Source organism: Mesorhizobium sp. LSJC285A00, from assembly GCF_000503155.1.
Taxonomy (GTDB): Bacteria; Pseudomonadota; Alphaproteobacteria; order Rhizobiales; family Rhizobiaceae; genus Mesorhizobium.
Genome location: NZ_AYVK01000036.1, coordinates 1 through 89,758 on the forward strand (window position 1 = coordinate 1; position 89,758 = coordinate 89,758).

At 59.4% G+C, this 89,758-nt stretch carries 68 protein-coding genes and 11 pseudogenes; 45 read left to right on the top strand and 34 right to left on the bottom strand.

The genetic code is table 11. The features are described 5' to 3' along the window. Nucleotides 1–737: 737 nt before the first annotated feature. The 8 genes and pseudogenes from X726_RS0136060 to X726_RS144750 form a co-directional block, all read right to left on the bottom strand. A pseudogene (locus tag X726_RS0136060) lies at nucleotides 738–1,687 on the bottom strand (hypothetical protein). Continuing rightward, complete coding sequence (locus X726_RS144770) at nucleotides 1,684–3,234, bottom strand: prenyltransferase/squalene oxidase repeat-containing protein (RefSeq protein WP_023672175.1); 1,551 nt, start codon at nucleotides 3,232–3,234, stop codon at nucleotides 1,684–1,686. The pseudogene X726_RS0136060 and the gene X726_RS144770 overlap by 4 nt, the downstream one beginning before the upstream one ends. A 148-nt stretch (nucleotides 3,235–3,382) precedes the next feature. Further along, nucleotides 3,383–4,384: a polyprenyl synthetase family protein gene (locus X726_RS144765; RefSeq protein ID WP_023672176.1), complete on the bottom strand. Its 1,002-nt coding sequence runs from the start codon at nucleotides 4,382–4,384 to the stop codon at nucleotides 3,383–3,385. Nucleotides 4,385–4,505: 121 nt separating this feature from the next. After that, nucleotides 4,506–5,849, bottom strand: coding sequence for a cytochrome P450 (locus tag X726_RS144760; RefSeq protein ID WP_023672177.1), 1,344 nt, complete (start codon nucleotides 5,847–5,849; stop codon nucleotides 4,506–4,508). Next, nucleotides 5,849–6,691: an SDR family oxidoreductase gene (locus tag X726_RS0136065; protein WP_031215317.1), complete on the bottom strand. Its 843-nt coding sequence runs from the start codon at nucleotides 6,689–6,691 to the stop codon at nucleotides 5,849–5,851. The genes X726_RS144760 and X726_RS0136065 overlap by 1 nt, the downstream gene beginning before the upstream one ends. A gap of 6 nt (nucleotides 6,692–6,697) precedes the next feature. Beyond that, nucleotides 6,698–6,985, bottom strand: a pseudogene (locus X726_RS1000000172470) (ferredoxin); the annotation flags it as partial. 1 nt (nucleotide 6,986) lies between these two features. Further along, on the bottom strand, nucleotides 6,987–8,276 hold the full coding sequence (locus tag X726_RS144755; RefSeq protein WP_031215318.1) for a cytochrome P450: 1,290 nt from the start codon (nucleotides 8,274–8,276) through the stop codon (nucleotides 6,987–6,989). Nucleotides 8,277–8,367: 91 nt separating this feature from the next. Beyond that, on the bottom strand, nucleotides 8,368–9,570 hold the full coding sequence (locus tag X726_RS144750) for a cytochrome P450 (RefSeq protein WP_023672180.1): 1,203 nt from the start codon (nucleotides 9,568–9,570) through the stop codon (nucleotides 8,368–8,370). Nucleotides 9,571–9,769: 199 nt separating this feature from the next. On the opposite strand from X726_RS144750, the gene X726_RS1000000170730 reads away from it, so the two are divergent. From X726_RS1000000170730 to X726_RS07710, 4 genes and pseudogenes are all read left to right on the top strand, one after another. Beyond that, the gene (locus X726_RS1000000170730; protein ID WP_155922504.1) at nucleotides 9,770–10,030 is read left to right on the top strand and encodes a hypothetical protein; all 261 of its coding nucleotides are present in this window, start codon (nucleotides 9,770–9,772) and stop codon (nucleotides 10,028–10,030) included. 1,209 nt (nucleotides 10,031–11,239) lie between these two features. Continuing rightward, nucleotides 11,240–11,773 carry a peroxiredoxin gene (locus tag X726_RS144740; RefSeq protein WP_023672183.1) on the top strand — a complete coding sequence of 178 codons (534 nt, stop codon included), beginning with the start codon at nucleotides 11,240–11,242 and terminating at the stop codon, nucleotides 11,771–11,773. 69 nt (nucleotides 11,774–11,842) lie between these two features. Next, nucleotides 11,843–13,279 (top strand): RNA polymerase factor sigma-54, encoded by a 1,437-nt coding sequence (gene rpoN / locus X726_RS0136070; RefSeq protein ID WP_031215320.1) that lies wholly within the window; start codon nucleotides 11,843–11,845, stop codon nucleotides 13,277–13,279. 57 nt (nucleotides 13,280–13,336) lie between these two features. Further along, nucleotides 13,337–14,558: pseudogene (locus X726_RS07710) on the top strand (MFS transporter). A gap of 632 nt (nucleotides 14,559–15,190) precedes the next feature. On the opposite strand, the gene X726_RS144735 reads toward X726_RS07710, so the two are convergent. The 3 genes from X726_RS144735 to X726_RS144725 all read right to left on the bottom strand — a co-directional run bounded on the left by X726_RS144735 (nucleotide 15,191) and on the right by X726_RS144725 (nucleotide 25,577). Further along, nucleotides 15,191–18,661, bottom strand: coding sequence for an AAA family ATPase (locus tag X726_RS144735; protein ID WP_023672188.1), 3,471 nt, complete (start codon nucleotides 18,659–18,661; stop codon nucleotides 15,191–15,193). Beyond that, the gene (locus tag X726_RS144730; RefSeq protein WP_023672189.1) at nucleotides 18,658–19,917 is read right to left on the bottom strand and encodes a DNA repair exonuclease; all 1,260 of its coding nucleotides are present in this window, start codon (nucleotides 19,915–19,917) and stop codon (nucleotides 18,658–18,660) included. Before X726_RS144730 ends, X726_RS144735 begins: the two co-directional genes overlap by 4 nt. A gap of 71 nt (nucleotides 19,918–19,988) precedes the next feature. Further along, a complete protein-coding gene (locus X726_RS144725; protein WP_031215322.1) occupies nucleotides 19,989–25,577 on the bottom strand; it encodes a DUF3320 domain-containing protein in 5,589 nt (1,862 codons plus the stop codon). A 476-nt stretch (nucleotides 25,578–26,053) separates the two neighbouring features. Here X726_RS144725 and X726_RS1000000169605 point away from each other — a divergent pair, with 476 nt between their 5' ends. Next, a complete protein-coding gene (locus X726_RS1000000169605) occupies nucleotides 26,054–26,941 on the top strand; it encodes a thermonuclease family protein (protein ID WP_156932630.1) in 888 nt (295 codons plus the stop codon). A 33-nt stretch (nucleotides 26,942–26,974) separates the two neighbouring features. Here the strand turns inward: X726_RS1000000169605 and X726_RS144720 are convergent, their stop codons facing one another. The 6 genes and pseudogenes from X726_RS144720 to X726_RS01000000167370 form a co-directional block, all read right to left on the bottom strand. Beyond that, nucleotides 26,975–28,129 (bottom strand): DUF4236 domain-containing protein, encoded by a 1,155-nt coding sequence (locus X726_RS144720; RefSeq protein ID WP_023672191.1) that lies wholly within the window; start codon nucleotides 28,127–28,129, stop codon nucleotides 26,975–26,977. Nucleotides 28,130–28,188: 59 nt separating this feature from the next. Beyond that, entirely contained in the window at nucleotides 28,189–29,229 is a 1,041-nt protein-coding gene (locus tag X726_RS144715) for an OmpA family protein (protein ID WP_031215323.1), read from the bottom strand. Continuing rightward, a complete protein-coding gene (locus X726_RS1000000168230) occupies nucleotides 29,226–30,539 on the bottom strand; it encodes a hypothetical protein (protein ID WP_023672193.1) in 1,314 nt (437 codons plus the stop codon). Before X726_RS1000000168230 ends, X726_RS144715 begins: the two co-directional genes overlap by 4 nt. After that, entirely contained in the window at nucleotides 30,539–31,357 is an 819-nt protein-coding gene (locus X726_RS144710) for a hypothetical protein (RefSeq protein ID WP_031215325.1), read from the bottom strand. The genes X726_RS1000000168230 and X726_RS144710 overlap by 1 nt, the downstream gene beginning before the upstream one ends. Beyond that, nucleotides 31,350–32,783, bottom strand: a complete 1,434-nt coding sequence (locus X726_RS144705; RefSeq protein WP_031215327.1) for a hypothetical protein — start codon at nucleotides 32,781–32,783, stop codon at nucleotides 31,350–31,352. Before X726_RS144705 ends, X726_RS144710 begins: the two co-directional genes overlap by 8 nt. Before the next feature lie 293 nt (nucleotides 32,784–33,076). Beyond that, a pseudogene (locus X726_RS01000000167370) lies at nucleotides 33,077–33,553 on the bottom strand (IS1595 family transposase); the annotation flags it as partial. Nucleotides 33,554–33,705: 152 nt separating this feature from the next. Between X726_RS01000000167370 and X726_RS1000000171910 the strand changes: the two are divergent. Beyond that, nucleotides 33,706–33,840: a DUF6471 domain-containing protein gene (locus X726_RS1000000171910; protein WP_245270967.1), complete on the top strand. Its 135-nt coding sequence runs from the start codon at nucleotides 33,706–33,708 to the stop codon at nucleotides 33,838–33,840. Between the two features lie 56 nt (nucleotides 33,841–33,896). On the opposite strand, the gene X726_RS1000000170735 is transcribed toward X726_RS1000000171910, so the two are convergent. Continuing rightward, nucleotides 33,897–34,565, bottom strand: a complete 669-nt coding sequence (locus X726_RS1000000170735; protein WP_023672197.1) for a hypothetical protein — start codon at nucleotides 34,563–34,565, stop codon at nucleotides 33,897–33,899. 22 nt (nucleotides 34,566–34,587) lie between these two features. On the opposite strand from X726_RS1000000170735, the gene X726_RS1000000170740 reads away from it, so the two are divergent. Further along, on the top strand, nucleotides 34,588–34,830 hold the full coding sequence (locus X726_RS1000000170740) for a hypothetical protein (protein WP_023672198.1): 243 nt from the start codon (nucleotides 34,588–34,590) through the stop codon (nucleotides 34,828–34,830). A gap of 269 nt (nucleotides 34,831–35,099) precedes the next feature. On the opposite strand, the gene X726_RS0136080 is transcribed toward X726_RS1000000170740, so the two are convergent. The 6 genes from X726_RS0136080 to hemP all read right to left on the bottom strand — a co-directional run bounded on the left by X726_RS0136080 (nucleotide 35,100) and on the right by hemP (nucleotide 41,062). Further along, nucleotides 35,100–35,597 carry a hypothetical protein gene (locus tag X726_RS0136080; protein WP_031215328.1) on the bottom strand — a complete coding sequence of 166 codons (498 nt, stop codon included), beginning with the start codon at nucleotides 35,595–35,597 and terminating at the stop codon, nucleotides 35,100–35,102. Between the two features lie 1,000 nt (nucleotides 35,598–36,597). Then, nucleotides 36,598–37,209 carry a nitrogen fixation protein NifQ gene (locus tag X726_RS144690; protein ID WP_033001942.1) on the bottom strand — a complete coding sequence of 204 codons (612 nt, stop codon included), beginning with the start codon at nucleotides 37,207–37,209 and terminating at the stop codon, nucleotides 36,598–36,600. 332 nt (nucleotides 37,210–37,541) lie between these two features. After that, entirely contained in the window at nucleotides 37,542–37,733 is a 192-nt protein-coding gene (locus X726_RS1000000169615; RefSeq protein ID WP_084558962.1) for a ferredoxin, read from the bottom strand. A 40-nt stretch (nucleotides 37,734–37,773) separates the two neighbouring features. Further along, nucleotides 37,774–38,991, bottom strand: coding sequence for a cytochrome P450 (locus tag X726_RS144685; protein WP_023727121.1), 1,218 nt, complete (start codon nucleotides 38,989–38,991; stop codon nucleotides 37,774–37,776). Between the two features lie 844 nt (nucleotides 38,992–39,835). Next, a complete protein-coding gene (locus X726_RS144680; protein ID WP_023672205.1) occupies nucleotides 39,836–40,927 on the bottom strand; it encodes a hemin-degrading factor in 1,092 nt (363 codons plus the stop codon). 30 nt (nucleotides 40,928–40,957) lie between these two features. Beyond that, complete coding sequence (gene hemP, locus X726_RS1000000170745; protein WP_023672206.1) at nucleotides 40,958–41,062, bottom strand: hemin uptake protein HemP; 105 nt, start codon at nucleotides 41,060–41,062, stop codon at nucleotides 40,958–40,960. A gap of 536 nt (nucleotides 41,063–41,598) precedes the next feature. Here hemP and X726_RS144675 point away from each other — a divergent pair. The 16 genes from X726_RS144675 to X726_RS144595 all read left to right on the top strand — a co-directional run bounded on the left by X726_RS144675 (nucleotide 41,599) and on the right by X726_RS144595 (nucleotide 56,776). Continuing rightward, on the top strand, nucleotides 41,599–41,919 hold the full coding sequence (locus X726_RS144675; RefSeq protein WP_023672207.1) for an iron-sulfur cluster assembly accessory protein: 321 nt from the start codon (nucleotides 41,599–41,601) through the stop codon (nucleotides 41,917–41,919). Between the two features lie 442 nt (nucleotides 41,920–42,361). Further along, nucleotides 42,362–43,528: a cysteine desulfurase NifS gene (gene nifS / locus X726_RS144665; RefSeq protein WP_023672209.1), complete on the top strand. Its 1,167-nt coding sequence runs from the start codon at nucleotides 42,362–42,364 to the stop codon at nucleotides 43,526–43,528. Nucleotides 43,529–43,553: 25 nt separating this feature from the next. Then, nucleotides 43,554–44,762: a homocitrate synthase gene (nifV, locus tag X726_RS144660; protein ID WP_033001946.1), complete on the top strand. Its 1,209-nt coding sequence runs from the start codon at nucleotides 43,554–43,556 to the stop codon at nucleotides 44,760–44,762. After that, nucleotides 44,759–45,139, top strand: a complete 381-nt coding sequence (gene nifW, locus X726_RS144655; protein ID WP_023687348.1) for a nitrogenase stabilizing/protective protein NifW — start codon at nucleotides 44,759–44,761, stop codon at nucleotides 45,137–45,139. The genes nifV and nifW overlap by 4 nt, the downstream gene beginning before the upstream one ends. A gap of 184 nt (nucleotides 45,140–45,323) precedes the next feature. Next, the gene (locus X726_RS144650; RefSeq protein ID WP_023672212.1) at nucleotides 45,324–46,175 is read left to right on the top strand and encodes an electron transfer flavoprotein subunit beta/FixA family protein; all 852 of its coding nucleotides are present in this window, start codon (nucleotides 45,324–45,326) and stop codon (nucleotides 46,173–46,175) included. 17 nt (nucleotides 46,176–46,192) lie between these two features. After that, nucleotides 46,193–47,302, top strand: coding sequence for an electron transfer flavoprotein subunit alpha/FixB family protein (locus X726_RS144645; protein ID WP_023672213.1), 1,110 nt, complete (start codon nucleotides 46,193–46,195; stop codon nucleotides 47,300–47,302). Between the two features lie 10 nt (nucleotides 47,303–47,312). Beyond that, nucleotides 47,313–48,620 (top strand): FAD-binding protein, encoded by a 1,308-nt coding sequence (locus tag X726_RS144640; RefSeq protein ID WP_023712672.1) that lies wholly within the window; start codon nucleotides 47,313–47,315, stop codon nucleotides 48,618–48,620. A gap of 11 nt (nucleotides 48,621–48,631) precedes the next feature. After that, nucleotides 48,632–48,931, top strand: a complete 300-nt coding sequence (locus X726_RS144635) for a ferredoxin family protein (RefSeq protein ID WP_023806340.1) — start codon at nucleotides 48,632–48,634, stop codon at nucleotides 48,929–48,931. 51 nt (nucleotides 48,932–48,982) lie between these two features. After that, nucleotides 48,983–49,297, top strand: a complete 315-nt coding sequence (locus tag X726_RS144630; protein ID WP_023672216.1) for a hypothetical protein — start codon at nucleotides 48,983–48,985, stop codon at nucleotides 49,295–49,297. 374 nt (nucleotides 49,298–49,671) lie between these two features. Further along, a complete protein-coding gene (gene nifB, locus X726_RS144625) occupies nucleotides 49,672–51,150 on the top strand; it encodes a nitrogenase cofactor biosynthesis protein NifB (RefSeq protein ID WP_023672217.1) in 1,479 nt (492 codons plus the stop codon). A 31-nt stretch (nucleotides 51,151–51,181) separates the two neighbouring features. Continuing rightward, nucleotides 51,182–51,376: a 4Fe-4S dicluster domain-containing protein gene (locus X726_RS144620; protein WP_023672218.1), complete on the top strand. Its 195-nt coding sequence runs from the start codon at nucleotides 51,182–51,184 to the stop codon at nucleotides 51,374–51,376. A gap of 98 nt (nucleotides 51,377–51,474) precedes the next feature. Then, a complete protein-coding gene (locus X726_RS144615; RefSeq protein ID WP_023672219.1) occupies nucleotides 51,475–51,795 on the top strand; it encodes a nitrogen fixation protein NifZ in 321 nt (106 codons plus the stop codon). Further along, nucleotides 51,792–52,004 (top strand): putative nitrogen fixation protein NifT, encoded by a 213-nt coding sequence (gene nifT / locus X726_RS144610; RefSeq protein WP_023672220.1) that lies wholly within the window; start codon nucleotides 51,792–51,794, stop codon nucleotides 52,002–52,004. The genes X726_RS144615 and nifT overlap by 4 nt, the downstream gene beginning before the upstream one ends. 32 nt (nucleotides 52,005–52,036) lie before the next feature. Beyond that, on the top strand, nucleotides 52,037–52,930 hold the full coding sequence (locus tag X726_RS144605; protein WP_023750029.1) for an SIR2 family protein: 894 nt from the start codon (nucleotides 52,037–52,039) through the stop codon (nucleotides 52,928–52,930). A gap of 85 nt (nucleotides 52,931–53,015) precedes the next feature. Further along, complete coding sequence (locus X726_RS144600) at nucleotides 53,016–54,884, top strand: ABC transporter ATP-binding protein (RefSeq protein ID WP_023750028.1); 1,869 nt, start codon at nucleotides 53,016–53,018, stop codon at nucleotides 54,882–54,884. Beyond that, entirely contained in the window at nucleotides 54,884–56,776 is a 1,893-nt protein-coding gene (locus X726_RS144595; protein WP_023672223.1) for an ABC transporter ATP-binding protein, read from the top strand. The genes X726_RS144600 and X726_RS144595 overlap by 1 nt, the downstream gene beginning before the upstream one ends. Before the next feature lie 554 nt (nucleotides 56,777–57,330). Here X726_RS144595 and X726_RS0136090 read toward each other — a convergent pair. The 3 genes from X726_RS0136090 to nifA all read right to left on the bottom strand — a co-directional run bounded on the left by X726_RS0136090 (nucleotide 57,331) and on the right by nifA (nucleotide 61,597). Beyond that, entirely contained in the window at nucleotides 57,331–58,371 is a 1,041-nt protein-coding gene (locus tag X726_RS0136090; protein ID WP_031215332.1) for an LLM class flavin-dependent oxidoreductase, read from the bottom strand. Between the two features lie 88 nt (nucleotides 58,372–58,459). Then, nucleotides 58,460–59,599: a histidinol-phosphate transaminase gene (gene hisC, locus X726_RS144590; RefSeq protein ID WP_023750026.1), complete on the bottom strand. Its 1,140-nt coding sequence runs from the start codon at nucleotides 59,597–59,599 to the stop codon at nucleotides 58,460–58,462. Between the two features lie 234 nt (nucleotides 59,600–59,833). Next, nucleotides 59,834–61,597 (bottom strand): nif-specific transcriptional activator NifA, encoded by a 1,764-nt coding sequence (gene nifA / locus X726_RS144585; protein WP_023672228.1) that lies wholly within the window; start codon nucleotides 61,595–61,597, stop codon nucleotides 59,834–59,836. A gap of 1,150 nt (nucleotides 61,598–62,747) precedes the next feature. Between nifA and X726_RS144580 the strand changes: the two genes are divergently transcribed. Together X726_RS144580 and X726_RS144575 are read left to right on the top strand one after the other, a co-directional pair. Continuing rightward, complete coding sequence (locus X726_RS144580; RefSeq protein WP_031215335.1) at nucleotides 62,748–64,079, top strand: dicarboxylate/amino acid:cation symporter; 1,332 nt, start codon at nucleotides 62,748–62,750, stop codon at nucleotides 64,077–64,079. Between the two features lie 304 nt (nucleotides 64,080–64,383). Further along, nucleotides 64,384–65,415 carry a LacI family DNA-binding transcriptional regulator gene (locus X726_RS144575; RefSeq protein ID WP_023672231.1) on the top strand — a complete coding sequence of 344 codons (1,032 nt, stop codon included), beginning with the start codon at nucleotides 64,384–64,386 and terminating at the stop codon, nucleotides 65,413–65,415. A gap of 613 nt (nucleotides 65,416–66,028) precedes the next feature. Here the strand turns inward: X726_RS144575 and X726_RS144570 are convergent. After that, nucleotides 66,029–67,156, bottom strand: a pseudogene (locus X726_RS144570) (hypothetical protein); the annotation flags it as partial. A 237-nt stretch (nucleotides 67,157–67,393) separates the two neighbouring features. On the opposite strand from X726_RS144570, the gene X726_RS144565 reads away from it, so the two are divergent. The 10 genes and pseudogenes from X726_RS144565 (at nucleotide 67,394) to X726_RS144530 (ending at nucleotide 77,218) form a co-directional block, all read left to right on the top strand. After that, a complete protein-coding gene (locus tag X726_RS144565) occupies nucleotides 67,394–67,987 on the top strand; it encodes a NodA family N-acyltransferase (protein WP_023672234.1) in 594 nt (197 codons plus the stop codon). After that, complete coding sequence (nodB, locus tag X726_RS144560; RefSeq protein ID WP_023672235.1) at nucleotides 67,984–68,643, top strand: chitooligosaccharide deacetylase NodB; 660 nt, start codon at nucleotides 67,984–67,986, stop codon at nucleotides 68,641–68,643. Before X726_RS144565 ends, nodB begins: the two co-directional genes overlap by 4 nt. Nucleotides 68,644–68,656: 13 nt before the next feature. After that, nucleotides 68,657–70,015, top strand: coding sequence for a chitooligosaccharide synthase NodC (gene nodC, locus X726_RS144555; protein ID WP_023829773.1), 1,359 nt, complete (start codon nucleotides 68,657–68,659; stop codon nucleotides 70,013–70,015). A gap of 13 nt (nucleotides 70,016–70,028) precedes the next feature. After that, nucleotides 70,029–70,658: a nodulation methyltransferase NodS gene (gene nodS / locus X726_RS144550; protein WP_023672237.1), complete on the top strand. Its 630-nt coding sequence runs from the start codon at nucleotides 70,029–70,031 to the stop codon at nucleotides 70,656–70,658. A gap of 37 nt (nucleotides 70,659–70,695) precedes the next feature. After that, nucleotides 70,696–70,929 (top strand): annotated as a pseudogene (locus tag X726_RS144545) (carbamoyltransferase N-terminal domain-containing protein); the annotation flags it as partial. Nucleotides 70,930–70,982: 53 nt separating this feature from the next. Then, a complete protein-coding gene (nodI, locus tag X726_RS144540) occupies nucleotides 70,983–71,894 on the top strand; it encodes a nodulation factor ABC transporter ATP-binding protein NodI (RefSeq protein WP_023685034.1) in 912 nt (303 codons plus the stop codon). Between the two features lie 3 nt (nucleotides 71,895–71,897). Beyond that, nucleotides 71,898–72,686 (top strand): ABC transporter permease, encoded by a 789-nt coding sequence (locus tag X726_RS144535; RefSeq protein WP_023672240.1) that lies wholly within the window; start codon nucleotides 71,898–71,900, stop codon nucleotides 72,684–72,686. A 64-nt stretch (nucleotides 72,687–72,750) separates the two neighbouring features. Then, nucleotides 72,751–73,793 (top strand): annotated as a pseudogene (locus X726_RS07500) (LysR family transcriptional regulator). Between the two features lie 561 nt (nucleotides 73,794–74,354). Next, nucleotides 74,355–75,918 (top strand): annotated as a pseudogene (locus X726_RS01000000167375) (type I secretion system permease/ATPase). Next, nucleotides 75,905–77,218 carry an HlyD family type I secretion periplasmic adaptor subunit gene (locus X726_RS144530; protein ID WP_023724595.1) on the top strand — a complete coding sequence of 438 codons (1,314 nt, stop codon included), beginning with the start codon at nucleotides 75,905–75,907 and terminating at the stop codon, nucleotides 77,216–77,218. Before X726_RS01000000167375 ends, X726_RS144530 begins: the two are co-directional and overlap by 14 nt. A 277-nt stretch (nucleotides 77,219–77,495) precedes the next feature. Here X726_RS144530 and X726_RS1000000170750 read toward each other — a convergent pair whose 3' ends face one another. Beyond that, complete coding sequence (locus tag X726_RS1000000170750) at nucleotides 77,496–77,723, bottom strand: hypothetical protein (protein ID WP_023672245.1); 228 nt, start codon at nucleotides 77,721–77,723, stop codon at nucleotides 77,496–77,498. Between the two features lie 532 nt (nucleotides 77,724–78,255). On the opposite strand from X726_RS1000000170750, the pseudogene X726_RS0136105 reads away from it, so the two are divergent. The 4 genes and pseudogenes from X726_RS0136105 to X726_RS01000000167380 form a co-directional block, all read left to right on the top strand. After that, nucleotides 78,256–78,483 (top strand): annotated as a pseudogene (locus X726_RS0136105) (helix-turn-helix transcriptional regulator); the annotation flags it as partial. 75 nt (nucleotides 78,484–78,558) lie between these two features. After that, nucleotides 78,559–78,795: a hypothetical protein gene (locus tag X726_RS144520; protein WP_023672248.1), complete on the top strand. Its 237-nt coding sequence runs from the start codon at nucleotides 78,559–78,561 to the stop codon at nucleotides 78,793–78,795. Between the two features lie 23 nt (nucleotides 78,796–78,818). Then, nucleotides 78,819–79,184 carry a hypothetical protein gene (locus X726_RS0136110; protein ID WP_023672249.1) on the top strand — a complete coding sequence of 122 codons (366 nt, stop codon included), beginning with the start codon at nucleotides 78,819–78,821 and terminating at the stop codon, nucleotides 79,182–79,184. After that, a complete protein-coding gene (locus X726_RS01000000167380; RefSeq protein WP_023672250.1) occupies nucleotides 79,181–79,441 on the top strand; it encodes a hypothetical protein in 261 nt (86 codons plus the stop codon). Before X726_RS0136110 ends, X726_RS01000000167380 begins: the two co-directional genes overlap by 4 nt. 56 nt (nucleotides 79,442–79,497) lie before the next feature. On the opposite strand, the gene X726_RS01000000167385 is transcribed toward X726_RS01000000167380, so the two are convergent. Beyond that, nucleotides 79,498–79,824, bottom strand: a complete 327-nt coding sequence (locus X726_RS01000000167385; protein WP_050588573.1) for a hypothetical protein — start codon at nucleotides 79,822–79,824, stop codon at nucleotides 79,498–79,500. 777 nt (nucleotides 79,825–80,601) lie between these two features. Between X726_RS01000000167385 and hxsD the strand changes: the two genes are divergently transcribed. The 4 genes from hxsD to X726_RS144500 all read left to right on the top strand — a co-directional run bounded on the left by hxsD (nucleotide 80,602) and on the right by X726_RS144500 (nucleotide 84,218). Then, nucleotides 80,602–80,934 carry a His-Xaa-Ser system protein HxsD gene (hxsD, locus tag X726_RS144510; RefSeq protein ID WP_023672253.1) on the top strand — a complete coding sequence of 111 codons (333 nt, stop codon included), beginning with the start codon at nucleotides 80,602–80,604 and terminating at the stop codon, nucleotides 80,932–80,934. Continuing rightward, nucleotides 80,927–82,324, top strand: coding sequence for a His-Xaa-Ser system radical SAM maturase HxsB (hxsB, locus tag X726_RS07470; protein ID WP_023672254.1), 1,398 nt, complete (start codon nucleotides 80,927–80,929; stop codon nucleotides 82,322–82,324). The genes hxsD and hxsB overlap by 8 nt, the downstream gene beginning before the upstream one ends. Nucleotides 82,325–82,384: 60 nt before the next feature. After that, nucleotides 82,385–83,551 carry a His-Xaa-Ser system radical SAM maturase HxsC gene (gene hxsC, locus X726_RS144505; RefSeq protein WP_023835545.1) on the top strand — a complete coding sequence of 389 codons (1,167 nt, stop codon included), beginning with the start codon at nucleotides 82,385–82,387 and terminating at the stop codon, nucleotides 83,549–83,551. 112 nt (nucleotides 83,552–83,663) lie between these two features. Next, nucleotides 83,664–84,218 (top strand): PH domain-containing protein, encoded by a 555-nt coding sequence (locus tag X726_RS144500; protein ID WP_023672256.1) that lies wholly within the window; start codon nucleotides 83,664–83,666, stop codon nucleotides 84,216–84,218. 2,311 nt (nucleotides 84,219–86,529) lie between these two features. On the opposite strand, the gene X726_RS144490 is transcribed toward X726_RS144500, so the two are convergent. Together X726_RS144490 and X726_RS144485 are read right to left on the bottom strand one after the other, a co-directional pair. Further along, nucleotides 86,530–86,721 carry a hypothetical protein gene (locus tag X726_RS144490; protein WP_023672259.1) on the bottom strand — a complete coding sequence of 64 codons (192 nt, stop codon included), beginning with the start codon at nucleotides 86,719–86,721 and terminating at the stop codon, nucleotides 86,530–86,532. Nucleotides 86,722–86,855: 134 nt separating this feature from the next. After that, nucleotides 86,856–87,065, bottom strand: a complete 210-nt coding sequence (locus X726_RS144485) for a hypothetical protein (RefSeq protein ID WP_023672260.1) — start codon at nucleotides 87,063–87,065, stop codon at nucleotides 86,856–86,858. A gap of 785 nt (nucleotides 87,066–87,850) precedes the next feature. Between X726_RS144485 and X726_RS1000000171915 the strand changes: the two genes are divergently transcribed. Then, nucleotides 87,851–88,000, top strand: a complete 150-nt coding sequence (locus X726_RS1000000171915; protein ID WP_023672262.1) for a hypothetical protein — start codon at nucleotides 87,851–87,853, stop codon at nucleotides 87,998–88,000. On the opposite strand, the pseudogene X726_RS1000000171920 reads toward X726_RS1000000171915, so the two are convergent. Continuing rightward, a pseudogene (locus X726_RS1000000171920) lies at nucleotides 87,963–88,111 on the bottom strand (transposase); the annotation flags it as partial. The gene X726_RS1000000171915 and the pseudogene X726_RS1000000171920 sit on opposite strands and share 38 nt — an antisense overlap. A gap of 9 nt (nucleotides 88,112–88,120) precedes the next feature. Between X726_RS1000000171920 and X726_RS01000000167390 the strand changes: the two are divergent. After that, nucleotides 88,121–88,891 (top strand): annotated as a pseudogene (locus X726_RS01000000167390) (IS256 family transposase); the annotation flags it as partial. 658 nt (nucleotides 88,892–89,549) lie between these two features. Here the strand turns inward: X726_RS01000000167390 and X726_RS1000000169645 are convergent. Further along, nucleotides 89,550–89,758, bottom strand: a 209-nt coding sequence (locus tag X726_RS1000000169645) for a helix-turn-helix domain-containing protein (protein ID WP_156940703.1), incomplete at its 5' end; no start/stop codon positions are given.

The following is an 89,758-nucleotide window of genomic DNA, read 5'->3' on the forward strand; positions in this document are numbered from 1 at the left end:
CAGACGTGTGCTCTTCCGATCTCGCCTGAACGAGCGCACAAGCCACCGAGGCAGAGAGGCCCGACCCCACTTCCTTGGCCACGATCGGCACCCCCATGCTGCGCGCGGCTCGAGCGATCTGGGCCAGGACGCCGCGCCAGTCGCGGTCGCCCTCCGGCTGTACCGCTTCCTGCAGCGGATTGAGATGGACGATGAGTCCATCGGCCTCCAGCGCATCCACCGCCCGGCGCGCCAGATCCAGGCCGTCGGCCTCGCGCAGTTGCGCGGCGCCGATATTGGCCAGCAAGGGAATGTCTGGGGCCAGGCGGCGCAGCGCGCGCGTCAGCCCCTGGGAGTTGCGGGATTGCAGGCTCACGCGCTGCGAACCGACGCACATGGCGATCCCCAAGGCTTGCGCTGCCTCGCTTAGATGCCGGTTGATGGCCTCGGCGCGTGGCATGCCGCCGGTCATGGAACTGATCAGCAGCGGCGCGCGCATGGTCTTGCCCAGCAGCGAGGCGCTCAGGTCGATCTGCGTCAGATCCAACTCGGGCAATGCGCAGTGTTCGAAACGAATGTACTCCCAGCCGGCGGCCTTGGCCCGTGCCGTTCGCCGATCCAGCACTATGTCCAGATGGTCGTCCTTGCGCCGGCTCAGGTTGGTGTCGCTGATGCTCGCTCCATCCGCGTCATCGGGCGACGGCGTTGCGTCGGATCGGACCGACGGCAGCGCGCGCACGCCGCCGCCTCCCGCGCTTTCAGGCCGGCGCACGCTGGCCTCCCCCCGCAGCGTCGCTGCGGTATCGGCTGGGCGGGGGCTGGTAGTACTGCGCGCGGATGGCCNGCGGTATCGGCTGGTCGAGGTCTGGTAGTACTGCGCGCGGATGGCCGCCATGGCCTCGATCAACGGTCCCCACGGCGCGGGAAAGCGTTCTTCCGCCATGACCCGGTGCAGCATGCGCGTATGGCCGGCCAGCTCGTCGTTGAGGAACTCCACCACAGGCATAGCCGGATAGCGCTGCAGCAGCAGGATCGCCGCGTTGACGGCCTCGCCGGCCGACCTGTCCTTCTCGCGTCCATGCAGATCGTTCTGCAGGCGCCCTATCGCGGAGATGAGCCGCAGGACCTGGCGAAACGCCGGACGCGCGCGCAAGGTCGCCATGTCCAGCCCCCACAGCAACGACAGGCAACAGAACACGTTCGTGTAGGCGATCGAATCGATGCCGTTGTGCAGGTACTCGGCGTAGGACCAGCGTTCCGCCCCTGCCGCCTGCGCGTGTCCGGCGCGCAGCGCCGCGCAGTAGCACCGGGTATCCTCGAGAAGCTGGGCATAGTCGCGACGATCGTAGGCGAGCGCGGCGAGCGAAGCGCGCAGCACAACACAGCCCTCGAATCCTGGTAGCGCGCACGGCACGCCCTGCCCCAGCGCCTGCTCCACCGCAGCGAGCTGCTCCGGCGCGATCAGGTCAAGGTCGTTGCAATCGTCCAGCCAGAACAGCAGCGCCAGTTCGCGATAGAACGCCACGATCAGCGTTTCGTCCAGCGGATCGCGGCCGGTGCGGGCGCTGGTGTCGCGCAGGCTCGGATGGATGCGCTGTAGGATATACTGGCCGCCCCTGACTGCTTCCAGGCCATGCTCGTCGGCGAACCCGGTCAGGGAACGCCCCCATTCCAGCACCTGCTGCAGCGCGCGACCGGTCGGGATCATGGCCCGGCTCCTGTTCCCTCGGCCAAAACACGCCGCCCCCAACGAAGCGCCAGCCACAACCCGGCGAGTTCGGCCACGCGCACCACCCGGGTCGGGCAATACAGTTCCTTGCCGATCCACAGCGGCGTCTGGGGCAGTGAATGCGCCACGTGGCAGGCGAGCATCCACTTCAGCGCCCGCGCCACCGCCTGCGCTATGCCCCGGCGCCCTGCCGGCTCTTCGGTCCCGTCCATCACGTGCAACGCGAACAGCGCATAGGCGGTTTCCTCGAATGTGGACGCGCGACCGGCGCCCCAGCCGCCGTCGTCGCGCTGCGTCTGCAGCAGCGCTGCCAGCGCGCGCTCGTCGCGCCACTGCGGGTCGCCTTGCGCCAGCGCAGCGACCGCATGCGCGGTTGGATACAGCCACGAAACGTGCCATTTTTCGTTGTCCCATAGACCATGCGGGTTGCGATTGGCCTCGACGTAGGCGCTGGTGCCGGCGGCGGGCTTTCCCAACATTCGCAACGCATGCAGGGCATGGATGTTGGTCGACACCGAGGCATTGCGCTCGCCGGGGAAGGTGACGAAGAGCTCGCCGGTTGCGAAATGGCGCAACGCGTCGGCCGCCGGGTCGCGGCCTGCAAGGCGAAGGACGCACAACGCAACGGCGGTGTCGTCCGCATCGGCCGCGAAGTGCAAGGCCGGGCCCAGACCGCGCGCTCCGAGGCGGGCGTCGAGCTGGGCGATGATCACTTGCACCGCCTCGGCGAAAGCGGGATGCGCGAACAGACCGGCCAGATGCAAGGTGTACAGCGTCCAGCATGGCTCGAAGACATTGATCGGCCAGACGTTGGGAACGACACCTTCGATGCCGCTGCGCGTCGCCCGCGATGCCGCCTGCAGATACCCGTCGGCGCGCCCGACCTGCTGCGTGTTCCCCTGCGTCACGGCGTGGGCACGCCACGCGGCGGTGGCCGCTGGACTGATGCCGATGCTGCCGTCGTCGTCCGGGCATGCGGTGGCCGGCGACGTCCCCCAGGCTTCCCAGGAGTGCAGCAACGGATGGCCGCTCGGCAACGTCGCCACATCCCCCAGCTTGACCAGGCGTGCTTGCCGCAACGGCAACAGCGCCGGGTGGCCCGGAAACGCCAAGCCGCCCAGCAACGATGCGGCCTCGTTGCACAACTGCGGCAGGATCAGCTCCGCGCCGATGGGCGCGTCTTCCGGCACCGAATGCGCGTAGGGATCGGGCTGGCGCTCGAGGAACCGGATTGCAGCCTGGACTGCGTCGGCGGCGCCGGGAAGAGGATCGGCACGCTGCAATGCCAGCAGCGCCGCCCAGGTGGGCGCATGGCGAAACAGCGGGAAGTCCGCACCTCCCCATCCGCCATCGGCCTGTTGCTGCGCGATGAGCCACGCGTATGCCTCGTGCCGACCGGTGACTTTGCCGTCGAACTGCAGAGCTCTCGCCGTGTCGTATACGGACGGACCGACGCTGCCGCCGTCGCTCATCTCGCTCAGCAGGTGGCGCAATTCGGAAAGGATCTGTTCGGACAGCGCGTTCACGCGGGATTTTCCTTCTGCAGAGGCTATGAGAACAGAAACGGGCAGACGCCGCGCACGTCGCCGCCGACACGGACACAGTGCAGCATGCAGCGCCCGCCCGCCGGCCGATCGCAGCAGCACAGCGGCAAGTCCTTATGGATGGGCGCGCTCATGCGTATGGCGCGGACAGATAGACGTTGGCCCGCTGCAGCATCTGCGCCAACCCTTCCGCACGCGCCCCCAGAGGGGCGATGGCCTCCCCGGCGTCGTGCAACAAAAACAGCGCGAACTGGCGCGCTGCCTGCAACCCCATGATCGACGCGCAGGTCGGCTTCTGCGCGGCCGCGTCCTTGCCGGGGGTCTTGCCAAGAGTCGCGGTATTCGCCGTCGCGTCGAGAATGTCGTCGGCCACCTGCAACGCCAGGCCATAACAGGCGGTGTAGCGATCGAGCGCACTGTACAGCGTAGTGTGCGCGGCATCCTCCGCGATGGAGTATAGCGCGCCCATGCGAACCGACGCGCGCACTAGCGCTCCGGTTTTCATCCGGTGCATCGCCAGGATCCTGTCCAGCCCGGCGTGCTTTCCGACCAGCGACAGATCCATGGCCTGCCCGCCTGCGGCACCCTCGGCGGACACCGCATGCGCCAGTTCGCGCACGAGCGCTATACGATTGTCGCCCGGCGCATCCAGGCTCGCCAGGGTCAGGAAGGCGTGGGCCTGCAGCGCATCGCCGACCAGGATCGCAGTGGCTTCGCCGAACTTTACGTGCACGGTCGGAAGGCCGCGGCGAAGCACGTCGTCGTCCATCGCGGGCAGGTCGTCGTGGACCAGGGTACAGGCGTGCATCATCTCGATGGCGGCGCCGACGTCGTCGAGCATGTGCGCCGGCGTGCCCGCCAGTGCGCCGGCAGCCAGACAGAGCAAGGCTCTGGTGCGCTTCCCGCCATGCAAGGTGGCGTAGCGCATGGCTGCCATCAGCTCTGTCTTACCGTCGTCTTCGGCGCAGAGCAGACGCGCCAGCGCCTGTTCGACCCGCTTTGCGCCGTCCTGCATCCAGATCTCCGGGAGCAGCCCGCCGGATGCGCCACGCGCCTGCGCGCCCAACCCGCCGAATGCGGAAACGCCAGTTCGGTCATCGTGTATTGTGGAACCGGTTTGCATGTTGTTCATGTCCTTGTAGCTGAGACGGCCACGGCGAGCGCAAGTCGTCACACGAGTGCGTGCGCTGAGTGCAGCAATGCCGCGCCCCGCCGGCGCCGCTGCCTTGCCACACAGGGCGTGCGACGGCAGCTCATGAGAAGCCTATGCGGATTGCCATGGACGGATGTGCGGTCGGGTAATAGCGCCGGCCTTTTTCGACGTCGCTCAGCAACTGCGGCCGCACCCCGGCCTTGTGCATGATCAGCGCCAAGGCGATGCAGAACTGCACCATTTCCAGCCATACCAGGTGGTAGCCGATGCAGACGTGTGGGCCGGTACCGAACTGCAGCATGTCCACGGGCCGGATCGGTTCTGTGCGTAGCAGCCACCGCGCCAAGCGAAACTGATCAGGCGCCTCGTGCAGCAGCGCCGAGGTCGAGAAATGCAGCAGCGGGATGCATAGGTGGGTGCCCGCGGGAATGCGCCGTTGGCCGAGTTGCAATTCCTGCAGCGCGCGACGCGGCAGGAGCGTGGTCGCCGGATGCAGGCGCAGTGTCTCGCGGAACAGCGCCTCGGCGACCGGACACTGCGCCAGGTCCGCGTGCCGGGTCGGCACCGCGCCCACGCGTTGCGCCTCCTCGACCAGGGCGTCCCACAGCACAGGCTGCCGCGCCAGCTCGATCACGATCCAGGCCATCGTCGAGGCAGTGGTGTCGTGACCGGCAAGCAGCAGCAAGCGAATATTCGCGACCAGGACGTCATCGGAGAGCGGACCGTCGCTGCTGTCAAAAGCGCTCACCATGTCGTTGATGAACCCGGTGCGCGCGGCATGCGCGCGTGCATCGCGGACGAACCGGCGCAACTGCGCGTCGATCCAGTCGCGGGCGGAGCGGCCGCGCCGCAAAGGCAATCCGGGCAGGTCAACCGGTGGCGCGATGATCAACTGCAGCAATTGCCGGTACTTGCGATGCCATCCCGGCAGGTCCTGCGCGGGGATTCCCATGAGGCTGAAGATGAGCTTCAGCATCAGGTCGCCGGTCTCGCGCAGGATCGTTACCTCGCCGCGGGCGCGCCACGCCTGCACCCGCGCCTGGATGACCGGCGCGAACAGGTCGCCGATCCCGGCCTGGCTCAGCCCCTTGGGCAAGAACGCTGCCTTGATGGCATCGCGCGCCTGCCGGTGCGCGCCGCCGTCCAGGGCAACCAACGTTCCGCCAAGCAATTCGGGCGCGATCTCTTCGATCAGCGCCGAGGACACGTCCTTGTGCCTGAGCAGAGAGAATGCGTCCGGATCCACACAGGTCATCAGATGTCCGGCAGGGCCGAAATCCAGCCAGAAGTGGCTGCCCAGCGTCCGTTCTGCGCGTTGCAGCAGGCGCGGCAGGTCGCAGACAATGGCGGGAAGATGCCCGACCAGGGGGAAAGCGCCGGGCATGACCGGGATGTCGGATCGCAGCCGGTGCCGACGGTTGAGTGGGTTGAGCAGTATGTCCATCAGCAGCGCGCCGCCGTCGCCGATTCGGTGTCGCCGGCAGGGCGCGCGGCGCAGCTGTTGCCACCGTCGGCGTATGTCGGCACATGCGCCAGCATGCCGCCATCGATGCACACGACCTGGCCGGTGATGAACGCAGCATCGGCGGAGAGCAGGAACGCCACGAGCGCGGCCACGTCCTCGGGGCGGCCGACGCGCTGCAGGAGCTGGTGCCGGCGCAGATGCCGTTGCATGCACTCGTCCAGCTTGGCGAGGAGACGCTCGGTCATGATAAGACCCGGCGCAACCGCGTTGCAGCGAATCTGCGCATGACCGTACTGGGTGGCGAGCGAAGCCGAGAGCATGTTCATCGCCGCCTTCGACGCGCCGTAGGACGTCTGCGCCGTGTCACCGCTGAACCCTTGGCACGACGACATGTTGACGATCGCGCCACCGCCGCGGTCGATCATCCGTGGGATGGCCTGCCGGCAGCAGAGCAGCGTGCCGCGCAGATTGGTCGCCATGGTCTGGTCCCAGACTGCCAGGTCCAGGTCGAGGATCGCGCAGTCGCGCGGGGTCAGATGCATGGCGCTCGCATTGTTCACCAGCAGGTCGACCCCCCCGAAGTGCCGCTCCGCCGTCTCGAACAGCGCTGCCACCGCCTGCTCATCGGCGATATCCATGGCTACGGGCAGCGCGTGGCCTGCTTCGGCCGCGATCTGCGCGGTGCAGGCGATGGCCGCCGAGCCATCAATGTCGGCCACCACCACTCTGCCGCCCCCGCGCGCGATGGCGAGAGCGCATGCCTTGCCGATGCCGGCGCCGGCGCCGGTCACCACGGCCACCTTGCCTTCAAACCGTCCCACCGTGCCTCCTGAATTGCATTGTTCTTTCGCGGCATGCCGCTTGGCCTGCGCCGGAGAAGGCGCAGAGTCGGCGCTGGCGCGCTCGTCATGGCCAGCGTCGCTTTCAATCACCCGAATGGCGGCGACCGGGCACTGGTTGGCCGCAAGCCGCACGGCAGCGTGCAGCGCCTGCGGGACCGTCGCCACGCACACTTCGGCCACGCCGTCCGGTTCGCGCTGGCGAAAGGTGCCCGGCAGCGTCAGTACGCACTGCCCGGTAGTTCCGCACAGATCCTGATCGACCACGACGCGCATCTCAGCCCTCCTGCCGATGCAGCCGCACCGGCAGCGCGCGGAACGTCCTAAGGAACGCGGAGGGCTCCCGGGTCGGCTGCTCGGCCAATGCCAGCGTGGGGAAGCGCGCCTGGATCCGCGGCAGGCTCTCGGCCAACTGCACCCGGGCCAGTTGCGCACCAAGGCAGAAGTGGATGCCGTGGCCGAAGGCCAGCATGATCTTCCCGTCGATCGAAATGCCAGGACTGGTGCCGTAGAACCGCACGGGATCGAAGCGGTCCGGATCGTCGAAGGCGTCCGGGTCGCGATTGCCGGCCGCGATCAGAACGCGCACGTCCGCGTTCTTCGGGATCACCACGCCGCCCAGTTCGATGTCGCGCTGGGCGATACGCGGAATGGAGCTGAACATGGCGGGCGCGTCGAAGCGCAGGGCTTCTTCGACGAATGCCTTTACCCCCATGGCATCTCCTTTCAGCCAGTGCCGCTGTTCGGGATACGCCAGCATCGCCAGGACAGCATGGCCGATGGCCGCGGCAGTGGTGGCGAAGCCGCCCAGCAACATGCCCCAGAGCATGCTGATCAATTCCGTATCCGACAGCATCTCGGCATCGCCGTCGTGTGCGCCGACCAGCATTGACACGATGTCGTGGCTGGAATCGGAGCGCTTGCGCTGTATGAGGTCGCCGAAGTAGGCCTGAACCCTGGCGCTGGCCGAGTCCGCCGCGGCGAGCTGGGGATCGCTGGCGTGCGGGCTCAGGCCTTCCAGAATGGCGCTGATGCCGGTGACGAGCCCGAGAATGTCGTCCGGGGGCATGCCGAACAGTTCGCCGAAAACCAGCATGGGCAAGGCCAGCGCGAATTCCTGATGCAGGTCCACTGCCTCCCCGCGCTCCAGTGCGGGCGCCATGCCGTCCAGGCGCGCTGCGACAATGCGAGCGATGGCCGGCCTCAGCTTGTCGATCTGGCCGATGGTGAAATCGCGCGAGATCAGCCGGCGCAGACGCGTATGCGTTGGAGGTTCCTTCATCGCCAAAGTGGACGCCAGCAGACTTAGCGACAGGCTGGTCGCCGCACGCGGGAAATAGCGCGCCAGTTCGCCTGGTGCCGGCCCCCGAAAAGCATCGCCAGTGGCTTTAAGCGCCCAGTAGATGTCGGCGTGGCGGCTCAACAGAAAGAGGCCCGACGCCGCGCGATGTACCGGATCGTGCTCGCGCAACCACCGCATGAATGGGTACGGGTCCTGAATGCACGCTGGCGACGCGAGTTCGGCGAAGGCGTCCCGGCATGCTGCCGTGGTTTCTTGCACGTCCATCTTGGTCACCTGTTGGTTGGCTGATCTGATCGGCGCGCGGCAGTCGCGCGGGCAATTCGAAGACATCGCGATTCCTCGTGGCGTCCGCGCATCACCAGAGCACCGGGAACTCCTCGAACCCGCCAGTGATGATCTCCTTGCGCAATTCCAGTTCTTCGGGCGCCACCGCCAGGCGCAGCGCGGGAAAGCGCTTGAAGATCGAACCGAACACCGCTTTGAGTTCCAGTCTGGCTAGCGCCAAGCCGATGCAGCTGTGCGGCCCGTAGGAGAACGCCAGGTGCGGGTTTTCGTCACGTCCGATGTCGAAGATTTCCGGGTCGTCGAAATGGCGCGGATCGAATGACGTCGCCGGCAGGCCGACCAGCACCTTGCTCTCCGCGGGAACATGCACGCCCGCGATGGTCACGTCGGTCCTCGGATAGCGCATGATGCCGTCCCAGCCGGCGCCCGGCGGGTACATGCGCAGGATTTCCTCTACCGCCTTGTCCACCAGGGATGGATCGCCGACCAGGCGTTCGCGCTGTTGCGGATGGCGGAACATGGCCAGCAGGCCGAATTCGATCTGCGCCACGGTGCTCTCGTGCCCCGCCACCAGCATGCCCGCCGCCAGGCCGATCGCCTCTTCCTCGGTCGCCTTGCCCTGGTCGACCGCCGCGAGCAGATCCGTCAGCACGTTGTCGCCCGGATCCTGGCGCTTGTCCCGCATCTTGCCGCGAATGTAGGCGCGGAGTTCTTCCCAGGCCAAGCGCGACGCGCTTCGCGGGCCGCTTTCATGCTGGTGCGTCATCACCTCGTCGGACAGCCCGGCGAAAAAGGCGTGATCCTCGTAGAGCACGCCCATCAGCGCGCCAATGACCATGGCGGGAAGCGGAAAGGAGAGGTGGCGCCGCAGATCGGCGGGCTGGGGCTGGGCCGCCAGCGTCTCGAACAACTGCGCGGCGATCGCCTCGACCTGCTGGGCGAGCAGCTTCACCCTGCCGTTGCTGAAGGCCGACGCCACGATCGTGCGTAACCGCGTATGCTCGCCCCCCTCGTGCGAGACCAGCCATCCTGGCGAACCGAGAATCACCGAATCCGGGGTGAATGCCGCCGGCGGCATTCCCGCGGGCCGGAACGCCGCGTCGGACAACACCGCCCGGGCCTCGTCATAGCCTGTCACCCACCAGCCTTCGTGCCCGGACGGGAAGCGCACGCGGTGGATCGGACCGTTGGCCCGTAGCGCCAACATCTCAGGCGAGGGCTCAATGTGATCGACGCGCCACATCGGCAGCGTCGGCAAAGGTTGTTCGGACATGCTGGCACTTCACTCTATAGCGATGGAAGGGCGGAAGGTGACCGGCGGGCGCTGCGGTAGAGAAGACCTAAGACGGCATGTAGACGACGTCGTCGGAAGGCAGACCGATTATCAGGATCGGCTAACGCTTAACTGCCTAGGCAAACGCGCGGCGAGATGCAGAACGTTATCCTGTACCTTCGAGGTCAGGATAAAGTCGGTGTGGTGGGCCTTTGACTCGCCGCCGGCCAAGATTTCCTGCGCAAGGGTCGACAAGAGCGGCGAGCTGTTGGGTAAGGGCGGTTTCGCCGAGGACCCCATGCCCATAGACGCTATCCGACGCGGATTTGACATTTTGCTTTTCTTTCTTCGTTCCATTCGTGCCATCCACGAAATGAAAGTCGGTCGGCGGCTCCCGGCCCGCAACGAAGCGGCTTCAAAACTCGTGCCAATTTGGCCAACCGAAGAAAAAAATCTGTGATGCTTTTAGGGGCTTAGCCTGAGGCCAGAGAAGAGCTAGGCGAAATAGGCCGGTGTCGCGGGCCAACAAAGGCGACGGAAAAGTGTCGGACAGAACGCCTCGGCGACCTTTAGGTCGGGCTTGCGACATTCTGGTCCAGTTTCGAACATAAGAGGCGGCGAACAGACACGATTGGGGAATTCGATCCTCACGGGGCCAAGGCGCTTGCCCAAGAGCGCCCGCTCATGGTCGCTGCGACAGGCGCATGTTCGCGATAGCCGTGCCGGCGCACCAATGAACGCTAGCGCCACACGTTACGCAATGACTGGAGTGCCCTCCAGGCTCAGGTAATGCATCGGCTCGGCTTCCGGTTCGTCTTTGCCCAGCCGGGGCTGAAGCGCCGAATATCCGCACCATACAGCATCGTTGTTGCCTGTGTGACGAGGCGGTTATAGCGCGCGCCCGATCTTCTAAGACACGGCCTCCGAGAAGGAGGGGCGGTCCAACAGCCCCTCTATTCCAAATGGCACGCGGCTTGCTGCTCCTGGTTAGAGCACCATCAAATCACGATGAAAGCGACTTGCACCATGCCCGACACGCGAAGCTCCAGACCGTGGCCTGAGGAGACGGTGCCCCTTGCAGCTGAACATCGGGGCATCGTCTCCTCCGGAAGTCCGTTCTGGATGGCCGCTTTGCGCATGGCTGGTCCGATGCCGGCACGCCAACACGGGCAGCGCACGCAAATGCGGTTTGCCGGTTCTGTTCAGCATCTGAGTGCCGAAAAGCCTTGTCAAAGGGTCCTCACCCAAGCCAAAGCCGGCGGGTCACTGCCACATATCGACAACATGCTGAACCAGTCCAGTGACGCGGAATCCAGTGAAGCGGGTCTGTTGCGTGAAGTGACATTTCAGGCCCCCACATGCTTTGCGATATTGGCTCCTTCCGGCCGCTATCCCTTTTCCAAACGCACTATCGCTAGTGACCGATCCCGCTTCCGGCGCCATAGCCGTGGAAAGCAACCGGCTCGACGGTGTCCAGCTCGCTCAGATCGATTGCGTTCGGGTGGCCAAGACCAACCGCCAAGACGTTCCCATACGTCGGGAGGGAAAAAAGGAGGTTGCGAGCCGCGAGGCCCTCATTCCGTGCCGGGGATACGAGCCTTTGCCCGGTATTGCGCCAGCCTCTGCCAGAATTCAGCGCGCCAGTTTCTACTTTTGCAGGAGCAAATTAATGACAGTTCAAAAGAAAGTTCCCTTCGTCACCTTTCTCACGCGTGTTCACGATAAGTCAGTCCAGGGGCCAAATCCATATCGCTGGCAAGAAAAAACATCTGACGACTACTTTGCCGGCAAGCGGGTCATCCTGTTCTCGCTGCCTGGCGCCTTCACCCCGACCTGCTCGACCTACCAATTGCCCAAGTTCGAAGAGCTCTATGATCAGTTTGCGAAGCAGGGAATTGACGCGATTTACTGCGTCTCGGTCAACGATGCCTTCGTCATGAATGCGTGGGGAAAGTCCTTGGGCCTGAAGCAGGTCCAGCTCATCCCCGATGGCTCAGGCGAGTTCACACGCAAGATGGGCATGCTGGTTGCCAAGGACAATCTCGGCTTCGGGATGCGCTCATGGCGCTACGCCGCCCTGATCAACAATGGCGTGGTGGAGCACTGGTTCGAGGAGGAAGGTTTCTCCGACAACTGCGAGGCCGACCCGTATGGCGTTTCATCCCCGCAAAACGTTCTCGAAACGCTGAAAGCCGCCGCATGACGTAGAAAACGTCTCACTGGCGCCATTGCAGGCCCCAAGAGGCTCCTCGACAGGATTATCGCACTCACCATGCAATCTTCAGCAAGCCTGTTTCAGCGCCAGAAGCAATCCATCGTCGCATCGCCTCAACTCATTGAGTCGATTCGCTTGCTGCAACTGGCGCATACCGAACTGCATCAGTTCGTGGAGGGGGAAATCGAGAAGAACCCGCTCTTGGAATCTGCGTCAAACGATGGCGGGCCTTTTGACGATGCTTCGATTTCGGGAGCGGATCAGCCTGTCGGCTTTGGGGCAAACGCCGTTGGAGGTCCGACCGGGGCAGGGTCGCCTGAACGGCTCGGGCAATGGAAATCACTTCGCAACACGACCAACAACCCGCCGGGCAATGGCCCTTCCCTCGACGAGTTTGCCACACTCGCCGAAACATTGCACGACCATGTCGCTCGTCAGATCGCCCTCACTGCGTTCACACCAAAGGAGCGGCTGATCGCTGGCCAGCTTGCCGCCGATCTGGAAGACACTGGCTACCTTCGGGCAAACCTTTTGGAGCTGGCCGAGAGCCTAAATGTCCATGAGGCTGTTGTGGAACGGGTTCTCGGAACCTTGCAACAATTTGATCCACCGGGAGTTTTTGCGCGAAGTCTCAGAGAATGCCTCGAGATTCAGTTGCGCCAGCGAAACCGGCTCGACCCAGCAATGGCAGCTTTGGTTGCCCATCTTGAAATGCTTGCGCGACGCGATTTTGAGGCGCTGAAGCAGCATTGCGGCGTCGATGAAGAAGACCTTCTCGACATGATGCATGAGGTTCGTGCGCTCGATCCAAAGCCTGGGAACAGATTCCAATCCGGTGCCTCTGAATCAATCATACCCGACGTCTGGGTCACACCCTCGCCGCAAGGCGGGTGGCAGATCGAACTTGATCCCGCCACGCTGCCGAAGCTGCTGATCAACCAAACCTACTATGCCGAAGTCACGCGTCAGACTGCCCAAAATTCGAAAGATCAAGCATTTCTCGAAGAATGCTTGCAAAACGCGAACTGGCTAATCCGCAGCCTCGATCAGCGCGCCAAGACGATTGTTAAGGTTGCGGCTGAAATCGTGCGTCAGCAGGATGCCTTTTTGGAACATGGCGTCGCCCACCTGCGGCCTCTCAATCTTAGAACCGTCGCTGACGCGATCGGCGTGCACGAGTCGACGGTAAGCCGGGTGACCTCGAACAAGTACATGCTTACCCCGCGCGGCGTTTTTGAACTGAAGTATTTTTTCACCGTCGCGATCGCGTCCTGCCAAGGCGGCGATGCGCACTCCGCCGAAGCTGTCCGGCATCGGATCAAAGCGATCATTGCCGCAGAATCTCCCGGCGACGTGCTTTCCGACGAGGACATCGCTGTCCGGCTGAAGGAAACCGGCATTGATGTTGCGCGCCGCACCGTCACAAAGTATCGCGAAGCAATGAACATCCCCTCCTCAGTGCAACGCCGCCGGGAAATGCGCTTGTGTTTTTAGATTTGGGTCAAGGCAGCCTACATCACCTTGCATTGCATCAAAATGGAGGCTTCGTTCATGACCCGATCCGCAGCAGGCGTCATGAACGCTGTTCTGCACGACCCAGAAAAGCCTGTCCCACCGTCTGGTCCCGCATGGGGTGCAATCATTTCGCTTTCCTTGGGCACCTTCGGGCTGGTCACGGCAGAGTTTCTGCCTGTCAGCCTGCTCACGCCCCTCGCGCATGATCTCGCTATCAGCGAGGGANGGAGCGGCTGGACAGGCGATGACGGCGACAGCTATCGTCGGGGCGATCTCGGCGCCGACGGTGGCCATCATCACAAAGCGCCTGGACCGCAGGACCGTCATGTGGAGCATGACGCTGCTGCTGATCCTGTCGGACGTTCTGGCGGCCGGCGCGTGGTCGCTGGCGGTTCTCCTGACTGCACGCGTCGTGCTCGGCATAGCGCTCGGAGGCTTCTGGTCGATGTCGGCAGCACTGGCGATGCGGCTCGTTCCAAGCCACCTCCTGCCTCGCGCTATGTCGATCATCCTCACCGGCGTTTCCGTAGCTACCGTCTGCGCAGCTCCAATCGGCGCTTATGTCAGCGATATCTGGGGATGGCGAAGCGCCTTCATGCTCGCCGCAGCCGGCGGTGTCGCTACACTGCTCGTGCAGCTCATAACCATTCCGAGACTGCCTCCGATTGGAGTGACTAGCGTCCGCAGCCTGCTGGATGTGGCAAAGATTCCGATGGTCAAGGTTGCGCTTTTTGTCATCCTGCTGGTCGCTTCCGGCCACTTCGCCGGAATCACCTATATCCGCGCCTTCCTCGAAAAGATACCCGCGCTTGACGTCGAGACGATCTCGCTTGTGTTGCTTGCTTTTGGCATCGGCGGATTCTTCGGCAATTTGGCCGGCGGGCTTCTGGCCGAGTACAGTCTCAAGGCAGTCGCGGCCCTTGCACCGCTGCTCATAGGGATAGCGGCTGTTTCGCTACTGACGGCGGGAGCATCGGCCTTCGCCTCGGGGATTGCGGTTGGCGCGTGGGGCTTTGCCTTCGGCGCGGTGCCGGTGGGATTACAGACGTGGATGGTGCGGCGGGCCGTTCCCGAGCAGGCCGAAAGCGCCGGTGTGCTGATGGTCGTAGCATTCCAAGTGGCAATCGCAGCCGGCGCGATTTTCGGCGGGCTATTGGTGGAGAATGCGGGGATCGCCAGCGCCATTGCCTACAGCGCTGTTGCCACGTTCGTCGCTGCCCTCATAGTTTTCCTGCTCGGCCCGAAGCGCGGAACCTAGATCGCCTGACAGGAGAGATCTCAGCAGCGCAGCGGGACGAGAGGTCCAATCGCATGCACGGCGCGGCGCGATCCTCCGCTTGCGGGCGATGCCCCGACGGGAGCGACTGGCTCGCCTTCGATAATGCCTTTACTCTCTTGACGAATGCTCTGGCGGATCGATCTGTCGTATCGTTCGCATACCATCAGCTTGCCTGGCCACTCACCCTTTGACACGGTGCCTATCCCTCCGGGGCAGCACGAATGCATTTTCGGCGAGCGTCCTAGCCCTGAACGACCTGATCTTATCCTTGTAGTGCTGGGCGGGTTACGCCCCTTGAACTGAACCCATATTGTGGGCGCACCTGCCGATCCAATTCGCCCTTAATCGTCTCGAAGCGACGTAAACGTACCCGTCATTGGCTGCAACAAAGTTGCATTCTTCGGCGCAATAAGCCTGCTTACTCGAAATGCCCCGCCACCGAGAGGCGGGTCATCCGCGCTCCGCCCGGAGTAGTCGTTCATCCACGCAACATTGCAGAACAAAATAGGCATTTCTCAGCCTCTATGGGACGTCATGATGGATTCGATCGAAGGTTCCTATGTCAGCCGAGTTGGTTAGTTGAACCGTTTTGACGCGAATTCTAATCGAGCCTAATCCAGCTGGTGAATGGTAGATTGTGGCACAACAGCCTTGGCGATTTCACATAGGTGCTTGTGGTGCGTGAGATAGATGACCTGACCTGTGTTCGCCATCTCCCCAAACAATCTAAAAACTTCCTCCGAGCGAATATGGTCAAAGGTTTCCATGATGTCGTCGGCGATGAAGGGAACCGAGGGCCGGAATTGGGCGAACTCGTAATAACCGGCGAGCCTCAGTGCTAGGTAGAGCTGAAAGCGCGCGCCCTTCGAAAGCGCTTCAGCGAGCTTGGATTGCCCGTCGCGCTGCACCGCGATGAGAACCTCCTCGCCTTTGACGGGCTGGGTTGTAAGGCCTGAATACTGGCCACGGGTCATTAGCTTGAATGCGTCTGATGCACGCGCCATCATCCCCGAACGGTGGTTCTCACGGTAGATCCGCAAAGCATTTCCAGCCGACATGATACCAAGTTTCAGCTCAATGTAGCGAACGGCCTTCTCCTCGATTTCCAACAGGGTTGTGCGCCGTTCGGCATCCAGGCGGGCAACCGCGCTGTCACCGCCGATGGCGTCCAACTTGTCTGCCGCGCGGGTCTGTCGGATCAGCTGTTGCTGGATGATTTCATCGAACTGGCGAAGCCGCTGCTCGCCCTCAGCCTTCTCGACCGCGAGGCTGTCGAAATCGATCGCGTCCAGGATCGAGCGTGCCTGGTCGAATCCATCGACTGCGAGTTCCGCCACTACCCGTTCCTCAAGTTCGGCGACGGTAGTGCGCAAGCCGTCGCGCTCACGCAGCAGCTCGTCGCGTTCGACTACCTCGGACAGAGTGGCGACGCCAAAGACGCCCAGCACTTCATTCTTGCGGCGTTCGTGTGCCGAAATCTCGGTGTCGAGGATTTCGCGCGCCTCCTTGAGGCGCTTCAGCTCGTTGCCGAGGCTTGCCTTCGTTTCACGTGTCCGCTCGGCACGCTCCAGGCGCTCGGCAAGGCGGGTGGCCAACTGCTCCGGCTCGCCATCCTTCGTCGGCTCGTCGGCTTCGACCGCAACGGCGATGACCTCGACCAGAAAATTGGCCCTGTCGGCCTCCATCTTGTCGATACGCAGCTGCAGATCCTCCCGTTCCTGCAGGCTTCTTGACAGTTCGGCCAATTGATCGAGCACAGCGCCAACGCCTGACGCGGACAGACCGCTTTCGAGCCACGTTCCCTTGAGCGCTTCGGTAATGCCGGCCAGCCATTCCTCCTCGCGACGCTCCGCCACCCCTACCGCAACCCGTCGGGCAGCTAGATCCTCTTCTTTGGAACTCACCATCCTGAGCGCCTCGGCATACTCGGCGTCCACCTTGCGCTGCCGGTCCAGAAACAGCTCCGCGATGGCCATGATTGCTTCGAGGGTGTCGCCGGGCTCTGATACTATGCCGACACTTTCCAGCGCCGCTCTCATTTCCAAGTGTATCTGCTCGCCGGCGTCAGCGGCTCGCTCGGCTTTCAAGCGAGCAAGTTCGATCTGCTCCCAGGCAGCGAGCGCATCGCTGCGCGCCTCGATCTGATCCTCGATCCTTTCGATCAGGCGCTCAGACGAAGGTTCCAGGGCTTCTCCGAGGAGGTCGCTGGCGGCCACACGGATTTCCAACAATTGGGTATCCGCATCCTTGACGAGCTGTTGGCTTTGGATGCCGTTTCGTGACAGGTTGGCCGTGGCCTCGGCCAGGGCACGCGTCATTGCCCGGATCTCGGCCAGATCCGCCGCGCCGGCCAGCCGGCCTGCGCTGGCAACGTCATCGCGCGTCAGTGCCACGGCGAAATCGTCAGCGGTGTCACCAGTCAACACTGCGCGGTGCGTTGCCCACGCATCATCGCGGAGACGGCGGATGGCGGCAGCCGCTTCATCGTCGACAACGTCGACCGAGGCTCGAAGGGCATCCAATCGTGCGGCGAGCATTGCATGGTGGCCCTCGTATTCGGCGAGGCGTTCGGCAAGCACCGCGGTGTTCCTTGCCAGTACTGACGCTACTGTCTTCCAGGCGGCAATCTGCCCGGCGCTCGGAACCGCAACGTTGACGAGAGCGAGGGCATCTCCGTTCCATGGACGCAAGCGAGCCAGCGATGCCTTCCATCGGATTGTTCCCGCATCTCCCGCCTCGCGAGCCGTCTTGATCTCTGCCTTGTGTCCGCTTGCTCGCGCTTTCGACAAAGCCGAGCCCAGCCTTGCCCTGGCGGGTTCGGGCACCGCCCTTTCCTCGCCGACCCGCTGCCTTGCCACCTGCAACGCATCGAGTGCTGCCGCCGCCTCGTCGCGGGCGGCGCGCGCGCCCGTAGCAATACCGGACCTCTGCTCGACCATAGCGCGAACGACGCCAACTGTGACGGCAGGCAGAAGCAGTGCGGCAGGATCCGGCTCGGAAGACCGGCCCAAGGCGGCAAGGCAGCTTGCCACGGTGTTGTTGAGGATTTGCAGCCCCATCCTGCGAGTGGGCAAGTCAAAGCCAGCCGCGGTATGGCGCACCTTGCCCTCCGCAAGGCTGCGAATGCGTTCGGAAATCGACAGGATCCGTTCGTCCTCGTCGACCGCAGTGACTTTTGCCGACAGCCGCTCGACCTCATCGATGTTTGCGGACAGTCGCGTTCTGAGGCTGGCATCGTCATCGATTAGTTCGGTGACACTTCCCGTCCATGTCCGGGCTGGGGAGGTGATGTCCGGCAGCTGATCCAGCCGGGCAATCTTGCGGCGCATATCCGCCAGCATCGGCGCAGCACGTACGTGACGAGCAATGGTATCCAGCCTGGCCACCAGCACCGCCCGATCGCTGATGGTTCGGCCGTACTGCTGCGATGCATCGAGACGTTCGGCCTCCAGCCCCTCATAGGTCGATGCAAGTGTGTCGATCGCATCCCTGCGCGACTTCACGTCAACAAGGCGCTTCTTCAGCAGCGCCAGTTCGGTGCCATGCGCCTGCTTCCGATACAGCGCGTCTGCTTCGGCCTCGAGGGCGTTCAACGTATCGCTTGCGTTCCCAAGACCGGCGCTGGCCGTGAAGAGGAGCTCGCCGAGGTCGCCCCGCGATTCCAGGATCGATTTTCCGCCGGCTTCCAGCGTCTCGTCATCGAGTGAAAACATAGTCGTGTAAGCGTCACGCGACAGTCCGGCGAGATGCGCCGTGATCGCCACCTCGCTCATTGATTGGCCCGTCGCGTTCAATAGCGAATTAGTACGCTGTTTCGTACGCGTGAACGTGTGCTCGGAGCCGGCCAGTTCCAGAACCCCACCGATGCGCATGGCGCTGTACTCATGCAGGAAGTTGTAGCGGCTCCGTTCCTCGATGCCGAACAGCAAATCTAGATAGGCGGAAAGCGCTGTCGATTTGCCGGCCTCATTCAGGCCAAACACGATATGCAGATCAGGTCCGGATTCCGGTTTGGGTCCGAAGTCGATCGTACCATCGGTGAACTTTCCATAGCGAATGAGGTCAAGGCGCTGCAGCCTCATGACGCTCCACCGGACTTAAGGCGGGAAGTCACCAAGTCTGCGCCCTTGGAAAGCACCTGATCGAGGAACCGTTCCAGCCCGGCTTCGTCCTTCCCAGCAAAATCCCGTCCGTCGGCCGGAAGGTCGGCGACCATCCTTTGGACGAACGCCCTCGCCTCGGCGCGGAAGGTATCCGAGGTGGCATCGGCGCGCATGGATTGCTCGAGTTCGAAAATCGGATCAGCAATATCCTCGGCCGTCTCCGCCCGAGGTGGCGCGAGGTCAAGCTCGAGCTTCTCCACCCACGTATGGCCTAGCTGTTCCGCAGCCTGTTCGGCTTCGGCAAGAAGGAGATCTCTGTCGCGGATCAGCGCCCATAACAATGGTGATGTTCCTGTTAGGCCAACGCGGGCCACAGCATGACGCGACCGGACGGCGGCCCGCATCTCTTCGAGTGCGTTTCGAACACGCGCGACGGCCTCGGACCACTCCACTGCTCCCGTAAGGTCGACGCTGACCCTTTCGAACTGCGCAACGCTGGTCAGCCTTTCCTCGATCTCCACCGAACGGTCGTCTCGCACCGTCACAAGGGTGACTGATTTCTCGCCGGCCTCGTTGATATCCCTCCCCTGCGGTATTCCCGGCATCACCACCGTGCTTGCGCCGGAATGGACTTGGCGAAGATGAATGTGGCCAAGCCCCCAATAGTCGAAACCGTGGGCGTGCAGGTCAGCGATGCTGCAGGGCGCGTAAACGTCGTGACCGGGCGATCCGGCCAGACTGGTATGCATGATGCCAATATTGACGGCTCCTTCGCGAGCAGCCGGATATTTGGGCAGCAGGCTGTCCGGCGCCTTAGGGTTCGCAAAGCTCAAACCATGGAAAACGACGTCCACACCGCCGGCTGTCTGCAATACCGACTGAGCACGACCGCCAAAAATGGTCACGGTGTCAGGAAACACCAGCTGTTTGGAAATCCGCGACAGGGCGTCATGATTGCCGCGGATCTTGAAAACCCTGATGCCGGCCTGGTGCAGGCGTGTCATCTGCGCTGCCAGGAACCGCGCCGTCTTCATCGAGGTTTGATCACCATCGTATAGGTCGCCGGCTATTACCAACGCATCCACGCGTTCCTCTAGGCAGAGATCCACTATCGAAACGAATGCCTGGCGGCTGGCGTCGCCCACGAGCCCGGCAAGATCGGGATTACGCATCGCGAGCGAACGCAGCGGCGAGTCGAGATGAATATCGGCCGTGTGTACGAATCGAAATGCCATTCGGCCTCCGCCAGCAAAAGAGGTGTTCCGAGCTTCAACAGAGATTGCAACGAGGGCTCTACAATGCCCGGTCACACTTCAGCTAATGCCTCGCTCGCGGACTCGCCGGCCACCAACAAACCGTCTTGGGGCCGCAGCAAGCCCTTGGCAATCAAATCGGCGACCCCAGCTGAAATCAACTGCCGCAATTGTGCACTTGTGGCTTTGAAGCCCAGCATTCTCGCAACGGTTATTGCGATTTCTTCCTCCGTCGCACCGAGGTTGGATTTCACGACTTCCATGGCGCCTTGGGCGACTTCGTCCTGCGCAATCATTTCGGGCTTGCGCAATCCAGCGGACACGACGCCGCTGCGATCCCTGAGACGAACAGGAGCACCTGGCTTGAAGCAGAAGCTGCCTCGACGGGCTACTGCACCACCTCTCTGCGCTAGGCCTACCCCTCGCTCGATTGCATCCTGAATCCTGCCACCGGCCCGCTGCAGACCCCACGCGCCCCGAATACGCGAAACTATTTCGTCGACATGGATTGGTGTTTCTATAGCCACCACCTGCTCGACCAGTCCGGCCATGATTCCGCTGGGCGTCTCGTGGAGTTCGAACGATCCCGGTCGGTTTAGTTCGGCCTCTTCGTAGGCTCGATTGGGTATCTCGGATCCCTTTGTGCTTTCGAGACCGATTTCCGTCACGTTGCCTCTGTCGACCGTAACAACCTGCACGGCTACAGCACGATTTCTCTGGACCCCCAATTCGGCCCGCTCATCGAGCTCTTTTCTCGCAGCCTCAATCGCTAATATGGTTCGCTCCAGCTGCTCGCGTGGCCTCTGAAACCAGTCAGCGTTCCAGATGCGATGGATTATCCAACCATGGTCTTCCAGAACAGACTGCCGTAGCCGGTCTCGATCTCGGGCCGAGCGCGATGAATGATATTCTGCGCCATCACATTCGATGCCAAGAATATAGCGGCCTGGCCTCTCCGGATCAGCAACCGCGAGATCGATGAAGAAGCCTGCAATGCCAACCTGAGCATGAACCTGGTAACCCTTTCCGATCAGCGCGTTGGCTACCTGCTCTTCAAAGATTGAATCCATTTCGCGAACCGTGGCCTGGGCAAGCGAAATTCGTCCTGTTCTCGCGTAGTGCAAGAAGAGCTTGAAGGCGAAGATGCCTTTCCCTTTGCCACGCTCCAGGTCGATGTCCTCGTCTGTGATGGACGCGAATACTTCGCAGCTGCGCTTGGCGCGGCTTATGAGGACGTTGAGCCGACGCTCGCCGCCTTCCGCACCAAGAGGGCCGAAACGCATGGCCATGTACCCCTGCGCATTCTTGGCATACCCCACTGAGATCATGATCACGTCGCGCTCATCGCCTTGAACATTTTCAAGGCTCTTGACGAAGAATGGCTCGCTGGGGTGCGCGTGAAAGAACTCCTCCGTATCGGGATTTAGTCGCCGCAGCCCTTCGAGTTCATCCTGGATCGCGCGGCGTTGGCTAACCGAAAATGTTGCAACGCCTAGAGTCTCTCGCGGGTTCACCTTCGCATGACGGATGATCGCTTCGGCTACTGCTCTCGCCTCTACCGGATTGGTTCCTGTGCCACCGGAATCGAAGACCCCCTCTGGCACATGATGAAACCGCAACCCCATGCCTGCCTCTTGGGTATAGGGGCTTGGCACGATGAAAAGCCGGTTCTCGTAGAACTGGCTGTTCGATACGGCGATCAGAGATTGGTGACGGCTACGGTAATGCCAGCGGAGCATACGCTGCGGCAAGCCGCGGGCCGTGAACAGGCCGAGGATGCTTTCGATGTCGGCGACCTGCGCGCCCTCACCCTCGTCATCTTCAGACTGCGAGCCTGTCACCTTGGCGAAGAATGTCGTGGGTGGTAGTTGGCGTTCGTCGCCAACAACGACCACCTGATTGGCCCTGGCGATCGAGCCGAGCGCGTCCACAGGCTGTATCTGAGACGCCTCGTCCATCACAAGAAGATCGAAGGACATCCTGCCGGGCGACAGGAATTGGGCCACCGAAAGCGGGCTCATCATGAACACTGGCTTGAGTGCCTGGATGGCAGGCCCTGCCTTCTGCATCAACTGCCGGATAGGCATGTGGCCCCGTCTGCGCGCCATCTCAGAACGAAGCAGTCCGACTGGTCCAGCTCCGCCGTCTCTTGAAGGAATTTTTCGGTGATGAGCCGTCACAACTTCGATGGCACCGGCCTTGATCCTCTGTCGGTCCAGATCCGCGAAGTCACGTACAGCCCTGGAATGCAATTCCCCGTCGAACCTTGCCAGCTCCGGCTCATCGGTCGCCATCGCTAGAAACATTCGTTCGTAGTAGGCCATATCGAAGACTGATCGCGCCGATCCTGTTGTAATCTGGCCGTTGGCCAAGCCGTCTATCAACTGTCCCAGTCCAGCCTTTCGGGCTGTTTCGGATCGCTCTCCATAGGCAACCCATTTTGAGAGCTGTTCCTGATGATCAAGCCACCCCTCCAGTCGAGAAACAACCTCGACTATCGCGACGTCTGGAAAATCGTCTACTCCAAACAAGGAGGGAGCATCGGCTTTCAAATCCCCTGCAAGCGCCTTCAATTCCCGCGCTGCCGCTTGGGCCGCTTCACGCGCTGAACGCGCCAAGTTTGCGATCTCTTTTCTTTCAGGCAACCGCGCAGCCAAATGCCGGATTGAGCCATTTTCTCTCAGCCAAAGTTCGGCTTGCGCGAGAGCGGCCCAATCGGATCCTCGACCGAGCCACGACGAGCCGAATGCGAACTTGCCAAGGCTTTCCCCGTCCTCGATCTCTTGATCAAGCGCTTGTAGTCTGCCTAGTCGGCGTAGTATCTCCACCCGCTCACTGATCAGATCTGGAACGTCAGTCAGAACCTGTCGTGACGCGTCATCGGCTTGAGCTACAGTGCTTGCCTTCGCTTCCATCATTTGCAGCGAGGCCCGCTCGGCGGAAGCCACGTCACCTTGCAGGGATGAGGCAAGGTGGCCTAAATCGTTCCAAAACCCCTCGATAATCGGCTGACCGATGTCGATCACCTTACGAACTCGGACCGCACGCGCGCCCGCTTCAGAGCGCTCCGCCATCCGCCCGGCTATAATTCGCGGTTCCGAGCCAAGTCCCCTCAGCGTGCGCATCCACTCCACTAAGGCCTGGAGTGGTGCCGAAGACGATCTCTCACCGCGCCAATCGGCTCCGAAGGCGGAACCGCCAAAGGCGTCGCCTTCGCGCACTTTTGCTGCGGCCGCTTGGCCCTTCATTAGAATGTCGAGGAGACCCACTATCTCCGCCGCAGGAGCGCTAGGGGCCACCAAAATAGTCCGCACAAGTGCAGTGGCACGACGGTAGTCGCCATTCAATGCTTTCAATATTCCCGTGTGCTCGGCGAGCGCTTGCCGCGCCGCGGCCACGTTGGTACTCCACGCGGCATCAACAACTTTGCCCTGAAGCTCGGCTCTAGCAGTCTCTAGCGTTGCTACGCTGTCGGCAAGGTCACCAGCCTGTTCCAGCCCGGAGTCCCAAACTGTGGCTGCGAATGCCTCAGGGCTCGCATCGGGGGCTGCCGCAACTCTCTCGCCGGTCATCACTAACCTGAGGAGTCCTGCAAGCGTGTCCGGTAAAACCGTAGACCTCAGTTCTTGATTTAGCCGCTCAGCTTCTTCTCTTAAGCGTGGGAGCAACACGGTTAGCTGGCGCGCACGAACGAAACCATCTTTCGGAAAGTCTGAAGGAAGCTTAGCAAGCTCTGTCTCGAGACCTTCAATTGGCGTGTCGATAGCCGTCGCCACCAACTGCTCCGACAGTTCCTCGGATTTGCGGTTGAAATCTGTTCCTGTCCAGAGAAGCGATGCAATGTCCTTTGGACGCTCATCCCAAACCGGCGAGACTAGCGCCTCGGCAGGAAGTCCAGGTGCGGACGCGAGAAGCTCAGCGCGATCTTCTACCTCGCCGCTGTCGCTGAGGATTTGCGGAGGCTTCGCCTCGATCCGCTCAGCAATATCGGCCAGTTTGGCGTGCAGAGCCTTTGCTTGATCCAGCGACGACGCAATGCGTGGGACGAGCCTCTCAATGGTCGTTGGTAGGACGACATCCAGGCCAACTCCCCGCCATGGGTGGTGGATCGGCAAGCCGATCTCGTTGATCCGCTGAGACACGTCATCGAGAAGTTTGCGACGTTGCGAGACACCGTCATTCGTCCAAGCGGTGGCATCCTCAAGTTCAATGTCAACTGGCTTTTGCCCGTTCTGCCTTAGTCGGGTTAGCTGGCCAAGAACCTGGTATGGAGTGAGTTCGGACGTTCCAAATGGAACATGCATCCTTGTAGCATGTGCATTGAGTTTGTCCCTAGCCTCCAGCAGGCGTTCAGTAAGGGAAGAAGCAAGCTGTCCGCGAGGCGATCCGAGTTGCCAGGTGCGCCGCAACTCTTCCAGCATCATGCGCTTGTTTGCCTTGTTGCTATGGAGCTCAAGGCAGGCGTCCCCCACCCCCGCAGTGTCAAGCCGTCGCTTCACGACCTCAAGTGCGGCCATTTTTTCCGCAACGAACAGCACGGTCTTTCCATCGGCAACGGCCGACCCGATAATGTTTGCGATCGTCTGCGATTTTCCTGTCCCGGGAGGACCTTGGATAACGAGGTCGCGACCCTTTCTTGCATCATGGATCGCCAGCGTCTGAGAACTGTCACTGTCGACGATATGCAACATTTCGGCAGGCGCGATATGCGGATCAATCGCAATGTTGTCCGACATCAGCGGTTCGCGTGTTTCGAAACCATCTGAAAGAAGCGAGCGGATCTTCGGTTGTTCGATAATCTTTGCGCCATCCGGCCAGAGATCCGGATCCAGGTCACGGTACATCAAGAACTTAGCGAACGAGAAGAAGCCGAGCACCATATCATCGGCAAGAACCTGCCAACCCTCTTTGGTCGACACTGCTTCGGCAACGGCTTCGAGATAGGCCGAGACGTCGAAGTCGTCTCCTACTTCAAAACGCGGCAGGGCGAGCTTGTGAATGCGGTCGAGATAGAGTTCCAAGGAGAGGTTTGCGGTAAGATCTTCCGTACGAGCTCGCAGCCGAAACTTTTCTCCAGCGGCCCCTCGCTCCAGCCGTACCGGGACCAAAATGAGAGGAGCCTGACGGATGTTTTCTTTGTTGCTCGGGTCAATCCACTTCAGCATGCCAAGGGCCAGAAAGAGGATATTGACGCCCTGCTCTTCCTCAAGTGTGCGGGCATCATGGTAGAGATCAAGGAGCCGGCGCTGCAGCCCCGTTGGGGTCATCCTCGTCTGAAGCTTGGTGTCAGAATGTCGCGCAGATACCCCTCTGTCGTCGAATCCTTCGTCCTCAGGCTGAGCAAGAGCAACGGGGGAATAGTCGATTTCCTCGTCTGGAGGGCTGCTTTCAACCTGGCCTGCCTTCGGCCGATCCGGCTTGCCGGCCAGGAAGGTAAAAGCCTTTCCTTCGCTCACCAGCAATCGATAGATCTCAGACGACCTCTCGTCGACAATATCGATCGTCTTCGCGCTCTTTGAAAACCGTGGCACATTCAAAAGTCGGTTGCGAGCAGAAAGGTCGAGCAATTCCATCCTGGCTCGCTCGAGCTTTTCCTTTAAAGGCAGATCGCTTTGGAAGACCGATTTTTCAACTTCCGACACTCACACCCCCCTGATAGGCTGGACACATAGAGCCTAGACAAGGGCTGTCCGCAACATAAAATGCTGGTTTTTCAACCTCGAATGGCTGCCACCAACACTTCAATCGTTTAGTATTGTGAGCACTGCGGCTTGGTGGAAAAATTGCGGATGTTTGTTTAATGTTCCGGACACTTCGCATCCCCACCTTGATCTCGAGGTTCCCTTTCAGACAAAATGCCATCATACGTGTGGACGAGGTGTTGGCAGCTCTGGCATCCGCCTCGCCGGCCACGACCAACTGGCGCACAAGCCGACTTCTTTTTGAATCGGCCTCCTAATTTCATTCCGAGAAAACTTGTAGGCTCCAGCGCGGAAAGATGGTCGTGTTTACGGAAAAGGTAACTACAAAGTCGTGACTTCGGGCTGATCTGCGAAGGCACCATGGTGTTCAAAGCGCCGAACTACAAGGCAAACCAGCGCCAGCGAAAAAGGCGCCTATGAATGGTGCAGAGGCACGTTACAAATCATGCAGCTTGCGTTTCGCAAAGGATCGGAAATTGAATAACAATCGCTATTCTCATCGTCGCCGCGCGCGACCAAGGCGCGGCGCTGAACCAATCGTCCGCAGACGTTTCTCTCCAGATGTGCGCTTGCCTCTGATCCTGGTGATCGTGGTGGCCTTGGCTGCTTACGCGACCCACTATTTTACAGGCTCGGGTGACCAGTTACATGGTCTCGATATAGCAAACTCGGCCGGGTCGAGACGGGCGCCGATAGTAGGCATAGCATCGGTGATTGATGGAGACACGATAGAGATCCACGGGCAGCGCGTCCGCTTCAACGGCATCGATGCACCCGAAAGCCGCCAATACTGCAAAGACGCTAGCGCACATCAATACCCCTGCGGGCGCCGGGCGGCCGAAGCATTGGCGAATTTCCTTGCGGCTTCGCAGCCTGTCCAATGCACATTTGTTTCATGGGATCGGTACCGTCGCTTCGTCGGTGATTGTCGGCGCGCGGACGGTGTCAGCGCCGCGTCCTGGATGGTCGAACATGGCCAAGCCTTGGACTGGCCCCGCTATAGCCACGGCGCCTATGCGCAACAGCAAACTAATGCTGAAACCGCAAAGGTTGGAATCTGGATTGGGACGTTTGACAACCCTTGGGATTGGCGCGAACAACATGCCGAATCTGCGAGCCCAACCAAAAGCCCCCTTGGGCTTGTCAGCCGTCGCCAAGTAGCACAGAGCTACTCATGCCAACCTCGCCGCTTGTGCACGCAGATTTCATCTTGCGAAGAAGCACGTTGGTATCTCGCCAACTGCTCATGGGGGAGCAAGTTGGATCGAGATAGCGACGGGATTCCGTGCGAAGGCGTTTGCTGACCTGGGCTCACGCTTTGAACCCATCCCCAACCATCACTCCCTAGTGTGCGCATTTAGCGTTATGAATTGGCGGTCGGAGCTTCGATGCAATTGCGCGAGTGCCGATAGAGCTTGGCAAAATGGCTGGCTGACGTTTGTCTTGGAAAATTCCACCAGCTCGTTAAGTCCGGACGGGCTAGAAAACCGCAACGCTTCGTAGCGGCATACAGGGATCTGCCGATTGTCTTTGAAGCGCTTGTCAGGCCCGCCGTTTTTGTTTGGGTGAGCCCAGGTGTAGCTCACGATCTCCGCATCAGATGGAACTTTGCCGGTCTCGATAAAATTACTCGGGGCGAATTGGGTCTGCAGATCGGCATATCCGACTGCGCCGTATCGGTTTCCGTCCTTCACCAGCACTAGGTCAGGCATGAAGAAGAGCACCTGCCGACCCACATGGATTGAAGGAGGAGTAACGTTGCTGCGTACAACCTTCGGCAAGGAGCTTGTAAGTGTCGTGGGCTTTTTGTCGACCAGCATGCTGGCCCCGGCATTTCGCTTCCAAGCAGTCAGATCCTCTATCTTGCCGCCGGCAGCGACATGCCATCTCCCTGCGCAGCCGGTGAGAGTTTCGAACGCGCCGACAAGTCGCCCGTAGGCGGCCTCCGCGTCTTTTTCCAGATCGTAATAGAGCACGCTCACCCGGCGGTAACTGTCAAACCATTTGCCAATGAGCATACCCGGCACAAAGGCACCGATGCCCAGCACCGGTGCGGCACCTCCGAGCTTGGTCCCCACAAGGAAACCTGCAATCCCGAACAAAACCGCGAGTGCTACGGACAGCCGCGTCTGCGATTGCCTGGCATTGATTTCATCGAGCACATTGGCGAATGTCTCGTCACGCATTTCCACCACATCGCGGGACTCGATTTCTCTCATCACGACGCCGTCAGAGACGTATTCCGGGCGCGAGGATTGTGGACGGGGTTGCGGCGCAGATGGGGTCTGAGAGAGCTGAACTACCTTCTTCGCGCTGGCCTTGCCTAAAGTGCCACGATAGTAGAGCCCACCCACGCCGGCGTGGATGTAGTGACCTCTTGGCCCAGTGCCGATGCGGAGGCCCTTCACGCCAACGGAAGCGCCAACCCCACCGGACGAAAAGTTAAAGCGGAATGGTCCCGCACTGATCGATTTTCGAACGTAAAACCCCATAGCCCAATCCCCCCAACTCAACTGCCGTACCGACTAAGGCGCCAGTCTCTCGTCCCCATTCATGGCTTGGCGCCAGCAACCGGCGCCAATTTTGATCGCTGCCTCACCCTAATCTCGATGCGCCTTCGAGCCCGTACATCGCCAATCTGCGCTCCGTCGGTGAGATGATCGCCGGGCAGGATGAGCTGACCACCAGACATCGGCAAAATCGTAAACCCCTTTAATGCGGGCATGTCACTGAGCACACTTGTAACTGAAATCGCGCGGGCCAGCCCAAGACCGGCATTGTCGGCGGGATGGAGTGAGCCGATTTCCACTTTCCCTGACAGGACCGGTTGGAGCCCCTTGTCCATGTTGGAAGATTCGCCCGCCATTGCCTGTTCGTCCGTGTGTCCAATTACCTCAATCACGTCGACACCGTACGAGGTCGCAGTCCCGGCGATGGTCTTCGCAAGATCGCGCAACTTTGTTTTGAAGGCATTCGAAAGCTCTGCGCTTCCGGTATCGAAATTATAGCCATCCAGTTCGCTGAGACTGATGATCGGCGGCCAATCGTGAGGTTTTGCTGCTTGCGTCGGCTCTGCAGCCTCCTTGAGCACATCAGCCAGATCCTGCAGCCCTTTGTCGGTGCCGGCGTAACCAAATTCTCTCAAGACCTTCGCCGCATCTATCATGGCCTTGGTCTGATCAATGCTTATGTCGTTGTCCGCAAGGACTTTCGCGACAGGGGCATTTCGCACGACCTCCTCCAGAGAAATACCTGTTTCCTTGACCGACTTAACAGCATCCTTGGCCAGGACCAGCTCGCGCCATTGTTCGTCGGGAACGGTTCCTCCCCTCGTGGGCTGAAACACCGCTTTTATCTGAGCCAGAAGCCGCTTGTTCTCGGCTTCGAGCCTCTGCACGTTTTCCTTGTTTGATTGAGTGGCTCGCAGTGCCTCATCGGTCTCTTTCTGCTTTTTCGTGATGATAGCACCGGCTGCTAGCAACAGGCAGAACACCAAAAGCAGCATCGTCTCGGCCATGGTCAGGCCCAGTATCAAACCGCGGCCAAAACCCTTGCGCTCGAAGGCGACCGAAGTCCCGCCAGCGTCACTCACCTGCCCCACCAACTGGTTCGCTTAGGCGGTTCCGTTCGTTCGGCGGGAGGCTCGCTTCCCAGAGTTTGGAAAGCGTCTGGTTGGGGCTCAGGCTCGACCCGAATTGGTGCGCTCTCGACGGTGTCATTTGCGGCCAGATCTGCCAGTGGCTGTTCAATCGCGATAGGAGCGTTGAGAGGGGGAACAGGCCTCGGCGCGTGAAGGGTTCTTCCTGCCAAGGTTGCGACAAGGTCTCCGGTGTCCTTGCTTTGCTTTTGCACCACTGCGGCAAGCGCCTGGGTCAAGCGTTGTTGCGCTTGGACGCTCTCCGCTGTTTGCTCTGCGGCTGCCACAGCCTTTTCCACACCTGCGGCCACTTTAGCCACAGCATCAACGATGCCCGCCATGCGGGCTTGCTGTTCCTGCGAAGCCGTCTCTGTTTTGACAGCATACTGAGCGACCGCGCTGCCAAGAAGTTTCACCATCGGCGCCAGATCGTTCTTAAGGACCTCATCAGGGACGACAACCTTCTCCAACTTGGTGGCTACGCTTTCGGCCTGTTCACCCAGTCTGCCAACTGAAGAGGACATTGAGCTGTTGGCTTTGTCGAGCAGATCGGCTGCCGCCTCGACGCGCTGTGCGATCGACGAGAACTGACTTTCGATCTGCCCAAAATTGTGGCTCAAAGCATTGCTGAGCTTTCCCGAGGCCTCTTGAACTGGTCTGATCGATTCCATCGCGATTTTATCCAGGGCCGATCTTATGTGCTCTCCGTTCCGCTCCGCTTGAACGGCGATTTCGGCAAAACCCTCCTCCAACATCTGATTGCTTACGCGGCGAAAGTCAGCGAATTCCCTGGTTACACTTTCCATCTCGGCTCTTACACGCCGCGTCATATCCGCGAGTTCGTGCCTGACCGTCCGTTCGATGTCGGCAGGATCGCGGCGCATCTGATTGTAAAAGATCCGCAAAGCAATGCCCGTGATCGTCGACGTCACCGCGATACCAAAGTTCCTCACGATTGTGTCGGTGGATCCTTCGGAACCAAACTGAAACAGCGATACGCCGAGACTCGTCAACGTAAACAGGAAACCCATGTAGTAGAGATTGTCGCCTGTTTGCTCATCGTGGAGCCGTAGCTTGCCGGTGAAGACGGACGCGGCAAGATAGATGAGCATCAGGCACACCGGTGCGCTCGCCGCCATTATAGGGTCTACGCCCGACAGCTTGGCTATTGCGATGAACACGCAGCCACCCAGGGTTAGCGTCGCAAAGACGAAAAGGGGCAGGCTCGGATGTCCTAAGAACGACTCCCCTCGCTTCTTGGCCATTAGTTTAACCCCTCCAACCCTACCAGCTTCTCAAAATCACCATGATGGCTTTGAACCCACCGGGTCCAGAACTCTGCATGTTCGAAAGAGCCAAATGGCTTCTTCGCCCTATCGACGTAGAGTATCGTAAACCCGACGCCATCGAGCGATGTCCCGTAAGTCCTGTCAGCCGCGCTATCAAGGTACTTCTGATAATCGAGACCCGAACGATATTGTGAGTACAGCGCCGTATGTTCGATCATATCTGACGCGACTATTATTCGCTTAGCGGTCTTCTCTTTCGCCAAACTGCTGTCGAATAGCGACAGTTTGATTTTCTGAATTCCGGCCATGATCGGAGATTGGCTCGCGGATTCTCCATTGGGAATCTGGTCGGGAAGGTTCGTCAAAGGGTCCTCGAACGCATCTTCCCATTTCTTCTGCCGCCGAGACGGATTGTTCGTCCAGCTGTCGACCGTCGAGCCGTCGCCCGGATTGCATCCATCAAACATCACAGTCAGGTCGCCGGGCCTCGCGCCCAGCGTCAATATCTTGAGATAGCCGCCAGGCTCGACGCGCCCAATGGTCTTGCGGAATTCATTCTTCAGATCCGCCATGGTTATCGGCGAAATCGGGTCGGTGGCGTCGATCAAGACCGCTGTCAGGCTCACAGGTCCGTTCAGTGGGCAATTCGTGCTGATGTCGATTTGGTCCTTCCCGGATCTCGACCACATCCAAACAAAACCGGCCAGCATCACAGCCGACAGCACGGCCAATCCGGCTGCTGCGACAATTGTGCCGCCACTGCCTTTCTTTCTTCTGCGACCCGGCCTAGCCATTCACGCTATCCGGATGAAGCTTGTCGAGATCTCGGTACTGTTCGATCCCGCGCTCGCATTCCAGCCCGATGAGCCGCACCTGAGCGTTGAGTTCTTCCTGCGCGTCACGAATTGAGGCGCCCAGTTCCTTCTCGCTCCATTCATCGTCGGACGATATCAGGGGTTTTATGCGCTCAAGTTTGTAGGGTGTGGCAAAATGTTTTGGCGCTGGCTCTGTGCGGGCCTGGAAATTGGCCTCCCTGTACTTTGAGAGAAGCTGGTTGCAGGCTCGCTCCAGCTGGTCTTGATGCTGCGCAAAGAGCGTCAGCAGCCTCGACCGATGGTCGATGATCGCTCGATGCTCCCTGCGTCTGCTCCCCAGCCGCTTGACGATGTCCTCCACCTTCTCGTTGTGCTCATCGCGCACCTCTTGCAGAGCCTCGATGAGCTCGCTCTTGCGCTCGATGTAGTCTTCCCGGCGAGCCACCAATCTGTTTTCGACACCCGCATAGCCCGGGTATGGGTCGAGAACGAACCAGCCGTCGATAAACGCAAAGATCGAAAACATGAGACCAATGCCGAACAGAAGCCAGGATTTCACGTCCATAAGGCCAGCCGGATTGGCGAGCATGCTGCGCACGACCTCGACGCCGGCTCCGTCCACAAAGGACCCGCTAGCCTCGCGGTAATGCGCAAGCGCTAGGTTTATGGTCAATGCCAAGCCGATATAGGCCACTATCGACAGCGCGCCGATCAACTTCACAAAAAGCGATCTGTGAGTCACCAGGCGTGCACAGAATATTGCGAACAGCAGAGCGGCGCCGATGTTCAAAAACGAGAAAGCGGCGGCTTCGAGGAGCCCGCCAAAGAATCCCTGTTCATTTCCCTTTGCGAGGAAATTTCCGTTCATCGCCGTTTCAATGAGGAACAGGAAGATTAGCAGGGACACTCGGAAAACATGGGCCGCTCCGTGTTGAACCCTCACAGCCCGGACAAGCCCGTGCTTCTGTTTGAACCAGTCGTGTTCTTTCTCCGCATCGTTGAGCGATTTGCGCAATCCGTGAAGTTCGTCCAGGCCCACCGCGATCGAGGCCTTGAAATCGGAAACACTGGCGGCGTTCGCCTGACGGATCAGACCAAACTGCTCTTCAAAGTCGAGGCCAGCCAATCGGCCGGAGAGTAGCTGTAGGCTGTCTTCGAGTGTGTGATGTGCGGCCTTCTTTTCGTCCTCGACCCTCTCGATAACTGTGTGCTCTATATCGTCGAAATTCTTGGCCGTTTTCGGGGGCTGGTTAGCCTCGCCTCGCTGCGTTCCACGACCTTCAAGATCCATTTCGCGATCAATTTTCGCGACATCCAAGCTATTGAACAATTGGGTGCTGGCGCGGAAATCGTGATTTGCCTCTAGTAGAGACTCCCGCAGTTTATTTAGCTTTTCGAATTTTATTCCCACAGCACCGCACCCATTTTTGTACCTCTGCCCGCACAAATGGCTTCTATGCACAGTAGAAGCAAAGGGCAACTGCGTCTTCGCAACTTTGCGGTCCACTGCTCACGAGACGATCGTCTGATGTAAAAATGACAACGATAGCTGCCGTGGCAAGCGGACTTGGGCCAATGAATAGGCCAGGCAGCATACTCTTCTCCGCCGGGCTTTGTGGCGAAGGAACTGAAGATCACGCCAATGAGCTGCTAAAAATCGACTCCAGAGGCGTTCGCGCAGTAGCAGAAGCGCGCGCCCTCGGCGCGCACCACGCCACCAAAGTAAGCGCCGTCAATCTCGACCTCGCCTTCAAGGGTTTCGTTCTTGGTTTCAGCCGACAGGCTTCGCGCAGTTTGTGAGCCAGCACAAAGGCGGTCTTGTACTGCACGTCCAGATCGCGAGAGAACTGGACCGCCGACATGCCCTTCGCGCCGTTAACAAACAGGCAGATCGCGGCGAGCAGATCGACAAACGACAGCTTGCGCCAAGGCGAAGATCGTGCCCTCGTAACCGAGAACTGCGCCCCCGCAAGCGGCGCACTTGAACTTGCGACGGGTCGGAATGTCGTAATGATCCAGGCACCCGCATTTCCGGCAAACAGGCTCGCCTTGAGTCGAAGCCCAGCGAAGGCGCTTGAACGCGTCGTAAGCCTTTTCCTCGCCACCCTTGTAAATCTCTTTCAGAGAAAGGGAGCGGCTTTCGGCGGAAAGGAGGAAGTGTTGGGCTGTTGTCATCATATCCGGTTATATGCGGGGCTTGTATCGCCAAATACAGGGGCCTGTACCACCGACTGTGATGATATTTTTTGAGGCGAGGCTATGGCAGGCAAGGACGACCCGCAGACCGTCGAATACGAGACGAAGCCAAGAACCTTTTGAAGTCAGAGTTGAAGCGGAAGGGCGTTACCTATGCCCAACTCGCCGAAAAATTGGCGACTATGGACATTCACGAAACCGAGCGTAATTTGAACAACAAAATAAGCCGGGGGGCTTTAGCGCTGCGTTCTTACTGCAATGCTTAGACGCTATCGGGGGCATCCTCATTGCGGCTTTCGGAGTAGTTTTACTCGGGGCGGCTTTACCGCCAGACGAGCGCAAGAGCACTCAGCCCCAACATTCCGAACAGCATCAAGAGACCATAGGCAACCCTGTTGCGGCAAGCCCTCCGCCAGTCCAACAGGCAAATGAACCCCCAAGTTACACTAACCCATGCCAAGCAGGTCACGATGATCGCAGTTCCGATCTGTGTGCCCAGTGGAACGCTGCCGACGCTGCCCAACAGTCGGCGAACTGGACCACCATTGGCGCTATCGTGGGTGCTTTCACGCTCGCCGCTGCTATGGCCGCTGCTTACTACGCCAAAGAGGCTGCTAGGCACATCCAGCGCAGCGCCGACATTGCCGAAAAGGCTTTGCTCGATATCGAGCGCCCGTATCTGTTCGTCACCGCCACCAAACCGTTGGTGGGGGTGACGCACGATTGGGCTGACAAGCCCGACAACAAAAGACCAATTCCGGAAGCGGCATACTCGATCAAGAATTTCGGACGCACTCCTGCCATCATAAACAAGATTCGGGCGAGCCTCCGGCTTTGCAACTTGCCGCCAACTCCGCATTACCATCCCGGAGAAATCAATGACGTTGAACGGGTGCTCGGGGCAGACGATGCTCTTAGCCCTGCAGCTTTTGATCGCGGCGGCCCTATCACAAACAATGTGCTGAATGAGCTTTTCCTGTCCGATACTCACATAGGGGCGGGTTCCCTTCCATATGTATCTGTATGGCGAGATCACTTATACGAGCGTCAACGGGATCACCGACCAATTCGGATTTATCTACCGCTACTCGCCTCCCGGCAATACGTTCCATTTGCAGGACATTCCCGGCTACACCTACCGCCACCGTGACGTGAAGAAACATAAGCAAAACGATGACTTATCGGCCTTAGACTTGCTCCGGACGCGTAAAAGCGGCCTCGGGCGGCTGCAAGATCGCTACAATGTTTATTTTTGATATCCGCTCGGTAAGGCGCTTTTCGCTTAAGCAACTAGGCGTTCTCACATTTTTTGTTCAAGAACAAGGCGTTACACAACTTGCCTACGAGGCGGAAGCGCCTTAGGTGTCAACGTTTACATACGCGAAAGTGCCTAAACATCCTGCCTGCTGCGGATGGAAAAACGCTGACTGTAAAAGCCCGCCAACCTTTCGGCGGGCGGGCTTCCACTGCCGGAACTGGAGAGTGTCATGTCGACAGCCCCGACAGGTCGGAAAGGGGTCGCTGGTTAGCGGCGCGAGATCAGCAAGCAGAGCCGGCGCAGCTCACGATCATAGGTATCTTCGTTGCTAAGCACTTCGACGCAGCGCTTCTTCATCCGAGTGACCTGGGCGTTCGACATATCGCCGACAACGCTAGCCAGATTCGGGTTGCTCGAAGCGGTCGGGTTGCTGGGGTTGGCGGCTGGATTGGTTCCAACGCCGACATTTACGTCGGCACCGACCCCGGTGACGACACCGACATTGGCGCGGCCGGTGCCGATGGAAGCAGTCGCTCCGCCAGTGCCGCCGACGGAGGCTGCGGCATTTGCCCCAGAACCGCCTAGGGATACGCTAGCCGTAGCGCCGCTGTTGCCGCCCACATTAGCGCTGGCGCCTCCGCTGCCGACGGATACCCCGCCGACGCCTCCGACATTAATTCCAGCTGCAGTCGCTGGCATGCAAAGAATTACGAGAACACATCCGGCAGTCAGACTGCCCGTAAGAATTTCAAAAATTCTTGCCATAGTACGCCTCCTTGTTGCCCTGCAAAGGATGGGACATTTTTTGGGACCTACGGACCCCATAGTGACGCACTAGAGTTGAAAAACAACTTAACGGCCCGCGAAAGATTCGTTCTTGGATCATTACTTGGTAATTCTCAGGAGTCATATATAATAAAATTTTACTTTGGCTCCTACGTGATTTTTCCATTTGTCAGATAATATCATTCCCTAAGCACTCCAGGTGCGGTGCAACAAGGTTCAGGGATGACCGTCCGGCGATCAGTAAGCGGCTACTACCGCCGATCGGACATACAACGCTATATTAGCACCTTTTGACGAACCCGACCGGCGGGCCGAGCCAGAATCCCGTCAGCGCAAAACCTGCAAAATCGCTTCCGATGCTCGCCATTGACTAGCACGGAGGAAGTTCTGAGCGCCAAACACGGTGACCATCAACCTACGGCCGCTGGTAACTGTCGACGTCGAGCATTTCGCCTGGTTGAAAGCTATGTGGCGCCGAAGCGGAAGAAAACACTGCAGACCCCGTTTCCTAAAATCGTATCAGGGCATTAGCAGTGACGCCGAGCGGCCGCCGACCTATCGATTAACTCGGTCCGGAGCCAGAGCGTTATAAAGGAGCAAACACGCCAGAAGTGAGATGACGCTGCCTAGCAGTTGGTCTGCCGTCAGGCCGGAAAAATAGACGAGATCGAACGCCAGTACAGCCATCGCTCTAGCCACTCATGTTTGGAAAACCTAACGAGCTGGTCACCAAGTCCGGCCTGCTCAAGATCGCGCAACGTGTCCTTCAACTCCTTGCGCTTGTAGCGATTGATGATGCCGGCTTAGGTTGTGGCGGCATCTAACAAACATTCGACTCGCGCCTGCCATGACGACGACCCGCCGAAGCGAGCATCGCGAGCGCACAGTATTCAAATCCCCCAAGGCGTCCGTCGAGATTTGACAACAGACAGATGGCGCGGCGCGAGCTCTGACGCTGTACGACTGACGCAAGCGGCTCTCAATCCTGGGCGTTGTCCTTGGTCCGTGTGAGGCGGCTTTCGCCTTCCTCCGGGCCGAAGCAGCTTTCGAAATCATTGCAGTCCCGGCAACTGGGGGAGCTGCACAGCGAAAAGCCTTCGGCCTCGCAGAGCTTTCGGTAAAAGTATTTTTTCCATTTCATGTTTTGGGTGTTGCCGGCCGCCAGCGTCGGAAAATGCGAGGCGAGCAGGCGGCCGAGGTCGCTTCGACTAAAAAGGCCAAGGTCTTGCCAGAGGTGGTCATTGCGCATGGCACGCCGGGCGATGATCTTGGCGAAGCAGGCGCTTGCCTTGTCGTCGGGCCGGGCATGCGCCAGCAGCAGTCCGCGCAGAAGTTCTTCTTCCAGATCCGGCTCAGGCTCGCTCCCCTCTTCCAAGGCAAACGCGTTGATAGGAAAAGCAGGGAAACAGCGGGACAGGACATCGCGCAACTCGGCGCGCGAAAGTCCGGTTGCCTCCGTCGCCGTCGCCTCGCCGGCCTCGATCTCCTCGAGCGCACGTGAAAGCACACAGGCAAGCACATGCTGGTCGAACCTTCTCTCCAGCTGCGGCCATTGGCCGGTGCTGAGCCGGGCATAATGTTGGGCAAATATGGTGCGTTCTCCTGGTTTCGCCCTATCAAATCATGCAGAGACCCGGCCTGCCGCAACATGGGTCGGGCAGTTCTTCGGTACGGCACTCCGGGTCGCCTCGCGTCGAGTAGTTCGGCAATTCTCGTCTGGTCCATCGGCTCTGGCGCAAATTCTGTGATTCGAAGAGGTTCGCGAACCCCGGCCCTGCCGTTTGCGCCTCACGGGGAACACTGGCGCCGGAATTTGCCCCGCAGAGTTGGACGTGAACCGTGCGGGACAGAGGTCGCGTGCTGAGTGCGGCCACATGGTTCAAGCCGCCAGACTCACGGTTGAATGCCGTCTCATCCAGAGCGTCAGCGAGTGAGTTCCAGCGCACGTTCAGGACAGGATCGCGCGCCTCGTGATGCAGCCAGTTCCTCCCCTTCCGCAACTTCAATGTCACCAGGCAGGATGTAACCGTCATTATCGAGTTTAAAGATGTCCGGCGCTTGCGCCGCGCATCGCGCGTGGCCCTGGCATTTGGCCTTTTGGACGATGATGCGCATGGCGCTGCCTCCATTGTCTGTGCCCGGGCTCGGGGCGGGCCTAAGACCAGTCCAGGATCAAATTTTCGATCCCGAACACATGGCCGCCAGAAGTTATCGGCGCCGTACCCTGCTTGATCCTGAAAGCCGGGATGCGCGCCAGCCACTCCTCCAGGCCAATGACAATCTCGCGCCGGGCAAGGTGTGAGCCAAGGCAACGGTGGGGACCATAGCCAAACGCTGCGTGGCGGTTGTCCTCCCGCTCCAAATCAATCGTGTTGGGGCATTCGAATTCCGCCGGGTCACGATTGGCAATCATCGTGGCGCAGGAAACATAGTCCCCCTTCCGGATCGGCGCGCCTTCGAAGTCGATATCTTTCGTGGCCACGCGGATCAACTGAATGGGCGGATAGGCCCGCAGCAATTCTTCGGTTGCGAGCGGGATGCGGTCCGGTTCGCTCCGCAGCAATTGCTGATCTTTGAGGTTGCGTGCGAGGTACGCCAAGTCAAAGCCTATAGCTGCTGCGACCGTGTCGAGCCCAGCGACGAAGACAAGCACGCCGATGCCGCGGACTTGGGTGTCAGTCAGCCGGCGGCCCTCGACCTGTGCCTGCACTATAAAGGTCATGAAATCGTCAACCGCCTCATCGCGGCGCATGGCTGCAAGTTCGTCGATGAATGCCACGATCGTCCGGGCAGCCACAGGTCGTTCCTTATCGTCGCCGTGGAGCAGATCTTTCCCCCAGCCGACGAATGTATCGAGTCGGTCATCAGGCAACCCCAGAAAGCGAAGAAAGGTGCTCACCGCGAAAGGAAAGGCAAAATCCTTCATCACGTCGCAGCTTGTGCGCGACGCGGCGATCCTTTCGATCAGCTCGACCGCCCGTTCGCGGACAGCCGGTTCCAAAGCCAACACCCGCTTTGGCGAAAGCAGCGGATTAAGCAGTGAGCGAAAGACGCCATGGGCCGGTGGATCGAGCTCAAGCGGGATCGTCGGCCAGTTCTCACCCAGTATGGAGGAGAAGATGCTGCGATGGCTGGAAAAAGTCTCTGCGTCCTGCAGCACCTTCCGCTGGTCCGCGGCACGGGTGATGACCCAGGTACCCCGGCCATCTTGCGTGTTGTAGCGGGAGTAAAAGATCGGAGGCCCGTCATGTACGCAAGCGACAGCTGCGTGTGGATCCCCGTTGGGTGTTGGTGGCATCCCTGGCGATGTAAACAGGCTGAAGTCCCTCACCATTTCGGGCGGGACATGATCTGGAACGGGGTTGGTCGCCATTTTGTTTTCTCTACATTGGCGTTCATGGCTCAATTGAGATTGCACCGCTGTTCATAAAGTCGATTTCCAGCATGGGCACGTCTCTTGTCGGGCGCCTTCTAGATTCTGTCGCCTGATACAGCCCACCTGCACCAGCGCGGATGAGATGGGTTGCGAAGTCGATCAGAGGGGCATCTCCGCCGCGCTCCGGTCATGAAGCAAAGCGGCCGCTTCCCCGTTAGGGTTGAGAGACTGGTCAATCACCTCTGCCCTGCTGATCAAATTGTCGAAGCAAGTCGCGTGCCGGATAGGGTAGCCATGGCGGTGCACCAAGCAATGCCAGCCTGCGCTGGGTCTGCCGCTGATGATCACCTGTCCATCATTCTTATGACAACGTCCGACAACCGACATCCGTGGTCGGTTTTGTCGAGCCCGCGACATCGGGCTGTTCGGCTTGGCTGTTGCTGCACAGCCTGCCGGTCGACGAGCGAGTAGACCGCTCGCACGGCCCGGATTGAGCAACGACGCGATCCAGCGCAAGGATCGGGTGCGGTCCGAGAAGACCCGACGGCGCTTGCGCGAGACGATCGGAAATATCAAAAAGGTCAAGCCGCGCTTCGGTTCGGCGCCGATGGCGTATGCGTTTTATCGCTCGCAGGCGCTGCAAGGCTTTTCCGGCAGACGGCGATGCACTCGTGCGCACCGGTGCCGACCGGCGACCAGCTTGACTGTATAGATGCGGTCCATTCCGGCGTGCATCACCTGACCATGCGCATGCGCTACGACGGCATCCTTTCCGCTCATGGACCTAGATTTGCTCGCGAGCCGCTGTCGGAACGTGGTGCTGAGTCCTATCGCGGCCAATTCAATCCGAGGACCTGTCGGCAGTCAACACACCCCTGGAGGTCGGACCGGGAACGCGTGGCAGACTCTCGGCCAGAAACCGCCAGTCGCTGCCCTCGCGTTCGCCTTCCTTGCGCGTGCCGAAGAACTGGATGATCATCTTGCCGTCCGCGCCATAGGCTTCAATGGACGTAACGTGACCATCCCTCGTCGGCTTGCGCACGGCCCAGACCTCGCGGATGCGATGGGTCCTAAGATGCAGATGGAAGGTCTCTTCGAGCACATTGATCCGCGGCCCGATCTGCTTGACCGACCTGATCGGGCCGGAATGGATCTGAATGCAACCACGATTGCCGACAAAGCACATGATCGGCATCTCGTCTTCGGCCGCCTGTTGGAACAGGGCGCCAATGGCATCATTGTCGAGTAGCCAGGCGTCATCCTCGTCGGCCATACGCATCGCCTGGCAGCGGCTGAGCTTCAGTGTCTTCAACATATGGTAGAACTGATGCACGTCGCTTAGCCGGCCCCAGTGCTCGCGTAGGTCGTCGACCGTGGTGGCGTGGTCTGGACTCACTGCGTTATCGCGCGCCCCGCTCGCCTCGAGCGATATGATCGGCTCCTGGTCGGGGGATACAAGCTCTGCCGTCAGATCCTGATAGGCCTGCAGGTTCGAGGCGGGCGTGAGATGAGCTTTGTGCATCGCCTCGCCGGTGGCATCAAAGAATTGCAGGCTGCGGCGGATCTCGGCCCCCTCGCGCTTCTCGACGGCGAAGCCATACGCCCACGCTTTCGGGAAGATGCGCAGGTCGATCTCGTCGCCGAGCAGTATGGCATGCTGGTTGCCGGTGACCACTTTGCCGTAGACGCCAATCTTTTGGTGCACGGCACTTTCGTTGCTGGTGACCGCCATCACCTCGCCGACCGCTTCGAGGCCGGTCAGCAGATCATCGACGCGCGGCTCGATGCGCACCGCGCCGTGACCACAATGCGCCGCGACCAACTCGGCTTCCGAAATGCCCAATCGAGCGGCGAGATCATGCTCCCGGATCTTCGGATTGTCTTTGCACGCCCGCCGGATTTCGTCGGGCGACGGTTTCTCGCGTTGGTCCATGCTTACCCCTGTTTCTACGACGTGTGAGGATCATCTGCCCTGCCCGGGAACCTTCAGCCGATAAGGCGCGCCGAAATGCTCGATCCTGATCTGCTGCTGGCCCATGAACAAGGTGTCGCTGGACAGCGTGCGCACGGCGTCGCACCGATGCGAAAACCGGCGAGCAGCCACATGCCGATGGCATCCCATCGAGCCGGTCGGCGGCTACTGGGCGGTGGTGAGCCAGTATGGATGTTGTCGCAATCGGCCAAGCGGGCATTCGGATGCCACGAGCGGCGCTGCTTTGCCAACAACGCGTATCTGACCACGGTCCTGACATGTTACTCCCTTGCTTCGCCCCATCCATCGCGATGGCACCCACGGCATGGTTGTGGATCGGCATGCTCTTGCCGTCTCGCCAAACGGAGCTTCAAAAACCGTGCCAATTGCGCCGAGGCAAGCTCAGAAGAAGTTCTGTCCTTGGTGATGTGAGTTCACCCAAGAACTCAGGCCAACATCCCTCGTGCCGGACCCGACAAACCCGACAGCACGTGTCGATTGGCCGACACCTTATCAGCAATCAAGAGGCACCAGTGCGAGAGATGCCGCGCTGTGTTGAAACGTTTTTTGGCTTTGGCACGGTGCATGCAACGTGATGGGCAAGCAGGTCGCGGACTGAGGAGAATGGAGCCATGATTACGCTCACCGACAACGCTGTTGCCGCCTTCAAGACTGCTCTTTGCCGTGCCAGCGAGCCGGCGGAAGGCTTTCGCATTATGGTCGAGGCCGGCGGCTGCGCAGGCTTCAAATACTTAATGGGCCTGGAGAGCGTGTCGCGCGAGGGCGACGCGATCACTGACACAGATGGGGTCAAGCTGTTCGTGGACGCGGGCTCCCAACCCCATGTAGCCGGCATGACCGTCGACTTCCTCACCGGGCTCCAATCTTCCGGTTTTGTCTTCGATAACCCCAATGCGCGCGAAAAGTGCGGCTGCGGCAAGTCCTTCAGTTAAGCGCCCGAAGCGCCTGTGCGGCCGACAGAGTGATTTTGCGGCAGAGGAGACTTATATGGCCGGCACAACAGATGTCCCCGTCCTAAAAAACAAGACAAGGTCAAAGCCGATCTCGGGACCGCCATTCGCTCCCAGTAGGATTCAAAGAACGTCGCCTCCCGAAGCAGCTCGGTTCCTGGTGGCACCCGAGCTGCTTGCGGACAAATCGCCCCGCTGCGCCAAATTCGGCTCATCGGTAGCGTTATCGCGTTCGGGCGTCCTTACCTGCCGGCTGACCTACGGCCACTGCGAACATGTCCATATCGACGGAGATCCGGTTTACGTCAAACACTCCGGGCGCCTGCGCGCACTGCCAGTTCAAATGATCATCAACGGCATGCGCCAGAGGCTCAACGAGTCGGTCTAGCGCTCGCGTCATTCTGTTTAACTGAGGATCGCACCTATGAAGCCTGTCTACCTCGACAACAACGCAACCACACGGGTCGATCCTGAGGTCGTGCAAGCGATGTTGCCGTTCTTTAGGGATCAATTCGGCAACCCTTCGTCGGCACACGCTCTTGGCGCCTCAGTCAGTGCGGCGGTGAGAAAGGCGCGGAGGCAGTTGCAAGCTCTGATCGGCGCGGAGTTCGAGGATGAGATCACTTTCACCTCGGGTGGGACAGAAAGCGACAATGCAGCGCTTCTTTCAGCGCTCGAGGCGGCGCCCAACCGAACCGAGATCGTGACGTCCGCGGTCGAGCATCCCGCCGTGCTGACGCTCTGCGAGCATCTTGAGAAGACCCGCCGCCTCAAGGTGCACAGGATCCCGGTGGATTGCCGTGGTCGGCTCGATCTCGACGCCTATATGGCCGCCCTCACCCCACAGGTTGCAATCGTGTCAATAATGTGGGCGAACAACGAGACTGGTGTGATCTTCCCCGTGGCAAGGCTTTCCGAGTTGGCCAAGGAAGTGGGCGCCCTATTCCATACCGATGCTGTGCAGGCGGTCGGCAAGCTTCCGATGGACCTGAAGTCGACCGCAATCGACATGCTGTCGCTCTCCGGCCACAAGCTGCACGGGCCGAAAGGGATCGGTGCGCTTTTCGTAAAACGTGGCGTCGATTTCCATTCGCTGATCAAGGGGGGTCACCAAGAGCACAACCGGCGTGCTGGAACCGAGAATACGCCCGGCATAGCCGGGCTCGGCACGGCGGCCGAACTCGCCTTGAAATTCATGGACGACGAGACCACACGGGTAAAGTCGCTCCGCGATCGCCTGGAGGGCGGGATCCTCCAGCGCATCCCAAGCACCTGTGTCACTGGTGATCCCTTGCAACGGTTGCCCAACACCGCAAACATCTCCTTCGAACATGTCGAAAGTGATGGAATTCCACTTCTCCTCAGCCGCATTGGCATCGCGTGTTCCTCTGGCTCGGCCTGCACCTCCGGCTCTCTGGAACCAAGCCATGTCCTAAGCGCGATGAAAACGCCACACGCGGCAGTCCGCTTCTCCTTGGCGCGGGACAACAGCGAAGAGGACATCGACCGGGTGCTCGAGGTCATGCCGGGAATCGTGGGGAAGCTGCGCAGCTTTTCCGGTTCTGGGCCGGGTAGTCCGGTCTATGCGTGAGCCGCAGAAGAACAGGCTGCCTGTCATGACCGGTCATGTCTCCCTCAACGATACGACCTTGCGCGATGGCGAGCAGGCGCCGGGCGTCGCCTTCACCACGACGGAAAAGCTGGAGATCGCTGAGTCTCTTGCGGCGGCTGGCGTGACAGAGATCGAGATCGGCACGCCGGTCATGGGCGTCGACGAGATGGAAACAATTCGCGCCGTGGTAGCGCGGCGTCTTCCGGTTCGGCTCATGGCCTGGTGCCGGATGACGTCGTTGGATCTCGATGCAGCGATCGAGAGCGGCGTCCAAGCGGTCAATTTGTCGCTGCCTGCGTCGGACATCCAACTTGCCGCCAAGCTCGGCCTCGACAAGGCGGGAGCGCTCCAGGTCATCGATCATATGGTCAGGCGCGCCGCCGATGCCGGCTTCTTCGTCGCGGTGGGCTGCGAGGATGCCTCGCGGGCCAATCGGGATCATCTCGCCCGCGTCATCGAGACGGCCGCACGCGCCGGCGCAAGCCGCCTGAGGCTGGCCGACACAGTCGGTGTTCTCGACCCGTTTTCGACCTTCGAACTTGTCGCCCAGCTCGTGGTGCAGTCTCCAATCGACCTTGAATTTCATGCGCACAACGATCTCGGACTTGCTGGCGCCAACACGCTGGCGGCGATCCGCGCAGGCGCGCGCCATGCCTCCGTCACCGTCCTGGGGCTCGGCGAGCGTGCGGGCAATGCCGCGCTGGAGGAGGTGGCCGCCGCAATGGCAGTCTTCGACGGCGCAGACACCGGCATTGAGCTGACCGCATTGCCCGGCCTCGCCGCCCAGGTGGCTTGGGCCGCCCGCCGGCAGACCGCAGCCACTAAGCCGGTCGTCGGCGCCGATGTTTTCACCCACGAATCCGGCATTCACGTCGCAGGGCTGCTGAAGGACTCGCGTACTTATCAGGGGCTCGATCCGACTCTCGTGGGCCGCTGCCGGCGGATCGTCATCGGCAAGCATTCCGGCGCCACTGCGATTGCCCATGTGCTGAGCGAAAGCGGTCGCGATCTCGACCCGGATCTGGCAGCCGCGATGGTGGCCCGCGTCCGACGCGAGGCGGCCGAGACCAAATCGACCGTCACTGGAACTCGACTGGTCGAGCTCTACGATGGAATGTGCAGCGAGGCATCCCTCATCGAGCTGTGCGGGTCCAAGTCAGCCGTGCGCGAGCGCACAGAGGCCACAGTTTTGCGACCAGGAAGAATGCGATGAATTGTTCCGCTGACAGCCGCCCCATGGATGTCACCGACATCCTCGCACGACTGAAGCGCTTGTCGGCTGCAGAGGAATTCTTCTCAGTCCTAGGCGTCGCCTATGACCCGAAGGTACTGAATGTCTCGCGGCTCCATATCATGAAGCGTGTGGGCCAATACCTCGCCGAAGAAGATTTCTCCGGTCTGCCCGACCAGGTGATTGCCGCGAGGGTGCGCGCGACGCTCGAACGAGCTTACGAGGACTTTGCGATTTCCTCGCCGCTCACGCATCGGATTTTCAAGGTGCTCAAGGACCACGATCCGAACAAACCTGCCGCGCCGGGTCACACCTTTGTTCCGTTCGACTCGGTACTGAAGCGGTTCGGACGGGAATGATCGGCGACAAGGGTGCGACGCGACAATGTCGAGCAGCCGCCAAATGCGGTCATCACCACAGCGCCGTCAGAAGCAACCAGCCGAAGTTGTAGGAAAGGGGAGCGCAAGAGACTTGGCACGAATAATGCGGACAAAGGAGATAACCGCAATGCCGGACCCGGACAGGAGCCTAGAGAAACCGCCAATGCACATCGTAATCTGCATCAAGCAGGTGCCGGACTCGGCACAGATAAGGGTCCATCCGGTCACGAACACGATCATGCGCCAGGGTGTTCCGACCATCATCAACCCTTACGACCTGTTCGCCCTCGAAGAAGCGCTCAGACTGCGCGACGCACATGGCGGCGAAGTCACTGTGCTCACCATGGGTCCGCCCATGGCAGAGGACGCGCTGCGCAAGGCGCTCGGTTACGGCGCCGACCGAGCGGTGCTCTTGACCGACCGCTATTTTGCCGGCTCCGACACGCTGGCAACCTCGTTCGCCCTTTCCCAGGCAATCGCGAAGATTGGCGAGACGTTCGGCACGCCAGACCTCGTCTTCACCGGCAAGCAGACGATCGATGGCGACACCGCCCAGGTCGGGCCCGGCATCGCCAAGCGCCTCGGACTCCTGCAACTGACCTATGTCGCGAAGATCCCTTCTGTCGACCTTGCTGCACGCGAGATCAAGGTCGAGCGCCGTTCCGAAGGCGGCACACAGATGCTGAAGAGCAGGCTCCCTTGCCTCATCACCATGCTGGAAGGCACAAACGAGATCCGCCGGGGCTCGATCCAGGACGCCTTGTGCGCCGCGCGCAGCCAGGTCTTGAAATGGAGCGCGGCCGACGCCGGCATTGAGGATCTCACCAAATGCGGCCTGCGCGGTTCACCGACGGTCGTCAAACGTGTTTTCGCCCCTCCTGCTCGAGCTGAAAAGGCGGCACAAATCGACACCGCCGAGAAGGCCTTGCGCGATGTCGCTGACGAACTCATCACCGCAATCTTCACCCGCCAGCCGGCGCTGGAACATGAGCTCGCCTTTAACGGCGGCGCGTGACGGCAAGGAGCAAAACGATGTCGACCGCGAACGGAGAAACCCCTCGCCCTGCCGCCGGCCGCGCCGGCATAAAGAAGGAATTGCCCGTCCATTTCAAGGACTATCGGCACGTTTGGGTTTTCATCGAGCTCGAACGTGGCGAGGTCCATCCGGTATCATTCGAACTGCTCGGCGAAGGCCGCAACTTAGCAGACAAGCTTCAGGTCCAGCTTGCAGGCGTCGTGCTTGGACCGCCGGGAGAGGCCGTCGGGAACGCCGTTGCCGAAGCATTCGCCTATGGCGCTGACCTTGTCTACATCGCCGAGGCGCCCCTGCTCGCCGACTATCGGAATGAACCTTTCACCAAGGCGCTGACGGATCTGGTCGATACCCACAAACCCGAAATCCTTCTTCTCGGTGCCACCACACTGGGCAGGGATCTTGCCGGCTCCGTGGCGACGACCTTGCAGACGGGGCTCACGGCCGACTGCACCGAACTCGATGTGGATACCGACAGTTCGCTCGCCGCCACGCGTCCGACTTTCGGCGGTTCCTTGTTGTGCACGATCTATACGCTCAATTTCCGCCCGCAGATGGCGACCGTGCGGCCGAGGGTCATGCCCATGCCGCAGCGGACGGATAAACCGGTCGGGCGTGTCATCCGGCACAAGCTTTCGCTTGCCGAGGACGAGATCGCTACCAAAGTCCTCGGCTTCCTGCCGGACAATCAGTCGGCGAAGGCAAACCTTGCCTATGCCGACGTCGTGGTTGCGGGAGGCCTTGGTCTTGGCGCGGCGGAGAACCTGCAGCTTGTGAAGAACCTCGCACGAGCAATCGGCGCCGAGCACGGCTGTTCGCGTCCGTTGGTCCAGAAGAGCTGGATGCCAGCTGATCGGCAGATCGGCCAAACTGGCAAGACGATCCGGCCGAAGCTTTACATAGCGGCCGGGATTTCCGGCGCCGTCCAGCATCGGGTTGGCGTGGAGGGGGCGGATCTCATCGTGGCCATCAACACCGACCCGAACGCGCCGATTTTCGATTTCGCTCACCTCGGAATCGTCACCGACGCGATCCGCTTCCTGCCCGCACTGACGGAAGCCTTCACCCGGCGGCTGTCGCCCCACAGTCGCGATAAGCTTTCGAGCTAAGGGGATGGACATGATCGAGGAAAACTTCGACGCCATTGTTGTTGGGGCAGGCATGTCCGGAAACGCAGCTGCTTACACCATGGCCAGCCATGGCCTGAAGGTGCTGCAGTTGGAGCGGGGTGAATATCCGGGCTCCAAGAATGTCCAGGGTGCCATCATGTACGCCAACATGCTGGAGAAGATCATCCCGGATTTCCGGGATGATGCGCCTCTCGAGCGGCATTTGGTTGAACAGCGGCTTTGGGTGATGGACGACACATCCCATACAGGGATTCACTATAGGTCGGACGACTTCAATGAGGCGAAGCCCAACCGGTACACGATCATCCGTGCCCAGTTCGATAAATGGTTTTCGCGTAAGGTGCGCGCGGCCGGCGCGACCGTTCTGTGCGAGACGACCGTGACGGAACTCATCCGTGATGCCAATGACAGGGTGATCGGCGTCCGCACAGACCGGGCAGGCGGAGCCATCTACGCGGACGTGGTCGTTCTCGCAGAAGGTGTCTGCGGACTGCTTGGCACTCGAGCCGGCCTGCGCGAGATGCCAAAGCCGCAAACCGTGGCCCTCGCCGTCAAGGAAATGCATTTCTTGCCCGAAGAGGTCATTGAGCAGCGGTTCGGCGTAAAGGGCGATGAGGGCTGCGTGATCGAGGCGGTGGGCACGACCTCCCGCAGCATGGCCGGGCTCGGCTTCCTCTATACCAACAAGGAGTCCATCTCACTGGGCATTGGCTGCCTCGTCTCCGATTTTGCCGCGATGGTCGAGAGCCCCTACGTTCTCCTTGATGCCTTGAAGAGCCATCCTTCGATCCGGCCGCTGATCGCCGGCTCGGAAGTGAAAGAATATTCCGCACACCTCATTCCCGAAGGCGGCTACAAGGCTATTCCGCAGCTCTTTGGCGATGGTTGGGTCGTGGTCGGCGATGCCGCGCAACTGAACAACGCCATTCACCGCGAGGGTTCGAACCTCGCCATGACCTCCGGCCGCATTGCGGCTGAGGCAATCGTCGAGGTCAAGAGCCGCAACGGTCCGATGAACAAACGGAATCTCGCCCTTTACAAAGCCATGCTGGACAAGTCCTTCGTGGTCAAGGACCTGAGGAAATACAAAGACATGCCGGCCTTGCTCCACACCAATTCATGCAATTATTTCACGACTTATCCGCGGTTGATGTCGCAAGCTGCGCAGAACTTCATGCGTGTCGACGGCACGCCGAAGATCGAGAAGGAAAAGGCGACCACGGCGGCCTTCATCAAGGCGCGCTCGCGCTGGGGGCTGGTCAGCGACGCGGTCCGCCTTGCATTGGCGTGGCGCTGAGGGGAGACGAAATGACCAGCGCAGCGACGAAGTCACGTGTCGAGGACAAGCTTTACCAGAACCGCTACTTGGTGGATTCCGGCCGCCCGCACATCAAAGTGCGACCGCACCAGAAGCCGAGCGCGAATTTGCTCGCGCTGACCCACGTCTGCCCGGCGAAATGTTATGAGTTGAACGACAAGGGTCAAGTGGAGATCACTGCCGACGGCTGCATGGAGTGCGGCACCTGCCGGATTTTGTGCGGGACGACTGGTGAGATCGAGTGGAACTATCCACGCGGCGGTTTCGGAATCCTCTTTAAATTCGGATGACAGGCGCACGCATGCCCTAAGCAGATACCGCGCTCAGGGACTCTACGATATGTGAAGGTGCTGACCGCGCCAAGCGAGCTGGAGATTACGCTCGCCATACGCTGGGCAATTGTCGTGAACGTCCTGCCCACGTTTCTGCAGACGGGTGATGGAGAAGTCGTCGTCTGGACGCTGAAGGAGAGCCGGAGATTGCCGCCACTGCCGGCAACACCCACGCACCTCAATCAGGCACTCGCCGCCTCATACCACAGGCTGTACCAGATCGAGCGGATTGCGGCTGCCGGCCAGTCGCATCGGCGCCTCCGCAGCAAGGTATCTCCCCTTACGGCCGGCGTCCGAACCATGCCGCTTGTCGCCCGCATCTGACGGAACGCTAGTGGCTGATCGACGCGATTGACAAGGCCGGTTGGGTTTTGCCAGGGCGGCTCGTATCCCTGGCCTCACGCCCTGGATAATCGGCTACGCCCTGCGCCGGCATGGTATCAAGGTTAAGAAATTCGGGACGTCGTGATGACGTCAAGCGTAAGCAGCCCGGAGTGGTCTCGCTCACACTCTGCGCGCCCGAGGCTGCTAGCCTCGCGACCCTATTTGCCTGTCCACTGTCGTAAGCCCGACAGGTGTGTCGGAGCAATCCGAAGGAATGTGACACGGGAAGCCTATTCAATGAACCGAAACAGCTCTTTGGGCTGGCATAGCTCTTGCGCTTTGAACTGCGACATCACGCAGCAACGGAGCCGTTCATGTCTGCACCGGCAATTTCGCTTGAGAGCCTCAGCACGACATTCGGTGACCAGTTGCTTGGCACCATGAAACTCGGGGGCTGCGCGTCTTCGTCCTGCGGCTCGTCGACAAAGCCCGACGACAAGGATCCGGCTGTCTGGGAGAAGATCAAGGATCACCCCTGCTTTTCAGAAGAGGCGCATCACTATTTCGCGCGTATGCACGTCGCGGTCGCGCCGGGCTGCAACATCCAGTGCAACTACTGCAATCGCAAATATGACTGCGCCAACGAAAGCCGGCCTGGGGTGGCCTCTGAAAAGCTGACGCCCGATCAGGCGCTACGCAAGGTGATCGCGGTCGCCAATGAGGTGCCGCAGCTTTCCGTGCTCGGCATCGCCGGACCGGGCGACGCCTGCTACGACTGGAAGAAGACGAAGGCGACCTTCGCCAGGGTCGCCAGGGAAATCCCAGACATCAAGTTTTGCATATCCACGAATGGGCTGGCGCTGCCCGACCATGTCGATGAGCTTGCTGACATGAATGTCGATCACGTGACGATCACGATCAACATGGTCGACCCTGAGGTCGGTGCAAAGATCTATCCTTGGATCTTTCACGATCATCGCCGCTACGTCGGCATTGAAGCCACCCGGATCCTGCACCAGCGGCAGATGTTGGGCCTGGAGATGCTGACCGCGCGGGGCATCCTCACCAAAATCAACTCGGTGGTGATCCCGGGCGTGAATGATGAGCATCTGATCGAGGTGAATAGATGGATTAAGGAGCGAGGCGCGTTCCTGCACAACCTTATGCCGCTGATTTCGGACCCGGCCCACGGCACGCACTACGGTCTGAGCGGGCAGCGCGGCCCAAACGCAATGGAGATGAAGGCTCTTCAGGATCGTGTCGAAAACGGCGCCCAGTTGATGCGCCACTGCCGGCAGTGCCGGGCAGATGCCGTGGGCCTGCTCGGAGAAGATCGTGGCCAGGAATTCACAGTCGACCGGATTCCCGGCGAGGTCACCTACGATGCCAGCAAACGCAAGGCCTATCGGGAGCTGGTCGCGGAGGAGCGCCGTGATCACGTCGAGGCTAGGAGAGAAGCGATCGGATTGGTCAAGGCAGCGAGCCCCGGCAAGTCCCTTCTCTTCGCGGTGGCGACCAAGGGCGGCGGCCGCGTCAATGAGCATTTCGGCCATGCGAAGGAATTCCAGGTTTATCAAGCCTCGCTGAAAGGGATCAGCTTCGTCGGGCATCGGAAGGTGGACAAGTATTGCCTTGGCGGCTGGGGCGCAGAAGCCGCCCTCGATGGCGTCATCGCAGCGCTTCAAGGCATAGATATCGTGCTGTGCGCCAAGATTGGAAATTGCCCGCAGGATCAGCTCGCGGAGGCTGGAATCAGAGCCACCGACGCCTGTGCCCATGACTATATCGAGACAGCAATCAGCGCGATTTACATCGCCGCATCTGGGACCCCCACACTCGCGGCGACGGCCTGAGCTGTCTCATTCATTCGGACCAGGAGTTAAAATGGCTTTCAAGATCATCGCATCCCAATGCACCCAATGCGGCGCCTGCGAATTCGAATGTCCTTCCGGCGCGATCAAGTTCAAAGGCGAGAGCTACGTGATCGAGTCACAGAAGTGCACCGAATGCGAGGGGGTCTTCGATGCGCAGCAATGTGCCTCGGTATGTCCGGTGCCGAAGACCTGCGTTCCTGCGTAACGGACATTGGACTGCCGACATGGTTGGGGGCTGCCTACGCAGGACGCCTGGAGCGCCTTGTTCGCAATCTCAGCCGCAAGAGAAATCAGGGAACGGACATGTCGCTCGGACGCGAAGAGGAGATCGAAATCCGCAGGCCTCCACGATTCATGCCGGGAGAGCGGGTACGTGCCACTCGCCACATAAAGAATGACGGCACCTATCCTGGCAGGGAGATCGGCGAAAATCTCGTGCGGAAGGGGGACGAGGGATATGTGCGCGACATTGGCACCTTTCTCCAGCAGTTCTTCATCTATGCGGTCGAGTGGATCGACCGTGGCACCGTAGTCGGTATGCGAGCGCGTGAACTGATGAGCCTCGACGAGGCCGAGGCGCCCTGCAGTGCTGAAAGCAATACCAATGAAGGGACGGCCAGATGAAAGTCATGATCCGCAGGACCGATGCTGGTTTGTCAGCGTATGTCCCCAAAAAGGACCTCGAAGAGCCGATCATCAAACTCGAGAAGGAAGAGTTGTGGGGCGGAACGGTCACGCTCAGGAACGGGTGGCGGCTCCTCCTACCCGATCTCCCACATGATACGCGTCTGCCGATCACCGTCGAGGCAAGGAAGATTTCCGAAGAGGGCTGATGCTGCCCCTAGGTGCGTCGCGAGGAAACGAGATGAACACGATCCTGACATCGGGCCACCTCGTCATTGTGCGGGACAGTTTTGCTGAAAAGCTGCTTGACCTGGCGAAGGAAGCGCTCGCCGCCGATGAGGTGATCCCCTATCTCGGTCCGGGTCTTCTTGAGTTGAACAGTGTGGAACCGCCTGTGCCGCATACCCCGGAGGTTGTTGCCGCGGCACTCAATGCACGGGCTCCAGCCCCTTCCAGGATCCGCACCAATATGTGGTCGGTTGCACAGTTCATCGAACAGCGCCGGCATCGCCGGACGCTTCAAGCTTGGATGACCGACATATTCGCAGCGCCGGTGGGGCCGACCCCCTTCCACGCCTGGCTCGCAAGGCTGCCACTCTCCCTCATCATCGACAGCTGGTATGACAGCGCGATGCGCACGGCTCTGGTAGAGACCGGTCGAACGGACGTCCTTGAGATACAAGGCGTCACGCGCGCGAATGAAATCGGCAACATTTGGACGAAAACCTACGATTTGTCCGGGAGGGAGCTCGACCCCCGATTGGGGGCCAAGACGGTTCTCTATTCACCTCACGGGAGTATTACGCCCGCGCAAAACTTTCTCGTCGCAGATTCCGACTACGTCGAAGTCCTGTCCGAAATTGATATCCAGACACCGATCCCAGACGCTGTGAAGGAACGGCGCATCACCCGTGGATTTTTCTTCGTTGGCTGCCGCTTCAACGATCAGATGCTGCGCACCTACGCCAGACAGATCATGAAGCGCTCCCGCGGTCCCTATTGCACCGTAATGGACGCGGAAACCCTGACCAGAAACGAAGCGCGTTTTCTTGCGGCAAGCGGAATCACGGTGATCGACATGCCACTAAGTCAAGCGGCGGCTCGGCTGGTGGGAACGGGCACGGCTGCAGGTTGAGGACGGGATTAACAATGGCGGATGCCTTTGATGATGTCTGCTTCGGCTTTCCTCGAAGGCGCAAAATGCAGTCGGGAATACACCCGTGAACAGTGAAGCTGTCAGCGGCGCAACGAACGCACTGAATTCGTTGGCCCATGTTGAAGCGGCGCGCTGGGGCCGGGATTTGAGTACGCTGTTGCGCATCACGCGTATGAATCTGCGCCATCCGTGGCAGGTCGCCCTCGCTATGGGCTCGACGATCATGGCGGCAATCCTCCAGTTGCTCATTCCCCAGCTTCTCGGCCGGGCTGTCGACCAGACCCAGACAGCTATCGGGGGCGGTGTCGCGGGGGCTGCGGCAGGACAAGCGCTCTGGGCCCCGGCTCTCCTGCTGCTCGCCGTCAGCGCGCTACGCGGCGTTTTCACGATGGCGCAGAACTATTTTGCCGAAGCCGTCGGGCATCATGTCGCGTACGAATTGCGGCTCGCCTACTACGACAAGATCCAGCGTCTCAGCTTTTCCTTTCACGACCGGGTCCATTCAGGCGATCTGATAACCGCCGGAATGCTCGATCTCGAAGGCGTGCGGATGTATTTTTCCACCGGGCTCATGCGGGTGCTCCTGCTGACGATGCTGATCGGGATTGGCGCTTACATGATGATCTCGACCGATCCGATGCTCGGCTTGGCCGCGCTCAGCTTCGTGCCTTTTGTCGCTTGGCGCTCATCGACCACACAGCTTAGGCTGCGCGCCACCTGGCTCGACCTCTATGAGCGCCTTTCGGTACTAAGCCGCGTGATGAAGGAAAATCTCGCAGGTATCCGTGTGGTCCGCGCTTTTGCGGCTCAATCCTATGAGATGCTGAAGTTCGACGGCGCTTCCAAGAACGCGCTCGACCTCGCCAACGATCTCGTTGACATCTACGTACCCAACACGTCGGCGATGACCTTGTCCTACTTTTTCGCAATGGGATTGGTGCTTGGGATCGGTGGCAACAAGCTCGTCGCTGGCGAGATCAGCGTCGGAACCATGGCGACCTTCCTGACCTTCATGACCATGCTGCAAATGCCAGTCCGCCAGATCGGTCTCATGGTCAATGCGTTTGCCCGCGCTTCTAGCTGCGGTTCGCGGCTTTTCGGTCTCCTCGATCAGGAGATCACCATCAGGGATGCTCTCGAGGCCAGACCGCTTGAGATAAGTGACGGCACTCTGCGCTTCCACAATGTCTCATTTGCCTACCCCAACGCCGAAAACCGCGCCATTCTGAAGAACCTCAGCTTTGAGGCCCGGAGAGGCGAGACGATCGCTATCGTCGGTCCGCCGGGTTCCGGCAAATCGACGATGGCTCATCTGGTCCCCCGCTTTTACGACGTGACCGGTGGCGCCATCACGTTGGACGGCCAGGACATACGCAATGTCACCCTCGAGAGCCTTCGCAAGGCGGTCGCGGTTGTACAGCAGGATGCGTTCCTATTCACAACAACGATCGAGAACAACATCGCTTATGGCGATCCCTGGGCGAAGAGACAGCGAATTGAACGCGCTGGAGAATTCGCCCAGCTCCACGACTACATCCTCGGGCTCCCGGCAGGGTATGAGACGGTCGTGGGCGAACGCGGCGTTTCTCTCTCTGGCGGCCAGCGCCAGCGTCTCACGATTGCTCGCACCATGATGCTGCGCCCCTCCGTCATCATTTTCGACGACTCGATGGCCGCGATCGATGCCGGCACCGAGCTGCGCATTCGCGCGGCGATGCGGCGCTTCGCAAAGGATCGGGTGACGATCATCATCGCGCACCGGCTGAGTGCGCTTAAGCATGCCGATCAAATCCTTTTTGTCGATAAAGGCGAAATCGTAGAACGCGGCACGCATGAAGAGCTTCTGGCGAAGCGGGGACGCTACAGGGCCCTTTACGATCTCCAGACGTGCCCGGGTGATAGCATTATTAGCCAGGATGGGGGCGCCCGCTGATGGACCAGGGCCGCGGCGAACTCGAAGCCGAACCTGACGACGGGAGACGCCCTCCGCGCGCGGTCGTCGGCTCGCACCGGATCGAGGAGGAGATGTTCGGCCGGGCTTTCGACAAGAGCATCCTCCGTCGCATCTGGGGCTTCGTCCATCCCTACCGGGCAAAGGTAGTTGTCACGATTGTCGCGATGCTGATCTTCACCGGGACGCAGCTTCTCATCCCCTTGATCATCCGCTACGCGATCGACCTCGGCATGAACCCGGCAAGGCCCGATCGCTCAGCCCAGCTTGCGGCCGTCGGCGCGTTCCTTTCGGCGATTTTGGTCAATTTCGCCGCCGGCTACATGCAGGAAGCCTTGGATGGGAAAATGGCCGAAACTGTCCTGTTCGACATCCGCCGCGCCATGTTTGGCCATCTGCAAAAGGTTTCGCTCTCTTTCATGGACAAGACCGAGGTCGGACGCCTGATGTCGCGCCTGCAAGGCGACGTTAACTCCATACAGGAGTTCCTGGAAACCTCGGTATATTCCCTAGGCGATGTTGCGCTTCTCTTCGGCATCGTTTTCGTAATGCTGTGGCTCGACTTTCGCCTCGGCCTCCTGACGCTATCGGTTCTGCCGATCCTGGTGATCGTCCGCATTGTCTGGTTGCCGCGTGCCCGCGACGCCTTCATGGCTGCACACGAAACCAATTCCGTCGTCAATGGCGCGCTGGCCGAAGCCATTCACGGCGTGCGGACCATACAGTCAATGGACCGCCAGCAGGTGAATTTCAGTCTTTTTGACGATCGGGCCCATGCCAACCTCAGGACCCACCTGATCGCTGCCAGATATGCACTGGTCATGGTGCCCATCGTCGATGGCATCACCGGCCTCGCCTTGGCCGCCGTTATTGTGGTCGGCGGCTCGATGGTCATGAATAGCCGTATAGATGTGGGCGTGTTGGTAGCCTACCTATTTTACATCCAGCGCTTCTTTGACCCGATCCGCTCACTCACCCTGCAATATTCGGTCATGCAGCGCGCCATGGCCTCAGGCAAGCGCCTGACGGATGTGCTCGACGTCAAGATCGATGTTAAGGACAAACCCAATGCCGAGGTGCTTTCGCCCGAAATGGACGGCTCGGTCGAGTTTAGGGACGTCACCTTCGGCTACGATCCGAACCGTTCGGTTCTGAAAAATGTCTCGTTCAAGGTCAATCCGGGCGAGACGGTCGCACTAGTCGGACCGAGCGGTTCTGGCAAATCGAGTGCGATGGCCCTGGTCCACCGCTTCTATGATGTTCAGCAGGGTCAGGTGCTGGTCGGCGGACATGATGTACGCGACCTCACCCAGGAATCGCTCGGCCGCCAGATCGCCATGGTGCTGCAGGAGCCATTCCTGTTCACCGGGACGGTCTTCGAGAACATTCGATACCAGAAGACGGAAGCCACGCGCGACAAGGTGATCGAGGCGGCCAAGGCTGTCGGCGCGCATGACTTCGTCATGAGCCTCGCCGACGGGTATGAGACCCAACTTGGCGAACGCGGCGACAACTTATCTCTCGGCCAGCGCCAGCTTATCAGTTTCGCCCGCGCCCTCGTCGCTGACGCCAAGATCCTCGTGCTCGACGAAGCTACCGCCAATATCGACAGCTACACGGAATTGCAGATTCAGAAGGCTCTGATCAAGCTGCTTGAAGGGCGGACTGGCCTCGTCATCGCCCACCGTCTCGCCACGGTCCGGGGGGCCGACCGCATCATCGTGCTTCAGAATGGCCAAGTTATTGCGACTGGCAACCACGATGAGTTAATAGCCATGGGCGGCCTGTATTCCAAACTCTACTATCTCAACTACGCCTCCTTCGACGACCTTCCCGAACACGATACCACCGTCCAAGCTGGCTCTCAGACCTGACATCTTGGCGGCCTTGTGGTAGTGGCGTTGACTTTCGGGCGTGTCGGCAGACCACTCAGGCCACCGCATCCGGCCAGCAGCCAGCACTCAAGAACGAGCACTCCTCGCAATTCGTGAAGACCGGCTGCGAACGATTTCCTCCAGCATCGTATCCGACCGCGGTGCACCACCATCATCGGGCGAGCTCGCTGGAGGTGTTGGCTGGGCGTCGCAAAGCCGCTCGCGAGCGCGCCCTCAATAGCGCCGTAGCGAGCGACGGCTTTGCCACCGACGGGCCGCTGATGAAGCTGGATTAGTGGGCGCCGCACCGACGCCGCCCCGGGCGAGAAGAACCTCCTGCGGCTGGCTATGGGCAACGACTAGCGCCAGCGCGACGAGCAGACGCGTGCCGGCATCGTGACGCGCTCGGCTACCCTCTCCTTAGGATCGTGCATGTTCACACGATGGCCCAGACGCCAGCCAACGCACAAGCTGGTATTCTGTGCCGCCTGCTCGTCGTCAGTTTGGCCTCCTCCCGATTGCCCGCCCCACCACGTGCAAGCTCGAGCACATGGTCAGCCAAGTCGAGCCATGATTTCGGACTGAATGGTCCTCGCGGTGTAAAGGGAAGCATCTAGCGGCAGATTTCCAAATGCCATTTGACAAAGCAGGTAGTTGGCACCTGCCTCTTCCAACTGATCTAGCAGAGCTTTTCGCACAGACTCTGCTGATCCTACCACGCACAATTCACTCTCGACTGCCGCATCGAAGGTTAGCGGCAAGTTTGGTGGAGTGGGGATAGCGTTAAGCTCGTAAAGGAATTGGAAGCTCTTGAGCCAGCGTGCGTAAGCAGGTGCCGCGAGCGAATAGGCATGTGTGTCACAACGCCCAATCACGACCATGCGGAGCAATCCGACAAATCTCCCTTGATCCCCCCCGCCTGCGTTGTCCTCTCGATAGGCGCGGAACGCATCAGTAGTTTTGCGAACAGAAGAGGAAGGTCCTACACACGCGATATTTGTTCCATTCGCAGCGGCCCAAGCTGTGGACTCGGGTCGATTGGCAGCGACCCATGTGGGCGGATGTGGACGCTGATGAGGTCTTAGCGTCAAAGGAACGTCATTGAGATCAAAATGGCGGCCTTGATAGCATAGCGTGCCGACCTCCCTCGAATCCACAAGTATTTGCATAAGAATTTCGCTGGCTTCGGCATAACGGCCCGGCACCGCGTCCGCACCAATCCCGAAGTAGCCCAATTCGGTCGGGAGAGCACCGCGCCCTATGCCCAGTTCGAGCCTGCCACCGCTCAACTGGTCCAGCATACAGATCTCTTCGAACGCACGCAGCGGATGATAAAGCGCAAGCAGCATCACCAAGGGTCCGAGACGCAAGCGCCGGGTGCGCTGGGCGACGCTCGATAAGAACAGATTCGGCGATGGACCTCTCCCATGGGGAGTACAGTGGTGTTCTGCGAGATGATAGGCATAGAACCCTAGCTGATCGCACGCCTCTGCTAATATCAGGCGATCTTCGTACTGCCGGCCTATATCGCGGCCATCCTCATCCAAATGATCGAAGATGCCGAAAGCCAGGTTTGAAGGAAAGACGTTTGTCACTCTTTAAGTCCCCGATTTTAAAAGCAGGCTGTTTTCTTGCTGGGATCACCAGCAAGTCGGAAGAGATGTGTGTGATCGCCGATTAGCGTCAGCGTAACGAAGAAGCAGAGCCTGACGCTTCCCTGCCTCTGGAGCTTGGCACCGTTAAGCTTCCAGCAATGTCGCCAGCGGCAGCAAGAAATTCATCCATCTGCTCTTTTGTGCCGATGCTGACGCGGATACAGTGTTCCAAGCCTTTGTCCGGAAAAAACGCGACAAGTATCTTTTGCCTCTCCAATGCTGCTTGCCACCATGAGCCGTCCTGTCCCGCGGGCACACGGGCCAGCAAGAAATTTGCGCGGGAGGGTGTTACGGAAAATCCGAGTTGCGATAGTGCAACTGTCACTCGCTCTCGTTCATCCTTGATGTGCTTGTGGTTGTCTGCGTAGGCGCCGCGATGCTCAAGCACGCTGATACCAACGGCATGCCCGATCACGTTCATGTTGAAGACGTTCTGGATGTTTCGCAGCCTTCCAATAATTTCAGGGTGACCGAAACCGAAACCGACGCGAATGCCGGCGGCGGCATAGCTTTTCGAGAATGACCTCAAGACCAGAAGGTTCGAATACCGGTTGATGAGGCGCAGTCCGTGATCGGGTGCAAAGTCGACGTAGGCCTCATCGAGGACAATCAAGCGGTCCGATTGTGCTACGAGGCGTTCGATATCGCTTATCGGGAGGAATGTTCCGGTCGGATTGTTTGGATTGGCCAACATAATAAACTTGGCGTCTTTTGCCGGACCAGAAAGCAATTGCTCCATTGGCAGGGAATGAGCTTGACATCCGATTTCGAGGAACTCAGCGCCCTGGAGCATGGCAAGTTTGCGGTTGAACGAAAACCCTGGCGACATCATCGCAACCTTGTCGCCGGGTGCGAGGAAAGCTCTGTAGATCAGTCCGAGCAGTTCAGACGACCCGTTGCCAGCGATGACCTGATCCCTGGAAACGCCATAGGCGCTGGACGCTGCTTCCCTCAGTCTGAAGTTATCGTCATCCGGATATAGATACTGGCGCTTGAGGGCCGCCACTGCACTTTGCATTATGATTGGCGGCAACGGAAACGGGTTCTCATTTGTATTCAGCTTGATAAAATTTGCGTCCGGCGCTGGTCCGTTGGACGGCAGAGCATCCAACTGTCGTGTCACTTGCGAAAGAGCCGAAAGCACAGTTTGCAGTTTTGCGTCGGACATATTTAACTCCGTTTCAGTCACACAGGGGCATCCGCATGAGCTCGCAACGAGAGCAACATGGCGGACGGGATTGGACGATGGCAGGGTTGCCTTTCACACAATGGTCGCAGCGCCGGCTGACATGGGAATTCAGCCACCTGTCCTCGGTCGAATCGAGTTGACGCGCACGCGGATCTGCATCGCTGCGCGGCGCCAAGGCGCTAAGCTGCTCAGCTCATGCCCAGGGTCATGCTTTCAAAGACGCTTGATCTCGACGCCGTATTTCCTCAGCACGTAGCCAATCTGGCGCGGGGTCAGCCCAAGCAAGCGCGCTGCCTTTGCCTGCACCCAGCCACATCTTTCCATGGCAGCAATGACGCGCTCTATATCGGGCGTCCTCGCGCCAATTGGGTGGGTTGCGCCGGCAAGTGGGTTAGTCGCGGCCGAACTGGCGGCCTCGTCCGGGGGCGTGGCCAAATTCGCTGACTCCGGCAGGATCGGCGGTGGTTGCAGCGCGGCCTTGCCCGATCTGCACTTCCACAGCGCCTCGGCAAAGCATTGGCCTTGGGAGCAGGCAAAGTCGTTTCTCCCGATTGACAGTCCCTCGGCCAGGATCGCTGTCCGGTGCACGCAATTTTCAAGCTCGCGAATGTTGCCGGGAAACTCACATTTCATCAGCACTTCAATCGCACGCGGATCGAAGGTGAGCGTACAGCCGTTCTCGTCGTTGAACTTCTTGAGAAACTCAGCTGCGAGGAGCGGAATATCGCTGCGCCTTTGGCGCAATGCTGGTACCAGCAAGGGAACCACGTTGATGCGGTAGTATAGGTCGGCGCGGAACTCATTCCTTGCAACCGCCTCTTCCAGGTTCCTGTTCGTGGCGGCAATCACGCGAACATCGACCTTGATGGTCTGATTGCTGCCGACGCGCTCAAACTCCTGCTCCTGCAGCACGCGCAGTAGCTTTGCCTGGAACGAGGCCGAGATCTCGCCGATCTCATCCAGAAACAACGTCCCCTTGTCAGCGAGCTCAAAACGCCCCTTGCGGGAATTGAATGCGCTTGTGAAGGCACCCTTCTCATGACCGAACAATTCGGATTCCAGGACTGTCTCTGGGAGCGCTGCACAATTGAGTTTAACGAAGGGCCGCTTGGCGCGCGGCGACAACTCGTGAATTGCCTTGGCAGCCAGCTCCTTCCCGGTACCGGACTCACCTCGCAACAGAACTGTGGTTTTTGCCTTCGCTACGACCGCGATCTTCTCCAGCAGGGCGCTTATAGCCGGACTGTCACCAATCATCCCCTCGACGTGGACCTTTTTGCGCCGGGGTGCAGGGTGCTTAACATCAGAAAATTTCGTTTGCAGCCGATGTTCCAGCTCCGGCGTTCGCTCGCGGTCGACCGCGGAGAAGCGATGCAACTTGACTGTCTGTCCCACCATGTTGGCAATCATGGTAAGCAGCCGGACATCATCGTCGAGCCGATAGCTTGACCTGCTTTCCAAAACCCGGTCCAAAGTCAGCGCGCCTATGGCGTTCCCATCAACACGAATGGGAACGCCGATGAACGACACGGTGTCGGAGGCCCCAAGCACCTCGATATCAGCGGCAGTGAAGGTCGGATGCATCACTATGTCGTCGGCGACAAGCGGCGTGTCGGTCGTCACAATCTGGTCGATGGCGTTGCGCGGCAGGCGCGAGCGGGAGGGCTCATTGCCGTTCGTGCCGCAGCCGCTGGCCACTGTGATGTCCAGTCCGCCCTCGGCATCGCAGAGAGCGATGATGCCGTGCCGCATCTGCACAAACGAGTGCAGGAGATCGACTACCTTGGCCAACTTGAGTTCGAGCCGGGCGGCATCGGCGAGTACTTTCGATATTTCGAAGATGCCGGTTAGCGCGCGCTCGTGCAATGCCACACTCGCAGGATTCGTGTCGGACTTTGGACAACCCTTTATCGCATTCGGCAGCGATATGCCGCAGTCGCGGGCATTCTGTTCTGACTTGCTAATGTTGTGGTGCATGTGATCCTCGATCTCGCGCCATCAAATCTAGGCTGGCGGCATGTGCGCCGCGACATCGTGGGCACGCGCGAAAATGCTCCGACGTGAACTCGTGCCGCCGCCGTGTGGTCGAGTGCAAAGCGGGTCTAGCCCTGACGCATCGCTTGGCTACTCCCTCCACGAGGCTTGGCCATGTTATTGGCTTGCCCCGGGCAAACACACGTTGTTTTCAAAAGACTGGAGCGAGGCGGCATAGTCAATCGAGCTTTCTTTCATCTGTGAAAGGAAACCTCGCGGCCTATGATAGGATTCATCAGTTCTATCTTGCGTTGAAGCAGAAATACGGGCCGGCCATGCGTTGCCCGAGCGGCTGACCGCGCGGAGTGTAAATGCGGGGCCGTGCCATTCACCAGCGCCCGCGAAGGAGGGTCGGGAGCGATAATAACCGCCAACGGCACTGGTCGGTTGCGGCAACCGCCATCTTTCTCGAGTTGATCAGGCGGCGGCGATGTCGGGTGTGAAGGCGCGAAGCTGGCGTTGAGTACGACTTCCTAGGCGGTGCTCGCAACTTTATGAATCGCATCGTCGTGGTCAGCATCATCACTGGGGGCCGAAATCGGCACACTCAATGAGCGTATCGAAAAGTCTGAACAGATTACGATGCGACCGCTTGGAAACGGCTGCCCCTGCTGCGGGCGTTGATTTGCAAAATGGGTCGTCCAAAAGGCCGTCCGAATTTATTCTGTGATTGCAGTGGCTGCATGGTCGTAGGCTGTCTAGAAACGAGCGCTTCCGAACAGGGGTAAGTTAGCCTGTCATCTGGACGGCCTTGAACAGGCGACCTATTGGTACGCGCTGGCGCCAACGATGGGGCCCGGTCCAAAGCCGGCTAACGAGGAACCCACCACGCTCTGTGCAGCAAAACCGCTAGCCAGAGGGATCGACCGGCAGCACTCTGCCAGAGACCATCAAGGGCGTTCGGACCGCGGCCTTGCCCGCTGGTCTGACACCGCTCCTCCATCATTGGCGAGCCCACATCAGTTCAGGTGATGCGGATTCATCTGGCATGGGTATTGCGGCGGCGTTGGTGCAGCGTTCGACCGGAGCGCCGCGATAGGGAGAAGCCCGGGAGAAGTCACGCCACCTCGATCCGGTCAGGGAGAGAGAAACAGTGTCAGCTGCACAAGTCCGCGGCGCGAGTCCCGCGCCCCCCCGCAAACCCTTCTACACCAAGCTCTACGCCCAGGTGCTTGCCGCCATCGCGCTCGGCGTCGCAATTGGCTATTTTTATCCGGAGACCGGCGAGAGCCTGAAGCCGCTGGGTGATGCCTTCATCAAGCTGGTCAAGATGATCATCGCGCCTGTCATCTTCCTGACAATTGCGACCGGCATTGCCGGCATGAACGATCTTCATAAGGTCGGCCGGGTCGCCGGCAAGGCAATGGTTTATTTCCTCACCTTCTCAACGCTCGCGCTGATCGTCGGCCTCATCGTCGCCAATGTCGTCCAGCCTGGCGACGGCCTGAACATCGATCCGGCCTCGCTCGATGTCCAGGCCGTGAATACCTATGCCGCAAAAGCCAAAGCGCAGTCGGTCACCGGCTTCCTGATGAACATTATCCCGCCAACGATCGTCGGTGCCTTCGCGGAAGGCGACATCCTGCAGGTGCTGTTCTTCTCGGTTCTGTTCGGCATGGCGCTTGCGATGGCCGGAGAGACGGGCAAGCCTGTCGTTTCCTTCCTCCAGGCGCTCATTGTGCCTGTCTTCAAGCTCGTCGGAATTCTGATGAAGGCCGCGCCGATCGGCGCTTTTGGCGCGATGGCCTTCACCATCGGCAGATATGGCATCGGTTCGGTAGTCAACCTCGCGATGCTGGTCGCGACGTTCTATTTCACCGCCTTCCTCTTCGTGTTCGGGGTTCTCGGCGCAGTCTGCCGTTACAACGGCTTTTCGATTTGTTCTCTCATTCGTTACATCAAGGAAGAGCTGCTGCTTGTCCTCGCAACGTCCTCCTCGGAGGCGGCGCTCCCGTCGCTGATGGAGAAAATGGAGAAGGCGGGCGCCAGGCGTTCGGTTGTGGGTCTCGTCATCCCGGCCGGATATTCGTTCAATCTGGACGGCACGAATATCTACATGACGCTAGCGGCTCTCTTCATCGCACAGGCGACGAACACGGATCTGTCCATCGGCGATCAGGTGCTGCTGCTGCTCGTAGCAATGCTTTCCTCCAAGGGCGCTGCAGGTGTGACAGGTGCGGGCTTCATCACCCTGGCGGCTACGCTCGCGGTAGTTCCGAGTGTTCCCGTTGCTGGGATGGCACTGATACTCGGCATCGACCGATTCATGTCCGAATGCCGGGCGCTGACGAATTGCGTCGGCAACGCAGTGGCATCCCTCGTCGTCGCACGCTGGGAAGGAGAGTTGGACCGAGCACAGATGAAAGCTGCCTTCAGCGGTCATCAGCTTACCGAGGCATCAAACCGGCTACCCTCCTGCAAGTAAGGTGGGCGGCCCACGACCTGTGAAGTCGCTTAGCTGGTCACATAACTGAACGACCGACCCGCAGCCTCTAAACGGCTCCTCACGGACCATGTATCAGAAGCGCTAAATGTGTGAGTGCAAATCGTCACCGCCCTTTAAGCGAATGAGCCTTTCAGTATACCCGGCCGGTTTACGTCTGCAATGATGTTCGTCCAACACGCTGTGCCCATTCGTATGGGGACGTCTTCACTTTGCCACCCGAAACCGAAACGCGTTAGGCGGACAGAGAGCCGGCCCGCGTCAAAAACCAATCAGAATAGGACCTATGACCAAGCGCCCCACAATTGCCGATCTCGCCCGCGAAGCCCGAGTCAGCGTAGCAACGATCGATCGGGTTCTGAACGCCCGCCATCCGGTGCGCGAGGAGACCGCGCGGCGGGTCCACGACGCCGCCCAGGCGATCGGCTATCATGCTGCCGGGCTAATCAAGCAGCGGTTGCGGCGAGACCTACCGCACTACCGTCTGGGCTTCATCTTGAGAAAACCGGCCCAGCATTTCTACCAAGATTTTGCGCGCGAGGTCGAAGCATCGGTCAATTTGGCCCAGTCCTTCCACGGCATTCCGCTCGTCGAATTCGCCCCGTCACATATGCCGAGCGACCTGATCGCGCCGCTCAAGGAGTTGGGCGCACGCTGCCATGCAATCGCGATGGTGGCACCGGACCACCCGAAAATCACAGCAGCGGTTGAGGACCTCAAGGCCAAGGGCATTCCGGTTTTCTCGCTGCTTTCCGACTTCGCCGCCGGCGTGCGACAGGGGTATATCGGCCTCAACAACCGCAAGGTGGGGCGCACGGCCGCTTGGATGGTGTCCAAGGTCGCAAAACGGCCCGGCAAAGTGGCGGTGTTTGTCGGCAGCCATCGTTTCCAGGGGCACGAGCTCCGTGACGTCGGCTTTCGCTCCTATTGCCGTGAGAACGCGCCCACGTTCGAGGTGCTGGATCCGGTCATGAACCTCGAGAAACGGCAGATCACCTACGAGGCAACGCTTGATCTCATGCAGCGGGAGCCCGAGCTCGTCGGCTTCTATGTCGCCGGCGGCGGCATGGAGGGCGCCATCTCCGCGCTCCGAGAAGAGGGCAAAAGTCGGGATCTCGTCGCGATCGTGAATGAAATCACACCTGAGTCTCGGGCAGCGCTTGCAGATAACATCGTCACGATGGCGGTCGCCACGCCAATGCGCCGGCTTTGCCAGGAGCTGATAACGCTGATGACACGGGCTATCGAGACCGGCACCGCCGAAACACCCGGACAGACATTTCTGCCGTTCGACATCCATCTGCCGGAAAATATATGAAGGCGGAAGCGCGAGGTAGATTGCCTAGATCCGCAGCGTCAACCTCCACCGGCTTCACTTGCCAACATGCCCCACGTTCTCGTGCAGGGGGTGTGGTCAATGATCCCGCACGGCAGGAGCCGAGCGAGGCCAGCACAGTCCATTTGGCGTCGACCTCGTCGACCGCCATCTCCTCGCCTGGCTGCACGTGAAAAGCCGCGGCACAGCCGGCAAGGTAGGAATTTAACCGGGCTAACCATCTTCTGGGACTTCGCACGCAAATCGAGGCGGCAGTCAATTCAGTAGCAGCCCGGGCGTGTGTTCTGCTCGTTCCGGCCCCTCGCACTTAGCAAGGAACTGCGCCGCTCTGCCGGGCCAAAGGCCCGACGCCCGAAGGGCAACCGCTCCTACGCGATCGCGTCCGCCTCCAGAAGCCGCCATCGAAAAGAATGCTCGCGTCGTCACCACCTACGGCCAAAGCGGGCAATCAAGGCAGCTGGCATCACTCTGCCACACATCCTCGACGAGCAACTCGCCTGAGATCAGCCCCAGAACGTAGGTAACACGCGCCGCGCCGGCGCTTGTCGAACATGCTGATCAGCCTGTCTTACAGGCGGTGATTAGGTGGGGCTCAACATCTTCCGGGACTTCGCACGCGATTTCGAGGTGGCAGTCGGTACCAAGAAACGAAAGGTCGGATCGGCGTGCCCGAGACGCTCAATGATTTCAGGCAAAGGCGCCAGGCGAGATGCCTCCTGCAACATCATTTCCCGCATCCACATGCTTGCCGGATCACTATTGTGAAGCTCAGGCCATTGGACGGCTTCCGTGAATGCAGGAGGAGGAAGTGGCGGCGGAAGTTGGACAATCCGCAGGGGTGTTGTTTTTGCGAAATGCTGCGCCAGCCGTAAGGGCATGGTTCCGATGCGGTTGGTGCCTGACAGGACGGGCGGGATCAGGCTAAAGCCGTGTACGACAACTTCGATACGTCTCTCGAAACCGTGCTCNAATGCTGCGCCAGCCGTAAGGGCATGGTTCCGATGCGGTTGGTGCCTGACAGGACGGGCGGGATCAGGCTAAAGCCCTGTACGACAACTTCGATACGTCTCTCGAAACCGTGCTCGAGCAAATACCATTCCTCCATGGTGGGCTGCCGGGTGTGCCTGAATTTGAGCACAACATGTCCCATGCACAAGTATCGCTCGAATGTAAGTGGCTCCGACAGCTGCTTGTTCGTGCCGCAGCCTACGCCTACGAGCTTATCTTCGAACAGGGCTGCGCGAGGATGTTTCGACATGAACACTTCCGGCATGATTAGAAAATCAACGTCGCCGCGCCGGAGAAGCTCCTCGGGGTCGTCGCAAATAGGCAGACATTCAAAGCGAACGGCGGGAGCTTCCCGCGCAGCGCGCTCTACTATCGTCCTAAAAAATACGAGCGTGATGTAATCGGAAAGCATGATTCGGAAGAGGCGATCCGATTGGGCCGGGTTGAAGGCGTCGGGGGAAATAATCGATAGCTGGATGTGCAGCAATGCATCCCGGACTGCTGGAGCGAGCCCGTCGGCGCGCGGTGTCAAAATGAGCTCGCGGCCGTTCATCGTAAATAGCTCATCGTTGAAATAGGCGCGTAACCGAGCAACGGCGGCGCTCATGGCCGGCTGGCTCAGGTTGATACTGCGAGCCGCGGCAGTGACTTTACGCTCCCTCATCAGAGCGTCCAGCACAACGAGGAGATTTAGATCCAGCCCTTTAAAACGCATGTCATGTTCTATCCAACGTGTGGATGCGTATCATTCAAACAATCAATTTTACGAATTTACGAGCCATGCATTAGAGGAACGTAAATGAGCGACGTCAAGCTCAAATCGACGACACGGGCCGGAACTTCGAGAGAGTGTCTGGCTCACCTTCGCCAACGACAACGGCTGAGTGCAGCCAACAACGCCGCTTTGGTCGAGTAATGCGGCCGCAAAAACCAATATGAAGAGAGGTCCTGAATGCGCCATCAGGTGCAGTGGAAGTTGTGCTGGGAAAACGAGTTGCAGCTCTCCGATCACGTTAAGCTCGCCGAGTTCTTTCGTGATACGTACGGGCCGACTGGGGCGTCCAACGCAGAACCGTTCGAAGGTAGTCGAAGCTGGGCCGGAGCCAGGCCTGAACTCCGCGTAATCGCCTATGATTCAAACGGTGTAGCGGCTCACATGGGCATACTGCGCCGTTTCATCAAGGTCGACGCGGTCGACCTGTTGGTGGCTGAACTGGGCCTGTACGGGGTACGTCCGGACCTTGAGGGTCTGGGAATCGCCCATTCAATCCATGTCATGCTTCCAATACTGCAGGAGCTTGGCGTTCCATTCGCTTTCGGAACGGTCAGGGACGCGCTGCGGAATCATGTTGAGAGGTTCGGACGGCGATACAGCCCTATGGCCGTTTTGTCGGGAATTCGCGTGCGCTCCACCCGACCAGAGGCCCGCCTCGACCTGCCGCCCACACGCATCGATGACGCACTCACAATTGTTCTGCCAGTTGGACGGCCGATCAGCGAATGGCCCACGGGCACGATGATAGATCGGAACGGACCAGAGCTATGAGCCGGTCCGATTGCTTGTACGAAGTGCGCCGTGAGTGCTCTGACGGCACCGGCCGTCGAAGCGTTTATCTGACGTTTGACGACGGTCCCAATCCACTTTTCACACCGGAGATTCTCGACGTGCTGGCAGAGCAGCGAGTGCCGGCGACTTTCTTCGTCATCGGCGCCTACGCCTTAGAGCACCCATATCTAATCCAACGGATGATCGCAGAAGGGCACGAGGTAGGCAACCACACGATGTCTCATCCGGATCTGTACCAATGCGGTTTCGGCGAAGTGCAACGTGAGGTCTTTGAAGCGAACGACGCCATCATGAGAGCGTGCCCGCAGGCCTCGGTCCGCTTTGTTCGCGCGCCCTACGGCGCCTGGAGCGAAGAAGTCTGCACAGCATCACAGATCGCCGGGCTGGCGGCCCTTCATTGGTCCGTCGACCCTCGAGATTGGTCTCGCCCTGGAGTCGAGGCGATTATCGATAAAGTGCTCGCCTCCGTCCGGCCGGGCGCAATTGTACTCTTGCACGACGGATGCCCTCCCGGCGAGTTGAGCCAGGGCGCTCACGCCGGCATGCGCGACCAGACGGTCACGGCGCTGTCCCGGCTGATTCCAGCACTGCGTGAGCGCGGATTTGTAATCCGCTCACTTCCTCAACATCACTGAACAACGAGATCCCATGACTCTTCTTGGTACAACCAGCACTGTGGCCATTTCGCTTTATGCACTGCTCTCGACTGCCTATAAGAGCATGCAAGGGCTTTATGCTATGCCGACAAAGGATTCGTCGGGGTTGGAGGTTCTCGTCGGCTCCGACAAACTGCCCAGCGTCGATGTCATCGTCCCCTGCTTCAACGAGGATCCGCGCACGCTTTCAGAGTGCCTGGCTTCCATTGCAGACCAAGAATACGCCGGAAGACTTCGGGTCTATTTGGTTGATGACGGTTCTGGAAATCGCGAAGCCTTAGGAACTGTCCACGAAGACTACGCGCGCGACCCCAGGTTCGACATCATTTTGCTTCCCGAGAATGTTGGAAAGCGCAAGGCGCAGATCGCCGCGATACGACGCTCATCAGGGGATCTGGTGCTTAACGTTGATTCAGACACGGTACTCGCGCCCGACGTCATTTCCAAGCTTGTACCGAAGATGCGAGATTCAGCGGTCGGCGCAGTCATGGGTCAATTGACGGCCAGTAACCGAACCGAGAGCTGGCTGACCAGGCTGATAGACATGGAGTACTGGCTGGCTTGCAACGAGGAGCGCGCGGCACAGGCTCGCTTCGGTGCCGTTATGTGCTGTTGCGGCCCATGTGCCATGTACCGCCGGTCTGCGCTCCTTTTGTTACTGGACCAGTACGAGTCGCAATTTTTTCGGGGCAAGCCAAGCGACTTCGGTGAGGATCGCCATCTCACTATCCTGATGCTGAAAGCAGGCTTTCGAACCGAATACGTTCCGAGCGCCATCGCGGCCACAGTCGTTCCGAACAGACTCGGACCGTATCTGCGCCAACAACTCCGTTGGGCACGAAGCACATTCCGGGACACGCTGCTTGGGCTGCGCTTGCTGCCTAGCCTAAATAGCTATCTCACGTTGGACGTGGTCGGACAGAATCTCGGCGCGCTACTCCTCGCCCTATCGGTATTAACGGGCCTCGCACATTTCGCACTGACAGGCACTGTGCCTTGGTGGACAGGACTGATGATTGTGTCCATGACCATGCTCCGATGCAGCGTGGTAGCATTTCGTGCTCGACAATTTCGATTTCTTGGCTTTTCGCTGCACACGTTCATCAACGTCTTTCTCTTGCTTCCGTTGAAGGCCTACGCGCTGTGTACCTTGAGCAATAGCGATTGGCTGTCGCGAAGCTCTGCTGTCGCTACATCGAACACTGGGGGAAAACAGGCCCCCACCCAAGCTCCGATCACTGGTTCCAGCAGGGCAGAACTCTCGCCCCATTCGGCTCCGCTTCGCAGGCTCAATCTTGCGCGGGATTCTTCGGAATTAGTCCTGTCGGACAACATTTGCGGCGACGACTGACCGCAAATACCTAATGGACGAGAGGTGCACGAGTTTGACCCAGAACGTGAATCATCAGTTGCTTGATCGGGAATTGGCCGCTGACGATCCGTGGCGCCTCGACGGCAATCCATTCGAGCGGAAGCGCCACACGCAAATGCTCCAGCTGGCGCTTGCCCAAGGCTCCATTACAAATGCCCTCGAAGTCGGGTGCGCTGCCGGCGCATTCACGGAAAAACTAGTCCCCTACTGCCAAGGGCTCACCGTCATCGATGTCGTGGCGCAAGCGATTGCTCGAGCACGTCAACGGATAAAGGAGCCGTCGCGCATCAACTGGATAGTCTGCGATGTTCAACAGTTTTCGACCGACGAGTTGTTTGACGTGATCGTTGTGGCGGAGGTCCTCTACTACCTCGGAGACATAGCCGAGATGCGCGCGGCCATCAAAAACCTGGTGCGGGTGCTTGCGCCAGGCGGGCATCTGATCTTCGGATCGGCAAGGGATGCTAATTGCCGTCGCTGGGGTCACGCCGCTGGTGCTGAGCCGGTCATGGCCATGCTGAACGAAACGTTGATCGAGGTAGAGCGGCTTGAGTGTCGGGGCGAGTCCGTCAACGAAGACTGCTTGCTCGTCCGTTTCCGGAACCCGATTTCCGCTTCCTGATGAATCTCGAATCTATCGCCGTTAACGTGGAGACACTATGCGCATCTGTGGTACCAAGCTGACCCATGATGGGGCGATCGCCCTGGTCGAGGATGGACGGCTCGTCTTCTGCGATGACCAGGAAAAGCGGCACAACGATCCGCGTTACCAATCCATCGATAATCTCGACGCAATTGTCGCCGCTTTAGCTGAGCAGCGGCTAGATCCTTGTGATGTCGATCAGTTCGTTATCGACGGCGGGGATGGCGAAGACGAGTCACAGTTTCAGGTCGGCAGGGACCAAGCAACCGCCAGTTTTGTCGTCCCTCTCGGTAAAATGAACCCATGTCCATGATAGCGATCGACCTTACTGACGTAAGCAAAACTTATGACAAGCTCGTTGTCGACAGGCTGTCGTTCCGCGTTGCGGCGGGGGAATGCTTCGGGCTCTTGGGACCGAACGGCGCGGGCAAAAGCACGATTGCGCGTATGGTCCTCGGCATGACATCGCCTGATGCGGGGAAGATTACTGTGCTCGGCGCTCCAGTGCCGGCGCGCGCGCGTTTGGCACGTATGCGCATCGGCGTGGTCCCGCAGTTCGACAATCTTGATGCCGCGTTCACTGTACGCGAGAACCTGCTGGTGTTCGGGCGCTACTTCCGGATGAGCAGACGCCAGATCGATGCGGTCATACCATCGCTGCTTGAGTTCGCCCGCCTCGAGAACAAAGCGGATGCGCGCGTCGCCGAACTGTCCGGCGGCATGAAGCGGCGCCTGACGCTCGCGCGTGCGCTCATCAATGACCCGCACTTGCTGGTGATGGACGAGCCGACCACCGGCCTCGATCCGCAGGCCCGCCACCTGATCTGGGATCGGCTGCGATCGCTGCTGGCGCGGGGCAAGACTATTCTTTTGACTACCCATTTCATGGAAGAGGCCGAGCGGCTGTGCGATCGGCTGTGCGTTATGGAGGAGGGGCGCAAGATCGCCGAAGGTCGCCCGTCCGAACTCATTGACGAGCAGATCGGCTGTGACGTGGTCGAGGTCTACGGCGGCAATCCGCATGAACTGGGTGCGCTGATCCGGCCGTACGCACAGCGCATCGAGGTGAGCGGTGAGACGCTTTTTTGCTATGCACCCGATCCGGAGCAGGTGCTGGCGCAGCTACGCGGGCGCACGGGTCTACGCCTTCTGCAGCGTCCCCCCAATCTCGAGGATGTGTTTTTGCGGTTAACCGGGCGCGAGATGGAGGACTGAACAATGGGCGAACGTTATGCGGCGGGCATGCCCGCCAATGCGTGGAATTGGGTCGCGGTTTGGCGCCGCAACTATCTTGGATGGAAGAAAATCGGGCTTGCATCGGTTCTCGGCAACCTCGCCGATCCGATGATCTATCTGTTCGGTCTCGGCTTTGGCATCGGAACAATGATAGGTCCTGTTGAGGGCTCTTCGTACATTGCGTTTCTCGCGGCTGGCATGGTTGCCACAAGCGTGATGGCATCGGCGACCGCTGAAACGGTCTACGGGAGTTTCGGCCGCATGGGCGACCAGCGCACCTGGGAAGGAATGCTATGCACTCAGCTGACGCTCGGCGATATCTTACTCGGCGAATTGGCGTGGGCAGCCACGAAGGCCCTCATGGCGGGCACAGCAATCACTATTGTTGCCACCACGCTCGGCTACGCATCGTGGCCATCCATCCTCTGCTTGCTGCCAGTCATCGCTCTCAATGGCCTCGCCTTCGCGAGTCTAGCGATGGTCGTCACGGCGCTTGCGCCCAGTTATGAATATTTCATATTTTATAATACGCTTGTTATTACACCCATGCTGTTCCTTTGCGGCGCGATGTTTCCGATCAACCAATTGCCCGGCGCTTTTCAGTATGCTGCCTCCTTATTACCGCTCGCACATGCAATCGACCTCATTCGTCCAGCGATGCTTGGCCGTCCGATTGACAAAATGGGCCTGCATATCGGCGCGCTTTGCATATACACAGTTTTGCCCTTCTTCTTTTCGATTGCTCTTTTTCGTCGAAGGCTGATGCGTTGACGCTACTCACCATTCGAATTGAATGTTTGGTCGCAACCCATTCACACGCCGCCTAGATCAAGACATGCGTTTTAAGGGACTCGATCTGAATCTCCTCGTTGTGTTGGACGCTCTGGTCAGGGAACGTAAAGTCACCGCGGCGGCCCGCAGTATTAACCTGAGCCAGCCGGCAATGAGCGCCGCCGTTGCTCGGTTACGCGCCTATTTCAGCGATGAGCTATTTACGATGAGCGGCCGCGAGCTCATTTTGACACCTCGCGCTGAGGGGCTCGCCCCAGCAGTCAGGGAGGCATTGCTCCACATCCAGCTATCGATTATTTCCTGGGACGCCTTCAACCCAGCCCAATCGGATCGTCGCTTCCGGATTATCCTTTCCGATTACATCACGCTCGTATTTTTTAAGAAGATCGTAGAACGTGCTGCGCGGGAAGCTCCCGCCGTCCGCTTTGAATGTCTCCCTATTTCCGACGACCCCGAGGAGCTTCTCCGGCGCGGCGACGTTGATTTTCTGATCATGCCGGAAGTATTCATGTCGAAACATCCTCGCGCAACCCTGTTCGAAGATATGCTCGTGTGCGTAGGCTGCGGCACGAACAAGCAGCTGTCAGAGCCACTTACATTGGAGCGATACTTATCGATGGGGCAGGTTGTGTTCAAATTCGGGGACACCCGGCAGCTCTCCATGGAGGAATGGTATTTGCTCGAGCACGGTTTCGAGAGACGTATCGAAGTTGTCGTACACGGCTTTAGCCTGATCCCGCCCGTCCTGTCAGGCACCAACCGCATCGGAACCATGCCCTTACGGCTGGCGCAGCATTTTGCAAAAACAACACCCCTGCGGATTGTCCAACTTCCGCCGCCACTTCCTCCTCCTNGCAGCATTTCGCAAAAACAACACCCCTGCGGATTGTCCAACTTCCGCCGCCACTTCCTCCTCCTGCATTCACGGAGGCCGTTCAATGGCCTGCGCTCCACAATAGTGATCCGGCAAGCCTGTGGATGCGGGAAATGATGTTGCAGGAGGGATCTCGTATGATTCCTCTGCCTAAGAGCACCGGACGTCTCAGTTGTCCCCAAATTGAGAAACTGCCCCCCCCTCGACTATGAGAGGAGGCATGGATGGCGATCCCCCGCCGCCTGCGACCCCGCAACTGCTCAGCAGAAGGGCGAAGCGAACGAGAGTGAATCCATTTCGTAAATGTGTGCCTATCCAAGCAATCGATTTCTGCAATTGTCCGATGACGAATATGAACGCGCCTGAAGGTGTGGAGGCGGAAGCCTGTTCGGGCCCTTGCGGCCGACCACGATGAATCCCTTCCAAACCTTCAGCCGGACGGTGTTGTTGACCCGCTCCATTAAATGCCAGGACCAAACATATTCGGCGGGAGCACTGATCCTGAACCAGCGAGCGGATGCAGTCGGTTGCCGGTCGGGGAGCAATATAGGGAGCTGGGTCGCCAGCCTCCGGAGACTTACGTGACAACCATTCCTTAAAGGATTCAGCTTTGAGACCCTTCCCTCTGACTTCCGCGATTTGGGGCATTGTGTTGATCAGCGGCGTGGTCAACGTNTTCAGCTTTGAGACCCTTCCCTCTGACTTCCGCGATTTGGGGCATTGTGTTGATCAGCGGCGTGGTCAACGTGCTTGCGCTCATCTCGCCGCTGTTCATGCTTCAGGTCTATGACCGCGTTCTGGCAAGTGGCAGCGTATCCACGCTGGTGGGGCTCGTCGTGCTCGCTGCGGGGCTTTATGCGTTCCAATGCCTGCTCGACATTTTGCGCGCCCGCGTGCTGCTGCGGATTGGCGAGCGTTTCGATGGACAGTTTTCCGGACGCGTTCACGATGCGATCGTTCGCCTTCCGCTTTCAACGCGCATGCCGGGCGACGGCTTGCAGCCGCTTCGCGATCTCGACAATGTTCGCGGCTTCTTAGGTGGAAACGGTCCGACAGCGTTCTTCGATCTGCCATGGATGCTGTTTTATCTTGGCATTTGCTTCCTCCTTCATTTCTGGATCGGCATGACGGCACTTATCGGGGCGGTCGGTCTCACATCTCTGACACTCCTTGCCAACACTCTCTCGCAAGGGCCGATAAGCGATACCGTTGCCCACAACATGGCACGCAATGGTCTGCTGCAAGCAGCGCGTTGCAATGCCGACTTGCGCCTGCAGGTGCAATCGGCCATTCTTACCGTCGGTGCGTACCTTGTCGTCAGGCAGGAGGCTACGGCCGGGGTCATGATTGTCAGTTCGATCATGATGGGGCGTGCGCTGGCTCCGGTCGATCTGGCCATTTCAAGCTGGAAACCCTTCCTCATGGCGCGCCAGAGTTGGGCGCGGCTGGAGGACCTCTTGGAAAAGGTTCCTGAAACCGCTCCTGTTGTGCCTATGCCTGCACCTGAACGCGAACTGCGCCTCGAAAGCGTGACAATTGTTCCGCCCGGCGAAAGCAAGCCGACCGTGACCGGCATTGCGTTTGCCATTCAGGCGGGAAGCGCACTCGGGGTCATCGGTCCATCGGGCTCGGGCAAGTCGACACTCTCGCGCGCCATCGTCGGCGCATGGACGCCGGTCGCCGGGAAGGTTCGCATCNTCGGGCTCGGGCAAGTCGACACTCTCGCGCGCCATCGTCGGCGCATGGACGCCGGTCGCCGGGAAGGTTCGCATCGACAGCGCAAGCCTCGATCAATGGGACCGGGAAGCACTAGGCCGTCATATCGGCTATCTGCCGCAAGGTGTTGAACTGTTCGACGGCACCATTGCCGAAAACATTGCTCGTTTTGAACATGATCCTGACCCTGAGGCTATTGTCGCCGCGGCGAAAGCAGCGGGCACGCACGAACTGATCCTCCGATTTGAGCACGGATACGAAACTCCGATTGGTGAGGTCGGATCGGCACTTTCCGCCGGGCAGCGCCAGCTTATCGGTCTTGCCCGTGCCCTTTATCGAGACCCGTTCCTTGTTGTGCTGGATGAACCCAATATCCATCTCGACGCGGAAGGCGAAGCTGCAGTCGCTAAGGCGATCGCCTCTGTGCGCGAGCGCAAGGGCATTGCGGTTGTTGTCTGCCATCAGCCGAGCGTCATCCGCGCCGTGGATTTGGTGTTGGTGATGGAAGGTGGACGGCAGCGATCATTCGGTGCGCCTTCCAAAGTCCTGAAGGCCATCGAGTCTACACAGGATAACGTGGCAGAGCGCGCTGACATGGAGGATACCGGTGTCCGGCATTGATCAGAACAATGACGTTTCAAGCTCCATTCGCCGCCACCTGGTGGCGGGCTTTCTGGCGAGCGTGATCTTTGTGGGAGGAGCCGGAGCCTGGGCGAACTTCACGAATCTCTCCGGTGCGGTTGTAGCGTCCGGACACTTTGTCGTCGTTTCCTATGTCAAGAAGGTGCAGCACCCGACTGGCGGGGTGGTGGGAGAAATCCTGGTGCGCGAAGGCGATAAGGTAAAAGCCGGCGACATCCTCATGCGGCTCGATGCCACCCAGGCGCGCGCTAATCTCGCCATAGTCACCAAGCGGCTCGATGAGCTGGCCGCCTACCTAGCTCGACTCGATGCTGAGCGTGACGATCTCGCGGAAATCCCCTTCCCGGACTGGCTACTCGCCCGAAGAGATGTTCCGGACGTAGCTTCGGCAATAGATAGCGAGACGTTGCTGTTCGAATTCCGCAGGCAATCCCGCGACGGGAAGCAGGCGCAATTGGCGGAACGCATTACTCAATATCACCACGAGATCGAAGGACTCAAGGCGCAGGAAATTGCCTGTGAAAAAATGATCGAGGTTCTCCAAAAGGAAATTGCTGTTCTAAGTGGGCTGCGCAACCAAGGCATTGTCTCGGACCAACGGTTGAACAGCCTGAAGATCCAGGTTGCCACTTTCGGTGGCGAACGCGGTGAGAAGATCGCAGATCAGGCACAGACGGCAGCCCGCATAGCCGAAACGCGCCTGCAGATCCCGCAGATCGATCAGGATTTCAAGTCGGAAGTGGGCCAGGAGCTCAGAGAGGTTCAGGCGCAGGTCGGGGAGTATGTTGAGCGCAAGGTGGCGGTTGAACAGGAACTGCGGCGGATCGATATCGTCGCGCCGCAGTCAGGCACCATTCAACAACTCGCAATTCATACGGTCGGCGGAGTGATCACGCCCGCCGATCCGATCATGCTAATCGTGCCGGAAGGCGACGATCTTGCGCTTGAAGTACGAATCACCCCGAAGGACATCGACCAAATCCAGCTTGGTCACAAGGCCGTGCTGCGGATGTCAGCCTTCAATCTGAGAACCACGCCGATATTGAACGGATATGTCAGCCGGATCGCAGCCGATCTGGCGACGGATGAAAAAAACGGCATTTCGTACTACCTGGTGCGCCTGTCGGTTCCGCAGGCGGAACTGACGAAGCTCAAGGGCCTGACGCTCGTGCCCGGTATGCCGGCCGAAGCGATGGTCCAGACGGGTGAGCGTACGGCGCTTTCCTATTTCGTAAAGCCGCTGTCGGACCAAATCAGTCGGACATTCCGGGAGGAATGAAATAACCCACAGGAATCTATTGTTGCTATTTCTGTTGGTTGTCCGCATGCTATGTGCGTGGTAAGATCTGAAAGCACAGACATTTCCTACTTGCCTCTGGGCACCGCTTGTTTCTGTAATATTCAGCTGATGTTGCACCATGTTGCAACTGAGTATCCTTGGTTTCCAACGGTTTTTACTGGTGCGCGGCTGATGGACGCGACATGAAACGCGACATGAAAAACCCGCCACCAGCCGCAGCGGGCTGTTCGTTTCTCTTCTGCGGAATGAAAGTCAGTCAGTGCCGCGTGGCTGACATCGCCTCGAACATATCCCAAGCCGCATCTCGGTTTCGGTGCTTGCCGGGAATGGGGACCCAGCACTGCTTCGCAAAGATCCGAGCTTCTAGATCGTCAGGATGCGTATCGGTCACAAGCGCCGCCCAGTCCCACTTCCGGGCTTCGCGGCGCATCACGTCGACCACAAACCAGCCGGAAGGCGGTCGATCACCTTCGGTCGTTCGCATGGCAGTTTCCTTCTGAACGAAAGATCATTGCCGTTCACTCAGCGGCCTGAAGTCAACGCCGACAGTCTGCAAGACGAGCAGCGCACGCGTGGCTGGCGAGGGCACCGTTTCCCATGTCGGGCTACAACTCTCGGTCATCGTAGCGGGAAATGGTAATGCGCCGCAAGAGTGTTGCAGGGCACGAGGGCTGTTTGGCGGTAGGGGTTGCGCTCGCGAGGGTAGATGTCGCGCATAAGCAGCAGACGTTCGAAGAACAGCCACTCACTGTAGGCTTGCAGCAGTTCCTCCTCGGAGGGCAGAGGCGCCGGTTGCGGCGAGACATGCGCCGCGGCCGCGCCTCTTATGGCCGGAATAGAGGCGATGGCACCGAGCAGGGCGCGGGAAAATCTTCTAAAGGGAAGGCAGCGGCCATAGCTTCGCCGGCCTCCAGAAGAGGGGTGTTAGGCATTTGGGTCTGCATTTGCGATAACGTTGCACTAATGGTTAAGGCTGCACGTATCGTACAGTCACTTTAATGTAAGGTTTAACTAAAATGACACTTTCGCCATCTCAATGCCGGGCAGCCCGGGCGCTTGTTGGATGGTCGCAGGATCAGCTGGCAGCGGCCTCCCAGGTGGCCAAGACGACCATTGCCAATTTCGAAGCTGGCAAGCGGACGCCATACGACCGCACGTTGGTCGACCTGCAGGCCGCTCTGGAGGCTGCCGGGGTTGAGCTCATTCCGCAGAATGGAGGAGGCGCCGGCGTGAGGCTCGCAAAGCCGTAGCCGGGCCGGCGCTTGCGTTCGCGCTCAACCGACGCGAAGCTGCCTTTTGAGGAACGGGAGGGCATACGTATGGCAATCAGATATCGGGCGACGACAACGATCCGGCTCAACACGGATGGCAAATGGGGTGCTTGGATGTTGATCGTGTCTCCGCTGGTGCAGGCGATTAGCTGGTACTACTATTTTGCGAAGCCGGACTATGGATGGCTCGGCCTTATTGCCCTCACCAGCGTGACAGTGCCCTGCGGCTTCGTGCTGCTACTGATCGGCCGCGACTATGACAGTATCGTAGACGAGACGAACTGACGCCTCGCCGATGGAGCGGCGCGATGCCCAAGGACAATACGTCTGGCATGCAGCGGGGGGAGGAAGACCTAGGCTGGCGCGTCCCGATGGGCTTTGCCGCGTCGCTCTGGCTGCATTCCTGCATAGAGCGGACGTTCAAAGACCTGGATATCGAGGATGACGCGGTGGCGCGCTGGCGGCCCTTCAATGGCAAGCAGTCCATCGTGATCGACCCCCATCGTTCGTTCGGTCAGCCGATCGCCTCCAAATATGGCGTCCCGACCGTGGCGCTTGCGCAAGCTGTAGAAGCCGAAGGATTTGTGGAAAAGGTGGCGCGCCTTTTCGATGTCTCAGCTACCGCTGTTAGAGACGCCATGAAATTCGAAGAGAGCCTTCAGAGTGCCGCGTGAAAGCCCTGGTCGACGAAAACCTGTCGCCCGCTCTCGCCCGTTCGCTAAATGCCCTGTTCGCCGGGGAGCATGAGATCGTCCATATCAGAGAGAAGTTCGGCCCCGGCGTGAAAGATGTGGCCTGGATCGCCCAGCTGAGCACGGAGGGGGCGTTGGATCGTCATCTCTGGCGATCGACGCATTACCCGGAACTCGCGGGCGGCGCGATGTTCGAACTTCCAATAAAGAGCACGCGCATCGAGCAACTGAAGGTGTAGTCTAAAGGCAATCGCTACACTTTCGCTTTCCGCCAGCCCGCCCACCACGCTTCCCATTATGAGCAGAACCAGCGCTCTCCTCGAGCTGGGTTGACGCGCGTAGCAGAGTAATATTCCTGCCCCGGCATATGGTAGATATGCTCGCCGCGCTCGTTAATGTTGCCCTTGATATCGCAGCCCGCCTCGCGGACAGCCGCGTTGCTGGCCGACGAATCGCCGCCATGGTGAACGCGCGGCAGCTCGTGCCGATCGTCGCCGACTGCAAGATAGCCCGCGGAAGTCGCCCCGAGCATCACCAGAACGGCGGCGAGACGATAGCGGAAAAGCGAGCGCCACCAAGGCCGTCGCCTCTGCAACCTCCTGGCATGAACAGAATTGCCCATGATCCCTTCCCCGAGGCGAGAATGCATCGTCTGAAGCCGGGAGTCCAGTATCAGGCCGCAGCGCTGTAGCCCGCTTCCTTGATGCGGCGCCCGCGACGCTCAGGCGCGAGACATGGTCGGCACGACCGCTTCCCTCCTGATGGTGGCGCTTGGCGCCTGGCCCTATCGCTCCCGTGAGAGTAGGCCAGGAGGTCAGGCAGCGTGGCATGTAGGACTATGGTCCGCGTTGCGGCGAACCCCATCAAGCGGAGATCGCCAATGGCCCAGAACCAAACCTTCCGAACAGCTGTCTCGGGCTGAAATCCGAGCGCTTTCTGGCGGCAGCCGAAGCGGCTGCAAAAGAGCATCGTCGGGCCGCTTCTGCGATCGATTGCGCTCAGAAGACGGACCCCGTCAACTCCACAATACAAGTATTTGACCCGGAACATTAGTGGTCCCTTAAGCACTTCTCCACAAGCGGTACTTGTCCGGCTTGGCGCGTTTTGCTAATGAGTCCGTACAAACGGGGGTTTGGATAATGTCGAAACGCAATTTCCTGTCACCAATGGCCTTGTCGGCCACGATGATTCTCGGCGGCCAAGTTCAGGCTGCAGTCCTTGTCGAATCGGCAAATCAGCCTTCGACCAAGCTCGCTGAAGCTGGCACTGTCCCGGCGGACCTCGGCTACGGTGAGGTGCTAGATCGCTCAAATGGTACGGACGTTATCATGGCGTACCACACCAGCCATTCGAGCCATGCTAGTCACGGGTCTCACTGCTCTGGCTACAGCTATTGTTGATGGCGGACACCCCTCGCGAGAGCGAGCTCGTCCAGACTGCCCAAGTCAAGTTTGATCTGTCAGTCTTCAGCCTCGACTGTGTAAAGCGCGCAGCGTATCGGGTAACCGGCAACGCTGCGGTTGAGATCACGATCGAGGGCGGCTTCGCAGTATGCACGATCAACTTCAGCAAGGCGGCCGCGCGAACTTCGGCCGACGCAGCGGTAGAAAGACTGCGGCTAGAGGTCTTGGATCAGGACCTGCGTAGCAGCATCGCCGCCGAAACCGCCACTGTTAGAAACGCGATACTGGCGCTTGCGTTTTCCAGATCGGGCCTGCAGTCCGATGACTAAGTTTGCTCCGGCAACTGAGTTCCAACGACCGTTGGACGACACTTATCAGCTCGCGTACTTTCGTTTTTCCCAGTTGGACGACGAGCGGTATGTGCTGACCAACCAAGCGGGCGAATATCTGCTATTGCCGCGCGCCGTGCTGGCTTCGTTTATCAGGCACGAGCTTCCCAGCACACACCCCGCCTACTCCCGCCTGCGCAGCAGGCAGTTCCTCTTTGATGCATCCTCCAATATCGGCAAGGAGCTGCTGGCGCTGAAGGTTCGGACCAAGGCAAGAAGGCTTGAGAACTTCACATCGCTTCACATCATGGTCGTGTCTTTGCGGTGCGAGCACTCCTGCCCCTACTGTCAGGTATCTCGCCAAAGCGAAGATCGTTCAGCCTTCGATATGTCAGAGGAGACTGCCGAGAAGGCGTTGGCGCTCATTTTCCAGTCTCCAAGTCCGGCTATCAAGATCGAGTTCCAAGGCGGCGAGCCGCTCCTGAATTTCCCGTTGATCCAACACGTCGTGCATCGGGCTGAAGCGATCAACAAGGTCGCCGGGCGGTCGCTGCAATTCGTCATCACGACGAATCTCGCCGTCATCACCGACGAAATCTTGGAATTCTGTCGCGTGCACAGGATTCTAATTTCAACGTCGCTCGACGGACCGGCCACTCTTCACAATGCCAATCGACCGCGCCCGGGAAAGAACAGCTACGAATTGGCTGTGGCAGGTATCCACAAGGCCAGACTGGCTCTCGGCCATGAACGCGTCAGCGCACTTATGACAACGACCAAAGCCAGTCTTCCACTGGCGCGCGAGATCATTGACGAATACGTGCGGCTAGATTTCCCCGGAATATTCCTTCGGCCGCTTTCCCCTTACGGCTTCGCGGTCAAGACGAAATCGTACGCAGCCTATGACGTGGACCGCTGGCTCGATTTCTACTTCGACGGGCTGAATTACATCCTGGAACTGAACCGTAACGGCATTCCTTTCAAGGAGTTTTACGCGGCCACCATCCTTACAAAGATGCTCACGCCTTTCGAGCCAGGATATGTGGATCTTATGAGCCCGGCAGGCATCGGTATCTCCGCCGTCGTCTATAACTATGACGCCAGCGTCTACGCGTCCGACGAAGCACGAACTTGGCCGAAATGGGCGACAAGACATTTCTGCTCGGGAATGTCCACGAAAACACCTATGGCGAGATTTTCGGGTCCGACGCTCTCCTCGATCCTATCGAGCAATCTTTTGCAGGCTCCGTACCGATGTGCGCCGACTGCGCTTACGAGCCGTTCTGTGGCTCCGATCCAGTATTCCATACCGCAACGCAGGGCGACTTTGTTGGCCTCAAAACGCGGTCGGGATTCTGCAATCGCAATATGTCGATCTTCAAGAGGCTGATCGGCCTTATGGAGAGGGACGTTACCGCCCGAGAACTCTTTCTAAGTTGGGCGAATTAGGATGTTGCGACTGAGTGGCTTCGCTGCGTCAGCAAGCGTCGGTGATTTCTCACAGCGAGTGGCACTTAGGCTCGTGACGGGCCAAGCTGACCAAGCGCCTAACCGAGAACATGATGCGTACCTTTTCAAGGGGCAGACGTTTCATCCTGAATGCCAGTGGGTTGTCACCTTTGAGGAGCATCGGCCGGAAGCTGAGCGACTGTTTTCAGACCGACGACTAGTCGTTCTGCCCCACGAGTTCGACTACCTTTGCGAAGGAGACGTCATCCGCTTTGTGCCGGATCGGAAGGCAGTGCGTGTCCTGTTCAGAAAGGATGCCAACGCGAACTATTTCCTCGTAACGGAGCGGTGCAACCACCTGTGTTTGATGTGCTCCCAGCCACCCAAAGACGTTGATGATCGCTGGTTGGCGAGGGAGATTTTGGATGTGCTGCCCCTGCTGCCCGTAACGACCCCGTTTCTCGGGATCACTGGCGGTGAGCCAACGCTGGTGGGTGAGGACTTTTTTGACATTTTGTCATCAGCTCGTGACCACCTTCCGTCTACGCCGGTTCATATTCTTTCCAATGGCCGGACGTTCAAGGATCGGCAATTCGCAGAGCGCTATCAAGGGATTGGACATCCTCGTCTTTCGGTCGGCATACCGATCTATTCCGCCGACCCGGAAGTTCACGACTACGTGGTTCAGTCCAAAGGCGCCTTCGATGAGACCATCCGCGGGATCATGAACCTGAAGGCCGTCGGGGCTGAGGTTGAGATACGAGTTGTCGTTCACAAGCAGACCTATGAAGGTCTCGTCGACCTGTCAGATTTCATTTTTAGAAACCTCACCTTCGTAGACCACGTGACGTTTATGGGACTGGAGATCACTGGCTTCACAAGGGCAAATATGGATAAGCTCTGGATGGACCCGTACGACTATCGAAGTGAGTTGCGGGCGGCTGTGCAATATCTGGCTGCGGCTAGGATCAATGTTTCAGTCTACAATCACCAGCTCTGTCTTCTTGATGGCTCTATCCACAAGTATGCAAAGCGGTCGATTAGTGACTGGAAAAATGCGTACTTGAACGAGTGCACAAGCTGCTCCAAGCGCGCCGAATGTGGTGGCTTCTTTTCATCTAGCCACCTTGCACGAAGCTCCCATATCTCGGCGTTTCAAACAAAATAGAACATCAGATTGGTTGAAAATTACGAAAGCCGGTCGCCCGGTGGGATAACCTAGCCTAAATCTTAGAAATACAATCTGTGCGCTGCTGACTCGGATAGCGATTGGAGAGAATATGACCTTCGATTTTAAAAATGCGTCCAAGGCGGAGCTTCGAATTGAGTATAAACGTATCGCCGATGAAATCGGCGACGATCAATTTTTTACAAAGAAAGAGCTAAATCACCTTCCGGAGATTCTTTCAGACGGTGAGCAGGTATTGGCATTCACTTCTGGGCTCATGGACGGCGACACGTGGCTCATCACCCTGACAGACCGACGTATCATCTTTCTCGACAAAGGAATGATCTACGGCCTGAAGCAGGCCAGCATAGGCCTTGACAAGGTAAATGCTGTTAGCGGCAAAACGGGGCTCATCTTTGGTTCGATCACCATCGAAGACGGAGCTTCGCAGCGGCACATCAGCAACGTTTGGAAGAAGACTGTTGTCAAATTCGTCAATAAGGTTAGGGATGCACTGGAGCAGAGAAGGCAGCCAGCTCCAGTCTACAATCAACCGCAGGGTACCGACGTGGTGTCAATGCTTGAGCGTCTCGGCGCTTTGAAGGCGAACGGAATCATCACAGATCAAGAATTCGAACAGCAAAAAAGAAAAATACTGGCGGGATAATGGACTTTATAGGGGTCGTTGTCGGGATTATACTCTTCACCTCCGTTTATTTTTGCGTCGGTATTACCCTGCGCTTCATTTGGGAGTGGTGGATACTCGTTATGTCGACCCCATCGCTTTTTGCGGCAGCTCTGCTGTACGGGTGGATTGGTGCACTTGTATCCATAAGCCTTTGGGCCTGGACGCTTACCTTGAATAACTCGTGGCACTCGAGTGCGGTATATTTCAGAGGCGCAGATTGGCTTGATAGGCGGTTTAATTTCAAGGATACCTAGCCGCTGCGGTTCCTCGCCCCCCAGAGCCGTTATGACTGTTGATGGGGCTTTAGTGTTTTTATCGAGGAAATTCAATGAAAGTAAACGTCATCGTTGACGGCAGCATTTCTACTCGGCTGCACCGCTTCCGCATACGCTGATTGCTTGGGTGAAAGCGACTACAGGGTCTGCACAGATTCCTATTCCTGTAAAAATGGGGATCAACATGTGAGATCGTACGATACCGAAGGGAATAACTATTCGATTGACACCGAAACTCTTCGCTTTCCGAACGGAGGCCAAGAGGTCACCAGTAGCGATAGCGAAGGAAACTCCTACTCCATTCGCTCCTGGAGAGACAGCACCGGAACTCATTCCGTGGACACTGAAGGCAACGAATGCACCATCACGCCATCAGGTACTATGATGGGATGCGGGGAATAGGTGCGATGCGATGAAGAAGTTCGGCGTCTTTGGCTGCACTGGTTGCGTAGCCGCCATTATCATAGGGTGGCTGCTCGGTGTGCGCATATTGGTAGTTCAACCGATCGGAGCCATTCCTGAGGGTGTAACTGCCATAGTATATGGGGTTCCGGATCTGCATCTCGTTGACAGTCCGGATGCCATCTGCCAACGAACCCAAGGGGGCGTCAGTCTCCTATGTAGAGGAATGACAGCTGCGGCAATTGCCAACCACGGCAAGATCCTTGCTCGGCTACCCTACAGCGAGATGCTTTTTCGTCTTAGCGGCGCTCCAGTTCTTGACCGGTAAGCCGGACGGCTTTCGATTTGCGCATATGTTGTTGTTGCACATCAGGGTATACTTGGAAGTGACACCAAAGCGTCGGGTTCAGCAGGGTTGCGCTGGGCAGCCCGGTCAGCGTCCGACACTTGCGGACGCTCCGTTATAAGACATTCCCTCTTCCTCTCGGGGGCGCGCGCGCCACTGTTCGACCCGCTCGTCGACCCATCCTACGGATGGAGCCCAGGACTTCGACTTGCTGGCCGTTTATGGACCGGCCGCTGGGTTGCTTTTCGGCATCGGCACACCAAGAAGCTTTGGACGCCTACGAGGTAGTGGCAGCTCGCTGAAGCGCCTAGCTCGCCTAATCACTTCGGATAAGATCGTCGTAAAGCGAGAGATATACGAAGCTCCGCCAAACGGGGGGTGCGGCTCGCAGCAGCAACAAATTTGCGTCAGGCTTCACGGAAGCTCTTGAAAAGATATGCCGAGCGCAAAGACCATACCCAGCCGTGGGACATGGCCGGAGCAGCTGGGGGTGCTTGTGGGGCTTAACCGCACCGGCCACTGCGGGAAGATATGAGCCCCCCACTCCTCTGCCTAAGATATAGGCATATTAGCAAGCGAGCAAATTATCTCGCAATGCCACCTTGAAGGCTCAACCGCGAAGCCAACTTAATTCCGAGAGAGCGGACGGAGCTGGTGAGCGCTTTGTCGAACCCCGGAAGCAGTGAGCATCTTTGGGCATTGGACCTTGCCGACCTGCGCAAGGAGTTTGGAAAGTTTCGTCAAGAGCGCGGGACAACGCCCCTTGAGTGGGACGAGCACACCGAAGCTGTTCCTTGAAGAACGACGGGAACGCCGCCGGGAACCGGATTTGTCCGAGCCGTTGGGGAATGGCTAGGCTAGCGTCGCGATCATCATTCACCTTCCGGCGTGGGGGTCTTGTTGTCAGCCCTTCGAACGCATGCACACACACCCCCCGGAACTTTTGCCGGGTCGCCGTGTTCGTTGGTGATGACGAAAATTGTTGACCTTGGACCGCCTAAGCCCGGCAAGCCACATGACGCTGACTGGCCGGAGCATTTCCATGCGTGCCCCATCTGCGGCCAGCAGGTAGACCGACACGACTTCCGGCAGGTGATGTGGCACGAGCAGCCCGATCACGAGCCGCTCGATCTCAACCAATAAAAAGCCTGCCGCCCTTCCGGCCGCGCGGGCTGACGACAGAGACGTCACACCGCAAGCCTCACCAGCAATGGAACAATCGGCCATCACCGTCGCGGCCCTGAGGGTACCCAGCCGCAGGAGGGTCCTAAAGCCGCACAACCTTGTCGAGATGCAGGCGTATCCGCTGGCCTTCTGCGAAGGCCAGTGCGAACGATTCCAGGGCGAATGAGCGTGTAATTTCCTGGTCAGTTTCAATGATGCGGACGACCCATTCGCCACTGGCTCCGACCACTTCCACGCAAGGCGCGGCCTTGCAGATTGGCACCACGTTGCCCATCACGTCCTCCCTACGAAAAGCAATGGCGAGTCGACTTAAAACCGTCGTAGCCGGTAGATCAATAACAATTGCTTGTTCGGATCGGACGAACCAACCTGGATGGGCAATACGACCGGGGGCTAATGCCACTTCGGTCAGGCGAACCCTCCGGGGAACCTACCGTGAGATAGCCTCTGCTTCAGGTCGTTGGCATTCAGGATGGCGGCCAGCTCCTCGGCATACTCCATGTCGGGAAGGTCGACAGATGGGTGGCCCGCTACAATAGCCGGGAGCCCGGTGAACACGTCGAATACCGTCCACGTCCCATCCGGTTCCTGCCTTTCGTCGTACCGCAGAGTTGCCATGAGGGGATCATATAGTCACCCTTAGGTGTTGGGAATATTTGGTCCACGGAGGCTCGCGATCCGGAGCGCTGATTTCGCCGCTTTGAAGATTGCCGATCTCGTCGACAGAGATCAGGCCGCTCAATCTGCGATCGAACTTTATAGGATGGAAGCACCGACCGCCGTGGCGCACTGCGCTTTGGAGGCGCATTTCGACGGTCGACCAGATGACTACCGCTTTTGGTGCGATGTCTTTCACCAACTGAGAAAACCAAACTGACGGAACTTTGCCGCAGCATCTTGTTCGGTCGCGCATGGCTAGAATAGCCGACCTTGGACCCGCCTATCCCCGGCAAGCCACACCAACCGCAGGACTGTGACGATCGATTTCACGCATGCCCGATCTGCGGGCAGCAGGTCGACAAAGGCGATTTCCGCGAGGTGATGTGGCACGAGCAACCAGATCACGATCCGCTTGAACTGGATCAGTGAGGCAGGAACAACTTGGCAGCCTTCAGGGCCACGTCACACTAGGAAGGAAAGCGCGGGCCGGACCCTTTGCCGCCGGCGGGCAGCGGTAAGGCATCCTCACGAGCGCTGCGGTGGACCAACTTTTCCATTTACGCGTTGTTCCTAATGCAAATGAAAGGTCGTGTCCCATCAGGTGGGTGTAGCTCGGCGGTAGCGAAGCCGCTCACGAGCGCGCCGTTAGTAGCGCTGTAGCCAGCGAGCGGGGTGTGGGTGGTCATCGGCGCTTTCCGGTAGGGTTTGGTTGTTGACGCCAACCCATTTCGGAAGGACCACCGATGACCGACGACATGATGAACCTGCGCACGCTCGTGGAGAAGACCCCGGATGCCGATCTGCTGCGGGAGATGATCGGCTTTGCCGCCGAGCGACTGATGGAAATGGAGGTGGCGGTTCGAGGAAACCTGGGAAGTAGCTTCCCTTCCTGAGCTTCGGGATGCGCAGCTCGACCGTGCCGGCCCGGGTCTCCCAGTCCCGGTCGCGGTAGCCATTGCGCTGGGCGAGCCGCAGCGGTTCTTCTCGCCATAGCTGGCGCCGGTGGCCGCGCCCGCATGGCCGAGAAGGCGCTAACCGCCGTCATCCAGGAAGCTTATGTGCAAGGCATCTCGACCCGGTCGGTTGACGACCTGGTCAAGGCCATGGGTATGAGCGGCATATCCAAGAGCCAGGTCTCGCGGCTGTGCGAGGAGATCGACGGGAAGGTGAAGGCCTTCCTCGAGCGGCCGATCGAGGGCGATTGGCCATACCTGTGGATCGACGCCACTTACCTGAAGGTCCGCCGCGGTGGGCAGATCGTCTCGGTCGCCGTTATCATCGCCGTCGGTGTCAACGCGGACGGCCGGCGCGAGGTACTGGGCATGGAGATTGGCACCTCGGAGGCCGAGCCGATCTGGACAGAGTTCCTGCGCAAGCTGACACGTCGCGGCCTGCGCGGTGTCAAGCTCGTCGTCTCCGATGCTCACGAAGGCCTCAAGGCGGCCGTCACCAAGGTGCTGTGCGCGACATGGCAGAGGTGCCGCGTCCACTTCATGAGGAACGTGCTGGCCCATGCCGGCAAGAGCGGCCACAGGGTCGTCTCAGCCTTCATCGCCACCGCTTTCGCCCAGGAAACGCCCGAGGCCGCGTCCGTACAATGGCGCGCCGTCGCCGACCAGATCCAGCCGAAGGTGCCGAAGCTGGCGACAATCATGGACGACGCCGAGCCCGACGTGCTGGCCTACATGACCTTCCCCAAGGAACATCGCGCCAAGCTCCACTCGACGAATCCGATCGAACGTCTCAACGGCGAGATCAAGCGGCGCACCGAGGTCGTCGGAATCTNCCAAGCTCCACTCGACGAATCCGATCGAACGTCTCAACGGCGAGATCAAGCGGCGCACCGAGGTCGTCGGAATCTCAGGCCGAAACGATTGTCAACCAGAGGCGCTGAGGGAGCTATACCTCACGTTTGGGTGTTGCTCTTGCGCAATAGCTAAGTCGGCAAACGAAAGAAGTCGCTCGGTTTTCAATAGCCGGGCGCTCCTGCTCATGGAACAATCAGACTCAGCGCGAGTTTGAATGCGACGATGAGCAAAGATTACGCAATAGAATCATCCGTTTGTATCGAAATGGCACGGTCGCTCCGATCATGTCTGGCGGAAGAGCGAGCGCTCATGCACCATTTCCGGGAGGAACTCGCCTCGGCACGGAGTGACAGTGTTTACTCCCGCCAGGACCGCATCAGATCCGAACAGCAAAAAGCCCCTGCCGTGGGGCTAGGGCTTGATGGGATGGCCCGCGCCTGCTTCCGAGGCTGCGCGGGCCATCCCATGACGAGTGAGGGACGCATCTTGGTCACCGGCACGGACCGCTGAAGAACGAGCCGGTTGTAGCGAAACAGCCTCAGAGCGGGAATGTTCCCGCCTGACGCAAAAACACCCGTGGCTCAGCCGGCGGGCTCTGTTGCAGGGGCACTGTGCACGGGGGCGGCGTCTGCCGTCAATGCAGTTTGCCGACTAGCCGAGCGTATTCGGCTTCAGCCCTGCCATATGACCCATCAGCCAGCGCAATTAGACGCGCTCGGTCAAGAATGACTACCTCTCCTCGCATTGAGCGTATCAGACCTTGGCCCTCGAAGGTTTGCAGCGCTATGGTGACGCCGGGCCGCCTGACACCGAGCATAACTGATAAGAACTCGTGCGTAATCG

Coding starts and splice junctions, on each gene's coding strand:
- hxsD (WP_023672253.1), top strand. CDS start 80,602: ATGGCGGACACCCCTCGCGAGAGCGAGCTCGTCCAGACTGCCCAAGTC.
- nifW (WP_023687348.1), top strand. CDS start 44,759: ATGAATTGTTCCGCTGACAGCCGCCCCATGGATGTCACCGACATCCTC.
- X726_RS0136110 (WP_023672249.1), top strand. CDS start 78,819: ATGCCCAAGGACAATACGTCTGGCATGCAGCGGGGGGAGGAAGACCTA.
- X726_RS144675 (WP_023672207.1), top strand. CDS start 41,599: ATGATTACGCTCACCGACAACGCTGTTGCCGCCTTCAAGACTGCTCTT.
- nifV (WP_033001946.1), top strand. CDS start 43,554: ATGACCGGTCATGTCTCCCTCAACGATACGACCTTGCGCGATGGCGAG.
- X726_RS144595 (WP_023672223.1), top strand. CDS start 54,884: ATGGACCAGGGCCGCGGCGAACTCGAAGCCGAACCTGACGACGGGAGA.
- nodS (WP_023672237.1), top strand. CDS start 70,029: ATGGACGAGAGGTGCACGAGTTTGACCCAGAACGTGAATCATCAGTTG.
- X726_RS01000000167385 (WP_050588573.1), bottom strand. CDS start 79,824: ATGGGCAATTCTGTTCATGCCAGGAGGTTGCAGAGGCGACGGCCTTGG.
- hxsB (WP_023672254.1), top strand. CDS start 80,927: ATGACTAAGTTTGCTCCGGCAACTGAGTTCCAACGACCGTTGGACGAC.
- nodI (WP_023685034.1), top strand. CDS start 70,983: ATGTCCATGATAGCGATCGACCTTACTGACGTAAGCAAAACTTATGAC.
- X726_RS1000000170740 (WP_023672198.1), top strand. CDS start 34,588: ATGTATCTGTATGGCGAGATCACTTATACGAGCGTCAACGGGATCACC.
- X726_RS144535 (WP_023672240.1), top strand. CDS start 71,898: ATGGGCGAACGTTATGCGGCGGGCATGCCCGCCAATGCGTGGAATTGG.
- X726_RS144485 (WP_023672260.1), bottom strand. CDS start 87,065: ATGGCAACTCTGCGGTACGACGAAAGGCAGGAACCGGATGGGACGTGG.
- X726_RS144730 (WP_023672189.1), bottom strand. CDS start 19,917: ATGGCATTTCGATTCGTACACACGGCCGATATTCATCTCGACTCGCCG.
- X726_RS144750 (WP_023672180.1), bottom strand. CDS start 9,570: ATGTCCGAACAACCTTTGCCGACGCTGCCGATGTGGCGCGTCGATCAC.
- X726_RS0136080 (WP_031215328.1), bottom strand. CDS start 35,597: ATGGCAAGAATTTTTGAAATTCTTACGGGCAGTCTGACTGCCGGATGT.
- X726_RS144680 (WP_023672205.1), bottom strand. CDS start 40,927: ATGGACCAACGCGAGAAACCGTCGCCCGACGAAATCCGGCGGGCGTGC.
- nifA (WP_023672228.1), bottom strand. CDS start 61,597: ATGCACCACAACATTAGCAAGTCAGAACAGAATGCCCGCGACTGCGGC.
- X726_RS144710 (WP_031215325.1), bottom strand. CDS start 31,357: ATGGCTAGGCCGGGTCGCAGAAGAAAGAAAGGCAGTGGCGGCACAATT.
- X726_RS144575 (WP_023672231.1), top strand. CDS start 64,384: ATGACCAAGCGCCCCACAATTGCCGATCTCGCCCGCGAAGCCCGAGTC.
- X726_RS144765 (WP_023672176.1), bottom strand. CDS start 4,384: ATGAACAACATGCAAACCGGTTCCACAATACACGATGACCGAACTGGC.
- X726_RS144520 (WP_023672248.1), top strand. CDS start 78,559: ATGGCAATCAGATATCGGGCGACGACAACGATCCGGCTCAACACGGAT.
- X726_RS144615 (WP_023672219.1), top strand. CDS start 51,475: ATGTCGCTCGGACGCGAAGAGGAGATCGAAATCCGCAGGCCTCCACGA.
- X726_RS144620 (WP_023672218.1), top strand. CDS start 51,182: ATGGCTTTCAAGATCATCGCATCCCAATGCACCCAATGCGGCGCCTGC.
- hisC (WP_023750026.1), bottom strand. CDS start 59,599: ATGTCCGACGCAAAACTGCAAACTGTGCTTTCGGCTCTTTCGCAAGTG.
- nodB (WP_023672235.1), top strand. CDS start 67,984: ATGAGCCGGTCCGATTGCTTGTACGAAGTGCGCCGTGAGTGCTCTGAC.
- X726_RS144640 (WP_023712672.1), top strand. CDS start 47,313: ATGATCGAGGAAAACTTCGACGCCATTGTTGTTGGGGCAGGCATGTCC.
- X726_RS1000000169605 (WP_156932630.1), top strand. CDS start 26,054: ATGAATGGTGCAGAGGCACGTTACAAATCATGCAGCTTGCGTTTCGCA.
- X726_RS144720 (WP_023672191.1), bottom strand. CDS start 28,129: ATGGGGTTTTACGTTCGAAAATCGATCAGTGCGGGACCATTCCGCTTT.
- X726_RS144685 (WP_023727121.1), bottom strand. CDS start 38,991: ATGGCGACCAACCCCGTTCCAGATCATGTCCCGCCCGAAATGGTGAGG.
- X726_RS144635 (WP_023806340.1), top strand. CDS start 48,632: ATGACCAGCGCAGCGACGAAGTCACGTGTCGAGGACAAGCTTTACCAG.
- nodC (WP_023829773.1), top strand. CDS start 68,657: ATGACTCTTCTTGGTACAACCAGCACTGTGGCCATTTCGCTTTATGCA.
- X726_RS1000000168230 (WP_023672193.1), bottom strand. CDS start 30,539: ATGGCCAAGAAGCGAGGGGAGTCGTTCTTAGGACATCCGAGCCTGCCC.
- X726_RS144490 (WP_023672259.1), bottom strand. CDS start 86,721: ATGGGCAACGTGGTGCCAATCTGCAAGGCCGCGCCTTGCGTGGAAGTG.
- X726_RS144755 (WP_031215318.1), bottom strand. CDS start 8,276: ATGGACGTGCAAGAAACCACGGCAGCATGCCGGGACGCCTTCGCCGAA.
- X726_RS1000000171915 (WP_023672262.1), top strand. CDS start 87,851: ATGACCGACGACATGATGAACCTGCGCACGCTCGTGGAGAAGACCCCG.
- X726_RS144650 (WP_023672212.1), top strand. CDS start 45,324: ATGCACATCGTAATCTGCATCAAGCAGGTGCCGGACTCGGCACAGATA.
- hxsC (WP_023835545.1), top strand. CDS start 82,385: ATGTTGCGACTGAGTGGCTTCGCTGCGTCAGCAAGCGTCGGTGATTTC.
- X726_RS144735 (WP_023672188.1), bottom strand. CDS start 18,661: ATGAGGCTGCAGCGCCTTGACCTCATTCGCTATGGAAAGTTCACCGAT.
- X726_RS1000000170750 (WP_023672245.1), bottom strand. CDS start 77,723: ATGCGAACGACCGAAGGTGATCGACCGCCTTCCGGCTGGTTTGTGGTC.
- nifB (WP_023672217.1), top strand. CDS start 49,672: ATGTCTGCACCGGCAATTTCGCTTGAGAGCCTCAGCACGACATTCGGT.
- nifS (WP_023672209.1), top strand. CDS start 42,362: ATGAAGCCTGTCTACCTCGACAACAACGCAACCACACGGGTCGATCCT.
- rpoN (WP_031215320.1), top strand. CDS start 11,843: ATGCAATCTTCAGCAAGCCTGTTTCAGCGCCAGAAGCAATCCATCGTC.
- X726_RS1000000169615 (WP_084558962.1), bottom strand. CDS start 37,733: ATGCGCATCATCGTCCAAAAGGCCAAATGCCAGGGCCACGCGCGATGC.
- X726_RS144645 (WP_023672213.1), top strand. CDS start 46,193: ATGTCGACCGCGAACGGAGAAACCCCTCGCCCTGCCGCCGGCCGCGCC.
- X726_RS144565 (WP_023672234.1), top strand. CDS start 67,394: ATGCGCCATCAGGTGCAGTGGAAGTTGTGCTGGGAAAACGAGTTGCAG.
- X726_RS144500 (WP_023672256.1), top strand. CDS start 83,664: ATGACCTTCGATTTTAAAAATGCGTCCAAGGCGGAGCTTCGAATTGAG.
- X726_RS144760 (WP_023672177.1), bottom strand. CDS start 5,849: ATGGACATACTGCTCAACCCACTCAACCGTCGGCACCGGCTGCGATCC.
- X726_RS144740 (WP_023672183.1), top strand. CDS start 11,240: ATGACAGTTCAAAAGAAAGTTCCCTTCGTCACCTTTCTCACGCGTGTT.
- nifT (WP_023672220.1), top strand. CDS start 51,792: ATGAAAGTCATGATCCGCAGGACCGATGCTGGTTTGTCAGCGTATGTC.
- X726_RS144605 (WP_023750029.1), top strand. CDS start 52,037: ATGAACACGATCCTGACATCGGGCCACCTCGTCATTGTGCGGGACAGT.